The sequence below is a fragment of the Bradyrhizobium barranii subsp. barranii genome, from assembly GCF_017565645.3.
Taxonomy (GTDB): Bacteria; Pseudomonadota; Alphaproteobacteria; order Rhizobiales; family Xanthobacteraceae; genus Bradyrhizobium; species Bradyrhizobium barranii.
On sequence record NZ_CP086136.1, the window covers coordinates 2,395,825 to 2,511,167 of the forward strand.

The window sequence follows — 115,343 nt, forward strand, 5'->3', positions numbered from 1 at the left end:
ATCTCCTTGAGCTCGATACGGTAGCCCCGGACCTTGACCTGATGGTCGGCGCGGCCGAGGCATTCGATGGTGCCGTCGGCGCGACGGCGTGCGAGGTCGCCGGTCCGGTACAGCCGCGCGCCTTCCTGGCGCGAGAACGGATTGGGGAGGAAGCGCTGCCGGCTCTGCGCGGGATCGTTGATGTAGCCGCGGCCGACACCGGCGCCGCCGATGCAGAGCTCGCCGGTCACGCCGACCGGCAGCGGCTGGAGGTTTTGATCGAGCACATGGAGCTGGGTGTTGGGCAGCGGCGCGCCGACCGGGACGTTGCTCGTCGCCGCCGCCGGCGCTTTGGTCAGGCGATGCAGCGAGACGTCGTCGGAACATTCCGACGCGCCATAGGCGTTGATCAGCGGCACCTTCGGGCAGCGGGCGAACCAGGCGCGGCAGAGATCGACCGGCAGCGGCTCGCCGGTCGAGATCAGGAGCCGCAATCCCTCAAAGGCGCGCTGGACCTGTGCGTCGTCCATGCGGTCGAGGATCACCCGCAGCAGCGACGGGACGATCTCGAGCACGCTGATGCCTTCGCGCTCGATCTCCCGCGCGAGCAGGATCGGGTCCTGCACGATTGCGTTGGCGCAGACATGGACGCGCGCGCCGACCATGGGACCGGCAAGGAACTGCCAGACCGAGATGACAAAGCTCTGCGGCGCAGTCTGGGCGATCACGTCGCTGGCCGTAATGCCGAGCTCGGAAATGAGCGACGCCAGATGGTTCGACAGCCCGCGCTGCTCGATCATGACGCCCTTTGGCGCGCCGGAGGAGCCGGATGTGTAGATGAGATAGGCGAGGCTCACGGCTGCGCGCCGCGCGGCGCGGGCAGGCCTGGTCGATCCGGGTGCGATCGCGTCCTCGAGCTCGGCGACATGAATGCGCTCGACCAGCGGTTCGAGCAGCGCCTCGACCATGGCCGACTGGGCGCGCCCTGTCAGCAGCATGCGGGCGCAGCTCGATCCGAGGATGGTCGCAAGCCGCGCCGGCGGCTGGTCGGGATCGAGATTGAGGAAGGCTGCGCCCACGCGCTGCGCGGCGATCATCGCGGCGAGGAGGTCGGGCCCGCGATCCGCAAGCAAGGCGACAACGCTCTCGGCGCCGACACCTTCGCGCGCGAGCCAGCGCGCCGCTGCCTGGCTGCGGCGGGCGAGCTCGCGATAAGTCAGGGAGGTGCGGCCGTCGGAGACGGCGATCGCGTTCGGTGTCTTCTTCGCCTGGCGCTCGAGGCGTTCGCAAAGATTGCCGCGCGCGGTGAAATTGGCCACCACGCCCTGGCCTTTCGCCAGCAACTGCCGGCGTTCGGCCTCCGTCAGGAGCGGCAGGCGCGAGATGCGCTGCTCCGGATTGGCGATCACGGCCTTGAGCAGGGTCTTGAACTGAGCGGCCATGCCTTCGATGGTCGCCGCGTCGAACAGATCGGTGGCGTATTCGAAGAAGCCCGTGAAGCGGCCGTCGGCCTCGACCAGTTCGAGCGTGATGTCGAAGCGCGCGACTTTCGGGTCGACCTCCAGCCGCCGCGTCGACAGGCCGGGGAAACGCGCCGCCTCGATCGAGGCGTTCTGGAGAATGAACATGATCCGGAACAGCGGGTTGCCGTCGCTCCGGCGCGCGATCTGCAGCGCGCGCAGCACTTCCTCGATCGGGAGGTCCTGGTTGCGGTAGGCATCCAGCGTGACCTGCCGCACCCGCCGCAACATCTCGCCAAAGCCGGGATCGCCGCCGAAATCGTTGCGCAGGATCAGGGTGTTGGCGAACAGCCCGATCAATCGCTCGCTCTCGATCTGGTTGCGGTTGGCGATCAGCGATCCCGTCGCGACATCCTCGTGTCCGGTGTGGCGGAACAACAGGCACTGGAAAGCCGCGAGCAGCGTCATGAAAGGCGTGACGCCCTGGTCCTGGCTGAGCGCGCGCAGATCGGCCGACAGTGCCTTGGAGAATTCGAGATAGTGACGGGCGCCGTGACCGCTCCAGACCTCCGGGCGTGGCCGGTCGGTCCGCAGCGGCAGTGTGGTGACACCGTCGAGCTGGGTCCGCCAGTAATCGAGCTGCTCCTTCGCCGCCGGCGCCTGAGCCCAGCTCTGCTGCCATAGCGCAAAGTCACGATACTGGAAGGCGGGCGAGGGCAACGTCACCGCGCTTGCCTTGCGTGCAGCGGAATAATGGGCGGCAAGCTCCTCCCAGAACAGCCGTTGCGACCAGCCGTCGGTGACGAGATGATGGACGTTGACCACCAGCGCGTGGCTGGATTTGTCGAACGACAGCAGGGTAACCTTGAGCGGCGGCTCGTGCGCCAGGTCGAAGGGATATTGCGCGAGCTCGAGCGCCTCGCGCCGGATGATTGCGCCCTGCTTGTCCGCCGCGCAGGGCTTGAGCTTGATCCGCTCGAACCGCGGAGGTGATTGCAGCACCCGCTGCGCCGGCTCGCCCTCGCGTTCGATGAAGACCGAGCGCAGCGCCTCGTGGCGCGCGCAGATCGAGGCGAGGCTCGCAGAAAGCGCGGCGACGTCGACCAGGCCCTTGAGAACGGCGACCTCGACGACGTTGTAATTGTAGCGGGTCGGATCGAGCCGCGAGAGCACATACATCCGCTGCTGCTGGAACGACAGCGGCGCGTCGGCTGCCGCCGCCTGGCGCCATGCGGGCACCATCGTCTCGCGATGGGTTGTGGCGGTCTCGATCCGGGCCGCAAGCGCTGAGACCGTGGCGCAATCGAAGATGTCCTCGAAGGAGAAGTCGACATTGAAGCGTTCGCGCAAGCGCGAGCGCATCTGCGTCGCCGCGAGCGAGTCCGCGCCGAGCGCAAAGACATCCTGGTCGATGCCGACCTGCGGCAGCTCCAACAGACCGGCCCAGATCCCCGCGAGCTGGGTCTCCAGCGCGTTGCGCGGCAATTGCGCTTCGACGCCATGCTCCGCGGTTGCGATCAGATCGGCCAGCGCGTTGCGCTTGACCTTCCCGCTCGCGCCTTTCGGCAGTGCGGCCACGCCGCGGATCAGGCTCGGCACCTTGTAGGCCGCAAGACGTTTGCGCGCGAACTGCCGAAGCTGGTCCGGAGTTGCTTCGGAATTCGGGCGCAGCACCACGACGGCGGCGACGTTTTCGCCGAGCTTCTGGTGCGGGACGGCGAACACGCCGGCCTCCAGCACCGCCGGATGGCTCAGCAGGACCTCTTCGACCTCCAGGGGCGAGATCTTCTGCCCGCCGCGGTTGATGACGTCCTTGATGCGGCCGACGATGAAGAGATAGCCGTCGGCGTCGAGATAACCGAGGTCGCCGGTCCGGAACCAGCCGTTGCGGAAGGCGGCCCGTGTCGCCGCCTCGTCATTATAATAGCCGCGGCTCATGTTCGGCCCGCGCAGCATGATCTCACCATGCTCGCCGCTCGCAAGCGTGCGGCCCGCCCCGTCCATGATCGCGATCTCGGGGCCCGCAGCGCGGCCGACCGATCCGACCTTGCGCAGCTCGAATGGATTGGCGGAGATCTGCGAGGCCGCTTCCGTCATGCCGTAGGTCTCGAGCACGGGAACGCCGAACATCGCCTCCAGCCCGTTCAGGATCGCAGGCGCGAGCGAGGATGAGGCCGAGCGGATCACGCGCAGCGACGACGAGCGGGCGCGGTCCGGGTCGGCCTCGGCCGCCGTCAGCAGCGCGCGATGGATGGTCGGCACCGCCGTGTACCAGGTCGGTCGCAGCTCCTGCATCCAGCCGAAGAAGGACAATGCGTCGAAACCGTTGGTGCAGATCACGCTGGAGCCCGCGGCCAGCGCCGTCAGCAGGCCGGAGATCAGACCATGGGCGTGAAACAGCGGCAGAGCGTTGAGCAGGCGGTCGTGGGCTGCGAGCGACAGCACGCGGCCGGCATTGTATGCGGACAGGCACACATTGCGCTGCGTCAGCGGCACCATTTTCGGCCGCGCCGCCGTGCCTGACGTCAACAGGATGAAGGCGTCATCGTCGCCGCGCGAGGCGCCGCTCGTGCTGGCCGGCCCGACTGCCGGGCCGATGAACGCGCAGCCGCCGAGATTGTCGTTCGGCCCCGGCACGTAATCGATCACCGCGATATCGAGCGCCTTGGCAACGTCACGACTTGGTGAATTCATCTCGGCCCGGGTGACGAGCGCGGTCAGCTTCAATTCGCTGAAATAGCGTTGCAACTCGTCGGCCGTCAGATCGGGATTGACCGGGACACAGGCGCCGGCCGAGGCGACCGCGATCAGCGCCAGCGCGCTGTCGGCGCCGCGCGGCAGCGCAACGGCGATCCGGTCGGCAGGGGCAATGCCGAGCCCCCGCAGGGTGCGGACCAGTTGCTGGATCAACTCACCCAGCTTGCCGTAGGTGAGGGCCGGCCGGCCCGGCGCGAAGAGAGCCGGTGCCGACGGCGTCTTGCGCGCATAAAAGTCGAGAAGGCCGCCGATATCGGCAAAGGTCCTGGTTTCGGCGCCTGCGCTGTCCGAATCCTCTCCCGCTACGGATGCAATGTGGGACAATGCCATTCCCTTTTGATCTGATTGAGCTATTCTTCCCAAGACTTAGGGAACGCGTCCAGTCTGAGGTGAAGTTCGGGCCCCAAAATCTGTGATTGAGGGGCCTAAAGCCCTTCGACGGAGTGAAGGTCGGGCAGAATCACCATGCTGGAGAATGAACCTGTTACGGGGACGGAAGGCGGGTTGAAGCGCTGGCTCGAAGGCGTCGGTCTTGGACATTACACCGATCTCTTCGCGCAGCACCGCCTCGATCTCGATGTGATGGGGGACCTGACGGAATCCGACCTGGTCGAGCTCGGATTGCCGCTCGGCGATCGCAAGCGGCTTCAGCGCGCGATGTCGGCGCTATTCCAGGCTGAGACCGCAGAGAAGCCCGATGCGGCGGCGCGCCCGCAAGTCCGGGCGGAAGTCGGTGCCGAACGGCGTCAGCTCACCACCATGTTCTGCGACATGGTGGATTCCACCTCGCTGTCGGTGCAGTTCGATCCGGAAGACGTGCGCGACATGATCGCGAGCTTTCGCGAGACCTGCGTCCGGGTGGTGAAACATTACGAGGGGTTTGCCGCGCGCTTCGTCGGCGACGGTATTCTTGTCTATTTCGGCTATCCGACCGCGCATGAGGACGATGCCGAGCGATCGGTGCGCGCCGGGCTCGAGATCGTGCGGGTGCTGTCGACTGCGCGCGCGATCGAGCCGCGCGGTGCGCTGAGCCACGCCCCCGCCGTCCGCATCGGGATCGCAACCGGTCTCGTCGTGGTCGGCGACCTCGTTGGCCAAGGCACCGAGGAGCGCGATTCCGCGGTCGGAGAAACCGTCAATCTCGCCGCGCGCCTGCAAGGTCTGGCGCCACCCAACGGCGTCGTGATCTCGTCCTCGACACAGTCGCTGCTGAAGGGCAAGTTCGACTACCGCAATCTCGGCGTCCATGCGCTGAAAGGCATCTCGGAGAAGACGCAGGCCTGGCACGTGGTGCGCGCCTCGCGGGCGGAGACCCGCTTCGCCGCTGCCATGGGCGGGCGGTTGACGCCGCTCGTCAACCGCGAGGAGGAGATCGCGCTGCTGATGGGGCGCTGGCAGCAGGTCAAGGACGGCGACGGCCAGGTCGTGGTCAAGTTCGGCGAGCCCGGCATCGGCAAGTCGCGCATCATCCAGGAGATCTTCGACCGGATCGCGGGCGACCGCCATGGACACGTCTCGTTCCAGTGCTCGCCCTATTACACCTCCACGGCGTTCTATCCGTTCTCCGAGCAGCTCAAATTCTCGCTCGGCCTCGACCGCGAGGATCCATCCGCGACGTCGCTGGCGGGTCTGGAGACCGCGATCGCGGCCGCCCATGGCGACATCGAACAGGTCACGCCGCTGTTTGCCGCGCTGCTGTCGATCCCGACCGGAGACCGCTATCCGCCGCTCGACCTGTCGCCGCAGCAGCAGAAGGACGCGACCGTCGCGGCGCTGGTCAATCATTTCCTCGGCCTTGCGCGCGACATGCCGCTGGTGATCGCGCTTGAGGATCTGCACTGGATCGACCCGACCTCCCGCGAGGTGATCGACCTCCTCGTCGCCCGGGTGCAGAACCAGCCGGTCCTTGTCATCATCACCGCGCGCTCCGAATTCCAGCCGAGCTGGAACGCGCATTCGCACATCACCACGCTGGTGCTGAACCGCCTGAGCCGGCAGCTGCGCACGACGCTGGTCGAGCGCGTCGCGGGCCGCGAGCTTCCCAAGGAGGTGGTCGAGGAGATCATCGTCAAGACCGACGGCGTGCCGCTGTTCCTGGAAGAGCTGACCAAGACCGTTCTCGAATCCAACCTCCTGACCGAGCGGCACGGGCGCTACGTGCTGTCGGGCCCATGGCGGCAGCTCGCGATCCCGGCGACCCTCACCGACTCGCTGATGGCGCGGCTGGACCGGATGGGGCCGTTCAAGCGCATCGCGCAGATCGGCGCCACCATCGGTCGCGAGTTCTCCTACGCGACGCTGCACGCGGTCGCCAACACGCCGGCGGAGCAGATCGAGGCCGCGCTCAATCATCTGGAGGAGGCCGGGTTGATCATGCGCCGCGGCCGTCCGCCCGGCGCGCTCTACTCCTTCAAGCACGTGATGATCCAGAACGCCGCGCACGACAGCCTGCTGCACAGTGAGCGGCGCAAGCTGCATTCGCGGATCGCGCAGGTGCTCGCCGAGATGTATCCGGAGAAGACCGAGCGCGAACCGGAGCTGCTCGCCCATCACCTCACCGAATCCGGCCAGAGCGAGGGCGCCGCCAGCTTCTGGCTCAAGGCCGGCAAGCAGGCGGCCAAGAGCGGCGCCAATCTGGAGGCGATCGGGCATTTGCGCCGGGGCTTGAGCGTCGTGCAGGCCAATGCGCGCATGCAGGGCGCCGACGAGATGGAGCTGGAGCTGCGCATCGCGCTCGGCAACGCATTGATTGCCGCCAAAGGCTACGCCGTGCAGGAGGTCGAGGAGAACTACATCCGCGCGCTCGAGCTCGGTCAGCAGCTCGACGACGACGAGAAGGCCTTCGCCGCCACGCGCGGGCTCTGGGTCTGCCATTTCATCCGTGCCGATCTCAGCCGCGCGCACGATCTGAGCGTCGAGCTGTTGAAGTTCGCCAAGCGCGAACGGCTGAACGAGCGCACGCAGCCGGCGCAGCAGACCGGCTATCTGATCGAGGCGCACCGCTCGATCGCGATGACGATGCTCTATCGCGGCCGTTTTGCCGCCTCCCAGCACCATCTGCACCGCTGCATCAACCTCTACAGTCCCGATCTGCACTCCGATCTGATGGAGCGGCACGGTACCGATCCCGGCGTCGTTTCGCTGTCCTATCTCGGCTATCTCCTATGGTTCCTCGGCCGGCCCGACGCGGCGCGCCAGCACAGCGAGCAGGCGATCGCGAATGCCGAGAAGATCCGCCATCCCTTCACGCTCGCCTTCGCGCTCGTGTTCGGCGCCTATCTGTGCCAGCATTTGCGCGACGTCGAGGGTACGCGCGACCACGCCAACCGCGCCATGATCATCGCCACCGAGCACAATTTCCTGCACTGGAAGCAGCAGGCGGCGATCCTGCGCGGCTGGGCGCTGGCCCAGCTCGGCGAGGCCGACGAAGGTCTCAGCCAGATGCGCCTCGGCCTCGACGAATACGAGGCGATGGATTCCTGGCTCGCCGGCTGCTGGTTCCGCTGCCTGCTTGCGGAAGCCTATGCCAAGGTCGGGATGCGCGATGCCGCCTTGCGCGCGCTGGACGGCGCGCTCGCGACCGCGAGACGGACCGGCGATCACTCCTATCTCGCCGAGGTCTATCGCCTGCAGGGCGAGATCACAATGTCGGACGGTGATCCGGCATCGGTGCAGGAGGCCGAGGACCTGTTCGCCCTGTCGCTAGAGACCGCGCGCAAGCAGGGCGCGCTATCATGGGAGCTTCGGACCGCCGTCAGCCTTGCGCGCCTGTCGCACCAAGCCGGCAAGCGCGAGCACGCAAGTCTTCTGCTTTTGCCGATCGTCGGCAAGTTCAGCGAGGGCTTTTATACTCCGGACCTGAAGCAGGCGATGCAGCTCCTCAGCGAGCTCGGCGGAGACGTGCCCGTCCTTGAACAGGCCGATGCGATGAAATGAGCGATCTTGCCGCCGCGCGTGCGCGCTACGTCGAGTTGATTGCGAAGCGAGAGCGGATCGCCTCGCCACGCCTGCTCGAAGCGCTCGCCGCCATCCCGCGCGAGGATTTTCTGGCGAAGGGACCCTGGCGCATCAAGAGCGAGGCGGCGCGCAGCTACCGGCTGACGCTGGATGCCGATCCCGTTCATCTCTACGACAATGTGCTGGTCGCGATCGATGCGCGCCGCAAGCTCGACACCGGGCTGCCGAGCCTGTGGGCGCACTTCATCGATCTGCTCGACGTCGGGGAGAAGGACCGCGTGGTCCAGATCGGCTGCGGTCTTGGCTATTTTTCCGCGGTGTTGTCGAAGATCGTGGGGCCCAAGGGCAGGGTGCATGCAATCGAATGCGACGAGCGGCTTGCGGCGCGTGCCGCGAATTACCTTCGCCCCTATCGCAATGTCGAGGTCGTGCATGGCGATGGATGCGAGGAGATCGGCGAGCCCGCCGACGTGATCATCGTTCATGCCGGCTTCCCGCACCCGCATCCGCTCTGGCTTCAGTCGCTCCGTCCGCGCGGCCGTCTCCTGGCGCCGCTGACGCAGCGCGACCGCGAGGGCGCCGCCCTCAAGATCACGCGCAAGGGCAGGGGGTTCGAGGCCGAGGCGGTGCAGCAGATCCGGATCTTCCCCGGCCAGGGTCGCGGTGTGACCGCACTCGACGACCGCGTCGCCGACTGGTGGCAGCGCGCCGCCGCGCTGGCGCCACTGCGTTTTCGCGCCATCGAGCAGGGGCTGCCGTCGGATGGCTAATGCTTGGTTTCGTTTTACCTTGATTCCGTTTGTGAGTTTCCAGCATCTCGCGGTGCGGCTATGAGTGCGGCCCGATGGCCATTCGAGCGCGCTCCATGCATTCCGTTGCCCTGCTGACCGCCAGCTACGCCAAGGATATCGAACGCTTTTCGCTGCTCAGCGAGAGCATCGACACCTGGCTCTCGGGATACACGCGGCATTATGTTCTCGTTAACGATGAGGACGTACCGCTGTTCGAGCGGTTCGCGTCCGACAAGCGCGTCATCGTTCCGGCCTCGAATTATCTGCCGAAATGGCTGTGGGCGCTGCCGCCGGCGCTTCAGTTCCTCAGCAAGCGCCGGGTCTGGCTGTCGCTGCTGTCGTCGCCGGTGCATGGCTGGCACATCCAGCAGATCCTCAAGATCGCCGGCGTCCTCAACGCGCCGGAGCAACGTGTCTGCATCCTGGATTCGGACAATCTGTTCTTCCGCGAATTCGACGTTGGCCAATATGCCGGCGCCGAGAAGACGCCGCTGTTCGTTACCCCGAAGGACATCGGCGCGGACCATCCGCTGCATGGGCTGTGGCTGCGCACCGTCGATCAGCTTCTCGGTATCAAGGAACGCTCGTTCCCCGCCGATGACTATGTCGGCAACGCGCTGGTCTGGGACAAGGACACCGCGCGCGCGATGACCGACGCCATCAAGGCGGCGACGGGCTTGAACTGGGTTCTGGCGCTGTGCCGGAAGAAGAAGTTCTCGGAGTATCTGATGTACGGACACTTCGTCGCGAAGTCGCCCGCGCATCTGGCCACCCATCGGGTCACCGAAGACAGCATTGCGGTCTCGCATTGGGACGACACGCCCCTCGACCGTCCCGCCATCGAAGCGATGATGCGCGCGGCCTCGCCCGAACAGGTCGCGCTCTGCATCCAGTCCTATTCGTCGACCTCGGTCGACGACACCGCGACGTGTTCCGCCTTAGCTCGCGGGATCGACGCAGCCCGAGCCTGTCTCCTGAAGATATGGGTGATGCGGCCGAATTCGAAGTGCCGGCGAAGACGCGCTAAGGCCGCGTCTCAGGCGTCTCTCGTGAACTTGCTGATCACGTCCATGAACGGCTTCGGCTTGAACTCGCCGTCGAGCGGCAAGGGGCGGTTCGGCTGCTTGTCCGCGCGGGCGAAGGTGCCGTTGATCCAGCTATAGCGATCCGAGAGCCCCAGGTCAGGATCGAGCGCACCGGGCCGCTGGTCGAGATCGCTGTCAGGAGATCGTCGACGCGCTTGGCGACGATGGCGTCGCGCTCTGCCGGATTGCCCGTCAGCTTCTGGTCGTCGACATCGAGCTCGGTGACGAGCACCTCGAGGCCCCAGGAGCGCAACTCGGTGACGAATTCGGCGAGCCCATGCGTGTCGATCTCGAGCTCGGCATGCAGATGCGATTGCAGGCCTACGGCGTGCAGCGGCACGCCCTGGTCGAGCAGGTCCATGATCAGGTTGCGGTACGCCGCGCGCTTGGCAATGAACGAGTCCTTCGCCGACTCGATGTCGTATTCGTTGATCGCGAGCTTGACGAAGGGATCGGCCGCGGCCGCCGTGCGGAAGGCCAGCGGAATCCAGCGGTTGCCCAGATGCTGCGTCCAGAACGTGTCGCGCCGGTCGGTGATCTTCTTCGGATTGTCCGGGATCGGCTCGTTGACGACGTCCCACGACGTCAGCTTTTTCCTTGTAATAGGACACGACGGTGCCGATGTGGTCGACATAGGCGCGCTCGAGCCTTTGGAATCCTTGATCTGCTTGGCCCAGTCCGGAATGTCGTGATACCAGGCGAGCGCGTGGCCGCGCATCGTCAGATCGTTCTCCCTGGCGAAATCCAGGATCGCGTCGGCGCGCTCGAAGTTGAACGTGTGCGCGTTCGGCCGCAGCATCGGCCATTTCAGCTCGAGCACCGGCACCACCTGGGTGCAATAGGTGCTGATGGCTTCGCCGAGCCTGGGATCGGCTTGCAGGTCCCAGAGCGTCGCCGCAGCGCCAAAGCCCGGACGGCGTTGCGCGAGTTTTGATGCCGGCGCGGCAGACGCCGTTGCCCCCGCCGCGAGTGCTGCGGCGCCGCCGAGGAGAAATTCGCGTCTGTCGAGCCTGGTCACGGTGGGACGTTCCTTTTGGAACCAATGCGCGCCATCGTACCAAGCGGCGCCTTGCGACGCCGGGGTTTCCTGTCGTTGGGTTAACCTTTGCGGATGTCCGGTGCGCAACGCGCGTGGCGCTGCATCGCTGTTCCAGTCTGGATCAGGGTTTCGTGTCGTGGTCGCCGGAACCACTCCAGGGAAAGGGCAAATTTAACGCTAACCCGCGAAAGCGGCCTTCCAGCCTCATTCGCTGCCCGATCTGCAGACTTATGTGACACTCTTGAGAGATGCTGCGGCGCAGTTCGTTCGCCCCGCCAAGGTCATTGATTAACGGCCGTCACCATCGCAACACCGTTGCCGGTCCTGTGCTCGCATGCTGAACCGCCATTTCTCGATTTATCTCGTCGCCTACATCCTGCCCGCAGCGGTGGGTTTCTTTGCGGTCACGGCCTACACGCGGCTGCTGACGCCGGCCGAGTACGGCGTCTATGTCGTCGGCATCAGCCTTGCCGGCATATTGGGCGCGATCTTCTTCGCCTGGATCAAGCTGTCGGTGTCCCGCTATCAGGCGATGTCGGCGGAGGTGGATTTTCGCGGCACGGCGATGGTCGCCTTCGGGCTGACGGCCGCGGTCCTCTGCGCCACCACGCCGCTGGTCATTCTGTTCCGTAGCGACCTCAGTGCCGAGCTGCTGCTCGCCAGCATGTTCGTGGCGATCATGGCCAATGCCGTCGATGTCGGCCAGGAATTCGAGCGCGCCAAATTGCGCCCCTACAGGTTCGCGGCGATCTCGATCGTCCGCAGCGTGTCGAGCGTCGGCTTTGGCCTGCTCGGCATCTGGCTCGGCTGGGGTGGCTTGGGATTGCTCGCCGCGTTCGGCCTGGGCTCGCTCACCGGCAGCATCCTCAATCTCGTCGGCGACCGCACGAAGATCGCCCGCTTCGAGCGAAGCCAGTTCATGCAGCTGGCGCGCTACGGCCTGCCGCTGACGCTGGCCGGATTGTCCGTTGCGGTCTATTCGGCCTGCGACCGGCTCATCGTCGCTTATCTGCTCGGCAAGGACGCCGCCGGCATTTTCGGCGTCGCCGCCGATCTGCCGCGCCAGTTCATGGTCATGATCGCCTCCAGCGTCGCCGCGGCAACCGTGCCGCTGGTGTTCCGGTCGTTGTCGGAGAAGAACAACGAGACGACGCGGGAGCGCCTGAGCGAGAGCCTCGAGCTGCTGCTCGTCGTCGTCGCGCCCGTTGCCGTCTGGCTCGCGCTCGCGGCCGACCAGGTCGCGGGCACGCTCGTCGGCGTCGATTTCCGCGCCGGCGTGTCGGCGCTGCTGCCGACGCTGGTGCTCGCGCGCTTCTTCGGCATCGCCAATCAATTCTATGTGCAGATCAGCTTCCAGCTCGCCGAGCGGCCGTTCATGCTGGCGGCGCAGTCCTTCCTCACGCTCGTTCTAAGCGTGGCACTGATGTTCGCGCTGGTGGCCGGCTACGGCCTTTACGGCGCAGCGCTCGCCACCCTCGCCACCGAAGCGCTCGGCTTCGTCGTCGCCGTCGCCCTGATGCACCGGGCCCATCCCGTGCCGTTCGACGTCAACCGCCTCGCCGGCGTTGCGGCTTCGGCTGCGGCGATGGCGGGCGCTATCCTCATTGCGCGGATGCAGGCCGGCGGTACCGGTATCGTGGCGTTGATGGTCGTCAGCTCCGCGGGTGGGGTTGCTTACGCCGCTGCGGCCTGGCTGCTCAACGTCGCGAATGTGCGGACGTTGTCGCTGCGCTTCCTGCGGACGTTCAACCGCAAGGCGCTGGGCGTATAGACCCGCGCGCTACCCCGCCAGAAAGCCGCCATCCACCGCAATGACGGTGCCGGTCGCATATTGCGAAGCCGGCATGCAGAGGAAGGCAACGGCGCCGGCAATGTCCTCCGGCTGTCCCCAGCGCTTGAAGGCGGTGCGATCGGCGACGCGCTGATAATGCGCAAGGTCGCCGCGGCCGGCGGCGTTGATCGCGGTTTCGACATAGCCGGGCGCGACCGCGTTGACGCGGATGCCTTCTTCGGCCCACTTCAAAGCCAGCGCCTTGGTCAGCATCACGACGCCGCCCTTGCTGGCGCAATAGGCGGGAATCCGCGGCAGCGCCAACGTCGCGTTCATCGAAGCGATGTTGACGATCGATCCCGTCTGCTCCGCGAGCAGGGGATGGAAGGCCATGCAGGTCCGGAACGTGCCGGTGAGATTGACGTCGAGCACCTTCATGAAGGTCTCGATCTCGAATTCCTTGTCGCGCGCGAGAATGCCGGCGCAGTTGATCAGCGCGTCGACGCGCTTGTGATTCCGGGCGAAGGACGTGACGGCCGCATCATCGGTGACGTCGAGCGTCGCGAGCGTGAGGCCCGCGCGCGGTTTGAGCAGCGTGCGCGAGAGGTCCGCCTCGTTCGCGCCGGTTGCAGTCACCGTCGCACCCAGATCGCAGAATTGATTGCTGATGGCGGCACCAATGTCGCCGGCGCCGCCGATCACAACGGCATGGAAGCCGGGGGCGAGGGAAAAGTTCGGATTCATCGGGAGTGTCTCACTTCAGGGATTTCGGAGGCGCTGCCGTCGACTCGCGGACGACCAGCGAGAAGTCGATCTCGCGATGCATGATGGTTTGCTCGCCGGCGAGGCTGCGCACCAGATATTCACCGGCGCGCTGCCAGGTTTCTCCGGTCGGTACGTGGATCGTGGTCAGGCTCGGCCGCAAATGCCGGCTCCAGTCGAGGTCGTCGAAGCCGACCACCGACAGGTCGCGCGGCACCGAAAAGCCGCTGCGCTCGGCTTCGAGCAGCACGCCATAGGCGATAACGTCGTTGCCGCACACCACGGCTGTCGGACGGTCCTCGAGGCCCAGGAGATAGCGCGCCGCCTCGCGCGCGTCGTCCAGCGTATAGGGCACCTCGACATGCCATTGCGAAGGCAATTCGAGCCCGTTCTCCGACAGCGCGCGGCGAAAGCCGGCGACGCGCGCGCTGGCGCGGTCGTTGTTGCGCTGGAGCGCCGAGACGATCCCGATGCGGCGGTGGCCGAGCTCGATGACATGCGCGGCGGCGCGATGGGCGGCGGCTTCGTTGTCGGTGCCGACGCAAGGATAGGGCCGGTCGGGCTGGTAGATGCCGACATTGATGAAGGGTACGGCATTGTCCGCCAGCAGCTTGCGCAATCCGTCGTGATGGCAATCGCCGCGCAGCACGAGGCCGTCGACGCCGCGGCTGATCAGATTGCGCGCCTGCTGCAATTCGACGTCGAGATCGTAGCCGCTCGTGGTGAGAAACAGCATGTATCCGACCGACGACAAATATTGCTGCAGCGAGGCGATGCCGCGTGCGAACATCGTGTTGTCGATCGTCGGTACGATTGCGCCAAGCGTGCGCGAGCGTCGTGACGACAGGATGCGCGCCGGCGCATGCGGGATGTAGCCGAGCGCGTCGATGGCCTGCTCGATACGCGCCCGCAAGGAAGGGCTCACCGCGTCGGGGTTGTTGAGGGCGCGCGAGACCGATGCCGTCGAGACGCCGGCGCGGGCCGCCACGGCGCGGATGCCCTGCTTCACAGACTTGGCGTTGGTCAGTCTCATGAATGTAACGTTACATCGGACATAGTGAGCCGCATGGTAGCGGCAATGTCGCAAATCTGCCGCAGATTGTGCGGCTTGTCCATCGCTTGACACGGCGGATGCGAGGTCTATTTTGTAACCGTTTTCAAGTGCTGCTCAAACGTGTTCAAAATGGTCCGCCAGCTTAAGGCGGCCAGCCGGGAGGAGAGTTCGATGAAGGCCAGGATGCTCGCGACCCACGTCGCGTTGCCCGTTCTCGCGATTGCTGCGGCGATCGCGCAGGCGCACGCCGCCGATTTCGACTGGATGAAGTTCAAGGGCAAGACCGTCACCTTTCTCGCCAACAACAATCCGGTGTCGCAGGCGCTGCTGACTTACAAGGCCGATTTCGAGAAGCTGACCGGCATGACCCTCAAGGTCGACGGCTATCAGGAACAGCAGATGCGCCAGCGTCTGGTGACCGTCATGAATGCGAACAGCGACGAGGTGGACGTGTTCATGACGCTGCCCTCGCGCGAGGGCGAGCAGTTCGCCGCCGCCGGCTGGTACGGCGATCTCACCGCGATGGCCAAGAACGAGGTGGCTAGGGAATACGACCCCAACGGATTGAGCCAGGCCCTGCTGAAGGCCGCGACCTTCGGCGGCAAGCTGACCAGCATGCCCATGAACATCGAAGGCCCGATCTTCTATTACCGCACCGACATCTTCAAAAAGTGCGGCCTCGAGGCGCCGAAGACGATCAAGGACGTCGAGGCCGCTGCCGAGAAGATCAAGAGCTGCGACAGCACCGTGACGCCGTTCGTCTCGCGCGGCCTCAAGCCCGCGATTGCCTATACCTTCAGCAACATGCTGCACAATGTCGGCGGCAGCTATATCGCAAACGGCAAGTCGAACCTCTGTTCGGCCAAGGGCAAGGAAGCGCTCGACACCTATAGCCGGTTGCTGCGCGATTTCGGACCGCCTGGCGTCGTCAACTACAGTTTCCAGCAGATTTCGGCGCTCTACCGCGGCGGCCGCGCCGCGATGGCGTTTGAGTCGTCGAATGAGTTGCGCACGGTGATGGAAGGCGGCGCGCGCCTGAAGGACACCGGCCTGCTGCCGTTCCCGGCCGGCGATGCCGGCCAGGTGCCGACCACGATCGGCTGGGGCATGGCAGTGTCCTCGCACAGCAAGCAGCCGGATGCGGCCTGGTACTTCGTGCAATGGGCGACCAGCCCCGAGGTGCAGAAGAAGATGGCGCTTCAGGGCATTGCCCCGCCGCGTCCGTCGGTCGCCAAAGATCCTGAATACCGCAAGTGGATCGACGAGGAGCCGGTGCGGAAGGAATGGCAGGCCGCGCTCGACGTGCTCGCAACGAAGGGCTCCTCCGAGGTCGGCTATCCCATCGTCGCCAATCCGCAATCGCGCGAGTTCATCGGGCAGGCGGTACAGGATCTCATCCTGAAGCAGAAGACCGTCGATCAGGCCTGCGCGGATGCCGACAAGGCGCTGGATGCGCTGATCGCGCTGAACTAACGGCCTCATGCCGGCAGGCTTGCTGCCTGCCGGCACCCAACTCGATCGAGGACACGAACGCATGTCTGATGCGGCTGCGACACTCACGCAGGACCGGCAGAAGCTGGAGATGGCGGCCCTATCGGCGCCGGCCGTGGTCTTCACGGTCGCGATGATCGCGTTTCCGGTCGTCTATACGATCTGGCTCGGCTTCCAGACTTTTTCCTCGACCGGCAAGCAGTCCTTCGCGGGCCTTGCCAATTATTCGAAGCTGATCTCCGATTACGAATTCTGGCACGGGCTGTGGATCACCATTGCGCTATTCGTGCTGTCCTTGGCGCTGCAGCTCGTCTTCGGCGTCTGGCTGGCGCTGGTGCTGTTCCACGCCAAGCGGCTGCCGGGCATCGTGCGCTCGTTGTTCATCTCGCCCTTCATGATGCCGCCGGTGGTGGCGGGCATGATGTGGCTGGTGATCCTCGATCCGTCGCTCGGTGCTGCCAACTATATCCTCCAGTCGTTCGGCCTGCCGCCGTCGGACTGGCTGGCCTCGCCGACCTGGGTCATTCCGACCGTGGCTCTGATCGACAGCTGGCAGTGGACGCCTTATGTCGCCCTGATCGTGCTGGGCGGCCTGCAATCCCTGCCGCCGAGCGTCTACGAGGCGGCGCAGATCGACGGCGCGTCGCCATTCAGGACTTTCCAGCGCATCACGCTGCCGCTGCTGCTGCCGACCATCGTCACCGCGGCGATCCTGCGCAGCGTCGATCTGCTGCGCTTCTTCGACATCATCTACATCACGACCCAGGGCGGCCCGGGCAACGCCTCGAACACGCTCAACATCTACGGCTTCAGGGTCGGCTTCGAATTCTTCAACATCGGCTATGCCAGCGCCCTGATGCTGACGCTGACGGCGATCGTGTTCGGCGCCGTGCTTGCCTTCAATCGCCTCCGCGGTGCAGTGGCCTGGTGATGTCATGAACGATGCCGCCAACACCGACCGCTGGATCCGCTGGCTCAACACGGTGCAACTCGTGCTCGCCGGCGTGCTCATCATGGCGCCGACGGTCTGGATGGTGCTGTCCTCGTTCAAGCCGTCGTTCGAGGTCACCGCCTATCCGCCGACGCTGAGCTTCTCGCCGACGCTGGAAAATTATGTCGAGCTGACAAGGACCACGCCGTTCCTCAGCTATGCGCTCAACAGCCTCATCGTCACCGTTGGCTCGACCGCACTCGGTCTGCTGTTTGGAATTCCTGCTGCCTTCGCCGTCTCCTGGACGCGGATTTCGTGGCCGGCCATCCTGACGCTCGCCGCGCGCATGGCGCCCGGCACGTTGTTCCTGCTGCCGTGGTACGTGATGTTCCGGCAGGTCGGCATGATCGGCTCCTACACCGCGCTGATCCTCAGCCACGCCGTCATCACGCTGCCGATCGTGATCTGGGTTTTGCTGCCGTCCTTCGACGGCATTCCGCGCAGCGTGTTCGAGGCGGCGCAGGTGGATGGGTGCAGCGTCACGCGCATCCTCTGGCGCATCGCGCTGCCGCTGGTGGCATCAGGCGTCGCCGTCTCGGCGATCCTCGCCTTCGTGTTTTCGTGGAACTACTTCCTGTTTGCGCTGGTGCTCTCCAACGGCGACACCAAGACGCTGATCGCGGCCGCCTTCAACTTCATCGGCGAAGGCTCGACGCAATGGGGTGCCCTCATGGCTGCGGCGACGCTGATCGCGTTGCCGCCGCTGGTGCTGGCGGCCCTGGTTCAGCGCTGGCTGGTGTCCGGACTGACGCTCGGTGCGGTGAAAGGCTAGGTATCGAAATGAACGTGTCGCCCCGTCCGAATTCGATCATGCAGGCCGCGGTCTTCCACGGCAATGACCGCATCACCATCGAGCGCGTCGCGATGCCCGATGTCGGCCCAGGTGAAGTGCTCGTCCGCGTCTCGCGCACCGCGCTGTGCGGTTCCGACTTCAAGCTCTGGCACAAGGGCTCCGAGTTTACTGCGGGCCACGAGATCTTTGGCGTGGTCGAGCAGCCCGGTCATCGCCTGCACGGCCGCCGCTGCGCCGTCTATATCCCCTTGCACTGCGGCCACTGCGCCGCTTGCAAGCGCGGTGATACCCAGATGTGCCTGGAAGTCTCCAGCCTGATCGGCTGGAACAGGCCGGGCGGCTATGCCGAATATGTGCCGGTGCCGGAAAACTGCCTGCTGCCGGTGCCAGACGATATCGAGGACAGCCTTGCGCCGCTGCTGCTCGACACCATCGGCACCTCAGGCCACGCCGTCCGCTTTGTCAGCCGCGTGGTGCCGCCGAGCGAGGCCGGTCCAGTTCTCGTCATGGGCGCGGGGCCTGTCGGCCTTGGCGTCGTGCTGGCGCTCCGCGCGCTCGGTTACAACGACATCTACGTCGCCGATCCCAACGTCACACGCCTGAAGATCGCCCAATCCTTCGGCGCGAAGGCGCATCCCGTCGGAGATACCTCGAAGCGCTTCGCCCTCATCATGGAATGCTCCGGCGCCCATGCGGCGCGCAACCTCGGCATCGAGCTGGTCCTGCCGCGCGGTGCGCTGGTGCTGGTCGGCGAGAACGCCGCGCCCTGGACCATCGAGGAAGGCAAGGTCTTCCGCCGCAAGGATTTTTATATGATCCGGACCTTCTACTTCCCGGTCTCGGATTTCGAGCCGAATGTCGAACTGCTGCGCAAGTACAAGGACGAATACCGCGTCCTGGTCGATGGCGAGTTCGGCCTGTCGGCTCTGCCAGAGAATTTCGCCCGCTTCGCCAAAGGCGAGCTGATCAAGCCCGTGCTGGCGCTGGACTGAGCGATCATGGCCTCGATCTCGATCCGCAACCTCACCAAGCGCTACGGCAATTTTACCGTGATCCCCGATCTCAATCTGGAGATTGCGGACCACGAATTCGTCGTGTTCGTCGGCCCGTCCGGCTGCGGCAAGTCGACCTTGCTGCGCATCATCGCCGGCCTCGAGCCGATTTCGTCGGGAGACCTTTATATTGGCGACAAGCGCGTCAACGGCGTGCAGGCTGCGCAGCGCGATATCGCGATGGTGTTCCAGGATTACGCGCTCTACCCGCACATGCGGGTCTACGACAACATGTCGTTTGCGCTGGAGCTGCGCGGCACGCCGAAGGCCGAGATCGACGCCCGCGTGAGGCGTGCGGCCGCACTGCTGCACATCGAGCCCTATCTCGATCGCAAGCCGAAGGAGCTGTCGGGCGGCCAGCGCCAGCGCGTCGCCATGGGCCGCGCCATCGTGCGCAATCCCAAGGCCTTTTTGTTCGACGAGCCGCTCTCCAATCTCGATGCGAAGCTGCGCGGGCAGGTGCGGGCGGAGATCAAGGCGCTGTCGCAGGAGCTGAAGACCACCATGGTCTTCGTGACGCATGACCAGATCGAGGCCATGACCATGGCCGACCGGATCGTCGTGCTCCAGAGCGGCACGATCCAGCAATACGATACACCGGAGACGGTTTACGAGCGGCCCGCCAACCAGTTCGTCGCCGGCTTCATCGGCTCGCCCGCGATGAATTTCTTCCCGGTCGAATGGCGTCAGGAGCGCGCGATCCTGTCGCAAGGCGGAACGGTGGTGCCGCTCGACGGCGAGACCGCTGGCTGCCTGAGCAAGGCCGGCAACGCCGTGCTGGGCATTCGCCCCGAACATTTTGCTGTGGTTGCGGATGCCGCTGATGGCATCGCGATCAACGTCAGGCTGGTCGAGCCGCTCGGCTCGGACACGCTGATCCATTTCGATCTCGCCGGCGGCTCCGCCATCGCGCGGGTCGATCCGGCGCTGCGGCCGAAGGTTGGTGATCGCATCAATCTGCGCCCACAGTCGGGCAAGACGCATTTGTTCGCTGCATCCAACGGACAGGTCTTGCGGTGAGTGCGTCGGCAAACATCGGCGATCTCTCGGCGCTGGCCGACCTCGCGTCCGGCACGAAGCCCGTGCACGTGATCTGCCTCGGCCTGTCCGCGCTCGACCAGGTCTGGCGCGTCGATCGGCCGTTCGCGGGTGGAAGCGAGAAGATCAAGGCGGTCGAGTACGGCACGCTCGGCGGCGGCATGGCCGCCAATGCGAGCGCGGCCGTGGCGAAGCTCGGCGCGTCCGTCGCGTTCTGGGGGCGGGCAGGGAATGATGCCGCCGGCCATGAGATGAAATCGGCCTTCACCGCTGAAGGCGTCGATGTCGAGAATTTCCGGCTGTTTCCCGATGGCCGCTCGTCGGTCTCCGGGATTATCGTCGATAGCCGCGGCGAGCGGCAGATCGTCAATTTTCGCGGTCTTTACCCGGAGGCAGCAGACTGGCTGCCGCTCGAAGCCGTCGCGCGCGCATCCTCCGTGCTGGCCGATCCGCGCTGGGCCGAAGGCGCCGCGACGTTGTTTCGGGAAGCGCGATCGCGCGGCATTCCGACAGTGCTCGACGGCGACATGGCCGATACCGAGGTATTCGAGCGGCTGCTGCCCTTGACCGATCACGCCATCTTCTCCGAGCCCGCGCTCGCCGCCTTTGCCGGCTCGGCCGAAGATAAATCTCTCGCAGCCCTTGCGCGCTTCGGCTGTCGCGTCATCGCCGTTACGCGCGGCGAGGGCGGCGTGAGCTGGCACGAGAACGGCCAGCTGCACCGGCAGGCCGCCTACACCGTCGACGTCGTCGACACCACAGGCGCGGGCGACGTCTTCCACGGCGCCTATGCGCTCGCGATCGGCGCCGGCCTCGACGTGCGCGCCACCATGGCGTTTTCGGCGGCGACGGCCGCCATGAAATGCCGCCACGCCGGCGGCCGTAACGGAATCCCTGAGATCAACGAGTGTCTTGTATTCATGAGGACGAAGCCATGAGAACGATTGGAAAGAACCGCGGCCTGGCACGGCTTGCTGACGCGGATGGCCATTTTCGCATGGTCGCGCTGGATCAGCGGCCGCCGTTGTTCGACGCCATTGCAAAGGCAAAGGGGATCACGCGGGACCAGGTCGAATATTCCGACGTCACGGCGGCCAAGCGTCTTCTGGTCGAGAACCTCGCGCCGCATTGCAGCTCGATGCTGTTCGACCCGAACTTTGCCGTGCCTGCCGCGATCGATCTGTTGCCGCCGCGCTGCGGCCTGATCATGACGCTGGAAGAGCACCGCGTTGAGGAAACCGCGGGCGGCCGCAAGTCGCGCGCGATCACCAATTGGAGCGTGGAAAAGATCCGCGCCATGGGCGGCGACGCCGTCAAGGTGCTGGCCTGGTACCGGCCGGACGCCGATGCCGCGGTGAACGAGCACCAGAAGCGTTTCGTGCGCGAAATCGGCGAAGACTGCGCCCGTCACGATATCCCGTACGTGCTCGAGTTGCTGGTCTACCCGTTCCTCGGCAGCGCCAATCACACGGCCGATTACGTGGAATCGCCCGGCAAGCTCCCGGGCCTCGTCATCGACAGCGTGCGCGAATTCGCAAAGCCTGAATACGGCGTCGATCTTCTCAAGCTGGAGAGCCCGCTTGCAGCCAACAGCCTGCCGGCGCGTGACGGCAGCGCGGAAGCAAAGGCCGCGCAGAAGGAGTTCGATGCGATCGGCGATATTTGCCGCGAACGCAGCATCCCCTGGGTGTTGCTGTCGGGCGGGGCTGCGCCTGAAAAGTTCGAGCGCGTGCTCGACTACTCCTATGCCGCAGGCGCAAGCGGTTTCCTGGCGGGCCGCACCATCTGGCTGGATGCCGTCCTGAAGAACTTTCCGGACCGCGCAGCGGTGTCGGCCAGCCTGCGCAAGGATGGCCTCGCGGTGCTGGAACGGCTCAATCAGCTGACCACGGCCAAGGGCACGCCGTGGAAGGCGCGCTTCCCGGTGTTCGCTGATATCAAGCAGGAAGGTGACTTCGCGCGCGCCTACTGAGGTGGTAACGGTCCCGCGTGGTCTCAACTCGGTCGCAGGACCTGCAATATGACGACTGACAGCTTCACCATCCGCTCGATCGAGGCCTTCTGCTATCGCTATCCCTTGGCGACGCCGGTGGTGACGTCGTTCGGCAAGATGCTCAACCGTCCGGCCGTCTTCGTTCGCGCAGTCGACGAGGACGGTGTCGAGGGATGGGGCGAAGCCTGGTCCAACTTTCCTGCACCGGGCGCCGAGCACCGTGCCCGGCTTGTCAACGAAGCGCTCGCTCCGGGCCTTGTCGGGCGCAGGTTCGACAGTCCCGCCCAGGCTTTCGAGGTCCTGTCGAAAGGTACCGAAGTGCTCGCGCTTCAATGCGGCGAGCCCGGTCCGTTCGCGCAGGCGATTTCGGGCATCGATCTCGCGCTGTGGGATCTCTCCGCGCGCCGGCAGCGCTTGCCGCTGTGGTGGCTTCTCGGTGGGCAGTCGCGCAGGATCAAGGTCTATGCCAGCGGCATCAATCCGGGCGGCGCCGCGCAGACGGCCGAAGCCGCGCTCGCGCGTGGCCATCGCGCGTTGAAGCTGAAGGTCGGCTTCGGTGCCGAGACCGATCTCGCCAATCTGGCCGCGCTGCGCGCGATCGTCGGTGCGGGCATGCTCGCTGCCGATGCCAATCAGGGCTGGTCGGTCGATCAGGCGCTGGAGATGGTGCCGCGGTTGGCCGCGTTCGATCTGCGATGGCTGGAGGGGCCCATCCGCGCCGACCGGCCGCGCGAGGAATGGCGCAGGCTGCGGGCAGCCGCGAAAATGCCGATTGCCGCGGGCGAGAACATTTCGAGCGTCGAGGGATTCAAGGACGTCCTGGCCGAAGACGTGCTCGGCGTTGTTCAGCCCGACATCGCGAAATGGGGCGGGCTGAGCGCATGCGCTGGCGTCGCGCGCGACATTTTGAAGGCGGCCAAGACGTTCTGCCCGCATTATCTCGGCGGTGGCATCGGACTGCTCACCTCGGCGCATCTGCTGGCAGGCATCGGCGGCGACGGCTGGCTCGAGGTCGACGCCAACGACAATCCGCTGCGCGACCGGTTCTGCGGTGCCGTTGCCAATGTCACGGATGGTACGATCGTCCTCGGCGAGGAACCGGGGCTCGGATTCACGCCAGACCTGTCGGGAATCGCGGACTATCGCAGCCTGTAGACGGCTGCGACACCTGCGTCGTCGGGCGCCGCGCAGGCCAGTTTCCCCTTGCGTTCTATTCCTCGTCGCGGAAAGCTGCCGGCGAGACGGGTAGCCGCCTTCACATTTCATAACGATGGCCGGAGCCATGTCTCGCCGAGCTTGAAAATCAAAGTTCGTTCTGCTCATTAGGGATCTGCAATTGCGCTGCAACATGCGCAAAAAGCCCATCGACTAAAGTCGATAGCCAGCGAGGAAACGAAAAAATGCGCAAGCTCACTTTGGCCATTGCCGTGATCGCCCCGATGCTCGGTCATGCCGCGTCGGCTGAGGACACCCTCAAGATCGGCTACATCGATCCGCTCTCCGGCGGTGGCGCCAGCGTCGGCGAGGGTGGTCTGAAGACATTCCAGTATCTGGCCGACGAGCTCAACGCCAAGGGCGGCATTCTCGGCCACAAGATCGAGATCGTGCCGCTCGACAACAAGACCAATCCGCAGGAAAGCCTGGTGCAGGCCCAGAAGGCGATCGACGCCGGGGTCCACTACATCACGCAAGGCAACGGCTCGTCCGTCGGCGCGGCGCTGTCGGATTTCGTCACCAAGAACAACACGCGCAATCCCGGCAAGGAAGTGCTGTACTTCAACTACGCCGCCGTCGATCCCAGCCTGACCAACGAGAAGTGCAGCTACTGGCATTTCCGCTGGGATGCGAGCTCCGACATCAAGATGGAGGCGCTCACCAACTACATGAAGGACACCGCCTCGATCAAAAAGGTGTACCTGATCAACCAGGACTATTCGTTCGGTCAGTCCGTCCGCTCCGACGCGCGCAAGATGCTCGGCGCCAAGCGGCCCGACATCCAGATCGTCGGCGACGAGCTGCATCCGCTGCTGAAGGTCACCGATTTCTCGCCCTATATCGCCAAGATCAAGGCGTCCGGCGCCGACAGCGTCGTCACCGGCAACTGGGGCCAGGACTTCGCGCTGCTGCTCAAGGCTGCCGCTGACGCCGGCCTGAAGGTCAACTGGTACACCTATTATGCCGGTGGCGCCGGCGGCCCCACTGCCGTCAAGCAGACCGGTCTCGATCATCAGGTCTTCCAGATCACCGAAGGCTTTGCGAATTCCGGCAACAAGACCGCGATGGATTACGAGAAGGCGTTCCGCGCCAAGGTCAATCTGTCGCTCTGGTACCCGCGTGCGGTCAACGAGATGCGCATGTTCAAGGCGGCTGCCGAGAAGGCCAACTCGATCGATCCCGTGAAGGTGGCGGCGGCGCTCGAGGACCTGAAGTTCGAGGTCCTGGACGGCGGCTCCGGCATCATGCGCAAGGACGACCACCAGTTCCTTCAGCCGATCTACATTTCCTCCTTCGGCAAGCTGACCGAGAATGAGCCGTTCGACGAGGAAAACACCGGCTGGGGCTGGCACCTCGTCTCCAAGGTCGACACGGCGCAGGCCATGGTCCCCACGACCTGCAAGATGGCGCGGCCGTAATCACGACATCCGTCGTTTTCCCGCGGCCGCCATCGGTCGCGGGAAGGCGGTGGCCGGACTATTCTTGATTGGGCGATGTTCACCGGGGCCATCAGGCCCCGGACAGAGACGAGTGCGCTGTGCTTGAACTCATTGTCATTTCGACCCTGAACGGCGTGCTGTTCGGCATGCTGCTCTTCCTGCTGTCGAGCGGGCTGACCGTCATCTTCAGCATGATGGGCGTGCTCAACTTCGCGCATGCCAGCTTCTACATGCTCGGCGCCTTCTTCGGCTTCCAGCTCACTAAGTGGATCGGCTTCTGGCCGGCGCTGGTGCTGGCGCCGCTACTGGTCGGCGCCATCGGCATGGCGGTGGAGCGCTACGGCCTGCGCAACACCCACAAGCACGGTCATGTCGCGGAATTGCTGCTGACCTTCGGTCTGGCTTTTGCGATCGAAGAGATCGTGTCGATGATCTGGGGCAAGAGCCCGGTCGACTATCGCGTGCCGGCGCTGCTCGACTTCCCTGCTTTCACGATCTTCTCTACCAACTATCCCGCCTACAAGATCTTCATGCTGGCCGTGTCGGTCGTGATCTTCGTGGCGCTGCTGGTCGTGCTCAAACGCACCCGCGTCGGCCTGATCGTGCAGGCGGCGCTGACGCATCCGCACATGGTCGGGCATCTCGGCCACAATGTCGGGCGCGTGTTCATGGTGGTGTTCGGCGTCGGCAGCGCGCTCGCCGGCATTGCCGGCGTCATTGCCGGACCGGCCCTGGTGACGCAGTCGGACATGGCCGCGGCGCTCGGGCCCATCCTGTTCGTCGTCATCGTGTTCGGTGGCCTCGGCTCCTTGCCCGGCGCTTTCATCGCCTCGCTCGTCATCGGACTGGTGCAGACTTTTGCGGTGGCGCTGAACGGCTCGCTGGCGAGTGCGTTCGGACCGCTCGATCCGTCGACGGGACCGTCGGTCCTCACCGACATCTGGAACGTCACGATCGCGCAGGTCGCGCCGATCGTTCCCTATATGCTGCTGGTGCTCATTCTGATCGTTCGCCCCATGGGCCTGATGGGGACGCGCGAGTCATGACCGCCAAACCGATTTCGACATCGAAGCCCGCCGGCGACGGCCTGCGCTTCTACGGCGTCTGGCTGATCGGCATCGCCGCGCTGATCGTCCTGCCGCTGATCTTCTCCTCCGGCGGCTCGCTGACGTCCTTCAGCCTGATCGGCATCGCGATCGTCTTCGCGCTGTCCTACAACATCCTGCTCGGCCAGACCGGCCTGCTGTCGTTCGGTCACGCCGTGCATTACGGCCTCGGCGGCTTCGCGGCCTGTCACATGATGAATGCGGTGGTGTCGCATGGCTGGCCGATCCCGCTGCCGTTCATCCCGTTGTTCGGCGGGATCGGTGGTCTCGTCTTCGCTGTCATCATCGGCTGGGTCATGACCAAGCGCGCCGGCACCGTGTTCGCGATGATCTCGCTCGGCATCGGCGAATTGGTGGCGTCGTCCTCGCTGATCCTGCGTTCGGTGTTCGGCGGCGAAGCCGGCATCACCACGGATCGCACGGCGCTGCCCAAGATGTTCGGCTGGTCGTTCGGGCCGCAGGTTCAGGTCTATTACCTCATCGCGTTCTGGCTGGTGCTGTCGGCGATTGCGATGTACGCGCTGACGCGGACGCCGCTGGGGCGGATCAGCAACGCGGTCCGCGACAATCCCGAGCGCGTCCAGTTCATCGGCTACGATCCTCACGTCGTCCGCTATCTCGCCTATTGCTTTGCCGGGTTCTTCGCGGGCGTCGCCGGCGGCCTGACCGCGATCAATTTCGAGATCGCGAACTCCGCGCTGCTCGGTGCGATCCAGTCCGGCCTCGTGCTGTTCTCCACCTTCATCGGCGGCATCGCCTATTTCTTCGGGCCGATCCTCGGCGCGATCCTGGTGACCTATCTCCAGCTCGGGCTGACAGGCCTCACCAGCGTCTGGCAGCTCTATTTCGGCATCATCTTCATCGGCATCGTGATGTTCGCGCCGGGCGGCATCGCCGGCCTGTTGATGATGCACCGGCCGCTGGTTCGCGCCGGAACGCTGTGGACGGTGATCCCGTCCTATCTCGTCGCTGTCGTGCCGACCCTGGCGCTCGCCTGCGGCGTCATCCTCACCATCGAGACGGTCGCGCGCTATTCCGGCGGCGACCCGATCAACCTGTTTGGCATTCCGTTCAATGCGAAATCCCCGGTGACGTGGATTCCCGCAGCAGTTCTCGTCGTCGGCGGTGCGTTCGTCGCGCGGCTGAGCTGGCGGAGGATCGCGGACGCGTGGGACAGGGCTGCGACGGTCGCCCGTGACCGGGGGTATCTGGCATGAGCGGAGCAGCCATCGAAGTCCGCGCCGTCGAAAAGCGCTTCGGCAATGTCGGCATCATCCGCGACCTCAACCTCAGCGTCGCGAAAGGCGAGCGTCACGCCGTCATCGGCCCGAACGGCGCCGGAAAATCCACGACGTTCAATCTGATCAGCGGCCACATCAAGCCGACCTCGGGCGAGGTGAAGCTGAACGGCGATGTGATCTCCGGCCTGCGGCCGTTCGAGATCAACCGGCGCGGCCTGTCGCGCTCGTTCCAGGTCACCAACGTGTTCGCCCGCATGTCGGTCTGGGAGAACGTCCGCTGTGCCGTGCTGTGGGCGACGGGGCATCGCTACGCCTTCTGGAAGAACGTCGACAGCCTGCCGGAAGTGCGCGAGCGCACGGCCCAGATCCTGGACGACATCCATCTCACCCATCGGCGCGATGTTCCGGCGGGACTTCTGACCTATGCCGAGCAGCGCGAGCTCGAGATCGGCATCACCATCGCGAGCGGGGCCACGGTCGTCATGCTCGACGAGCCGACCGCCGGCATGAGCCACGCCGAAACTGACCGCGCGGTGTCGCTGATCCGGCGACTGACCGAGGGCAAGACCTTGGTCATCGTCGAGCACGACATGAGCGTCGTATTCGGCCTTGCCGACCGCATCTCCGTGCTGGTCTACGGCCACATCATCGCATCGGGAACGCCGGAAGAGATCCGGCGCGATCCTAAGGTCAAGGAAGCCTATCTCGGCGAGGAAGCGCACTGATGCTCGAGGTCAGGGATCTCCACGCCTATTACGGCAAGAGCCACATCCTCCAGGGCGTCGACCTCGACGTCGCCGCGGGCGAGGTCGTGAGCCTGCTCGGCCGCAACGGTGTCGGCCGCTCGACCACGGTCAAGGCGATCATGGGCGAGGTCGCGCCGCAAGGCACGATCCGCTTCAAGGGCAAGGACATCGCCGGCCTTCCCAGCTACAAGATCGCGCACCTCGGCCTCGGCTATGTCCCTGAACATCGCGATATCTTCCCGAGCCTGACGGTTCGCCAAAACCTCCTGCTCGGCGTCAAGGACACGCCCGCCCCGGCAAATGGCGGCTTGAGGACATGCTCGAGATGTTCCCCAATCTCGCCGCGCGTGCCGATACGGCCGCGGGCGTGCTGTCCGGCGGCGAGAAGCAGATGCTCACGACCTGCCGGACGCTGATGGGCGATCCGGACCTGATCATGATCGACGAGCCGACCGAAGGTCTGGCACCGCTGATCGTACAGCAGGTCGGCGATCTCATCGCCCGCATCGCGCAGGCCGGCGTCGCAATCCTGCTCGTCGAGCAGAAGCTCTCGATCGCGATGCGGATCTCGAAGCGCGTCTACATCATGGGCCACGGCCGCGTCGTGTTCGAGGGCACGCCGGACGAGCTCAAGGCCAACGCCGCCGTGCGTCAGGAATGGCTCGAAGTCTGACGCTCACATTGTCGTGTGACGCGCGCGCAAAATAGAACGGCTGCGCGATGCGCATACGCATCTGAATTCTTCGCTACATCTCACGCTTCATAATCCTTGTATCGTCGCGCTCGCTGGCATCGCAATCGATGCGGCCGATGATAACCAAGAAGAAAGTGGAGGGTGCCGGCGGCAGCCTGTGAGCTCGCGCGTCGATGCGTCTTGCCTGGGAAGGAGATGCCGAGCATGCCGGGAAGACAACTGGTCCGTGGAGTCGTTGCTCTGCTTGCGGCGCTGGGCGCCGCTTCGGCCGCGACGGCCGGAAACTACGACACCGGCGCGACCGACACGTCGATCAAGCTCGGGCAGACCATGCCCTATTCGGGACCGGCCTCCGCCTATTCCGCGATTGGCCGCGCCGAGATCGCCTATTTCAAGATGCTCAACGACAAGGGCGGCATCAACGGCCGCAAGGTCGAGCTGCTCAGCATGGACGACGGTTATTCGCCGTCGAAGACGGTCGAGCAGGTTCGCCGCCTCGCCGAGAGCGACGAGGTGCTGGCGATGTTCTCGATGCTCGGCACCGGTCCCAACATCGCCGCGCAGAAATACCTCAACGCCAAGAAGATTCCGCAGCTGTTCCCGTCGAGCGGCGCCAGCCGCTGGAACGATCCGCAGCATTTTCCCTGGACCACCGGTTCGCAGCCGACCTACCGGACGGAAGGCCGCATCTATGCCAAGTGGATTCTTGCGAACAAGCCGAACGCCAAAATCGCCGTCATCACGCCGAACGAAGATCCCGGGCGCGACTATCTCGCCGGCTTCAAGGAAGGGTTAGGGGAGCACGTCAACCAGATCGTGTCCGAGGCCACCTACGAGACATCGGATCCGACCGTCGACTCCCAGATCGTCAAGTTCAAGGCCGCCGGCGCCGACGTTGTTTTCAACGAGTGCACGCCGAAATTCGCGGCGCAGGCCATCAAGAAAATCGCCGAGCTCGGCTGGAAGCCGCAGATCATCCTTCCCGCCGTTTCCAACTCCGTCGGCTCCGTGCTGGTGCCGGCCGGGCTCGACAATTCCGTCGGCATCGTCACCGGTGCTTTCCAGAAGGATCCCGGTGATCCGCGCTGGGAGAATGATTCCGGCATGAAAGCCTGGCGCGAATGGATGAAGACGTACAATTCGGGCGCCGATCCGGCCGACGTATTCAACGTCACCGGCTACACCATGGCGCAGATCATGGAGCTGGTGCTGCAGCGCGCCGGCAACGACCTCACCCGCGCCAATTTGATGAAGCAGACGCAATCCTTCAAGGATGTCGAATTGCCGATGCTGCTGCCGGGCATCAAGCTCAACACCTCGGCCGAGCAGGTGACGCCGATCCGGCAGTTGCAGATGGCGCGCTTCAACGGCAAATCCTGGGAGCTGTTCGGCGACGTGATCGGCGAATAGGATCGACGCAATCTGACGGGCGGGCTGGTACCAGCCCGCCCGCCTGTCTTGTCCCGCAGTTGCTTCCTCCAACGACAGTGAAACGACGATGACACCGACCGGCCCCCTCAGCGGTATCCGCGTTCTCGATCTGACGAGCGTGCTGTTCGGCCCCTACGCCGCGCAGATGCTCGGGGACTGGGGCGCCGATGTCATCAAGGTCGAGCCGCCCGCGGGCGATACCTGGCGCTACACCGGCGTGTTCCGGAACCGCGGCATGAGCGGCCAGTTCATGGCCGTCAACCGCAACAAGCGCAGCCTCGCGCTCGACCTGAAGCATCCTGACGGCAAGGCGGCGCTGGCAAAACTGATCCCGACGGTCGATGCGCTCGTCACCAATGTGCGACCCGCGGCGATGGCGCGGCTCGGCTTCGGTTACGAGGCCTGCGCAAAGCTCAATCCGCGGCTGATCTATGCCGCGGCGACCGGCTTTGGCCAGGACGGGCCGTGGGCAGCACGCCCCGCCTTCGACGAGATCATCCAGGCGGCTTCAGGCCTTGCGTCATCGATCGGATCGGACGAGGAGCCGGAATTCGTTCCGAGCCTGATCGGCGACAAGATCTGCGCGATGGCGATGGTCGGCGCGGTGTCCGCGGCCTTGTTCCGGCGCGAGCGCAGCGGGCAGGGCCAGATGGTCGAAGTCCCCATGCTGGAAACCATCGCCGGCTTCAACAGTATCGAGATGCTGGGCGGGCACGCGTTCGATCCGCCGATCGGCCCGACCGGCTACAAGCGGATGAAGAACCGGCGCCCGGTGCAGACCAAGGATGGCTGGCTGACGATGCTGCCTTACTCCGGAGACAATTGGTGCGCGTTCTTCGAGGCTGTCGGCCGCCCCGAGCTGATCGAGGAACTCGGGGTGCGCGATCCCGTGCTTCGTTCCCAGAACATCGACAAGGTCTACGACCGCATGAGCGAGATCGGGCCGACCCGCACCACCGCGGAGTGGGAGGAATTGCTGCTGCGCTTGGACGTGCCGCACACCGCCTTCGCCCGGCTCACCGAGATCGGCGAGCAGCCGCATCTCGCCGCCGTCGCATTGTTTGCGGATATCGATCATCCGACCGAAGGCCGAATCCGGCAGGCGCGGCCCGCGACGAAATTCTCGGAAAGCCCGGCCGGCATCCATCGCATGGCGCCGCGCCTCGGCGAGCATTCGCGCGAGGTGTTGCGCGAGGCGGGCCTGAGCGAGGCGGAAATCCAGGCGGCGGTGGATAGCAAGGCGGTCGGGGTCGCGTCCTGAGCCGGCCGGCGTTCGGGAACCGCATCTCTGTGATGACGGTCACATCCTGCTGTCACGGGCGGGTCTAGCGTAGGTCTGTTCATCTTCGCCCCGGATGCGGTCATGACCACCACCGGCTTTGCCTTCGTTCTGCGCAGGCTGGGCCTTGCTGCCGCCCTCATCTGCGTCCTCCTGAGCCTGACCGTGTTCGCGGTCCTGCTAATCGTGGAGCACGAGCCGGTCGGGCAGGCTGCCGCGCACGCTCTGCCGCTCATGGTGTATGCGCTGTTCGGCCTGTTCGGCGCTGCAATGACCCGGCTGATCGGGCGCCGTACCCACTAACCGGACATTGTGCCGCAGCGATTCGTGACCAGCCCCGGGCCAGCTCCGGCGCCAGCCCACCTTCCGCCCGCGCGAGCCCTCGTATATGAGAGATTTGCCGCCCGATAGGTCCGAATATTGCCGGATACGGAACGCAAGGTGGCTGCGAATTCTTAATTCAAAGATCGCAATCTGACGTGATCGACGTACGGCGCGGACTGGTACTTGGACCGGGGAATGGCATGAAAGACCTGATGACGACGGCGCAATCCACCACGGCGATGCGGCGTTGGCGGCCCCCCGGATTTGTTGCGCTCGCAACGGCCATTGCCCTGACGGCGCTGAGCGGAAGCGCCGAGGCGGCCAAGCAGACCCGCCAGCCGGCCGAGGCGGTGGCGCCGCGCGAGGCCGGCGAGCCGATTATGGCGATCGTGTCGATCAAGAGCCAGCAGGTCACTTTCTACGATTCCGACGGCTGGATTCTGCGCGCGCCGGTGTCCACCGGCACCACCGGGCGCGAGACGCCGGCCGGCGTCTTCGCCATCGTCGAGAAGGACAAGGACCACCGCTCGACCATGTATGACGATGCCTGGATGCCCAACATGCAGCGCATCACCTGGAACGGCATCGCGCTGCATGGCGGGCCGCTGCCGGGCTATGCCGCTTCGCACGGCTGCGTGCGCATGCCCTTCAACTTCGCCGAGGGCCTGTTCGACAAGACCAACATCGGCATGCGCGTGATCATCTCGCCGAACGACGCGGCCCCGATCGATTTCACTCACCCCTCGCTGTTCGTGCCGAAGCGCGAGGCCATCGCGGCCGTGCCGAACCGGGCCGACAAGCTCTCCGCGGAAGCCGAGGAGGCGATCCAGGCTGCCGCCGAGGCCAAGAAGGCTGCGGCCGCGGCCGCGAAGGAGGCCGCGTCGCTTCCCGCATCGCTGCGCAAGCTGGAACAGCAGAAGGCCAAGGCCGACGCCGAGCTTGCTTTCGCCGACAAGAAGATCGCGGCCGCCAAGACCGATCAGGCGCGGGCGCAGGCCGAGGAGCTGAAGCAGAAGGCCGCGACCAAGGCCGCCGACGCTGCGTCGGCGCTCGATGCCGCCAAGGCCGCCGCACAGCCGAAGCGCGACGCCGTTGCCGCCACCAAGGAGGCCGCAAAGGTCGCGGCAACGAGGAAGGCCGATGCCGTGACGGCTGCGACCGACGCCAAGCTCGCGCTCGAACCGGTCTCGGTCTACATCAGCCGCGCGACGCAGAAGCTCTACGTGCGGCGGAACACGCACAAGCCGGCGCCGGATGGCGGCGGCGAAGTGTTCGACACCAGCATCGAGGTGCCCGTCACCATCCGCAATCCCGACCAGCCGCTCGGCACGCACATCTTCACCGCGATGGCGAAGACCGATACCGGCCTGCGCTGGAGCGTGGTCACGATCGAGAACGGCGACGGTGCCAAGGACGCGCTCGATCGCATCACCATTCCGCAGGACGTCTGGGATCGCATCGGGCCGACGGCATTGCCGCGTTCGTCGATCGTGATTTCGGACGAGCCGCTGAGCGCCGAGACCAACTACCGCACCGAGTTCGTCGCGGTGCTGAGCAATCATCCGCAGGGCGGCTTCATCACCCGCAAGCCGACCGCGCCGCCGCCGATGGAAATGGCAAGCGATGACAGCTGGGGCAATGGCGGCAACGGCTTCGGCTTCTTCTTCCAGCAGCAGCCGAACCCGCAGCCCGTCAATCCGCGCCGCCGCGGCCAGTATCAGTATTATCAGCCGGCGCAGCCGATGCAGCGGGGCTTCTGGTAGGACGGCGCGCCGCGCTGGGCCGCGTCATCGCCTGAGCTGAAGATATCTGTCGTCGGCGACCGCAGCGGCGCCGACGACGGGCATTCCGGCTGTCTACTGTGGACCCGTCGACATGCCCTGCAACTGCCGAAGCGGATTGAGCGGGCCAAGCGGGATCAGCTCGAAGCTCATGAGATGAGCCTGCCCCAGGGGCAGCTTTTCGAGCATGTCATGAGCGGCCGCGATATCCGTGACGTTCAGGATGAACGCGACGCCGACACGATTTTGCAGCGAGTACCACTGGTCGATTTTGCCATCGAGATAGAGCTTCACCGTCTCGCGCACTTCCATCGGCAGGATGGCGCGCGCAGCGGCGACATCGGCGCCGGGGTTTACCGTGCCGATCGCGAGAATTCGGGTGGTCGGTGTCGGTGGCGTGGGTGACTGCGCGCGTCCGGGGACGGCGGAGGTCAGGCACAGGGCGAATGCCAGGAGACCGGCAGCGAGTGTAAGCTTCATTTGAAATCCTCCATGTTCCGAGGTTTACGCTCTTCATTTAGTCATGCTTCGCCGGCAGCGATTGCCGCACGTTGCATCGCCGCCGTGGAACGGCGGCGATGCGGGCCGGTTCGGAAGGTTGGTGGAAGCGTCGCGTCGGTCTGGCGCGCGGTCACTTGCCCTGGATGAGCATGCCCAACGGCGCGAGCGGACCGACTTGCATCAGCTCGTAGGTGGCGAAGCCGTCGGTGACGAGCGGCAGTGCTTCCACGGTCGCCTTGGCCTGTTCGAGGGATTCGACGTTCATCAGGAAGACCACGCCTGGCTTGTCCTGGCGAAACCAGAACTGCTCGATCTTCCCGTCGAGATAGAGCTTGAGCGTGGCCGGCACTTCCCTCGGCATGATCTGCTGCCGCTGCTCGGTGTCGGTGCCTTGCCGATGTTACCGATGGCGATGACTTTCATGTGGGCTCCTTTGGATTGCTGCTTGTCAGTGGACGGCATCGGATCAAGGGCCTCCTGCAATGTTGTCAAAAACGCTATTTTTAGAGGCGTTTACGCCATCGATCCCTCGAGCACACATCTGGAATAGCTTTGTTTGTTCAGATGATTGCCCTTATCTATCGATCGCGATGAAGGCCCTCGTTCCGGTTGCCGTTGCATCGCAAGCTAGGCTTTCTTCCGTTCGAACGGTATTGTCGTAAACGACAACTTTGAGAGCGTTTCCGCCATGCGCATTCAATTGCTCGCCCTGGAGGGATTTTGGGACACCGGGCTGACCGTGACGCTCGACGCGTTCACGATCGCCAACAATTTCGCAGCCGCTCAAACGGGCGGAGCGCCCCATTTCGATGTCTCAATTGTCGGCGTGCGGAAGAAGGTCCGATCCGGGCAGGGCTTTGCGATCCCCGTCAAATCGGTAACGTCCGATCTGAAGCCGGACTGGGTCATCGTGCCGGCGTTGAATACGAGCCGGCCGGAACAGCTGATTCCGGCGCTCGACCGGCGCGATGTCAGAGAGGCAGTGAAACAGCTCCAGTCCTGGTACGCCGAGGGCGCGCGCATCGCCGCGTCCTGCATCGGTACCTTCGTGCTGGCGGAGGCGGGGCTGCTCGATGGACGGGACGCGACCACCACGTGGTGGCTGTCACCCTTGTTTCGCCAACGCTACCCCAATGTTCGTCTCGATGAGACACGCATGCTGGTGACATCGGACCGCGTCGTCACGGCGGGCGCTGCGATGGGGCATCTCGATCTTGCGCTGTGGTTCATACGCCAGGCGAGCCCCGAGCTCGCGGCCGTCGTGTCGCGCTATCTGCTCGCCGACCTGCGCTCCCTGCAGGCGCCCTTCATCATTCCCAATCACCTCGCGCAGGCCGATCCGCTCATCCAGCGTTTCGAGCGCTGGGCGCGCGAACATCTCAAGCAAGGGTTTTCGCTGCAGGAGGCCGCCAGTGCGCTCGCGACGAGCGCACGCACCTTGCAGCGCCGGTGCGAGTCGGTGCTCGGTAAGTCTCCGCTCTCCTACTTTCAGGATCTGCGAGTCGAGCGCGCGCAGTCGCTGCTGCATGGCAGCGGTCTCGACGTCGATGCGATCGCCGCCGAGGTCGGCTATGAGGACGGCGCGACGCTCCGGACGCTCTTGCGGGAACGGCTCGGACGCGGCGTGCGCGAGCTTCGCGCAAACCTGCGCTGAGGGTCCGCACCTACGGCCGAGCCTCGATCACGATCGCCTGAATCTTGCCTTCGACCGCTCCGGACCCATGGCGCGATCGGAGTGCCTCGGCGACGAGGTCGGTCGCAGCCTGAAGCTTGCTGGCATCCCTGGCCTCGATCTCGCTCCGCAGCGGCGTACCCTGGCAGAGCGCGATCGCGACATACTCGGCCGACGGCGCGCGGCTCACCGCAGCAAGCGTTTGGATCGAGATGTGGCGGAAGCCCGCTTGTTCCAGATCGGCTCTGATAATGGCCTTGTCGTGATAGCCATGCGGCGTCCGCACCATGAAACGGGGCGGATCATCGGGAAACATTTTTCCGAGCGCGGCGGTGGCGTCGTCAGCGAACACGTTCTCCTCGATGCGGTCCCAGACGTTGAATACGAACGTGCCTTCCGGTCGCAACACCCGCTTTGCCTCGGCATAGCCTTTGACGCGGTCGGGAAAGAACATGACGCCGAACTGGCAGCAGACCGCGTCGAATGCGGCTTCGTCAAAGGGCAGGGCGGTGGCATCCGCCTGATGCCATGTCATGCGCGGGTCCTCACCCTGGCGCTGCGCCGCGATCGCGAGCATCGGCTCGTTGAGATCGGTTGCGACGTAACGGATGCCGGGAGGCAGCGCCGCGGTCACGGCCCGCGTAACGGCGCCGGTACCTGCCGCGGTTTCCAGTATCGTCGACGGGGAAAGAGCCGCGATACGCTTCGCGATGTCGGCGGCGTAGTGGGCAAAGATCAGCGGGACGAGATACTCGTCGTAGATTTTCGGAATCGAGCCGGCGAAAACCTTGTCAGTGTTGGACATGCTTGCCTCGCTGAAGGTTCGGACACGAGGTTCATGCTACCATGGATCGCGGTCGTACCGCAGCAGTCGCCTCTTCCGGGCGCAAGCCGGCGATCGGATGCTAAGATTTCGCTCCGCCGACCTCGCGGATCGGCCGCGTCCCGTCCCAGGTCATCGCCGCCTGCCGGACCTTCTCGAAGAACGGCCCCTTGGTGCCGCTGATGTCGGAGATTTCGATGATGGTTCCTGGATGGGCCTGCGTGTCGAAATAGGCAAAGCGTCCCTTGTCTCCGCCGATCTGGCCTTCATGGCCTATCCTGTAGCCGAGCCCGAGTGCCTTGTCGTAGAGCGCCTGATAGTCACGGCTCCAGTAGGACATGTGCTGCAGGCCTTCGTGGCCGGCGTCCAAAAATTCCTTGTACAGCGAGGGCGCGTCGTTGCGCTGCTGGATCAGCTCGATCTGGAGATCGCCGGAATTGGCCAGCGCAATGCTCATCTCGACCGCGGAGTCCTGGCCGCGGTGGCGGAACCAGTCCGTCTTGACGCGGTCCATGTAGTACCAGGGACCGACGCCCATCACCTCGATCCAGTGCTTCATGGCGGCATGAATGTCCCGCACGACGTATCCGTTCTGGCGCACCGCGCCGAAAATGCGGCTCATGCCCGCGCTCCCTTCTGATCGCTCGCGATCGTCACTTGACCTCTATCCCTGCATCCTTGGCAACCTGCTTCCAGGCCGCGATGTCGCGGGCGTTGATGTCGCGCTGCTCGTCGCCCGGCACGTATTGCGGCGTGATGCCGAGCCCCAAAAGCTTCTCCTTCACCTCGGCATCGCCCAGCGCGTCCTTCAACGCCGCCGACAATTTCTGTGCGATCGGGGGAGCGAGGCCGGCGGGACCATACATCGCCCAGGACAGGCTGCGGTCGAACGGCACGCCCTGTTCCTTGTAGGTTGCGACGTCAGGCAGGCTCGGCGAGCGCTCGCCGCAGGCGGCCAGCGCCTTGATAGAGCCGTCCTTCACCAGCGGCGTTGCGGTTGCCATGTCCAGCGTTGCAAGCGAGATGTGGCCGCCAAGCAGGTCGCCCGCGAGTTTGGCGATGCCGTTGAACGGCACGTGATCCATCTTGATGCCGGTCTGCTGCATCAGGATTTCCGCACAGAATTGCCCGGTCGAGCCGACGCCCCAGCTTCCGTACTGGATCGGCTCGCCCTTCTTGGAAAGCGCGATCAGGCTCTTGATGTCATTGGCAGCAAAGTCTTTGGTTGCCACCAGCATGATCGAGGACGTCCCGATGCGTCCGATCGTCGTAAAATCCTTGATCGAATCGTAGGGCAGTTTCGGATAGATCGCCGGCGCGAGCACATGCGTGGTCATGCCGCCGACGGTGATGGTGTAGCCGTCGTTCGGCGACGCCGCTACCATCTGCGTGCCGAGTGTGCCGGCAGCACCCGTGTGGTTCTCGATATAGACGCCCTGTCCTAGCGTCTTGCCCATCTTGTCGGCGAGCAAGCGGCCGATCACGTCGCCGCCGCCGCCGGCCGCATAGGGCAGAAGCATTTTGATCTTGTGCGTGGGGTAGGCGGCAGGATCCTCGGCGTGTGCCGGCAGCGCCGCCGACAGCAATGCGAGCAATGACAGCGTGACGGTGCGCAGCTTCATGATGGCTTCCCCTAATCCTCGAAACGAAATCTGTAGGCGTCGCCGTGCCGGATCACGCGCCCGGCGGTCGGCGCCGGAAAATGGCCGGTGAGAAGATAGCTCGACGTGTCCGCGAGCTCTTCCAGCAGCACCATCCGCGTCGCGACCGCCGCGGCCGGATCGACGTCGGCGGCATTCGACAACCACGGCGCGGCGCACTGGATGGGATGGTGGATGACGTCGCCGGACATCACCGCGTGATCGTGGCCGCCATTGAGGTGGATCTGCATGTTGCCGGCGGTATGGCCCGGTGCCGGCGCGAAGCGCAAGCCTGCGTCGCGATCGGCGAACAGGCGATGATCGGTCTCGACGAACTCGGCGAGGCCCGCCGCGACCACCGGCAGCACGGAATCCTCGAACGAGCCGTGGTTCACGGGGTTCTTCGGTGCCGCATTGTGCGTGGCTTCGAAGTGTCGATATTCGGCGCGCCCCATCAGATAGCGCGCATTGGGGAAGGTCGGCACCCAGCGGCCGTCCACGAGGCGCGTGTTCCAGCCGACGTGGTCGACATGCAGATGCGTGCACATCACGAAGTCGACCTCTTCAGGCGCAACGCCCAGCGCCTGCATGTTGTCGAGATAAGGCCGGTTGAGGTTGTCCCACACCGGCACGCGCGGCCGCGGCTTGTGATTGCCGCAGCAGGTGTCGACGATGGCGGTCCAGCGCGGCGTGCGCACGAGATAGGAGTGGTGGCTGAGGATGAAGCGTCCGGTCTCCGGTTCGATATAGCGGTGATCGAGCCAGCTCCGGTTCTCCGCGATCACCGCGTCGGTGACGTTGGCGAACAGCCAGGTCTTCTCGAAGGCAAGCGAAGGGATCTCGCTGACGAGATCGATCCGCATGCTGCCGATCCTGACCTGCCGCATGGGCTCAGTTCTTCAGGAGATCGCCGAACGGCACCCAGCGCGTGCCGTCGAAGCGGATGAGCTGGAGGCTCGTCATCGGCGTGTAGTGCTCGGGCGAATTGTTCACCGCGGTGCCGTTGATCAGCATCGGGAGCTTTACGTCCTTGAGCGTCGTGGCCTGCTTCATCACATTGGCACGGGTGAGGTCGTTTCCGGACGCCTTCAGCACCGTCACCAGCGTCTGCGCGATGGTGTAGCCGTAGACATTGAGCCAGTCGCTCTTGTTGGCGTCGGGCAGGTACTTGTCCATGAACGCCAGCCATTCCTTATAGCCCGCGTCGTCCTTCGAGGTCGGGTCGGTCGCATCCTTCAGGTACTGGCTGGAGATCACGCCGGTGGAATTGTCCTTGCCGGCCGGCTCCAGCACGCCGCTGATCGAGGCCGAGACGTTGGAGATGATGGTGACAGGCTTCCAGCCGATCTCGCCGATCTTGCGGATCGCCTGCGCCGCGAATTTTGGCGTTGCCGCCACCAGCACGATTTCTGCGCCTGCGGTCTTGAGCTGCAGGATTTGCATATCGACCGTCGGCGCCGAGGTCTCGTAAGCCGCGCGCGCAACGATCGTCTCGCCGCTGCCGAGCCCTTCCTCCAGCGCCTTCAGATAGTCCTTGCCGAGGTCGTCGTTCTGGTAGAGCACGCCGATCTTCGCATTGGCGTGGCTCGCCTTAATATATTTGGCGTAGGCGATCGCCTCGTCGCGATAGGTCGGCTGCCAGCCAACGGTCCACGGAAAGTTCTTGGGATCGTCCCACTTCGCGGCGCCAGAGCCCAGGAAGAGCTGCGGCACCTTGCGGTCGTTGAGATATTTGTGCACGGCGCTGTTGGTCGGCGTGCCGACGCCGCCGAAGATCAGCAGCACCTCCTCGCTCTCGACCAGCCGCCGGGTCTGCTCCACCGTCTTCGGCGGGCTGTAGGCATCATCGGCGATGATCATCTGGATGCGCCGGCCGTTGACGCCGCCGTCGTCGTTCACCTTGCGGAAATAGGCCTCCGCCGATTTGGCGATCTGCGCGAAGGCGGACACCGGCCCGCTCAGCGGCGCGGTGGTGCCGATCTTGATGGTCTTGTCGTCGGCGCCGGGATCGTATTTCGCGCTTTGGGCCTGAACGGCACTGGCTGCGAGCAGCGGCAACAGGATGCAGGCCGCACGAAGGCGAAGGCGGGCAAAGCGCGCCATGAGGTCGTCTCCCCAAAATTGCTCTCCGCCTCTCATTGGAGCGGAGTTGAAACGCGAGAACAGCGCCCGAAGCGGACTTGCGGGCCGCGACCGTCGCCGCCAAATTGGCGAAACGAACGATCGTTCGTGCTATTGACTAGCGAACGTTCGTTCGTTAGTCAAGCCACATGGCTGTCCACACCTCCAGCGCGGCGGAAGCGGCTGCGCCCACGACCCGCGAGCGCATCCTCAGCGAAGCGCTCAATCTGTTCGCGCAGAGCGGCTATGGCGGCGCCTCGATGCGCGAGCTTGCGCGCCGCGTCGGCATCCGCGAGAGCAGCCTCTACAACCATTTCTCCGGCAAGGCCGCGATCCTCGAAGCGATCGTGGCCGAGCACGGCCCCGCCAGTTCGGCGAGCCGGTTGAAAGAGCCGCGCTACAGGCAGCTGGCGCGCCAGCCCGCCGCGTTCTGCCGGCAGTTCGCGCTTGATCTCGTCGAGCAATGGTCCGACCCGCGCGAGCACCAATTCCAGAAAGTCATCACCGCCGAACGTAACCGCGTGCCCGGCATCCGCGCCAAATTCGCCGACCATTTTTACGCGCGCGAGCAGAGTATGATGACGGATTACTTTCGCGGTTTTGCGCTCGCCGGCCTGGTCACGACACCCGATCCGCGCGAGACCGCGCGGCTGTTCGCGGCCGGCCTGATCTACATCCGCCTCGAGCATTACGTGATGGGCGCAGCACCTTCGCCGCGGCCGAAGGTGATCGAGGCGATCGACCGCTATCTCGCCTTTTTCCTGTCGCTGATCGCGGCGGGCAATGGCGAAGACAACAAGAAACGAAAACCCAAGGGAGAAACGCGTGGCAAGGCTGCCCCTGATTGATCCGGAGACGACGAGCGGCGATATCCGCGCCTCGTTCGACCGCATGCCGGTCAAGCTCAACATCTTCCGCATGATGGCCCATGCCGAGGCCAACATGATCCCGGCGATGCGGCTCGGCAATTCGATCCTGCACAAGCAGAAGCTCTCAGCCGTCAACCGCGAGCTTTTGATCTTGCAGGCCGCCCAGCTCGAGGGCGGCGCCTATGAATGGCGCCAGCACGTGCCGATCGCGATCGGGGTCGGCTGCACGCAAGGACAGATCGATGCGGTGGAGCGGGCTGACTACGATGCCGCCGGCTTAAGCGATGCTGAGCGCGCGTTGCTGAAGTTCGGCCGCGAGGTGGTCGAGAATGTTCGCGTGCCCGAGGCGACCTTCGCTGCCGCGCGAAAACACTTCAGCGATCAGGAGATCGTCGAAGCCATCGTCGCGCTCGGCTTCTATATGATGATGGCGCGCCTGACCGAGGCAACCGAAACCGATCTCGATCCCGCGGCCGGCATGAAGGTCTATGACGGCGGCAAGAAGTCGGGCGGCTGAGATGGCGGAAACCGATAGCAAGCCGGAGCGTTACGTCCGTCCACCAAGCGCGGAGTCATTGGGCGAAGCGCCGGGCAGGGGACGCCTGAAGGGACGCCGTATCCTGATCGTCGGCGGCGGCCAGCGCGTGTTCGACGCCGCCACCGATCCAATCGGCAATGGCCGCGCCATGAGCATTTTGTGCGCACGTGAGGGCGCGAAGGTGGCGGTGGCAGATCTCAACCGGACGTCCGCACAACAGACCGTCAAGCACATCACCGACGAAGGCGGCGAGGGCTTTGCCATCACTGCCGACGTCACGTCGGAGCCTGACGTCCAGCGCATGATCGAGGAGGCGCATCGCGCGATGGGCGGCCTTGACGGCATGGTGCTGAACATCGGCACTTTCGGCAAGACGGGGCTCGATGCCGTCAGCCCCGAGGAGTGGAACAGGATCTACGACGTCAACGTTCGCGGTCCCATGCTCTGTTGCCGCGCAGCGATGCCGAAATTCGACAATGGCGGCGCCATCGTCTTCATCTCCTCGATCGCCGCGCTGAAAGCGGGATCGCAGATGGCGGCGTATGATTCTTCAAAAGCCGCGCTCGGCGGCCTGATGCGCAACATCGCCCATCTCGGATCGCGCCGCGGCATCCGCGCCAATCTCGTCTATCCCGGCCTCGTCGACACCCCCAACGGCCGCGAAGCCGGCGCCGGCCGCCCCAGCCGCGGCAAGGGCCACGTCCCCTTCGGCCGGCAGGCCACCGCATGGGAAATTGCCTACGCCGTGTTGTTCTTCCTGTCGGACGAAAGCGTCTATGTCACCGCACAGACGCTCGCGGTCGATAGCGGCCTGAGCGGGATGTAAAGCGCCAGCACAATCCGGCGGCGCGGAATTCGATGCCCCGACGAAGCCGAGGTCTCTCTTTATTGCGGCGTCACCGCAGTCGTCGGAGTTTGCGATTCGCTCATCTGCTCAAGTGCCTCCAGGAGCGCCTCGCAGGCCTTCTCGGCCTCGGCGAAGGTACTGAAGGGGGAGCCGCCAAGCTTGATTGCGGACTTGTTTTCTTCAACGGGGCGCCATGAGGCAACCAGGCCCGGCTTTCCGTGAAGGCCAGGACCGGTGCGGCTTTCGTTACTGATCACAAACGAAAATCCGCTGCTGCACGCCATCCAGATTTCAAGTTCATGCACCGGAGTCTCGACGCGCGTAAAGTGCAGGGTCATGTCTCTCTCCAGAGTTTGCTCCGCAGAATGGGCCACGGGCCCAAGCCGTCAGTGCCTACCTGTGCGAATCCCGGATAGCCGCAAGGTCCGAGGTCTCTGATCCCTCGTCTCTCCATGCCGTCAAATCGCCCGGGAGCAGAATGGGATCGCTCTCAACCCGCCTGTTGCGGCTGACCCCTAAGCCAATGAGCCCGCCCAATACCAACGCGGAGCCTGCAATGATCAACCAGTACGGCAAGTCCAACACGGGCATTGCAATTCTCACTGAGAGGAGCGCGTTACGCAATTGCCTGGCCGAAGCGCGAGCGGGTTACCTTTGGATAAGTGTCTGTATTATGCGGCGCTTCAAGCTTCGTGCAAGGTACCCAAAAGGGGTAGATTTCTGACCTAAATTGCCGCCGGCGGGGGCAAGGGGAAGCGATCCGTCCCCCCAAATCTCGTCAAATCCGTCACCGAGAAGATAGGCAAGTTCGACAGCAAGGCTTTTGGTGCGGCCATGAAGGCTGACGGCCGACAATGCCCTGACAAAGAGTGAGGCGCGCGAAGCCCGATGGAGCGAAGCGTCATCCGGGAGCACAGCCTCATCGCGCGAGCTGCCCCGGCATTGCGTTGCGCTTCATCCGGGCTACGAACTGAGGCGCGAGCGCCGCACAATCGCGCGACGGGATGAAACTGCCGGGCAATTTTTGCAGCGTCGTGCGAATTCCACGCGCTACGGCAAGGAAGGCCGACGGAAATCAACTGCGCCTTCGCTGGCACAAAAATTGCTGAATGTTTCCGCGCAATGATCACAGGAATGAAGCCGTGACCAACGTCAGCTACACCGTCCCGCCGAACTGGACCGCAGGCTCCGACAAGACAAGCGCGAGCAAGAACAAGAATCCGAACGATCCGAACATGCTGACGACGGGCGCCTATGGCAACGCGTTCGAGCTGTTGCTCGACAATCGAACCAACGGCGACGGCACCACCACGGAGACGCTGACCTACAAGAGCTACAGCGGCAAGACCAACGGCACGTTCTCGGCGACGGCCGAGACGGGGACGGGAGCCGATCTCGGCAGTGCCTACCAGGCCTTGCTCGCCTCGCTTCAGGCCAATGGCGAGATGGACGACAAGACCGCCGCGCAGCTCGACGACGCCATGGGCAAGCTCGATACCCAATCCGAGAGCGGTGCCAAGGATGCCGAAGTGTCCGGCGGCGGCCTGCTGGTGCAGTCCGGCGGCCCGGTCTATTTCAACGGCATCTCGGCCTATCAGAACCAGTTCGTGGATTCGCTCGTCAACGAGCTGAGCACCAGGCTGAACCTCGACGCCAAGGCGTGACGGCAATTCATCGCTGGTGAAACCGGTTGGCAAAGCCGGCCCAACCCGCGCATGATGCGCGGGCGATCTCGGCCACATGCCTTCCCGGATAAATTCAAGACATGAAAACCACGCTGCTGAAGTCCGAAGACTACACCCGCTCGCCCTGGAAGAACGGTGGCGGCATCTTCACCGATATCGCGGATGCCCATCGCGCCGACGCGCCGGCGAAGGATTGGGACAGCCTGCTCTGGCGCTTTGCCTCGACGCCGATCGTGGCGCCCGGTCCCTTCTCCTACATGCCCGGCATCGACCGCCTGCAGATGGTCGTCGGCGGGCGCGGGCTGGTGCTGAAGTCGCCCACGCAGGATTTTGACGAGCGTGAACCTTTTACGACGGTGCGCTTCACTGGCGAGATGGAGATCGTGACCGAGCTCGAGGCGGGTCCCGTCGAGGTCGTCAACCTGATGGCCCGGCGCGGCGCGGCGGAGATCGAGCTGCTGGCACTCAGGGAACCCGGCGAGCGGCCATTGTCCGCCGGCACGCACCTGGTTTACGCGGTTTCCGGCGATTGCAGCATTCGTCTCAATGGCGAGGATATTGTCATCCCCGACGGCAGCACGCTGAAGGTCGAGCAGACCCAGGCGTCCAGATTGGGACTCGTCTCAGGGCTGGCGGTACTGGGCTCGATTCAGCTCGTCGGCTAGATGGCAATCGCCCGGCGGATGCGCACAATCCATGCACATGGCTAGGTTGACGCCGCGGCGCCGGAACACGATATCTGCCCTGATCATGCGGACCGCCGCGCAAGCCACGATACGAACGGGCAGGATATGACCGCGCCAGACCAAAATCGCCCCACCACGCTATCCGACGGCGTCGTCGACTGGCTGACCAACGGCACGAGCGGCGAGCGCTTCGTCGACAACATCTTTGCCGAGATGTGCATCCGCCTCCAGCAGGCGGGCATTCCGCTCAAGCGGTCGACGATGCACGTCCGGATCCAGCATCCGCAATGGCTCGGCGCCGCCTTTATGTGGTTGGATGGCATGCGCGAGGCGAAGATCTCGCGGGTCGACTTCGATGTGCTCGAGCGATCCGAGTTCATCGGCAGCCCTGTCAGCGAAATGCTGGACGGTGCGAGCGAACTCCGCGAGAACCTCGAAGGCGATCCGTCGCTCGGCCGCAGGCACGCGGTCTATGACGAGATGCGCGCGAAAGGTCTGACCGACTACGTCGCCTGGCCGCTCCACCACACACTCGGCAAGCGCCATCTCGTCACCTTCGCGACCGATCGCCCCGGCGGCTTCGACGGCGCGCATCTAGTTGCGCTCAAGAACGTGCTGCCGGTGCTGGCGCTGGTCAGCGAGATCCGCGTCAAGAACCGCCTGGCGCGAACGCTGCTCGAGACCTATGTCGGCTCCCATGCCGGCGAGCTCATCCTGGCCGGGGCCACGCGGCGCGGCACCGGCACGACGGTGCGTGCCGCGATCATGATCTGCGACCTCCGTGACTTCACGAAGATCTCGGACAACTGGCCGCGCGACGACGTCATCGATCTCCTCAACGACTACTTTGACGCGATGTCAGAGCCGATCGCGCGGCACGGCGGCGAAATCCTGAAATTCATCGGCGACGGCCTGCTCGCCATTTTCCCGCTCAGCGGGCCCGGCGCCTGCGCAAACCTGCTGCGCGCCGTGACTGAAGCCCGGCAGGCTATGGCCGCGCTGAACGAACGGAACAACTGGGACCGGCCGCGCGCCGCTGAACTACGGCATCGGCGTCCATGTCGGCGACGTCATGTACGGCAATATCGGATCGTCCAGCCGGCTCGACTTCACCGTCATCGGTCCCGCCGTCAACATGGCCTCCCGTCTCGAAGCCCTGACCAAGCAGCTGGGACGACCGGTGCTGCTCTCGCGCGCCTTCGCCGAGCTGGTCGAGCGGGAGTTCGAGCTCGAGCATGTCGGCAAATACGAGGTGCGCGGCTTCAGCGATCCGATCGAGCTGTTTGCGTTTCACGGCTGAGGCGGGCTGCTCGCCGCGGCCGTCCGGTTGAAATCTCGCTGACGTAGGATTGCCGATGACCCGCGCGCCACCGATTGCGCGGCACGGCGGAGAAATCCTGATCCTCATCGGCCACGGCCAGCTTGCCATCGTCCCGCACACCCCGGCATCTCCGAACGACGGTCGCCATCGCCGCCCGTCATGGCCTCGATGATGCCGTGACTAACGGTGCATGCGTGCGTCGCTGTGACGTCGATCCAGTTCCGGAATCGGGCGATCGCGCAAACGCGCAATTGTCGGGGTACGTCCCCTGCGCGCGACGGAAGTCGTGCTTATGGGCAATATCGGACGCGTTGTTGAAAGATATGTTCGCGCAGGACGCCTAGGTTGGCTTCACTGGCGGCGTTGCGATTGGTGCCGCAAGATTTGGTCGAGGACAGTCGATGCGGCTGCCTCGATGCAACAGAAAAGGTGATCGACACATCGGACGCGACCACAAGAGGAGACGTCAATGCCAAACTGTTCCCAAGTTTCTGGAAGTCGAACCGCTCGCTGTGCCGCGTGCGACGGCAAGTTTGGCCTGGTCCGCTACTACTCTTGGCGAAAGCCCCTTTGCTCGAAAAAGTGCGTCGAACGTTTGGCGACGCGCCGGCAGGGTGAGCGCGACTGGTTCGGTCGATTTCCGTCGGTTGTCGACATGTTTTCAGAAAACCGCGCGAGGCGCCTATGACCATGCAGATGTCACGACGAGGAAAGGAATATCTCGAGACGGCGCAGAGCCTGCTGCGCGCGGCCCGGACCATGACGGACATCGTGGTCGCGACCCGTCTCGAGATGCTGGCCAATGACTATCAGCGGCGCGCCGAAAAGGCATCAAGCGTCGATGCGGCGAGGTCATCGGCGCGTTCGGCCGGCGCGCGATACGAATCGTACCCGTGATTGCGGGTTGCGCGGTGAGCCGGTCGCCCAATCAGGGCCGTCTGGTCAGTTTCCTCTCTTGCCACCCCGTGGAGCCGATATGGGCGAAGTTGTTCGACTGGTCACAAGAGCCGAGCGCGAGCGTGCGCGGCTGATCCGCGAAGCGCGCGCTAACTATGACGCCGTGTTTCCGCCGGCCGATCCCGACGGTGAACGGCCCGTCGAGCCGCGGTCGACCACTCGGGCGGCGACGCAGAGCCCGAGTACGTCGAAGGAGCTCTCGTGACATGATCAAGATCATTGCCGTGCTCTGCAGCCTCTCGTCGCCGACAGATTGCCACGAGCAGATCGTCACGACCTCGGATTTCGCTGACGTGACGATGCAGTCCTGTCTGATGGGAGCGCCGCAGCTCGCCGAATGGATGGCGCAGCATCCAGCCGAACGTCTCGCGGCGTGGCGCTGCTCGATCGGCAAGCAGGAGGCTCGCAGGGGAGCGTAGGGTGCGAGGAGCCCTGTTGCCAATGCAGGCATGTGCGAATACGTTGGTCGCAGATCCGCCCAAACGTTCCTTCGACTGGCCGCGCGTTCATGCCAAAATTCCTTCGCATCGGAGTCCATCAGTCGAACGTATCGGGATACACGTCGAAGGCGTGGTGTGTCAGGCGCGTCGGCTCGGCGGTTTTCCTGAAGTGGGGCGGCGTGGAGGTCCAAGGCACCGGTGCCGGGCGCAAGGTCTACTGGACGCGCTCGCCGCAGGAGAAGACAGTTCGATGCGGCACGGCGCAGCGTGCCCAGGATTACGCAAAGGCTGCGATCGCGCGGCGTCGCAGCCATCGCTATGAGCCGCTGGTCGGAGCTATCGCGCTCCGGCGTCGCCCCGCCGAGCGCGGCACCGATCTCAAGCGGGCGCTCGCCACCATCCTGATCGTCGATATCGTCGGCTCCACCGCCAAGGCCGCGAAGCTCGGCGATGCGCGCTGGACCAAGGTGATGGGCCACTATTACGCAGCCGTCCGCAAGGAGCTGAAGAGCTCGCGCGGAAAGGAAGTCGTGACGACGGGCGACGGCGTGCTGGCGACGTTCAAGGCGCCGGCTGCCGGGATCAGCTGCGCGACCGCGATCCAGAAGGCCGTGCGCACGCTGGGGCTAGAGATCAGGGTCGGCCTGCATGCGGGCGAGTACACGATCAGCGGCGGCGAAATGGTCGGTCTCGCCTTCCACATCGGCACCCGCGTCGCCGCGAAAGCGCGGGCCGGCGAAGTCTTGGTCTCGAGCGCGGTCAAGGATTTGCTGAAGGCACAATCGACCATCAGCTTCAGGGATCACGGCATGCACCAGCTCAAGGGTGTGCCGGAGCGGTGGAGGCTGTATCGGGTGGAGGCGTGAGGGGGTTCGCAAGGGTGGACACCGGACCGCCTTCGCGCTGCGCCGGCACGGCTTCAATGATGCGGCAGAATCTCGCCGAGGAATTTTTTGGTGCGCTCGTGCTGCGGGGCCCTGAAGAAGATTTCCGGCTCCGCCTCCTCGACGATCCGTCCCTCCGCCATGAAGATCACGCGGTCGGCGACCTGCCGGGCGAAGCCCATTTCATGGGTGACGCAGATCATGGTCATGCCGTCGGTCGCAAGTCCGATCATGGTGTCGAGCACCTCCTTGACCATTTCCGGGTCGAGCGCCGAGGTCGGCTCGTCGAACAGCATCACCTTCGGTTCCATGCAGAGCGCCCGCGCGATCGCCGCGCGCTGCTGCTGACCGCCGGACAATTGCGCCGGGTATTTGGCCGCCTGGTTGAGGATTTTCACACGGTCGAGCAGCCGCCGCGCGGTCTCCTCGGCCGCCGGGCGCGGAATGCCGCGAGAGCGGATCGGCGCCAGCGTGCAGTTCTCCAGCACCGTCATGTGCGGGAACAGGTTGAATTGCTGGAACACCATGCCGACCTCGCGGCGCACCGCATCGACGGCCCTGCCTTGGCTGCCGAGATGGACGCCGTCGACGACGATCTCGCCCTTCTGGTAGCTCTCGAGCGCATTGATGCAGCGGATCAGGGTGGATTTGCCCGATCCGGACGGCCCGCACAGAACGATCTTTTCGCTCGCACGGACCGCCAGGTTGATGTCGGTGAGCACCTGGTAGGTGCCGTACCATTTGTTGACACCGCGCATCGCGATCATCGTGTCCGCCGTGGCTGCGACCGGCATGGCTGTGACCGACATGGCACTCTCCCTCAGCTGACGGTGAAGGGGATGCCGGGAATGCTGTCGGGGAAAGCCGGCAGCGGGTTGTTCATCCATTTCGGATAGATCCTGGCCCACTCGCCGCTGGCGATGATCTTGTCGATGAAGCCGTTGACGAAAGCGTTGATCTCCTTCTCGCCGAGCCGCGTGCAGGCGCCGTTATACAGCTTGGTGAATTCGAGCTTGTTCTCGTAAGCGCCGGGTTTGGATTCGTTGAGGCGCGGAACGTAGAAGATGTTGCCGCCGACCGCCTGCACCTGCCCGGACAGCAGCGCCTGCATGGTCGGCGCATCGCCGTCGAAGCGGCGGATGGTGGTGCCGGGCGGCGCCGCCTTGGTCACGTCGGTGTCCTGCACGCTGCCGCGCGCGACGCCGATGACGTATTTGCCCATGTCGGCCGGCGATTTGATCTCCATCTCCTTCGGCGCGATGAAGGTGATGATGTTGGCGCCATAGGGCTTTGAGAATTGCACCGCCTTGGCGCGCTCCGGCAGCATCGCCATGGTCGCAAACAGGATGTCGACGCGCCCCGACGTCAGCGCCGGGATGCGATTGGCGACGGCCAGCGGCGTGAATTCGGCGGATACGCCGAGCTCCTTCGCAAACAGCTCGGAGAGGTCGGCATCGAGGCCCTCCTGCTTGCCCGTGGAATTGACGAACCCCCAGGGCGGATTGTCGCCCTGGATGCCGATCAGCACCTTGCCGCGCGCCTTGATCTCCGAAGGCGTCACCGCGTAGGCGGCGCGCGACAGCACGAACGGCGAGGCGATCGCGGCGGCGCCGAGCGCCAGCATGTGGCGGCGATTGAACTGGATTGTCTTTTTGGTCATCATTCCCTCCTCTGTGTTGAATTCATCATCGTGCCGCGGTGACGAGCCGCCGCTCCAGCCAGGCGCCATAGAGCGAAAGCGGCCAGCACAGCGCAAAATAGAGCGCGCAGACCAGGCCGAGCACGAGCAGCGGCTTGAAGTTCTGGTTGGAGACGATGGTCCCGGCGCGCATCAGCTCGGTGAAGCCGATGATGGCGGCAAGCGAGGTGCCTTTGATCAGCTGCACCAGGAACCCGATCGTCGCGGGCAGCGAAATACGGATCGCCTGCGGCAGCACGACGTCCTTCATCCGGTCGATATAATTGAGGCTGAGCGCCTTGGCGGCCTCGACCTGGCCGCGCGGCACGGCTTCGATCGAGCCGCGCCAGATCTCGCCGAGGAAGGCGCCGGCATGCAGGGTGAAGCCGATCGAGACGGAGACCCAGGGATCGAGCTTCAGCCCTGCGAGCGCGAGCCCGTAATAGACGACGAACAGCTGCATCAGCAGCGGCGTGCCCTGGAACAGCGCGATGTAGGCGGCCGCGCCGCGTTCGAGCCAGCGCCGGCCCGACGTGCGCGCCAGCGCGACGCCGAGGCCAGCGACCGAGCCGAGCGCGGACAGCGCCAGCGTCCATTTCAGGCCGCCGAGCAGGAACAGGAACTGGTTCTTGTCCATGCGCCGCCCTCACTTCACGGGATAGAGCAGGAAGCGCGCGTTGATCCGCGCGAACATCTGCATCAGCATCCACGACATCGCGAGATAGAGCAGCGTGACGACGCCATAGGCCTCGAAGCTGCGGAACGTGTTGGTCTCGATCGCCTGTCCGACCGAGGTCAGCTCATAGGCCGAGATCGCCGATGCGATGCTCGTCGTCAGTGTCAGCATGATGAACTGGCTGGTCAGCGACGGAAAAATCGCGCGCAGCGCCGGCTTCAGGACGATCAGGCGGAAGATCAGGGTCCGGCTCAGGCCGAGCGCCAGTCCCGCCTCGACCTGCCCCTTGTTGATCGACTGCACGCCGCCGCGGATAATCTCGATCGCATAGGCGCCGCCGTTGACGCCGAGCGCGATGATCGCGGTCAGCGTGGGATCGAGGCGGATGCCGACAATCGGCAGCGCGAAGAAGACGAAGTAGATCTGGCCGAGGAATGGCGTGTTGCGGATTGCCTCGACGAACGCGATGACGAGCCAGCGCAGCGGCGCGAGCCGGGAATCGCGCAGCAGCACGCCGCCGATCCCGATGATCAGCGCCAGCACCATGCCCGACAGCGCCAGGCCGAGCGTGCCGGCACAGCCCCAGAGCAGCTCCGGCAGGCCCTCGATCACGGGTCCGAAATCGAACTTGTAGTTCACCTCGCTCCTCCCTCCGGCCGCCCTCTTGGCGTGGCCGGGCCGCCCTCTTGGCGTGGCTTGGCCCGTTCGCGTCTGTCCGACGGCGGTGAAAGCCGTGCTCTAGGTCGTCGCCTGCCCGCCTTGACCGAGCGCCGCGTAGCGCTCGCGCAGGTCGATGCGCCGTCGCGCCATCGCGGCCTCTGCAATCGCGAGCGTCACTAGCAGGCTTCGCGCGCCGTCCTCGACCGGTTGCAGCGACGGCGTCACGCCCCGGACCACATCGCGGAAATGATCGAGCTGGGCGACGTAAGGATCGATCGACGCCGCGTGATTGGCCTGCGCCTGGATCGGCCTGTTCCAGTCCTGCGCGCCGCCCGCCTGCGTCCATTGATCGAGACTTGGGAATTCGATCGCGCCGCGGCGGCCCATCAGACGGTAGCTGCTCTGTCCGCTGAACGGAAACTCCGGCGCCTCGCCGAGACCCTGCTCCATCGTCCAGGGCGTCACCGCGCAGTCGCTGAGGAAGAACGTGCCGAGCGCGCCGTTCTCGAACTCGAGCAGTGCGGCGGCGGTATCCTCGACCGCGAAGCCGCGCTGCCGGTTCGCGGCGATGGCCTCCACGGCGATGATCTCGCCGACCGCAAAGCGCAGGAAGTCGATCTCGTGGATCAGATTGATCAGGATCGGCCCGCCACCGGCCTGCGACCGCCAGGGCGCCGTCTTGAAATAATCCGCCGGCTTGTGCGTGGCCCAGATCGCCGAGACGCCGACGACATCGTCGATACGGCCCTCGCCAAGCAGCGCCTTGAGCGCCTTCACCTGCCTATGATGGCGGCGGTGATGCCCGACCAGCGACCGGATGCCGGCCTTGCGGACCTCCGCGATCAGGCCGGCGGCGGTCTCGAGCGTATCGGTGACCGGCTTTTCGATCAGGATATGGATGCCGGCCCGCGCGCATGCGATGCCGTTCTCGGCGTGGAGCTGATTGGGCGACGCGATGATCACGGCCTCGGGCCGCGCCTCGTCGAGCAGCTTCCGGTAATCCGCGAAGACGCGTGCGCCGGGCTGCTCGGCTGCGACCTGCTTGGCGTTGACGTCGGCGATGCCGGCGAGCTCGTAGTCGCCATGCTCGGCCAGCTTGCGCAGATGCTTGCGCCCGATCAATCCCGCGCCGATCACGCCAATCCTGATTTTCGTCATCTCGTGCATTCCGTTGGTTTAGGCCCGGCCGTGACAGTCGCGGCGTCTGGCGCCGCGGGCTTGGCCTTCGAGCAAGTTCCTGGTTGCGTTGAACGCCGTGGCGATCCGCTCTCTCGCGTCGAGCGCCGGCAACGGCATCTCGACGCTGAGGGCGGTGTCGGCGGGCAGCGCCTCCAGCAGTGCGCCGAGGGGCAGAGCACCGTCGCCGGGCGGCAGCCGTCCCGCGCGCGCCTCGGCGATGATGGCCGTGTCCGTTGCCGGCGTTTCGGCGGCGGCATCGCAGAGTTGCGCGGCGCGAAGCCAATGGTCGGGAAGCGGGATCAGGTCGGCGGCACGGCCGCCGGAGCGCGCCAGGTGCAACGCGTCGACCAGGATGGAGCCGTTGGTCTGGCCTGCGTCGCGGATGACCGCCGCGGCCTGCGCCAGGGTGCCGATCGCGCGCCAGCGCATGAATTCGAGGTCGACGCGCAGTCCGAACGACGCGGCGAGCTGGCAGAGCTCAGCGAAACGCGCGGTGAGCTGGGACCGATCCGGATCGTCGCCCGAAGCGATGATCGCTGTGGCGCCGAGATCGGCGCCGGCTTCGAGACAGCCTGCGAGCGAGGAGATGTCGATGGTGGGTTTGAGCTGGACCAGCTCGACGTCGCTGACCCGCACGCCCTCGCCGTCAAGCACGCGCTTCAGCGCTCGGTGGGCCTCGGTGCCGACCTGCGTCGGATAGGCCGGCCCGTCGCTGGTCGCCGGGATGAAGCGTAGCGCGACGGTGGCAAACCCGGCCCGCGCCGCCTCGGCAACCAGCGCCGTGGGTGCAAGCTCCAACGCGGTGAGATGGGCGAGGCCGAGCGCGGTCATGGCCTGCTCCCCCGCGCGGACAATCGCGGCAGTCGCTGTGGTCGGGAGCTGCCGCGGCGGTCGCCGATCAGGCGCATGTGTCTCCTTCCTTCTAATTAATCCACAGGTTAATTGATAATTACCCAATGGGATAATTGATGTCAAGGGCCCGCGATTGCGCTATGGAGGGAGGGCGATGCCGCGACCGGCCGCCGTGAAGGACCGAAGGGCCAGATGCCAGGTGTGAAGAAGCAGCCCGTGCGGGCGGCGAAGCCGGTGCCGATCAAGCGGCGCGACCGCGAGCGGACGCGGCAGGAGATCCTCGACATCGCCTTCGAGGAGTTCGCCGAGAACGGCTTGTCCGGCGGCAACACCGACGCGATCGCCGCCCGCGCCAACATCACCAAGCGGCTGATCTTCTACTACTTCAACTCGAAGGAAGAGCTGTTCACAGCGGTGCTGGAGATGGCCTATGCCGAGATGCGCGCCGCCGAGGAGGATCTGCATCTCGAGGCGCTGGAGCCGGAGGCCGCGATCCGCCGGCTTGCCGAATTCACCTTCGATTTCCACCAGGCCCATCCGCAATTCGTTCGCCTCGTCAGCATCGAGAACATCCATCGCGGACGGCACATGGCCATCAGCCGCAGGCTGAAGGAGATGACGCAGCCGAGCATCAGCCAGATTGCCAAGGTGCTGGAGCGCGGCGCGGCCCGCGGCGCGATCCGGCCCGGCATCGATCCGGTCGAGCTGCACATGACGCTGAATGCGCTGAGCTTCTTCGCGGTCGCTAACCGTCACACGTTCGAGGTGCAATTCGCCTTCGACATGTCCTCGCCAAAGGCGAGGGCGCAGCGCCGCGCCGAGATCGCCGATCTGCTGTGGCGTTGTGTGCGGGGGGATTGAACGGCGGCGGCGTGAAGATCTCGCGCGGCCGGAGCGGGCAGGGCCGTTTGGCGCGCCTTCAAAGCTCCCGTCCGATCAAGCGGTCCGCCGAGAATTGCCCGCCGCCCCGAAACGACATGTGCAGGGCGACGAGGCCCATCAGGAACGGGTACTCCATGCCGCGATCGATCCAGGCCCATTTGGGATAATGGATCAGGCAGATCATCGCCATCTGCACGGCGACCATCGGCGCGACGAGGCGGGTGAACAGCCCTGCGGCGAGCATGATGGCCCCGATGGTTTCCAGCAGCATCACGAAATAGCCGAACGCCACCGGGGCCGGAAAATGCAATGAATTGGTGATGAAATTGATGGAGCTCGCGAACGGATTGGCCATGGCGCCGTGGGACTCGCCGAGCAATTTCGGCAAGCCGTGCGTGAACAGGATCAATCCGAAGGCAACGCGCAGAAACGCATAGGAAACGGGATTGGCGATCTCGTAGAAATTTCGCAAGCCAGGCAACAGCAGGGACGCGGGGCTGCGCCGTGGGGACCCGCCCGTGATCGCATCGCTCATGGTCATGATCTCCAGACGATGCGGCTTCAGATGATGCCGCCATTGGCGCGCAGGATCTGGCCGTTGATCCAGCCACCGTCGGGCCCGACCAGGAACGAGATCGCGCGCGCGATGTCGTCGGGTTCGCCGAGACGATGCAGAGGCGTGCGGTCGATGATCGGCGAGATGTCGTGCTGGTTGGCGTTGTGGAACAGCTCGGTGTTGACAGGGCCCGGCGCGATCGCGTTGACCGTGATCCGCCTCACGCCCAGCTCCTTCGCGAGGATGTGGGTGATCGCCTCGATGCCGGCCTTGGTCGCGGCGTAAGCCGCATAGGTCGGCTGATAGAGCCCGACCACGCTCGTCGAGAAATTGACGATCCGGCCGCCCTCGCGCAGCCGCTTCGCCGCTTCACGCAGCGCATAGAAGGTGCCGGTGAGGTTGATCGCGATGGTCTGGTCCCACACCTCGTCGGTGGTCTGGGCCAATGGGGCGACCTTCATGATCCCGGCATTGTTGACGAGCACGTCGACGCCGCCGAACGCCGTCTCGGCCGCGTCGAACAGCGCGCGGACGTCGGCCAACTTGCTGATGTCGGCCTTGACCGCAATCGCCGCTCCGCCGGCGGCCTTTATCTTCGCCACCAGCGCCTCGGCCGGCGCAGCGCCGCTCGCATAGTTGACGACGACGGCGAGGCCGTCCCGCGCCAGCCGCTCGGCGACCGCCGCGCCGATGCCCTTCGAGCTGCCGGTGACGATGGCTGTGCGTGGGTGCTGGGTGGTCATGGTGGGGGCTCCCTGTTTGATGGGGAGATAATAGGCAGGGAGGTTGGCTGGATAATCCCGCTGGAATTGGCTTCACTGTTCGGGTGGGACGAACAGTGAATGGTACGGTATCCGCCGCTGACGGCTTGGCGGCCCTTACCTTGGCATGAGGGAGGTCACCACCTCAACGTCACTGCAGCCCCGTGCCTGTGTCAGCGTCACGCATCCTGTGGCGCGGCTGCACTGGCGGTCCGTCGCCGTGCCGGCAGGAAAAGCCCCGCAATCGCGCCGACCAACGACAGCATTGCGGCGAGGCGCATCGCCGCGGCAAATCCGCTCTCGAAATGCGCGGCCGAGTAGGCCCCGCCGTTGGCCGAGAAGTTCGCCACCAGCGCTGCGATGCCGAACATGCCGCCGAGGAAGCGGCCCATGTTGAAGATGCCGGACACCTTGCCCATTTCGGCCACCGCGACCGAGCTCAGGACTGCGTTCTGCGCTGCCGGCATCGCCATCGAGACGCCGACGCCGGCCAGCACCAGCGGTGCGACCATAGCGGAGTAGGCAACCGTGGGGCTCACGATCTCCGCGATCCAGCCAAGGCCGATCGCCTGCATCAGCAATCCCGTCACCACCAGCGGCCGCTCGCCGAACCTGTTGACGACCGCGCCGGCGATCGGGGCGGTGACGAACAGCGTTGCGGTCCAGGGCAGCAGGCGAAGTCCGGCGCCGAAGGCGTCGAAGCCCAGCGTGGTCTGCAGGAACTGCGGCAGCAGGAACAAGACGCCATACATCGCGGCGTAGAACAGGACGCTTGCGGACATGCCGGAGGCGAGGGCGCGCGATGCGAACAGCCGCATCGGCACCATCGGCGCGGCCGCGCGCAATTCCCAGAGCACGAAGCCGGCTGTGAATACCAGGCCTGACATCAGCGTGCCCATGACCTCGGCGCTCGCCCACCCCACGGCGTTGCCGCGCAACAGGCTCCAGACCAGCGCCAGCGCCGCGAGGGCGACGAGAGCCAGTCCGGCGATGTCCAATGCGGCAGCCGGTCCGAAGCTTTCGCGCAAGCGTGCCAGCACCAGGGCGATCGCGATCAGGCCGATCGGCAGGTTGATCCAGAAGACCCAGCGCCAGCCGAAATGTTCGGTGATGAAGCCGCCGATGGCGGGGCCGATGATCAGCGCGCAGCCGGTGATGCTGGCGAAAATGCCGAGCGCGCGGGCGGCGATCAGCGCGGTCGCATTGCCGGCGAGCGCACATGCCGCCGACGCAACGACGAACAGGGCGATCCCGGTCGCGAACATGCGGCGGCGACCGAAGCGGTCGCCGAGCGCGGCACCGGTCAGGAGCAGCACGGCGAAGGTCAGGTTGAAGGCGTTGACGGTCCATTGCAGCGTCTCGACCGGGCTGCCGAATTCGGCGCGGATGGTCGCGAATGCCGTCGTAATGATCATGGCGTCCAGCGCCATCATGAAGGATGCCAGCGCGGTGACGCCAAGCACCCAGTTCTTCTCGGCGCGATTGGTCGGGGTCTGCATCGCCCTCTCTCCGTGTGTTGCGCCACCCTGTCGCGGGGCGTTCTGCCGGCTAGACGAGGCCGGAGGGGCAAAGGATGCGGCCGGAATAATTTTTTCCGGGCCGCATCCTTCGCCGGTCGCCAAACGTCCTTGGGGGTGACGCGGCCATTGACGCGAGCTTGATCCGGAAAAGCGGGGCACCGGTTGTCTGGGAAAGCCATGCGGGAGGTCGCGACATGAGCAAGGAGCGCGCGATGAAAAGGACGTTGATCAGGTACAAGGCCAAGCCGGAGCTGGCCGACAGGAACGCCGAGCTGGTTTCGGCCGTATTTGCGGAATTGAAGGCGGCCGGGCCGGACGGCGTGCGCTATCTGACGCTGCGGCTGGAGGACGATACCTTCATCCATCTGGTCGAGGCCGCGGCCGAGGACGGCTCGAGCCCGATCCCGAAACTGAGGGCGTTTCAGGCGTTCCAGGACGGCATCCGCGACCGCTGCGCCGAGCCGCCGCTGGTTCGTGATGTGAGGATCGTCGGCAACTACCGTATGCTGGACGAGTCCTGACCAGGCGAGGCGGAGGAACAATGGCGCCGGAGCCACTGGCCACCATCGATATCGAGGCGCTGCTGGCGCGGTTGCGGCCGAAGCTGCATCGCTACTGCGCGCGCATGGTCGGCTCGGTCATCGACGGTGAGGACGTGCTGCAGGATGCGCTGATCAAGGCGATGGGAGCGCTGCAATCGGTCACGCCCGTCGTCAATACGGAGGGCTGGCTGTTCCGCATCGCGCACAACACCGCGCTCGATTTTCTGCGTCGCCGCAACCGGCAAGAGGCGCTGCATTCGGCTGAGGAGGTGGAAATGATCGCCGACCAGCTCGATGATGTGGAAAGCCGCCAGATCGCTGCGACCAGCCTGCGCACCTTCATGCGGCTGCCGGTGGCGCAGCGGTCCAGCGTGATCCTGATGGACGTGCTCGGCTGCTCGCTTGCCGAGGTCTGCGACATCATGGATTTCAGCCTGCCGGCGGTGAAGGCCGCGCTGCATCGTGGGCGCACGCAGCTGCGTGAGTTCGCCGAGGAGCCTGACGATGTGCCGCAGCCGGGCCTGTCGGAAGCCGATCGCACGCGGCTCAACGCCTATGTCGGCCATTTCAATGCCCGCGACTTCGACGCGATCCGCGCCATGATCGCCGATGACGTCAGGCTCGAACTCGTCAACCGCACCAGGCTGAACGGCAAGGCCGAGGTGTCGCGCTATTTCGGCAATTATTCGAAGATCAGCGACTGGCACCTGGTGACGGGGCAGGTCGACGGACGTCCCGCGATCCTGGTGTTCGATCCGAACGAGCCGAGCGGGCGGCCGAAATATTTCATGCTGTTGAACTGGTCCGCCGACAAGCTCGCCACCATCAGGGATTTTCGTCACGCAGCCTACGTTATCGATGGTGCGGAGTGCGTGGTGGATGGAGGGTGAGTGTACGTAGCGACCCATCCGCCGCACCCGAACGGGAACAAGGTTGAGCGCCATTCACCTTCGCCGGCTATTGTGGGTGGACTTTAATCCACAAGCCTTCGAGCCCATGAAAGCGGCCAGAGGCATGGAGTGCACTGTCACTGTAATCCGCTTGGCACCTATTCGCGTGGCCGGCAGCGTGGTCTGCGCTTCAGTGAGCGGGAAGGGGGCACCGACCTGCCCGGTGGCCTCGCCGCTTGTTGGAGAGCCCCGCGGGTGCTATGGGTCTCCACCACCTCTTCGCTTCCATTCAGTCCGGGCGGAACATCTATGGCGCGCGTTGCTCGAGTGGATTTGCCGCAACGTTCGGTGCTCAAGCCGCTCTACGCCAAAGCGGGCTTCGCTGACGCATTCGCGATCGATCTGCCGAGCCATGCGACGGGCGACGCCGAGCGTCTCGCCACCCATATGCTTATGGGTCAGGCGCGGTGGGTCGGCTGGCTAGTGGCTCTAAGGGACACTTTGGTCGCGGGGTTTGGTCTTAAGACATCGTCTGAATTGCGCGGTGACGTTGCGACCGACAGGATCGATTTGTTTCGGGTCTACGATCGGCGTCGTCATGAGATTATTCTTGGCGAGGACGATCGCCATCTCGACTTCCGTTTGTCCGTTTTGGTTGAAGAGTCCGCTCTGTGCCGCCGACTTGTCGCCACAACGGTCGTGACCTTCAATCATTTGGGAGGGCGAGCCTATATCGCGGGAATCGCACCCTTCCATCGCCTGATCGTAAAGTCGTCTTTGCGTCGAGCCGAGCGATCGGGCTGGCCAGCTGAACTGTAAGGTCGCGCGGCCAGCCGGCTGGACCAAATTCGGTACGTGCTGGGTCGGCGACAAGCCCGCCACCATCAGGGATTTTCGTCACGCACCCTGCGTTGTCGATGGTGCGGAGTGCGTGGTGGAGCGGAGCACGGGCGTGCCGCCCCTGTGGCACATAACAGCGATTTAATCTCTCCGCCTGCAAAGTATTCGAGATCTGAAACGTTAGCTCACGAGAGTTCTCGCATCCAGCGAGCGCTACACAGGAGTTCCCTCATGCATCGTCATCTTGCCATCGCCGTCCTTGCGGCGGTTTCCACCCTGACCGTCGCGGCATCCTCTACCGCCGCGTCCGCAACCGAGGTGCAGGACAATTATTGCCTGCAGGGCCGCCAATCGGGCTACCCCGGCAATTGCGAGTTTTCCACCTATGAGCAGTGCCGTGCCACCGCGAGCGGCACCAACGAGAGCTGCGGTATCAACCCGATGCGGGCCTACGCGCCGCAGCAGCAACGGCACGTGCTGCATCGCAGCCGGGATTGAGCGGCAAGCGATGAAGGGCGCCGGCGACGGCGCCCTTGTTCGATGTGGCTGCTCCACAGAAGCAGCCGCAATGCGTCGGGACGCACGGCCGGCCCGTCGATGGCATGCAATCCAGCATTGTCGTCGTCATCTCCCGAAATCGCGAAAGCCCTGATGCGGCCCTCGATCAGAGCTGGCCCCGCAAATTCGGACAGTAGCTTGAGTGGATTTTCTGCCTGACAGCGGCGAGGATTCTTGCTGCGAATCAGGAGCGAAGATGACGAAGAAGAGCCGCCGGACGCATTCTCCGGCATTCAAGGCGAAGGTTGCTTTGGCTGCGGTCAAAGGCGACAAGACACTGGCGGAGCTGGCGCAGCTGTTTGATGTTCATCCGAACCAGATCACGATCTGGAAAAACCAGCTCCTGGAAGGCGCCGCCGGCGTGTTTGGGCATGACAAGACATCGGCCGAGACGCCGGTCGATTTGAAGGCGTTACATGCCAAGATCGGCGAGCTGGCGTTGGAAAACGATTTTTTGTCCGGCGCGCTCACCAAGGCGGGCCTGCTGAGCGCAAAGCGATGATCGACCGCGATCATGATCTTTCTATCGTGCGCCAGGCGAAGGTCCTGAAGCTGGCTCGCAGCACGGTCTACTATGAACCTCGGCCAGTTTCGGCCGAGGACCTTGCCTTGATGCGTCGGCTCGATGAGCTGCATCTCGATTATCCCTTCGCGGGAGCGCGTATGCTGCGATCGTTGCTGCGGCGGGAGGGCGTATACGCCGGTCGCCGCCACATCGCGACGCTGATGAAGCGCATGGGGATCGAGGCGGTCTATCGTCGCCCGAACACGAGCAAGCCGGCTCCGGGTCACAAGATCTACCCGTACCTGTTGCGCGGATTGAAGATCGAGCGGCCCGACCATGCGTGGGCAATGGACATCACCTACATTCCGATGCGGCGTGGCTTCGTCTATCTCGCGGCGGTCGTCGATGTGTTCAGCCGACGGGTCCTGGCCCATCGCGTCTCGATCACAATGGAGGCGGCCTTCTGCGTCGAAGCGGTCCAGGAGGCGTTGGCGAAGCACGGCAGGCCCGAGATTTTCAACACGGATCAGGGCAGCCAGTTCACCAGCCTCGAGTTCACCGATGTGCTGCTGGACGCGAAGATCGCCATCAGCATGGACGGCAAGGGCGCCTGGCGCGACAACGTGTTTGTCGAGCGGCTCTGGCGCACGGTCAAATACGAAGAAGTTTATCTCCGCGCCTACGACAGCGTGTCCGAGGCGCGAGCGTCAATTGCCAAGTATCTGGCCTTCTACAATCAGGGACGCCCTCACTCGAGCCTTGACGGGCGCACGCCCGACGAGGCTTACTTCGGCACGCAAGCTATGGTGATGGCCGCATGACCGTCGCCGACGGTTTTGTCGTCGCTCTGGTCGGGCTACGCCCTCCCGACGCAACGACAAAACCGTAAAGCCCCGCGTTCAGCATAACCCGGCAGGAATCCACTTAAATCCAGCGGGGCGCTGTCCAAACAACCGGGGCCAGCTCTATCGCAGACATCGGGACGGCCGCAATCGCGCTGACCGGAGTATTCGAGTAACCTCGCGATCGGAGTGGCGAGCGCGATCATGTCCAGGTTCCTGCAATGGTTCTTTCGGAATCGCGAAACCGGTGACATCACGATCGCCCAGGTCCCCAACCTCGTTCTCCGGGTCGTCATCGTGGCCGGTGCTCTGCGCTGGGTCTGGCAGCCGCCGGGCACTGCCGCTATTGCCCTGGACATCGTGTTCAAAGGCGGCCTCATCATTTGGGCCCTCGACGAGATTTTCCGCGGGGTGAACCCATGGCGGCGCTGTCTTGGCGGAGCCGTGCTGGCTTATGAGCTCACGACCTTTCTGTGATGATCGCCCGGAATGCGTGCACGAAGCTTGATGTTGCCGGCCGGAACACCAGTGGCTTCATGGTGCGGGCTATTGCGGTGACAGTGCTTGACTGCACCCCGTAAGATATTTGACCTTGTGAAAGATAAAGCTGGTCAGGATAGCCGACCGAGAACGAGAGCCATCCAACGATGACGACCTACGTGGCCCTGCTTTACAGTGTGGTTCTCCCGCTCGGCCGGCGATTGGCGATGGCCGAGCTGCGTGCCATGGCGCAAGGCCTCGGCCTCCACGACCCCAGAACCATCGGCGCGACGGGAAATCTGACGTTTGACAGCGACAAGGCGTCGATTTCCGAGTTGGAAGAAAATCTCGAAGCCGCCTTCAACGTGCGGTTCGGCAAGCATGTCGCAATCATCGTCCGCAACGCTGACGCGTGGCGACGCCTGCTACGCGCAAACCCGTTTCGTGCCGAAGCGACCGCCGATCCGCAAAGGGTCGCTGTTCGCGTGATGCGCAGTCCAATCCCGAAAGGCGGCGAAAACGCCCTGGCACGCTATATCAGCGATGAACGAATAGCCGTCGCCGGCGGCGATCTCTGGATCCATTTTACGGGCGATCCAGCGCGATCGCGTTTGCTTTCGGCGTTAGGCGCGGGGCGCCTGAAGGGCGTCGGCACGTTGCGCAACACGAATACGCTAAGGCGAATCGGTGACGCCGTGACTTCGGCCCGATCCAGCCAGGCTGATCAAAAATAAAATCGATTGCTGGGAAGTGCCCTGTCATCGCAATCCCCCGGGAATAGAGCGGTCATCAACTCAACATCACCGCACCCCCGTGCCCTTGCAGCGCTGGCACTTCACCACCTTCTCGCCCTTCTTGAGCAAGCCTTTGCCCTCGCAATTTTTGCATTTCTGCTTCTTTTTGATGTTCGGGCCTTTTTCACTGACCATAAAATTCTCCTGCCGCGTGAGAGCGGTCGATTGGCGCCTTGTTTCGGTTGGGCTCGCCCAGCAGAACAGCCAAGTGGCGTGGGGTAAGCCCTGCACTATGCCGGTTTTGGCACGACCAGCACCGGCACGCTTCCGTACACCAGGACCTCGGATGTCTGGCTGCCCAGAAACAGCTTCCTGAGGCCGCGACGCCCGTGAGAGGCCATGACGATCAAGTCGCAGCCTCTCGACTCTGCTGTTGCAATGATCGCAGTCGCCGGGTGCGCATTCGGAACGTGCAGGAGTTCCGCAGGCGTGCCGATCTGCTCCGACATGGCGCGCGCGTCGTCGAGCACTTTGCCTGCACGGGCTTTGCAGGCTGCGTCATAGCTGTCAACCTCCTCCTGCGTCGGAATCCATCCCGAGGCGTGTCCGCTCCCATAGTCGACCGGCAGCGCTTCCGTCACCGTGATGATCGTCAGCCTGGCGTTCAACGCCTTCGCCAGGGCAATGCCATGCTCAACGCCTTTTCGCGCGACGTCCGATCCGTCCGTGCTCAAGAGAATGTTGGCGTACATTCGACCAATCCTTTGCTCTTCGAACAAAGTGATGCCTGGGTAATATGGTCTTATACGCGCCGTGGGTCCATGCGCGTTTTCGGTCTCGCCGTCACAGCCTCAACAAGGCTCGCCTCGCACCGCGTGGACGCGTCCGGTTCTCGGCTAACTAAACTTTTATTCACGTTCGGTGCAGGCAACCGAATCCGGCGTAGAGCTCTGTCTCGTGTCCGAGAAGATTGTACGCGCCTCGGAAACTACTTTGTGACTTGGGAATAAGCGCGCGACAACGCACGTCTAAGGGTGGTGGGATCGGATCTCTTGCCTCGCGGGGGATCCCCCAAACGAAAGGAACCACCACGATGACACCATTCAAAAATCCCATCGCGTCAGTCCTGTCCAAGGCCCTGTTGACCGGACTGGTCGTCACCGCAATCTTCAGCACGCCGCTCCAGGCGCGTGAGCACCGCACCGGCGATCGGCGCACCGAGCAGGGCGTGGGGGCGAGCTCTCGCTTCGAGGGCGAGCGATCGATCGCTACGCCGGCCTACCACGCATTTGCGCCAGTACCCTCGGATCAACCGGGTGGAGTTTGCGACCACGGGGATAACCCGATGATATGCTGAGCATCCGACCTTGCCGGCGTTCGCAAGGATTGGCGCGCGGTGCGAAGCTCAAAGTAGCTTGGTCATTTTCATCGCAACTTGCCGCACAGTTTAACGCCATTTCGGCCGACTGAGCGGCAGATTGCAGACCTGGCCGCCATGTGTGTCGAGGCGGATCAGGTCAATGGCGTGCACTGTCGGGCCGCGAAGGCAGAGAGGTCATTGCTTCCAGTTGCGCTGTTCGCGTCGCCAACATGGCGAGCAAGCTCTTGTGCAGCCGATCCCCGGGTTCGAAATTTTGCGCGAGCCTTCGGACGGTCTCGACAAATCGCATGCGATACGTCGCCGCCCTGTCGACGTCTCCGTACTTCGCGAAGATCTCGGCGGCCGTGCGGTACACCCGCCAGGAAGCAATCGGGAAGTCGGCACTGTCGACGATCTCCAGCGCGCGGGACAGCTGCAACCGGGCCTCCGCTGAATTGCCCAGGGCAAGCGCAGTACGGGCGAGCAGTCCGTGGGCCTGGGCCAGGTGATTGAGATCCGAGCCGTGGCCACATAGTCGTGGAGCTGGCGCGCACAGCTCTCAGCCTGCGCAAAGTCGTCAACCTGCAAGTAATATTCGCCGAGACAATGATACACCTGTGTCGCGGCGGTAAATTCGATGTCGATGCCTTCTTCATGCCTGCGGCGCTCGATGTCATCAAATTGCCTGCGAGCTCCCGACGGGTCGTTCAGCCCGACATAGGCCTTGGCAAGGACGGCCCGCTTGTGGAAGTAGGTCGACTGATCTCCGACCAGCAGACTATCGTCGACGCTTTCGCAGAGCTCACGGGCTCCATCAAAGTCCATCGCTTCGACGTGCAACCACGCAAGCGTCAGCCGGCACAATGCGCTGCTGGGGCCGTTCGCGTTCCTGACGGCCAGTTCGAGGCCGGCCGTGATTTCACGTCGCAATTCGCGCCATTCGCCCAGATGAATAAGCGCGATTGATTCAAGAACGTTGAACAGAACAAAAGTGTAGACGTCGCCGGCCAGACGCGCCAGCCGCTTGCCTTCCGTGCCGGCGCGGCGGCACTCCTGGTACCGCGACCTCCAGCAATCGACGATACCGGATATTCCATTGCGTCTGATCAGGATGCCATAATTCGTGGCAGTCGCGCTCAGCTCGATCGCCCTGTCGCAGAGCGTGGCATCCTGTTTGCGCCAGCCGTTGAGGAACAGGTTGACGCTCGCGCTGCTGCCCTGGACCAGAGCCTTGAATGTGTCGTCCGCCAGCGCCTGGCTTCGCGACAGCACATCTTCAGCGGCCTCAAGGCAGGCGTGGCGATCCACGCGCAAGCAGAGGCTGCTCACGGCCGTGAGGCCGTTGAGCTGTTGCTTGATCTCGCCCGCTTGTTCGGCGCAGGCAATCATGTCTCGCAGATCACGGATGGAGCCGGCGAGGTCGCCGCACGAGCGAAGAGCCCAGCTTCGCTCCCGCAAAAGGGCGACGCGGGTTGAGAATTTGTCGGCAGCATCGAAACGATCGAGTATGCCAAGCGCGCGGGTAAGATAGCTTGCGGCCTCCGCATGGCCGAGGCGTTTCGTCGAGTTCTTTGCCGCTTCCCGGAGGTAACGCAACGCGCTCGGAAAGTCGCGACCCTGCTCGAAGTGAAGTGCGAGCGCGGGCGCAATTTCCGGGGTGCGGCCGGCATAGGCCTCCTCCAGCCTCTTGCCCAGGCGCTTGTGCGTTTGTGCGCGGCGCCCGGGCGGCAGATTCTGGTAAATGATGTTCTGATAGAGAATGTGCCGGAAAGCGTAGCAGCCCGAATAGGTGCCATCGGGCCACTCGGAGACCCCCGAACGAACGAGGATCTGATCCTTCCGGATCGACGCTTCGATGTCCCTTTCAACGTCGATCGCATCGTCGGACAGGCCGGCCGCAACGAGGGCCGCCGAAAATTCTTCGCCGGCAACGCTGGCGACATCGAGCAGACGCCGCTCGTTGTCGGTGAGGCGATCGAGCTCGTGGCCGATCATGTTCACGAGGCTGTCCGGAATGCGGTCCTGCGCAAATGCCGCCTGTGAGGACAGGCGCCATCCGTCGTCCATTTCGATGATCGACTCCTGGTCGATCAAGTGCTTGAGCAGCGTGGCAACAAACAGGGGATGTCCCAGCGTTCGCTCGAATACCGGCTTTGACAGGCTGGAGGCAAGTTGCTCGTCGTCGAAGCGCAATGCCAGGTAACGCTCGACCTCCGGACGCGACAACCGATCGAGGCGCAATTCGCTGCAGTATCCGTGAATCTCGAGGTCCCGGTGCAGGCGAGGGATGGGATGCCCGCCGACGGAACTGTCGGCCGGACGATAGGAGCAGAGGACCAGCACGCGCGCGTTGCCGTTCCCGCGCGCGAAGCGAGACAGTACGTCGAGTGTCGCGAAGTCGCTCCAGTGCAGATCTTCGAGAACAAGAACCCAGGGGCGGTCGATGCTCAGCGCTTCCAGAAGATCGCAGAATTCGCGCAGCATCCGCTCGCGCGTCGCGCCGAACACTTCGTCCTGGAAAGCCGCGCGTTCCGATGCGTCGATGACGCCTGGCAATTGCAGGATCCAGGTGGGTGCGTGGGCGCGAATGGCCGAAATCAATTCCGGACCGTTTGCGCGATAACGGCTCACCAGCGCATCGATGAGTGGAAGAAAGACTTCGTCGGTTCCGAACCGTTCGGTGCAGCGCCCATAGAGCTGATCGAAGCCCTGTTCCGTCAGCTGCTCGAGCGCCTTGGCGATGAAGGCCGTTTTGCCGATCCCGGCTTCTCCGGTGACAAAAGTCATCTGCCGTTTGCCGGAAAGGACGTGCCGCGTCATCTGGTCGATCGTCGCGAAGGAGGGGTCCGGCCGACCACCAGGGTGGAGATTTCGGTTTTCAGAGGTACGACCGCGTTCTCGACCTCCCTGGCCGCTTCCCGCACCGTGCCGATAAAGCGGACGCCTTTGCGCGGCAAAGTCTTGATCAGCCGCTGCGCCTCGCCGGAAGCGCCTATTCCGGTACGGGCTGCGTTGATGCGGGTGGTGAGCGCCGACTCCGAGACGATGCGCCCGCCCCAAATTGCACCGATCAGATCGTCCTTGGTCACCACCCGGGTGCGGTGGCGGATCAGATATTCGAGGATGTCAAAAACCTGGGGCTGCAACGGGATCGTACGTCCGTCACGGCGCAATTCCCGCCGGTCGGTGTCGAGGACAAACTCGTCAAATAGGTACAGCAAAACAATGCCTTCGGAGGTGTGCGCAAGGCGGATATTCAACCGGTACGCGGGCCCGAAAGCAAGCACACCCTTCAGAATCAAGGAAACGATAAGAACAAATTAAGCTCGCCTTAAAGCGTGGCCCCGCGTCCCGCTCGATACTTCCGGCCGTATCCGGTCACTCACACAAGGTGTTCGTGTCATGCGCTTGGAAGATAAGGCACGGCGTCTCACCCGCGTGTTCTATGGGTTGTTGCTTCACAAGATGTTTCAGTCGCTCGTGGCATCCTCCGTACCATTGTTTAACGGCAGAGCTTCAGCCAGAGGCGATGCGTCAATTTCAGCGAGTTCGTTTGTCGCCTCCACGGGGTCTTCCCGAAAGGAAGGCTGGTTTGGGCGCCTCCTTCAAGCGCTCCACCATGCGCGACGGCTGCAGGCAGAGCGCACCCTTCGACAGAACCACCACCTGATCGACAATGCGTGGCCCCAGTTTGCCTCTCGGTCAGATGTTGGAGGGCGAGACAATGCCGGTCAGTGAAAAGTCGCCCGAACGCAAGCTTCGGATTTCGGCGCCGGGCGAGACTACGCTGCTCGCAACGATCGCCATCTGCGTTGTCATTTTTCACATCCTTGCAGCCACGATGTTGACGTCGACCCGCCAGAGCGATGCCGGGGCACCGCCCGAGCCGCCCGGACTGTCGTCCGGGGACTGATCGCCAGGTCGCTATTCCAGGATTTGACAGACAAGAAGGGTTAGCTCATGGGCGACATGGCGTCGTTTTGCCTGCTCAGCATCGCGGTGTTTTGCGGCGCTTTCGTCTCGGGCCTCGCGGGCTTTGCCTTTTCGGCGGTGGCCGGCGCGATTCTCCTTCACGTTCTCCCACCACGGGAGGCGGTCCCGCTGATGATGGCCTGCAGCATCACCGTGCAAGCCGCGGGTCTTTGGGCGCTGAGAAAAAGCATCTGCTGGAAGCAGAGCTCGGGACTGGTCATCGGCGGATTGCTCGGCGTTCCGATCGCCGTGTGGTTGCTGCAAGCTGCAGACGCCCGGATCTTCAGGGAGAGCTTTGGTCTCGCCGTCGCCTGCTACGCGGCCTACACGTTATTCCGGCCGGTGCTCTCTCATCGCTCGCAGATGAATGCGGGACGTAATGCATTGATCGGCTTCGGTGGAGGCTTTGTCGGCGGGTTGACGGCAATGCCGGGTGCAATACCGACCATATGGTGTGACATCCACGGCGTGCCGAAAACCGAACAGCGCGGAATGGTTCAACCCTTCATCGCCGCGATGCAGATATTCGCACTTGGTCTCATGCTGATCCGAGGAGATCTGTCGACAAAGGTCCTGGCTGACTTCGCCGTCGGCATCCCGGCGCTCGTTGCAGGAACGGCGCTCGGGATTTACGTCTTTCGCTGCGTCAATGACGCGCTGTTCCGGCGAATTATCCTCAGCATCTTGCTGGTTTCGGGACTGCTGCTGGTATTGTAGTTACGCCGGTCGCGCCTCCAGTTACAATGGCAGCCATCCGAGTACGGCGCGCAGTACCACTGTCGCCGTAATCCCTTAAGCGTGAGCCGAACCATTCGGTGGGCTGTGCTGCTGGCCCTGCTGAGGTCATCTTTCGCTTGCCGGAGGCTGCTGCTGGTCAAAACGCGCGACCTCGCGGGTGCAGCTCCGTTGGGTGGGTTGTCGACGGCGTCCGCCTCCTCCAAGTTAGGCAATACCTAAAATTCGATCGATCCGATTAGGCGGACCTTATGCCCGATCCAAGGCGGCGGGAATGATTTTACCGCGTGTTCAGGTCTGGGTGGTGTCATCGCCCATTGCTTTGAAATCCCGCTTTTGTCGTTCGATCATTTTCAAACTGCGAGCGCATCAATGGCTGCTATCACGTCATTCCTGGCCGAGTTGGACGAAGCAGTTGCGAGAGGAAATCCCGAGAGTTGTCTGCGGGCGCTCTGGCATGCGGCGGACATCCTGATCGCCGGCACGTATTCCGAGGAGCAGATCTGGACGTTCGGTGAGGTCATCGGTCGTCTCGCGCAGGAGATTGAAACGAGCGCGCGGGCGAAGCTCGCAGGAAAGCTCGCATGCAGCTCAAATGCGCCCTATGCGTTGACCCGGCAGATGGCAAGCGACGACTGCATCGATGTCGCATGGCCGGTTCTCAGTCAGTCGGAGCGCCTCGACACCGAGACATTGATTGCGTGTGCCAAGAACAAGAGCCAGCAACATTTGCTTGCAATCTCCAAGCGGCAAACGGTCCCGGAAACGGTCACCGATGTCCTGGTGGTGCGCGGATCTCCCGAGGTCGTAACCTCGGTCGCATCGAATGCCGGTGCTAGTCTCTCCAAATCCGGATTTCTGCACCTGGTGCGGCGGTCGGAAGGGGATTCGATCCTCGCTGAGTCGGTGGGACTTCGTAAGGATATTCCTCGACATCTCTTCCACCAGTTGATCGCCAAAGCCTCTGAAGAGGTGCGGCAAAAGCTGAAGAGGGAGCGTCCGGATATCGAACATCAGGTCCATCGCGTCGTCGTCGATGTCACCGGGGCCATTCACGCCAGGTTTGGCCCGGCGTCGAAGGATTACTTCACGGCGAAACGCACGGTTGCAAAACTGCACGAGAGAGGCGAATTGACGGAAGACAAGGTCTTCGAGCTTGCTCACTCTCTCAAGTTCAACGAGACCACCGTTGCCCTGTCGTTGCTCTGTGGGCTTCCAATAGACGTCGCGGAACGGGCATTGATCGAGAAGGATCGCGAGCCGGTGTTGATCCTGGCCAAGTCTCTCGATTTCTCATGGCCCACCACGATGGCGCTGCTGTTCCTGGGCGCGGCCAACTACCGGATAACCGTTGGCGAGCTGGATCAATTGAAGATCGATTTCCACCGGTTGAATGTCAAAGCGTGCCGGGAGGTCGTCACCATCTACCGAACGCGAAAGGAGGAGGTTTTCGGCGGCTCGTTTCAACAGCCTCGGCGCATGATCTAGGATCGCAATTGCGGCGCGCAATTACGGTGCCAGTGCACCCAATTCGTGAGCCTTCGAACCCGCGAAACGGCCGGAGTCATTGAATGCACCGTCACCGCAATCCCGACGTCAGACATGCGTGGATGCGGGTGCGGCTCACGCAACGGTGAGCGTGCTGATGTGCCGTTCGCGCAGCTGTGATTTTCCACGGCGTGTCTTTTCCCAACCGCATACCTAACTAATCCTTGTCAAAAAAATTCGCAGGAAACGCTTTCAACAGAGCAGCCGATTCTAGCCAACGCGAACGCTCCGCACGAAGACAACAACCGTTCGGAGTACGATTATGATTGGATTCAGGACTTCCATTATTGCAGCGATGATGTCGATTGGCGCGATAAGCTCTGCAAGTGCCCAGTGCCCGACGTGGGCGACTCAAAATCCAGCTTCGTTTCAGGCGCAATATCCCAATAGGGATATATTGAACGACTGCGAGTTAACGCCAGCGGGCAGAATGGGCCTCGAACTCCCTGGCGGCGCGGCTCCCTGGTATGGGGCCAACAGGGCTTATGGGGCAATACCTGGCGTTGCTCAACACCACAGCTTTCAGCACCGATCGCGGTGAGTAGTGGCCGTTCTTTCCGGGACGGTTGCGTTGCAGGCCCAAAAATCGGGAGACAAGTCGATGACATCACAAACCGACGAGGCCGCGCAGTCCAGGCTTATGGCGGACATCCCGTACGATCAGCAGACGAAGATCACGATCGAGCGCAGAGGCCAAATTGTACTGATTGGCATCAATCGGCCTTACATCGACAACCGGCTGGATCCGGATGCGACAGAAAGCGTGGCGAGAGCATACTACGAGTATGATCGAGACCCCTCGCTCCGTGCGGCGGTTCTGTTCGGCTATGGCGACCGCTTCTCCAGAGGTGTCGATGTCGATGCCTACAAGGAAAAAAGATGATGGATGGGCCCGGCTTCATCGACCCTCTAGGGCGGACCAGGCCAGCGCTCACGAAGCCTCTGGTTGTCGCGGTGCATGGCGACACCTGGAATATGGCGCACGAGCTTTTCCTTGTAGCGGACATACGCGTAGCGTCGGAAGACACGGAGTTCGGTCAGGATGAGAACACGCACGGCCGTTTTCCCGGAGGCGGTGCAACGGTTCGTTTCCCCAGAGAAGCCGGATGGGGAAATGCCATGCGGTTCATTCTAACAGGCGATCATTGGGGTGCGAAGGAAGGCCTCCGGATGGGAACGGTTCAGGAAGTGGCCCCAAACCGAGATGCGGCTCTCGCGAAGGCTGTCGAGATCGCCAACAAGATCGCCGCATGCGGCCCTCTCGGGATTAAGACGTCCCTGGCCTCCTCCCGTATGGCGCTCGAAGACTCTCAGGCGGCGCTCGCTAAGCTCGGCGACCAATATCGTGCGCTGCTCACGACCAGGGATTTCCAGGAAGGCCGTGATGCCGAGGCACAAAAGCGTCCACCCGTTTACGAGGGACGGTGACAACAAGCTCGCGAACGGTCGTGTTGCGTTCGCGTATCGCCAGCGTATTTGGTTCTACCAAGTCTCGCCGAAGGGCAGGCGCTCTTCGACTGTTGGGCGACGTGCCACGCCTCATTGGGATGGCGGCGGGCTGGATAAAGAAGTCGTTGGGTGCATCGGGACGGGGTTGGCAGTCAACCTCAAAACGGCAAAGGCTCTCGACGTGGCTGTACCGCCAGGGCTCCTCGCCCGCACCGACGAAGTGATCGAGTGAGGACGGCTTACTTCTACCGATGGCTCCAATGCGAAGTGCAAGCGAACTGCGAAGTGGTCCGCTTATCGGGGCGGACCGGAAGTGACCGGCCGACCTCCCAAGCGCCGTTTTTGACCCGTTGCGGACATTGCGTCGCACGGTTAGGGCGGGCTGCCAGCCCTTTTCTCGCTCGGCTCCCGGTTGAAAGATGCCAGGCTGTATGCCTCAGTCGGGCGCTTCAAACGAGTAACTCAATGAGGCGGCGCGAGTTCATCACGCTCGTCGGCGTTGCCGCGGTTATGGGCCCGAGCCCGGCGCGGGCGGAGCAGACGAGAAAGCTACCCATCATCGGATTCTTGGGCCCGGCCTGGTCGGCCCAGGATTTCGAGGATCGGTTGCGCGAACTCGGTTGGATCGCGGGGCGGACCGTTGCGATCGAGTATCGCTCTGCGGAGGGACATACCGAACGCTCCAACGAAATTGCGACCGAGTTCGTCCGGCTCAAGGTGAATGTCATCGTCACGGTGGGGGGATCTCCGACCCTCGCGGTAAAACGTGCGACATCGCTGATCCCAATTGTCGCCATTTCTGGCGACCCTGTTGGCAGCGACCTCGTCGCAAGTTTGGCCCGACCGGACGGCAATGCGACCGGCCTGGCGCTCAACCCCATCAGTCTTGCCGGCAAGCGCCTCGAGCTGTTGCGCGAGGTTGTCCCAGGTTTCCGCCGCTTGTCCGTTATGGTCAATGCCAATAGCCCCGGTTTCAAAAACAGGATGGATGAGGTGCAGGCGGCGGCCTCCGCGCTCGGCCTCGAGGCGACGATATTGGAAATCCGGCGCGCAGAGGACGTTGCATCGGCTTTCGAGGCCCTCAGGGACCGTGCAGACGCACTCTATGCCGTCGGCGTCCCCCTCACCTTCGCCATTGCGCCCCGAGCGCTGACCGCGCGAATTCCAACGATGTTTGAATACCGAGAGTTCGTCGATGCGGGCGGGCTGATGTCCTACGGCGTGGACGCAACCCACCTATGGCGGCTTGCCGCGAACTTTGTCGACAGGATTTTGCGCGGGGCGAAGCCCGCCGACTTGCCAGTCCAACAGCCGACCAAGTTCGACCTCGTCATCAATCTGAAGACCGCCAGGGCACTCGGTCTGAAAGTACCGGAGTCATTCCTGTTACGCGCCGACGAGGTGGTTGAATGAGCGCGGCTGCCGGGCAGCCACCAAGGGACCGCCGCCCAGGAACTGGCTGGAACGTATGTCGGCCCGAGCTGCATGGTGTGAGACGAGAGCAAATATCGCTGCATTGGACAACACGCCGAGATTTCGCGAGAGCCGGCACGGCGGGCCTCCAGCTCCTATTTCGCGTTCGCGAAAGCATCCGCTGCGTAGACGACCTTGCCACCCACGACCGTCAGCAGAGACGCCGTGGCGCCAATTTGCTCGACGGGGACGGACATGAAGTCCCGATCGAGAATCGCGAAGTCGGCGAGCTTGCCGCTTTCGAGCGTGCCGCGCCGCGTCTCGTCGAAGCAGAACCAGGCGCTTCCCACGGTGTAGAGGCGCAAGGCCTCTTCGCGGCTGGGTGTTTCGTCCGGGCCGCGCGTCGAGTGTCCGCCGACGGTCTTGCCGTCGAGCATCCATTGCAGCGCCACGAACGGATTGTAGGATGCGACCCGATGCGCATCCGTGCCGGCCCCGACATGGACGCCCGTGCGCAACGCCGTGACGATGGGCGGCATCTGGCGCGCAGCTTCGCCGGCCTGCGCCACGATACGGTCGCCTCCGAGGTACATGGCGTCCTGCATGGTCCAGCCCACACCAAGGGCCTTCATCCGCGCCAGCGTTTCGGGCGAGGTGTTGTCGAGATGGGCGATGGACCAGCGCAGCGGCGCGATCGGCGTCTCCTTGTTGACCTCTTCATAGAGGTCGAGGAGCTGATGGACGGATTTGTCTTCCTGCCAATGGATGGTGACCGTCAGCCCTTGTTTTGCCGCCCAGCGAATGATCTCAAGGAACTTGTCCTTCGCCGCCGCGTCGGGCGCGATGTTGTTGTACATGGCGCCGGTGATCCGCTCGCCGATTCCGTTGAATCGCAGCATGTCGTCGCCGAATCCCATCGGCAGGAACGGCGTGAGGTTCTTGTACTCCTCGAATTCGGCGCCGACATTCTGGGCGAACAGGCTGTAGGCGACACGCACCGAAAGTGATTTTTCACGCCAGAGCTTTTGCAAGGCGGCGTAGTGGCTGGGATAAATGCTGAAGCCGCCGGGATCCACGATCCCGGTAATTCCGAGACGATTGAGCTCCGTGAAGAACTGCCGGGTTCCGGCGACATTCTCTTCGAAATTGGGCCTCGGCAGGCGATCGAACAGCGCGGAGATACTGACGATGGAGCCGTTGAACCAGCCCGTGGTTTCGCCCGATGTGGCGCGCTCGGACGTGATACCGGCCGGCAACTGCTCCGCGGAGATCCCGAGGGCTTGCTGCGCCTTCGGCGTCATCAGCAGCGCCGAATAGAACAGCTGGATGTAGGCCGGATTGTCAGGCACGGCCGACATCACCTCGGCGAGCGTCGGCCGCCGCTTCTCCGCAAATTGCAACTCGCTCCAGCCACCGGCCACGATGATCCAGGACGCCGGGCGCGCTTTGGCCGCCTGGCGCAAGCGTTCCATGGCTTCGCCAATGGTCTTTGCGCCGATCCAGTTGACCTCGGTTGCGTAGGTGAGGCCGGCGCGCACGGCGTGAATATGGGAATCGATCAAGCCCGGAATGATCGTGCGTCCGCCGGCGTCGACGCGGCGCGTCGCGGGCCCGATCAGGCCTTCCATGGCATCGTTGCCGCCAACTGCAACGATCTTGCCGTCGCGGACGGCGAGCGCCTGCGCGATCGTCGATGCGGGATCCAGCGTCACGATCTTTGCGTTCGTGACAATGAGGTCGGCCTTTTGTGCGTAAGCCGAACTGGCCCAGCACGAGATCACCAAAATCGCCAGAAGCTTGCGCATGTTCAGTCCCGGAATGAGAGAGGCAGGAATGAGAGAGGCAGGAACGAGAGAGGCAGGAACGGCGCCACACATCCGCCGCTGGATGCGCTCGCGGGCATCGCGTGTCGCAACGGGGAGTGTCGCGATCTTGATCATGTCTGGCTCCAACAAAATCAGCCGGTCCACCGGAAAATTCGGTCAAGGCCCAAATCATTGATTTCGCAGCCCGCCTTCGCCCGTCGGGCTTCGGCGCGGCAGCCTTCGCCCGCTTCGCTTGCCATTTGTGGCACCGGCTTGCCTAGCCGAAGCTCGCGAAGCGTGTCGGGACCAATCAAAAGCGCGTCGCTTAACCCATTGATTTATCTTGGCCTGCCAAAAATTCGCGAGTCGAAAGACCAAACAATCATGAGTCGATTTTCACCAAAAGCCAAAACCCGAGAGTCGATAGGGAAAGCGCGCTCGATATTGAGTTCCGAGTTCGCGTTGCCCGCTAAATATCGTAGGTCGAAGTCTCGTCAAAAGCAGCCTAGCGTGCCGCGACTCGTGAACTAAATTTAGGCCGCGAATTCTGACAAAAGCTCGAGCCAACAACCTAGTACCCGGAATCAGAGCTGAGTGATACGGCGGCCTTTGAAACGGCGTTGACGGACCTTTTTCTTGGTCCAGACGAAGGGCTCGGCTCTGTCGTTGTATGCGTTGACGTAGGCATCGATGTGTTCCTGAAGCTGCTTGAGGCTCGTGAAGGAGGTGCCGCTGAGCGACTGCCCCTGCAAGATGGAAAACCATACTTCGACCTGATTGAGCCATGACGCACTTGTCGGCGTGAAATGAAATTGCACGTTGGGGTGGGCCTTAGCCAGTCCTCGTTCTTTTTATGGGTGTTGAGGTTGTCGAGGATGACGTGAAGCTTGCGGTTCGGAAAAGTCGCGGTGACGCTGTTCATGAAATCGAGAAACTCGACGCGGCGCCGGCGTTTTGAATGGGTCGCGATGATCTTTCCGGTGGCGACTTCGAGCGCCGCAAACAATGTTGTGGTGCCATGCCGCTTGTAATCGTGGCTTTGGCCGGTTAAGGCGCGGCCATTGGGCAACTTCAGATAACCCTGCGCTCGCTCCAAAGCCTGGATCGAGGGCTTCTCGTCCACGCACAGCACAATGGCCTTCGCCGGCGGCGCGACATAGAGGCCGACAACATCGGCGGCTTTGGCCGTAAAGTTCGGGTCGTTGCTCTCGCACCAGGACTTGCGAGCCACCAGGTCAATCTTGTGGCTGCGCAGGAACCGCCAGACATATTGGACATCGACATCGCCCAGCGCCTCGGCCAGCAGGGGGCCGGTCCAGCGCGCAAACCCTTGCGGTGGCGGCTTATCCAGCAGCTTCAGAATCCGCTTGTCGGTCGTCTTCGTATAGATCGGCTGCTTGCCAGGCCGCGGCTTGTCTTGCAGCCCTTCAAGGCCATGGTCGGCATAGCGATGCCGCCAAAGGCTGACAATCCGCGGCTGGACCCCAACTTCCTTGGCGATCGACCGGGTGCTGCGCCCATCCGCCGCCAACAGAACTATCCGCGCCCGCTTCAAATCGCGCTGCAACGTCACCGGTGAGCGACAGCACGCCTCAAGCACCTTGCGATCTTTCCTCGAAAGGTGGACTTCTCTTGCTTCGGGTATCATCCCGACCTTGAATCACGACTCACGTTCCAAGAAAAGTGGGTACTAGTCCTTGATGGATGGGCGGAACTCCGCCTGAACCAAGGGCTCGGCCCTTGATCCTAGCCACAAACGCCGGCTGCGAACTCACTCTTGCTGCTCAGCCCTCTCAAGGCTGAAACAGGGGTTCGATTCCCCTAGGGAGCGCCAGTGATCTTCGCTTCATTTTGATTATCCTTCGGTTTTTGACAGTTTCCCCAAACCGACAGAAGAGGTTTGGGGAAATCTGTTCGCCTTGTGGTCTTCAAGCTTTAAGATTGCGCGGCGGCCACCGCGACGGCGGTCCGCCTCGCGCGTGTAACGTTCAGCCTCGGCCAATGTCAGGTGGCCCAGCGCTGCCATGATGTCATGAGCGGTCGCGCCGGCATCCGCCAGAAGACGCCCGAAGGTCTTGCGCAAACCATGCGGCCGACAATCGAGCGGAAGTCCGGCTTCGGTCATCGCGCCTCGCATCCACCCGCTAAAACCATCCACGGTGAACGGCTTGCCCCACTCAGTGGTCAAAATGCAGAAATGTCGGCGGGGTAGGGCGGCGAGGGCTTCTCGCAGCGACTTTGCTTTCTCGACAACTACGGGAACGCCCGTCTTGCGGCGTGTATACTCAAAATCATCGGCGTCGGCCTGCACCCACGTTATGAGGTGCGTGTCGATGCGTGCAGTACCCACATTGAGCATCAGCTCATAAGCGGCGCGCTGCTTCGTGCCGACGGTCCAACGCTCCTCAAGAGCCTTTATCTCGGCGTCCGTCCAGGCGCGAATTTCTTTCGATCGACCGCGCTTGATGCCATCGGACGGATCGACCGCAAGCCATTTAAGATCATCCTTCGCGTGACGAATTAAGATACGAAGCTTCTTAAGGGTGTCGATTTTTGCGCCCGGCCTGTTGTGAAGCGGCTTGAGAATCTTCTCCTCAATGCGATCTTTCGTGAGGCCGGCAACTGCTCGGTGGCCGTGATCGCGCCTTATCTGATCCAGACGGCTACGATAGCCACTCTTGCTGCCATCGCCGAGCGACGCGAAAGCATCACTGCTCAAATAGGATGTCACGAGCGCGCCGATTGAACGTGATGCATCCTTGGCGATCGCCGGCCTAGCCGCCGCCTGGCCTGCAACAGCGGCGGCGTAAGCGAGCCTAAATTCGTCCGAATCGGGATCACCGGGAAGCTTAGTTCGCGGTCCCTTGCCCATGCGATACGAAAGGTAAACGCGACCCTTGACGATGTTCTTATCGACGTTTGGTGGCAATTTGCGACGCATTACTAATCATCCCAGCCATCTTTTGAAACGCTGCTCTCATCGCCTTCCAAAGGCAGCCCATCGATCGCTTGATCGAGTAGTCTCACGTCCCACGCCTTTCGCCCGGCGGTGAGGAGCCGCGGTTTAGGCATCCGCCCCTCCCGCACCATGATGTCGAATGTGTTCGGCGCGACTGACACATAAGCTGCAGCGGCCTCGCGCCCAATTAGGCGGGGGGCAAGCGTCGGAGGTAGTGCGAGTTGGCGCGCCATTGGCTCAATCCCCAGCCTTGAACCGTCGAGATGGACTTTGCGGCTGCCGTACTTCGCCCGAGCTTAGCTTTGCATGGCCTGGCCTAAACCTCTTCTTGCCGTCGATCTCCAATTCGGAATCGGCAATTGCCATTCCCGCAAGTGCAGCGCGCGATAAGTACAGTAAATTTACGCTGATGCTTATTGCGCGGTTCCGAAGCATGGTTTCCGCACTAGTCTGGGAAGTAAGAAGTTCAACCTTCACCTGGCCCGACGAGGTAGCAGGAGGTCTAATATTCAAGACGGGGTAATCAGTTCGCCCCGGCCAAATCTTTCGCTCAATTTTTGAGATCAATTCAGAAGGCCACAAGACTTCTCTTTTGGTCAGCGGGACATGAAAAAGCACCTCTAGGAGCGGAGCGGCTTTCATCGCAGCATCAACTGCGAATTGAGCGGACAAGCCCGAGCGCGTTAGGTCATTAACGAGGCTAACAACAAAGATGTCGATAATTGAAAACTTATTCCATTTACCGCCGCCCGAGGTTTCAGGAAAGAGGCCGTTTCGATTGCGCCAGGCGCGAAAAGTGTCCGACCCACAGCCTGCTCCAGCGATGAGCGTCGAGGTGAAATAGAGTTTGTCGGTGACAAGCACGACAGCAAAGCAACCTTCTTCAGAAGCGTTGCAATTGTAACGTTTCTCTTAAATCGTGACAAGTGTCTCACTTTGAAAAGCGGTTTATCGAGCCGGCCGGCGACCTTGAGAGTGGAATTCCGTAGGTTAGCGAATGGCTTAGCTTGGCCTATGCTCGACTGGCAGAGTGGTCTCAGTCCTCCAGTGCACCAGCTTTGTCGCTTCTTCGTCGTGCCGCTTCCTGTCAATGGCCCCAGCAACGTAGTCCGGGGAGACTGAGCAAGAATTACTCGTTAGCGGAGGCAGGCCGGTGCGAGCCGGCCGATTGCGAGCGGAGGCTGTATATTGGTCCAGAAGGCCGCTAGAGCAACCTGGATGCACTGCAGGAGGGCTGCGAGGGTGCCGTCGGCAAGGAGCAAGCGTCTTTGCGAGCGCGGCCAGAAACGCGTCGAAACCCAGGATGTTGAGCACGCGGGTGAAGTTGTAGCAGAGCGCCATCAGGCTCCACTCGCCGCGGACCTTGTCGAAGCCGCGGACCAGGAAATGACGATAGCCGGCACGGCATTTGAGCGTGCCGAACGGATGCTCGACGATGCCAAAACGACGGCGCATCAGCTCGCCTGCGCCCTGCATCCGCGTGCGATGACGTTCAAGAACGCTTTCATGCTCCCAGCGACCGATCGTCCGGTAGTCCGCGTTCGACGGTAAGCGGAGCTTTTCGTAAGCGGAGCTTTTCTCCCATTTGATTGACTGGTTTCGCTTCGGCTTTCGCTCTGCGATCCTTGGCTTGTCAGAGAGCCGAGAGGAGACTGAAGGCGATGGAACAATCGGGGGAGGAAGCTGAAGCTGATGGCTTTGTGGGGAAGCTTACGCGCCGGACGCGTTCTGGAGGCCGGTTATGGTCTGCGGAGATCAAGGGGCGCGCTGTTTTCGAGAGCATGAAGCCCGACGCCCGGGTATGTGATGTCGCACGGCGTTATGGTGTGAAGGCCCAGCAGTTGACGACGTGGCGCAGATTGGCGCGTGCTGGCCGGCTCGCATTGGTCACGGACGACGCGGCGGATTTCGTGTCGATCGAGCTGAGCGATCCAGTGGCGTCAGGCAAGAGCGAGGGGCCCGTCGAGATTACGATTGGCAAGGTTTCGGTCCGCCTGGATGCGGACGTGTCGGCGGTGCGGATCGCGGAGATCGTGACTGCGATCGAGCGCGGCGCATGATCATTCCGGCGCAGGGACTGCGGATTGTGCTTGCTGTGCGTCCTGTTGACTTCCGGTGCGGGCACGACGCGCTGGCCGGTCTTGTGCAAAACACGCTTGGGCTCGATCCGCATTCGGGCCTGATCGTGGTTTTTCGTTCGAAGCGCGCCGACCGGCTGAAGATTTTGCTATGGGACGGCACGGGCCTCGTTTTGGTCTACAAGCGCCTTGGCCGCGATGGTCGTTTCGAGTGGCCGCAGATCAGCGACGGCGTCATGCATCTGACGCGCGTGCAGTTCGAAGCGCTGTTCGATCACCCATGTTGATGCCCCTCCTTGTTAGGCTGACAGATTCTTAGATCAAGTTGCGCGATGACGTGGTTTCGAAGGTCTCCGATGGCGTGAAGAACGGATGGTGTATTCGGGAAGAGATAGGCGCCGCTGGGCTGGCGATCAATTAGCAAACGCTTGGTTCGGATCTGAACATAGAGCCAGTTTACTGGAATCTCGAGCCTTCGGGCCAGTTCGGGCGGGCTGAGGTATGAGTCGTCATGCTCCCATCGGCTGCGCTGGGCAGTTACCTTGATGGCGGCGGCACGACGGAGCCGCCCAACGGTGATAGGCAGCACCTTATCGGCGCAACGGGGAGAGCGGTGACCTTCCCGAGTAAGGATTGTGGCGATCTTGTCGTCTGGGACGCCGTCGCGAGCGAGCGTCAGAAGGCGTTCCCGCATCTCTGTGCCTCGCGTCAATCTGGTGACGGAGTTGACGCTCATCTTCACTTCGAGCTCCGTCACGGCGCCTCCCCGCCAGACGATCCTAGCCAGGGCCAAGTCGCGCTCACCGCGGTCGAGAACGACCTTTTCGATGAGACATCGCAACAACGCCTTGCGATGCGCATCCGAGATAGTCTCGTCACCCCATATCTGCGGGAGGCGGCCGGTGAGGCTGATGACCTTGTCGTTGAGCTCCTTGCTTATGGCCACTTGTGTGATGGCTTTGGGCGGCGTCTGTCGGGCAAGCGCCTCTTCGGCGGCGCGCACGTCGTTTAGCGCCGCTTCCCATCGACGCTCGAGTTCCGAGGCGACCAACCGATTATCTGGATCAGCTCGGTTGAACTGCCGTTCGGCGAGCGCCGCCGTGTATCGCTTGCGCTCGAGCTCTCGTTCTGCACTGGAGCGTAGCGCATTGTTCGTCTGCTGCTGCACCCGGCGGGAGCGCGACAAGGCATCGAGTTCGGCCGGCGCTAGTGCGGTTAGGAATGCGTCGCCAACGGCTGCATCGATATGGGCGGCGCGGATGTGTTGGCAGGTTGGCTGACCTTCCTGGGTACGCAGGTGATTGCATACATATTCGCCGCCGCCCTTGTAGCGGACGTACATCTTATGGCCACATCGTGCGCACCAGGCAATGCCGTGGAGCAGGAGCTCGCCATTGCGAGGCGCGCCGCGGGTTTTGATGCGCATGTATTCGGCTCGGTTATCTCTGATGACGGATCGGATTTTTTCATAAATTGGCCAGTCGATATAGGCTGGATATCGATCTTTAACGACGATCCGCCACTCCTCCATCGGCCGCGGAGCCTTTTGTGGCAGGGCCCCCTCCCGCTTCGGCGGCCGGAAGCGGGTTCGTCCATAGACAAAGGCGCCCGCGTATGCGGGGTTCTTCAAGATCGCCGCGACGGCAGCCAGCGTCGCGCGCGTCCAGCACAAATCGCCATATCGATCACGACGCGGCAGTTCCAGGTCACGCTCGTTCAACGCTCGCATGACCTTGGCAACGCTGCGCAGCTGCAGGAATAACTGGAAGACGAGACCGAGCCGCCCTTGCACGGCCATGTCGGGATCCTTAACGACCACACCGCTCGGGTCCCGCATCAGCCCGATTGGCAGCATAACCGCAAGTTCGCCGCGTTCGGCTTTGGCCAGCAGGCCGGCGGTCAGCCGGCTGCGGATCGTATGTAGCTCAAGCTCGGAGATCGAACCCTTCAGCCCGAGAAGCAACCGTCCGTTGGGAGTGCCCGGATCATAGACACCATCGCGGTCGGCGATCAGGCAGCCACGTAGACCACAGATATCCAGGAGCGGATACCAGTCGGTACAATTACGCGCCAAGCGGGTCACGTCGATCGACAGGATGAGTCCCACTTCACTCAGGCCAACACGGCCAACGAGTTCCTTGAAGCCGTTACGCTGTGCTATAGACGCGCCGCTCAACCCGAGATCGGCATCAATCACGTCGATGGCCGCCTCACGCCATCCGAGTTCGCGGGCGCGCTGGCGAAGCGCGTATTGAAGGCGCAGGCTCTCCTGATTGCTTACGACCTGATGGGGCGTCGACTGCCGGATGTAGACTACGGCTTTGCGCGCCAAGTGGCTTGGTGTGACCAGCTCGGACTTCATGAGGGATCTCCGCCAAAATTGCGGCGACGTCTTCGACGATCTGGCGTCGGAGCGCGGGCGTCAGCGTCGACCAAAGATCGGCTGGATCCATGCTCATGTGCGTCGGGACAATCCGCTGTCGATAAAAGCTCGAGTAGAGCCTCCATACTCAGCTTAATCTGATTTGCCTCTTGCTCATAATATTCGATTGCGGTTGCTTGAATCAGAAGACTGCTTCCTGCGCGATACTCAACTTCATACGAAGCGGGAATGCCTCGGCCTCGCTGACCGATCTTCCTAATCACTCGATATGAGCGCCCCCACAAAGGATGGTGGGGGTCCCCAACCTCGACCACCTCCGGAAATGATTCGTCAGACTCACTATCAGGGACATTCCTCAATCCCCTCGTTTGAAGGGCTGAACTGGAAGCGAGTGGGCGAACGGATTGTCGCGACGCCAGCTGCGGCGAACTGACTCAGACCCGACAACCTGTTTCGCGCGGGGCTTTGGGATGATAGCTTGCGGATGTGCCGCCGTCCCCCATTGATCCCGCCCGTCTTGCAGCGCTGCCCGCCGATTTGCGCGCGCTCTTCCGCGCGCAGGAAGCGATGATTGAAGCCGAGCGTCGTCGCGCAGACGATGAATGCTCGGCGCGCCTTCATGTCGAGAGTGAACTGGCTGCGTCCAAAGAGAGCGTCGAACGCCTCGAACTGCTCGTGAAGGAGTACGAGCGCGCACGTTTCGGTAAACGCTCGGAGAAGTTCAATCCCGATCAGATGCAACTGGTTCTCGAGGACATCGAGATTGCCATCGCCGAAGTCCAGGAACGCCAGGACGATCGTGCGCGCCGCGCCGGCACGGCGCCGTCCAGCCGCCGGACCAGGCGCGCTGCCCGTGCCTTTCCCGCGCACCTGCCGCGCATCGAGCAGGTGATCGAACCCGAGAACCTCGAGTGTCCCTGCGGCTGCGGCCGGATGGTCCAGATCGGCGAGGATCGCTCCCGCCGTCTCGATGTCATGGCCGCCCAGTATCGTGTGATCGAGACGGTGCGACCGCGCTACGCCTGCGCAAAGGGCTGCACCGGTGTTGCTCAGGCGCCGGCGCCCGCCCATCTCGTGGAGGGTGGCATCCCCACCGAGGCGCTGCTGGCGCAGGTGGCGGTCGCCAAGTTCAGCGAGCACATGCCACTCTATCGTCAGTCGCAGGTTCTGGCTCGGCATGGCATCTTCATCGATCGCGCCGTTCTGGCAGACTGGATGGGAACGGTCGCCTTCCACCTCGCGCCGCTGGTCGAGCGCATGAGCGTCGTGATGAAGCAATCGGGCCGCTTGTTCATAGACGAGACCAGGGCGCCTGTGCTCGATCCGGGCCGGGGCCGAACGAAGACCGGCTATCTGTGGGCTGTCCTGCGCGACGATCGCGGCCACGGCGGCGCTGATCCACCAATCGTGGTCTACCACTACGCGCCAGGACGCGGTGGTGACCATGCTGAGCGCATCCTCGAGGGCTTCGACGGCATCCTTCAGGTCGACGGATACCAGGGCTATCATCGGCTCGCACGGCCCAAGCGCAAAGGCGGCGTGCCGCTGCGGCTGGCCGCATGTTGGTCCCACTCAAGGCGCAAGATCATCGCAGCGACTCCGAAAGCCGGCTCACCCATCGCCGAAGCCGTTCTCGCGCGCATCGCCGCACTCTATGCGATCGAGAAGGAGATCCGTGGCGCCGACGCCCCGGCTCGGCAAACGACCCGTAACGAGCGATCACGGCCGCTCGTCGCTGAACTCGAGAGGTTTCTGCGCGAGCAAGCCGCTCGCCTGTCGCCGGGCAGCGAGATGGGCAAGGCGATCGCCTATCTCCTGAACCATTGGGATGGCCTCACCTTGTTTCTCGACGATGGTTGCGTTGAGATGGACACCAATCCCGTCGAAAATCAAATCAGGCCGCTGACTCTGACGCGTAAAAATAGTTTATTTGCTGGTCACGACGAAGGTGGTCGTTCATGGGCGCGCATAGCTTCGCTCATCGCCACCTGCAAAATCAACAGCGTGGAGCCCTACGTCTGGATGAACGCGACGCTCAAAGCGATCGCAACCGGTCACCCGCAGTCCCGGATCGACGAGCTCCTGCCCTGGTCGTTCGGCCGCACCTCGTAATTCTCCGTCGTTGCCGCCTCCATACCCCCCGCCAACGATTTGCAAACACGTTGATCAACAGACTGCAATCCCCACGCCAAACCTTTGCGAGTGGGACGCGAACGTCGCTTACATTGTATCGACTTCCAAACAAGTGTGATGATCGTCTCATCGCCATCGGTCACGACCGGGACACTGATGCGCGCAAGGGGGACAGCGTGCCTACAGCGGAACAATGCCGCGCTTATGCCGCCGAGTACAAACTACGTACCGCTGATCCGAGGAATTCCGCCCGTCGAGCGACCGTGCTGACGAACATCTCACGGAGTTGGGCAGCGCTTGGGAGCCAGCTTGAGAACCTTGCAGAGGTCGAGAGGTCGGAAGGCGTGTGAGATCGCCTCGCGTCAGGATCGGCTGGCCGGAAACCGCGACTGAAATCTCCAGGGGCAGCGATCTCATCAATCTTCTGCTCCAATAGCGCCCGAATCTAAAGTGCGCATCCTGCTGGGCGGCATCCCGCAGGATGCGGTGTTCAGAGCGGGCAATGGCAGCCATCAGCGGCAGACGTAGCTTCCGTTGGTAAGCACGCGGACACATGCGGTGCCGGCCTCGCCGACAGCCGCACCTCCGGCGACCGCGCCTGGTGGTGCGGCGTGCGACGCCGGCTACAGGCACGTGCGTCAGGGGCCGTCCAACCCGTGCTTCTGCCCCGACTAGCGATAGCGAAAGGCCTTCGTCAGCTGACTAGCCAAGCGAGACACTCCGAGGGCGACCACGGCAACCGCGAGTAGTAGTTTTCCGAGCATGTCGCGCATCGTGATGGTCTCCGTCCTGTGAGAGTGAATTCGGATCGTCCATGGACTCGTGCTCGGACCATCGATCAAGGTCAAGGAACCGCAGAAAATCGTGCAAGCGCGCGTGAAACGCGAGAAGGCATTCAGCCAAATCTGGATAGAGGACGTTTCCCCTGGCCACCTCAGCCAGTTCGGCGCTTTTACTTCTGCATGCAGAGGGGTCGAAGCGTCTCGTTGGTGCTACGCGCCTTCGCGTATTCCATTAGTGCCACCCTGGCTGCTTCCGCTCTGCGCTCGAAAAGTCCGCGTTGACATAACGGCCCCGTTGGCAACGCCGAGCCAACTGACGACGACTAGAACACATGATATTCTCCGCGCACAGCCAGGGCCGCGTAGCTTAGAGCGATGAGCTGCTTAATAAACGCCGCCCAACGCCGTTCGCGGGCTCCATTGGCATATATACAAGATGCCGTCGCCGTTTTCACCAATGAGCCGCGGACGCGGCTGGTGCCGTTGCCGGCTGCGTAATCGGTCCAGCCGGTGTAGCCGTGGCCCCACGGCCCTCCGAAGTAATGAGCGCGCATGGCGTACCCGGGCAGACCTGTGCTGCGCGCCAACTCAACTCGAACTGACTCACATCGGCCTCCCGGCCAGATGCTCCATGTATGCGACGAGAGTTCTACGACGTGCGCCACAGCCATCCGATTGCCCTCGTGGTCATTGTACCAAGGGACACGTCGCCGGGACTGACCAGGCTGCGCGCCGCGGCGCCGGGCAATGTTGCGAAAGTTCGATTCGTTGATCTGGCTCAAGCGAAGCCGGGCGGAAAGGCGATGAAGATCGGCTGCTAGACTATGCGTGCGCGTGGCAGATGGATCGTCTCGCAAGCCTCAGCAAGTGCTTCACAAGGAACGCGCCGCGGCAAATGCGACGGCGGGTTCGATTAAGGCAACCACGCCCATGCAGGTTGCATTGCTTCACCCATTTTGCCGCCGTCGTCCATTGGTTGCGAGAGGACGAAACTCTGCGGCGGCGATGGCGCCGACAATGCCGCTATCGCGATATCTGTTTTATGTCGGCGGTGCGTTGCTCGCGCTGCTCTTCGTTGCGGATGCCTGTCTTCCGGATCGGCCCGCTGGACACGGCGGACCCGGTCCCTCGACCGCCATCCGCATCCAATCCGATCGGAAATTGCCGGAGCGGGTCGTTCTTGACACCAGTCAGCCCACGATCGTCCCGACGGAGAGCGCCATGGCCGAGTTTGGTGCCCCGCCGGGCACCGAGTCCCCGAAAACGCGAGCGCCCGAGGCATTCGCTCAGCTTCATCTGCCTGGTGCCGAACGACAGCAATCGCGTCAGTCGACAAGGCCTGAAGCGAAGCCACAGCGGCAAAGCAAGATTGCAAGAAGGCACATCGAAAGGCGCATCCGGCTCGTCGCTCGGCCGCCGCAATATGGCTGGTTCGCCTACCAGGTGTGGTGACCATGCCAAATCTCCAATCGTGCTCGTCTGCGCGATCATGGCAACAACGTTGACCGTTGACGCCGATCAACGAATGCAAGTGGAGGCATTGCCTACTGAAAGGTTCTCAAGTTCGGGAGTTGCTGACATGAGTGAAAGATCGAATTCCGAACGTCTCGATCGCCGCGAGGCTCTTTCGTTGCTGGGATGGGCCGCGGCTCTTGGAATAGCGACATCCGGCACATTCCTGTTTGGAACGGAGTCCCCGGCGCAGACCGTCGGCATGGAACGACGCCAGGAGAGGCGGGGAGCACGCCACGAGCGGCGCTATGAGCGGCGTGTGGGACGTACCGAGCGGCGCGAGGAAAGGCGTGAAGGACGCACCGAGCGACGCGAAGAGCGGCGCAACTAGGACGCCAACATGATCTCAGCGGTTGGTCGACAGATATCCGCTTGATCGCAATTCGGAAGTTGGGCGGATGTCGCAGACCTGGTACGTTACGTTTGAGGTACACAAGCGCGGGACCTTACCGAAGCGGCGAAATCCCCGGGAGACACGCACGTTCGAGAGCGAAGCCGACGCGAGGAATTTCGCGCGAGAGAAGTTCAATGAGGGATTGATCGTCTTCGCAGGGACGCTCAATCCCTTTTTGCCGCGACGGTTGATTCCCTCGAGCGAGATCCCCTCCTGGATCGAGCAAGGCCAAGGCGAGGAGGTTGTCAGTCAGGAGGCCAAGCGCGATCTGGAAGAATAGCCGACGCACCCCATCCAGTCCCTCCCGATGACGAGGACCAAACCCCAGCGGGCAATTGCCCGTATCTGGCTCATGGGGTGCCTGGCTGGCTGCGGTCGCCTGATCTGTGTCATCTATGCGTATTGTTCGGCCAGCGCACATTGACTCATGCAGACGCGATCGCGGAGAGTCATGGCCTTGGTCTGTATATTGTCCACACTTCCGGAGCGGAGCAACCTGATGATCACAGTTCCCGAACTGGTGTCGCAAGGACTGGGCGCGTTTCTGACTACAGAAACCAAGGACCGGTTCGGCGCCTCGCATGCCGGTCTGACCGAACTGCTTCCGTTCGCAGCCAAGTGCATCGGCAATAGCGATGCCCTATATCACAATATCGAGCATACGTTGCTCGTGACCCTAGTCGGGCACGATATCCTGACCGGACGCGCGCTGCTGCGGCCCACCACGGCAAACGACTATGCGAACTTCATTCTGGCATGCCTTGCTCATGACATCGGATATGTTCGCGGGGTCGTTCAAGGCGATGAGGACGAGCAGTTCATTGCGGACGTGAACGGCGGTACCGTTCGTCTACCGCGAGGATCGTCCGATGCGGCCCTCGCGCCATACCATGTCGATCGGTCCAAACTGTTCGTGCTGGAGCGGCTCGATTCTGTCGAGCAGGTGGATGCGGACCGGGTTGCACGGGCGATCGAATAAACCCGGTTCCCCTATACGATGTCTTCCAATGATAGCCTGATCGAAGAGGAGGGCTTGTTGCTGCGGGCCGCCGATCTGATCGGCCAGCTCGGCGATCCCAACTATCTGAGAAAGTCGAATGCGCTGTTCTACGAATTCGAGGAGATCGGGCTCAACAAGACGCTGGGCTATGCGACGCCGGCGGACATCGTCTACAAGTATCCGCAGTTCTATTGGAGCAATGTTGCTCCCCAGATTCAGGCGGCGATACGCTATCTCAACGTGACGTCGCGTGGCCGCCAGTGGATCGCAAGTCTCTATGGCAACGTATTCCGGGCCGAGCGTGAGATGAACCTGTCGGGACCGCAGCCATAACAGCTGCCAATCCCGCCACCCACTTGATCTGGATCAAGATCGCCGCGCGAGAGCGGGAACTAGGCTTGCCTGCAACATGCGTGGCCATGGCTGAAGGCGCGTCCGTGAGAACACTTCGCCAGATCATCTCCGGAGACGAGATCATCCAGCTTGTGATCCGGCTGGGGTTGCTCGCGGTCCTGATCGTCTGGACCCTGCTCCTGGTCCGTCCATTCGTGCCGATCTTGGCCTGGAGTGTCGTGCTCGCCGTCGCGCTCAATCCGGTGTTTCAGCGCCTCGCCAAGCTCCTCGGTGGCCGGCCAAAGCTTGCGGCGGGGATCCTGACCCTTATCAGTCTCGCCATCGTGATCGGACCCGCGACCTGGCTCGGCATGGGCGCAGTCGATGGGATCAGGGATCTTGCCGGGCAAATTACAGCGGGTGAAGTGCTGGTTCCTTCGCCACCTCAGTCGCTCAAGCAATGGCCCCTCGTTGGGCCTCAGCTCTTCGATCTCTGGGATCAGGCCTCGACCAATCTTCGTTCGCTGCTGCGCGAAGTGGTGCCGTATCTCAAGCCCTTCGCGACGACGTTGCTTGGATTTGCGGGCAATGCCGGTGTGGGGACGGTCAAGTTCCTGCTGTCCGTTGTCGTGGCCGGTGTCCTGTTTCCGTACGGCCCGCAGCTCGTCGCCGCGAGCCGCGACTTTCTGTCACGGATCGTCCCTGAACAGAGCGAGCACTTTCTCGACCTCGCCGGTACCACCATCCGTGCGGTGGCCCAGGGGGTGATCGGCGTCGCGATCGTCCAATCGTTGCTGGCCGGTCTTGGGTTCAAGCTGGCCGGCATCCCTAGCGCGGGATTGCTGGCGTTCGTGGTGCTGTTGCTGTCGATCGTGCAGATCGGCGGAGCGATCGTCATTCTGCCGGTCATTATCTGGATCTGGACCGACAAGGAATTTCCGATCGCTCTTCTGCTGACGGTATTTCTCGTGGTCGTGTCGGTGCTCGACAACATCCTGAAACCGCTCATCATGGGACGTGGCCTGACCACGCCCGCACTCGTCATCCTGATCGGGGTGATCGGGGGAACCCTCGTCCACGGCATCATCGGCCTGTTCATCGGACCGATCATTCTGTCGGTAGCCTGGGAGCTGACGGTCGCCTGGATCCGCACTGAACGTGCTCCGCCGGCGCAGCTGGCGGTCGAGCGTTGACCTATAACCAGGAAGAATGACGCCATGGCCGACATAAATTCATCCACCGAGGGCATTCGTACGATACTAGCCGGGACGCTCGGCCGGCTGCGCAAAGCCAATGCGGAATATTTTGATCAGTTGGAGAAGGGCCTGAGCGCCTCGCCGGTGCCGATTGCCAACCAGGCCAAGGAGTTCTGCGGCTACATGCAGCGCAACGCCACCGCGACGTTCGACCTCGGCGAAAAGCTGGTTCAGGCCAGGGACATGCAGGATGCCCTCGTGATCCAGTCCGATTTCTTACTAGATGTGGTTGCTCGCCGATCCGACCAGGAGCATAGGCTAGTACCCACTTTTCTTGGAACGTGAGTCGTGATTCAAGGTCGGGATGATACCCGAAGCAAGAGAAGTCCACCTTTCGAGGAAAGATCGCAAGGTGCTTGAGGCGTGCTGTCGCTCACCGGTGACGTTGCAGCGCGATTTGAAGCGGGCGCGGATAGTTCTGTTGGCGGCGGATGGGCGCAGCACCCGGTCGATCGCCAAGGAAGTTGGGGTCCAGCCGCGGATTGTCAGCCTTTGGCGGCATCGCTATGCCGACCATGGCCTTGAAGGGCTGCAAGACAAGCCGCGGCCTGGCAAGCAGCCGATCTATACGAAGACGACCGACAAGCGGATTCTGAAGCTGCTGGATAAGCCGCCACCGCAAGGGTTTGCGCGCTGGACCGGCCCCCTGCTGGCCGAGGCGCTGGGCGATGTCGATGTCCAATATGTCTGGCGGTTCCTGCGCAGCCACAAGATTGACCTGGTGGCTCGCAAGTCCTGGTGCGAGAGCAACGACCCGAACTTTACGGCCAAAGCCGCCGATGTTGTCGGCCTCTATGTCGCGCCGCCGGCGAAGGCCATTGTGCTGTGCGTGGACGAGAAGCCCTCGATCCAGGCTTTGGAGCGAGCGCAGGGTTATCTGAAGTTGCCCAATGGCCGCGCCTTGACCGGCCAAAGCCACGATTACAAGCGGCATGGCACCACAACATTGTTTGCGGCGCTCGAAGTCGCCACCGGAAAGATCATCGCGACCCATTCAAAACGCCGGCGCCGCGTCGAGTTTCTCGATTTCATGAACAGCGTCACCGCGGCTTTTCCGAACCGCAAGCTTCACGTCATCCTCGACAACCTCAACACCCATAAAAAGAACGAGGACTGGCTCAAGGCCCACCCCAACGTGCAATTTCATTTCACGCCGACAAGTGCGTCATGGCTCAATCAGGTCGAAGTATGGTTTTCCATCTTGCAGGGGCAGTCGCTCAGCGGCACCTCCTTCACGAGCCTCAAGCAGCTTCAGGAACACATCGATGCCTACGTCAACGCATACAACGACAGAGCCGAGCCCTTCGTCTGGACCAAGAAAAAGGTCCGTCAACGCCGTTTCAAAGGCCGCCGTATCACTCAGCTCTGATTCCGGGTACTAGTCCGCGATGAAGGCGGCGACGGGGGCCATTAGGCCAAAGACTTGAGCTGTGCGGCTGCATCGAGTGGGAGATGGCGGTTCAATTTCTTCTTGCCACCTTCATCAGCGTGATCAACATCATGATTCACGCGCTGGTGACCGTTGCGGCGATCGACATTGCCCGCACCGCGGGTTTGCGGCATACGTCGCGGCCTCGATGGCACCTGATGGCCGTGATGGTCGTAACGGCTGTCATTTTAATGGTCGCACACACAGTCGAGGTCCTGGTCTGGGCGTTGGCCTACGCCATAGTCGGCGTGGCACCTGAGGGAAGCGAATTGTTGTATTTCACCTTCGTGAACTACACCACGCTCGGCTATGGCGACGTCACGCCCGTCGAGGGGTGGCGGCTGACGGGGCCGATGACCGCGATGAACGGCATCCTGCTGTTCGGCTGGTCGACCGCCGTCCTGTTCGAGGTGCTGCGCAAGACAATCGAACATCTCGCCGCCATCGCAGCGCCCGGGTTCAATTCTGGAGATCGAGGCTAGCGAGCTGCTGCCGGTCCAGCAGTATGATTTGGCGTTTATTGTTGCCGATGAAGCCGAGAATGCCGAGCTCATGCAGCCGCGACAGTGCGCGGGACACCGTCTCCAACGTCAGTCTAAGATAGTTCGCGATATCGCGCCGCGACCTCGGCAATGCCATGATGCCTGCGGCCGTCAGCCGCTGGTCCATCTCGATCAGGAAGGCCGCGCCCCGCTCAACCGATGTCTTGCGCCCGAGCAACAGCATGTGTTCTCCATGTGCTGAAGGTTGCTGGAGGTCATGATGAGCAGGTTTCGGGCCACCATGGCATCGCGAACGGGAGCGGCAGCGCACAGACCTCCTCCTGGATGCGGACATTGTCCTCGCGCGCGCCAGCGAGACGACGAGCGGTCGGATGATTGCGGCCAATTGCCCGCGCATCGTCGCCTCCGTCAGCCGGGGTAAGTGAGGGCCACGATGATCGGGCCGAGCACGGTCAGGACGACGTTGCCAATAGCGTAGGGCACGGCGACGCCGAGCACCGGCGTCTGGCTCTCGGCGACGTCGCAGGCTCCGGTCACCGCAGCATCGACGGTCATGGCGCCGGCCAGCGCGCCACAAGTGATGACCGGATTCATGTGCAGCACGTAGCGCGCAAACAGCGTCGCGACGATCAACGGCACCAGCGTGACGACTAGGCCCATGCCGACCAGCAGGACCCCGTGTGCCTGGATCGCAGTCCAGGCGGCGGCTCCGTTGCCGAGACCGATCGCCGCGATGAAGCCGCCGAGCCCGAGATCGCTCAGCGTCTGCTGCGCGGCGGGCGGCAACGCGCCTATGGTCGGCCGGCGCGACCGCAGCCAGCCGCAGACGAGGCCCGCGATCAGCGCGCCGCCGCCGCCGCCGAGGGTCAGCGGGATGCCGCCGACCCTGAAGCTGACGAGGCCAGCGAGCAGGCCCGCGGCGATGCCGATTGCGAGAAAAGCAATGTCTGCGCGATCGCCGGAGCGCAGGATCTGCCCGACCGTCGCCGCGGCGCGCTCGATGTTGCGGGTGCTTCCGACGAGGGTCATGACGTCGCCCACATAGACGCGGGTATCCGGTCCGAGGGGCACCTCGCGGCTCATCCGGGTCAGCGTGCGGAGATAGACGCCGCGTGCGTCGTTGCCGACGCGTTCAGCGATCTCCATGATCGACCGGCCATGGAGATGGCGGCTGTCGACGAGGACGTTGATCACGTTGCCAGGAATCGCCTTGAGGATTTCGTCGGCATCGATTTCGTTACCGATGACCGGCTTTGCAGCGACGAGGGCAGCGGTTCGCCCAGCGATGACGATGTCGTCGCCTGGCTCGAGAATGGTGTCGAGACGCGGCTCGACGTCGACCCCATCCCGCACGATTCGCTCGACGACGGTGCGGCTACCGATTTCCGCTTCGACGTCCTTGACGGTGCGGCCCGCGGCGGCGGAGACGCGGTAGGCGCGGGCCTGGAATTTGCGATAGTGGAGATTCTCGTTCTGTGGCGGATTGCCACCGGAAAGTTCGGCCTCCAGCTTCGCCGCTTCCGCCTTCAGATCGACCCCCATCAGCTTCGGTGCGACAAACGGCACGAACAGAAGTGTGAGGATATAGCCGAGAACGTAAGTGACGGCGTAGCCGGCGGCGATGTTCGCTTCCTGCTGCTTCAAGACGTCGCTGGACAGGCCGAGTTGCGCCAGCGCGCCAGAAGATTGCGTCAACCCGCCGGCGGCAAGTCCCGAGGCCGTGCCCGGATCGAGCTTGAACGTGAAGGCGAATATCAGAACGAGGATCAGCCCCGTGCCGCCGAGCACGAGCGCCATCACGACCTGCGCCAGGGTTCGGATGCTGAGGGACGCGAAGAATTCGGGGCCTGACCGGTAGCCGATCGTGAACACAAAGAGACTGAACAGGAGCACGCGCAGCAGCGAGGGGAAGGTAAAGGTCCCGAGCTGGCCGATGAGCACGGCGACGACCAGGATGCAGGCCGTCGTTCCGATCGAGAAGCCGCGAATCTTGACGCGGCCGAGTACCGTACCGATGGCAATGGCGAGCAGCAGGAAGATTTCCGGAGCGGTAGAGATGATCCACCTGACGGTGCCCATGATGCGTGCCCTCCAGCAATTTTGCGTAAATCTGGTTCGTGAAACCCGGCGACGCTTGATCCAGATCAATCCTCGCCAATGGCAACGCGCCGCCCATAAAGCCGTGCAGGATTGGCGGTCGGTCGCTATGTTCGGGAATGGAGTTTCCTCAGGATGATTCCGGGCGGTGTCTCCTCGAACTCGGCCGCTTGACACTTGTCGGTGGCGCGCTTCGACGCGATCGCGCAATAGGGTGCGCCAGTGTTGGACGCCGGTTGGCCAGGAAATCAGCAAAGGCTCGGCATCACTACCGAGCTTCTTGTTGTTGAATTCTGAAGGTCGCACTTAAAAGTCCATACCCCCCATGCCGCCGCCGCCCGGAGGCATGCCGCCCGCACCGGTGTTCTTCTTCGGCACTTCCGCCACCATAGCTTCGGTGGTGATCAGGAGCGCTGCGACGGACGCCGCGTTCTGGATCGCCACTCGAACCACCTTGGTCGGATCGATGATACCCTTGGAGACCAGGTTGCCGTATTTGCCGGTCTGCGAGTCGAAGCCGTACGATTACTGATCCTTTTCGAAGATCTTGCCGACGATGACCGAGCCGTCCTCGCCCGCGTTGATTGCGATCTGGCGGGCCGGGTAGGACAACGCCTTGCGCACGATCTCGACCCCGGTCTTCTGGTCGTCATTCTTGGTGCGAATGCCCTTAAGGTGCTCGGAGGCACGCAGCAGGGCGACGCCGCCGCCTGGCAGGATGCCTTCTTCAACCGCGGCGCGGGTCGCATGCATCGCATCGTCCACGCGATCCTTGCGCTCCTTCACCTCGACCTCAGTCGCGCCGCCGACGCGGATCACCGCGACGCCGCCCGCGAGCCTGGCGAGACGCTCCTGGAGCTTCTCACGATCGTAGTCCGAGGTGGTTTCCTCAATCTGCGCCTTGATCTGGGACACCCACGCATCGATGTCGGCGTTCTTGCTGGCGCCGCTGACGATCGTGGTGTTCTCCTTGTCGATCATCACCTTCTTGGCGCGACCGAGCATGTTGAGCGTGACGTTCTCGAGCTTGATGCCGAGATCTTCCGAGATCGCCTGGCCACCCGTCAGAATCGCGATGTCCTGCAGCATGGCCTTGCGCCGATCGCCGAAGCCCGGAGCCTTGACGGCCGCGACCTTCAGGCCGCCGCGCAGACGGTTGACGACGAGGGTGGCGAGCGCTTCGCCCTCGACGTCTTCGGCGATAATCACAAGCGGCTTGCCGCTCTGCACCACGGCTTCCAACAAGGGAAGGAGTTCATTCAACTCAGATAGCTTTTTCTCATTAATCAGGACGTAGGCATCATCCATTTCAACGCGCATCGTGTCAGCGTTGGTGACGAAGTCGGGCGAGATGTAGCCGCGGTCGAACTGCATGCCCTCGACGACGTCGAGCTCGGTCTCGAGCGACTTGGCTTCTCAACGGTGATGACACCCTCGTTGCCGACCCTCTTCATGGCGTCGGCGATGAACTTGCCGATCTCCGCATCGCCATTGGCCGAGATGGTGCCGACCTGGGCGATTTCCTCGTTCGAGGTGACCTTCTTGGAGTTTTTGACAAGGTCGGCGACCACGGCTTCCACGGCCATGTCGATACCGCGCTTCAGATCCATCGGGTTCATGCCAGCGGCAACCGACTTGGCGCCTTCACGGACGATCGCAGCGGCGAGCACGGTCGCGGTGGTGGTGCCGTCGCCAGCCGCGTCTGCGGACTTGGAGGCGACTTCGCGCACCATCTGGGCACCCATGTTCTCGAACTTGTCCTCGAGCTCAATCTCCTTGGCGACGGTGACGCCGTCCTTGGTAATACGGGGAGCGCCGAACGACTTGTCGAGAACGACGTTGCGGCCCTTCGGACCGAGCGTCACTTTTACCGCATTGTGGAGGATGTCGACACCGCGCAGCATGCGGTCGCGGGCCTCGACTCCGAATTTGACTTCTTTGGCTGACATAGTGGGTCTCCCTGCGTTTTTGATTTAGTCTCACCCTTAATCAGGCGCTCGACAGGCGCTTGAGCGATGGATTAGGCGGCCTTCTTCTTGGAAGACACGTCGGTGAGAACGCCCATGATGTCACTCTCCTTCATGATCAACAGCTCCTGGGTGTCGATCTTGACCTCGGTGCCCGACCACTTGCCGAACAATACGCGGTCACCGACCTGGACGTCGATCGGGATCAGTTTGCCGTTTTCGTCACAGCCGCCGGGGCCAACGGCGATGACTTCACCCTGGGAGGGTTTTTCCTTGGCCGCGTCGGGAATGATGATGCCACCGGCGCTCTTCTCTTCTGCGTCGATGCGCTTGACCACGACGCGGTCGTGAAGCGGACGGAATTTCATGCACTCCTCCTATCTTCTCGTCGTAGATAGCAGTCGAAGCTAGCGAGGGCTACTCGCCTACTCAAAGGGTTGTGATTGCCGGTATCATGCCGATCACGCGCATATCCTCGGTCCGGATCGTAACGGAGCGCCCGGTTTCCAAGGCGATCTTTCGGGCTACCTTCATAGCGGCAACCTCGTCTGTGTATTCAAGCACAATGATGCTGCCTTCCCCGAAAAAGCGGCGGGTCCGTGGCGGCCTTACTCATGGTTGGGATGCAGCTCGCGCTTCAGGGCCTCGTACTGCCCAGTCAAGATGGCAATTCCGTCCAGGGTGAGTTGGTCGGTGATATGCTGCGAGAGTGCTTTGCAGTGCGCACTATCTTCTCATTCGGCTGAACGCATTTTTCGCACATGAAACGCTCCCATTCCTTGAAAGGCGGGAGCACACACTCGTCTCTCTGCCAGCGGCGCACGGTGCAACTGTCGGTGATCTGCACCAACAGGAGAGGCTTGGACTCGTTCCTAAGTCGACGATCTCGGTTTTTCGCGCCTATGGTCGGATGTCTCATTTGGGTCACAAGTAAATAATCGGCGGAGAGGCGCAGCAGGTCAGCTGGGCGCATTCCCGTCACGAAGCTAGGCACCAGAGGCGGCCTTACTCTCTTTCTTTCGTCACGTCCGCAAGGCTCTCTAGTTGGTGCGCTAAGGCTGTCCAACTATGTGCAATGTTCATAAGCACGGAGGACTTGCGGGCCGAAATACTCGGGTCTTTCCCGAGGGCTTTGTACTCTGCCGCGTATGTTCGGCATTCCCGACGTGCGTTCTTGGCGATCCTATGCAGGCGATCTTTGACTTCCAGGAAAAGCTCGCTGATTGGGATGAGCACGTTTGCAAGCATTTCCCATTAGTAGGAGAACTGTCCACTCCGTGGCGTTGGAAAAATTTTGAAGAGGAGGAGTGTGGTCGCTGGCTTTTGGAGGTAAGAAAGAAGCTATTGGCGGTCGAATCCATCGATCTCGCGTCGGCTCACGCCAACGCCTCCTGGATTCAGACTGGCGGAAAAGACGAGCATAAATGCCGGCTTGAGGCTTGTTCAACACGAGCCCCAAATCCGAATGGCACTATTCTGATAATTGGCGACAGCAAGAATCCACAAGGGCAACGACAGTTTGCCAGTCAAACGCCCGGTGCAACAGCTGTGGAGAGCGTTGATCTTCGAGATCTGGTGAGTTTTGCGCGCTCACTCGATCTGAAATCGAAGAAAGCATTGCTCAGGTGGTCGAGTTTGCCGAAGAACTTATGACAAATGTTGGTGGCTCAGGTCTGCTCAAGCGGGTGGAGACACTCCGGGCTAACAGGAATCATAAGCCCGCCTCGGACCTGGAGAGCCTTGTGATGCGCTTCGCGGACAACCCAACTTATTCGGGAGTCCGCTCAGTGCTCGGCGCCCTTGGTGAACAGGCAGGCGTCCGCAGCCATCGGCCGGGGATACTCCGAGGCTGTATTCGGGCGTTGCAAATGGCAGAGGGCCAGGATGGAACAACTTTTCACGCGGCTGCCGTGAGCGTTAGAGAGCAATCTCGTGCGCTCGGCCGTCCCCTTTCACGCGGGTCGGTTGGAAGCACCCTGTTGCTGAAAGGGCTAGAAGCCGACGTTTCCGTAATTTTGCACGCTGATGATCTTAGTCGCCGCAACCTTTATGTAGTGATGACCAGAGGTTCACGACGCTTGGTGATCTGCTCCGACCAAGGCGTGCTGCGTCCTACCTAGAGTCCTCACAACGTTTGCGGGCTTCCTGCTTTGTGTATGTGCCTGCTTCGTTTTTTACCGTCACCTGCTTTGAGGGGGATTCTCTCAAGTCAGGAATCGCCCTTGCCAGCCTCAGCAACGCCGCCAGTTACCCTTCGCATTTGGCGGCAAGAGCATCAAGACACCGGCCAAAAAGGTCGCCGAGGCGGCTCAAGCAGGGTAGGCTCGCTGTAGATGGACATAGACGAGTTGCGGAATGCTGGAATACACACTTTCGATTTGCGGACTCCAAAGCTGAGCCCGGCATTCAACTGTCTGACGTGATTGTTGGCGTGCTCGGTAAGATGCACACCTACTTCACCGATACAGAGCGAGATGAGGTCACGGTAGATCGGACGGCTCTGGCTGGGCCGAGCTTGGAAAACGTGAACCTCCTTCGTGATCTGATTTCCGCTTCGCATAGCGTCAACATTGCGCTCAGAGCTGGCCCCGGTTGTTTGGACAGCGCCCCGCTGGATTTAAGTGGATTCCTGCCGGGTTATGCTGAACGCGGGGCTTTACGGTTTTGTCGTTGCGTCGGGAGGGCGTAGCCCGACCAGAGCGACGACAAAACCGTCGGCGACGGTCATGCGGCCATCACCATAGCTTGCGTGCCGAAGTAAGCCTCGTCGGGCGTGCGCCCGTCAAGGCTCGAGTGAGGGCGTCCCTGATTGTAGAAGGCCAGATACTTGGCAATTGACGCTCGCGCCTCGGACACGCTGTCGTAGGCGCGGAGATAAACTTCTTCGTATTTGACCGTGCGCCAGAGCCGCTCGACAAACACGTTGTCGCGCCAGGCGCCCTTGCCGTCCATGCTGATGGCGATCTTCGCGTCCAGCAGCACATCGGTGAACTCGAGGCTGGTGAACTGGCTGCCCTGATCCGTGTTGAAAATCTCGGGCCTGCCGTGCTTCGCCAACGCCTCCTGGACCGCTTCGACGCAGAAGGCCGCCTCCATTGTGATCGAGACGCGATGGGCCAGGACCCGTCGGCTGAACACATCGACGACCGCCGCGAGATAGACGAAGCCACGCCGCATCGGAATGTAGGTGATGTCCATTGCCCACGCATGGTCGGGCCGCTCGATCTTCAATCCGCGCAACAGGTACGGGTAGATCTTGTGACCCGGAGCCGGCTTGCTCGTGTTCGGGCGACGATAGACCGCCTCGATCCCCATGCGCTTCATCAGCGTCGCGATGTGGCGGCGACCGGCGTATACGCCCTCCCGCCGCAGCAACGATCGCAGCATACGCGCTCCCGCGAAGGGATAATCGAGATGCAGCTCATCGAGCCGACGCATCAAGGCAAGGTCCTCGGCCGAAACTGGCCGAGGTTCATAGTAGACCGTGCTGCGAGCCAGCTTCAGGACCTTCGCCTGGCGCACGATAGAAAGATCATGATCGCGGTCGATCATCGCTTTGCGCTCAGCAGGCCCGCCTTGGTGAGCGCGCCGGACAAAAAATCGTTTTCCAACGCCAGCTCGCCGATCTTGGCATGTAACGCCTTCAAATCGACCGGCGTCTCGGCCGATGTCTTGTCATGCCCAAACACGCCGGCGGCGCCTTCCAGGAGCTGGTTTTTCCAGATCGTGATCTGGTTCGGATGAACATCAAACAGTTGCGCCAGCTCCGCCAGTGTCTTGTCGCCTTTGACCGCAGCCAAAGCAACCTTCGCCTTGAATGCCGGAGAATGCGTCCGGCGGCTCTTCTTCGTCATCTTCGCTCCTGATTCGCAGCAAGAATCCTCGCCGCTGTCAGGCAGAAAATCCACTCAAGCTACTGTCCGAATTTGCGGGGCCAGCTCTCTCCTCGATCACGTCGCCAGTATTCATGATCTGGAAAAGCTCGATCTGTTTCTTCAGTTTTCAGATGGGGCTCATGCAGTTTGAGGGCATTGCCGCCAAGTTCATCGGCTCAGCCACTTGCCCCCCGAGACTGAGCAAGAACGCGGCATTTTCGTAGGTCGGTGTACGCTTCTGTTCATGACGAATCGCACATTCAAGACCGGCGAGAGCCGCGACCAGGCCAGTCTGCTTCCTGCTCGGATTGAGGATTATGTCAGGCCGGACAACCCGGTCCGGGCAATCGAGAGCTTCGTTGGTGTTCTCGACCTTGCCAAACTCGGCTTTCGCCATGCGGATCGCAAGGCTGAAGGGGTCGGCCAGCCACCGTACGATCCGGCCGATCTGCTGAAGCTCTACCTTTACGGCTACATCAACCAAATCAGGTCGTCGCGTCGGTTGTGAGGACGATGGCATCACGGCCTATGTGCCGGTGCCGGAGGGCAACGCCCGGCTCGAGAAGCAGGGCCGCTTTACCCTCAAGGACTTCAACTATGATGGCGCATCCGACACCTACCGTTGTCCCGCCGGCCAACTGCTACATCCGATGAAGAGCAGGCAGAAAAACACCAGTGGCCGCATCGAGATCCGCTACGCGGCGCGCGGAGCGATCTGCAAGACCTGCCCGCTCAAGGTCCGTTGTCTCTCGTCGAACGTAAGCGACGTTCGCGTCCCATTCGCAAAGGTTTGGCGTGGGGATTGCAGTCTGTTGATCAACGTGTTTGCAAATCGTTGACGGGGGGTATGGAGGCGGCAACGACGGAGAATTACGAGGTGCGGCCGAACGACCAGGGCAGGAGCTCGTCGATCCGGGACTGCGGGTGACCGGTTGCGATCGCTTTGAGCGTCGCTTTCATCCAGACGTAGGGCTCCACGCTGTTGATTTTGCAGGTGGCGATGAGCGAAGCTATGCGCGCCCATGAACGACCACCTTCGTCGTGACCAGCAAATAAACTATTTTTACGCGTCAGAGTCAGCGGCCTGATTTGATTTTCGACGGGATTGGTGTCCATCTCAACGCAACCATCGTCGAGAAACAAGGTGAGGCCATCCCAATGGTTCAGGAGATAGGCGATCGCCTTGCCCATCTCGCTGCCCGGCGACAGGCGAGCGGCTTGCTCGCGCAGAAACCTCTCGAGTTCAGCGACGAGCGGCCGTGATCGCTCGTTACGGGTCGTTTGCCGAGCCGGGGCGTCGGCGCCACGGATCTCCTTCTCGATCGCATAGAGTGCGGCGATGCGCGCGAGAACGGCTTCGGCGATGGGTGAGCCGGCTTTCGGAGTCGCTGCGATGATCTTGCGCCTTGAGTGGGACCAACATGCGGCCAGCCGCAGCGGCACGCCGCCTTTGCGCTTGGGCCGTGCGAGCCGATGATAGCCCTGGTATCCGTCGACCTGAAGGATGCCGTCGAAGCCCTCGAGGATGCGCTCAGCATGGTCACCACCGCGTCCTGGCGCGTAGTGGTAGACCACGATTGGTGGATCAGCGCCGCCGTGGCCGCGATCGTCGCGCAGGACAGCCCACAGATAGCCGGTCTTCGTTCGGCCCCGGCCCGGATCGAGCACAGGCGCCCTGGTCTCGTCTATGAACAAGCGGCCCGATTGCTTCATCACGACGCTCATGCGCTCGACCAGCGGCGCGAGGTGGAAGGCGACCGTTCCCATCCAGTCTGCCAGAACGGCGCGATCGATGAAGATGCCATGCCGAGCCAGAACCTGCGACTGACGATAGAGTGGCATGTGCTCGCTGAACTTGGCGACCGCCACCTGCGCCAGCAGCGCCTCGGTGGGGATGCCACCCTCCACGAGATGGGCGGGCGCCGGCGCCTGAGCAACACCGGTGCAGCCCTTTGCGCAGGCGTAGCGCGGTCGCACCGTCTCGATCACACGATACTGGGCGGCCATGACATCGAGACGGCGGGAGCGATCCTCGCCGATCTGGACCATCCGGCCGCAGCCGCAGGGACACTCGAGGTTCTCGGGTTCGATCACCTGCTCGATGCGCGGCAGGTGCGCGGGAAAGGCACGGGCAGCGCGCCTGGTCCGGCGGCTGGACGGCGCCGTGCCGGCGCGGCGCGCACGATCGTCCTGGCGTTCCTGGACTTCGGCGATGGCAATCTCGATGTCCTCGAGAACCAGTTGCATCTGATCGGGATTGAACTTCTCCGAGCGTTTACCGAAACGTGCGCGCTCGTACTCCTTCACGAGCAGTTCGAGGCGTTCGACGCTCTCTTTGGACGCAGCCAGTTCACTCTCGACATGAAGGCGCGCCGAGCATTCATCGTCTGCGCGACGACGCTCGGCTTCAATCATCGCTTCCTGCGCGCGGAAGAGCGCGCGCAAATCGGCGGGCAGCGCTGCAAGACGGGCGGGATCAATGGGGGACGGCGGCACATCCGCAAGCTATCATCCCAAAGCCCCGCGCGAAACAGGTTGTCGGGTCTGAGTCAGTTCGCCGCAGCTGGCGTCGCGACAATCCGTTCGCCCACTCGCTTCCAGTTCAGCCCTTCAAACGAGGGGATTGAGGAATGTCCCTGATAGTGAGTCTGACGAATCATTTCCGGAGGTGGTCGAGGTTGGGGACCCCCACCATCCTTTGTGGGGGCGCTCATATCGAGTGATTAGGAAGATCGGTCAGCGAGGCCGAGGCATTCCCGCTTCGTATGAAGTTGAGTATCGCGCAGGAAGCAGTCTTCTGATTCAAGCAACCGCAATCGAATATTATGAGCAAGAGGCAAATCAGATTAAGCTGAGTATGGAGGCTCTACTCGAGCTTTTATCGACAGCGGATTGTCCCGACGCACATGAGCATGGATCCAGCCGATCTTTGGTCGACGCTGACGCCCGCGCTCCGACGCCAGATCGTCGAAGACGTCGCCGCAATTTTGGCGGAGATCCCTCATGAAGTCCGAGCTGGTCACACCAAGCCACTTGGCGCGCAAAGCCGTAGTCTACATCCGGCAGTCGACGCCCCATCAGGTCGTAAGCAATCAGGAGAGCCTGCGCCTTCAATACGCGCTTCGCCAGCGCGCCCGCGAACTCGGATGGCGTGAGGCGGCCATCGACGTGATTGATGCCGATCTCGGGTTGAGCGGCGCGTCTATAGCACAGCGTAACGGCTTCAAGGAACTCGTTGGCCGTGTTGGCCTGAGTGAAGTGGGACTCATCCTGTCGATCGACGTGACCCGCTTGGCGCGTAATTGTACCGACTGGTATCCGCTCCTGGATATCTGTGGTCTACGTGGCTGCCTGATCGCCGACCGCGATGGTGTCTATGATCCGGGCACTCCCAACGGACGGTTGCTTCTCGGGCTGAAGGGTTCGATCTCCGAGCTTGAGCTACATACGATCCGCAGCCGGCTGACCGCCGGCCTGCTGGCCAAAGCCGAACGCGGCGAACTTGCGGTTATGCTGCCAATCGGGCTGATGCGGGACCCGAGCGGTGTGGTCGTTAAGGATCCCGACATGGCCGTGCAAGGGCGGCTCGGTCTCGTCTTCCAGTTATTCCTGCAGCTGCGCAGCGTTGCCAAGGTCATGCGAGCGTTGAACGAGCGTGACCTGGAACTGCCGCGTCGTGATCGATATGGCGATTTGTGCTGGACACGCGCGCGACGCTGGCTGCCGTCGCGGCGATCTTGAAGAACCCCGCATACGCGGGCGCCTTTGTCTATGGACGAACCCGCTTCCGGCCGCCGAAGCGGGAGGGGGCCCTGCCACAAAAGGCTCCGCGGCCGATGGAGGAGTGGCGGATCGTCGTTAAAGATCGATATCCAGCCTATATCGACTGGCCAATTTATGAAAAAATCCGATCCGTCATCAGAGATAACCGAGCCGAATACATGCGCATCAAAACCCGCGGCGCGCCTCGCAATGGCGAGCTCCTGCTCCACGGCATTGCCTGGTGCGCACGATGTAGCCATAAGATGTACGTCCGCTACAAGGGCGGCGGCGAATATGTATGCAATCACCTGCGTACCCAGGAAGGTCAGCCAACCTGCCAACACATCCGCGCCGCCCATATCGATGCAGCCGTTGGCGACGCATTCCTAACCGCACTAGCGCCGGCCGAACTCGATGCCTTGTCGCGCTCCCGCCGGGTGCAGCAGCAGACGAACAATGCGCTACGCTCCAGTGCAGAACGAGAGCTCGAGCGCAAGCGATACACGGCGGCGCTCGCCGAACGGCAGTTCAACCGAGCTGATCCAGATAATCGGTTGGTCGCCTCGGAACTCGAGCGTCGATGGGAAGCGGCGCTAAACGACGTGCGCGCCGCCGAAGAGGCGCTTGCCCGACAGACGCCGCCCAAAGCCATCACACAAGTGGCCATAAGCAAGGAGCTCAACGACAAGGTCATCAGCCTCACCGGCCGCCTCCCGCAGATATGGGGTGACGAGACTATCTCGGATGCGCATCGCAAGGCGTTGTTGCGATGTCTCATCGAAAAGGTCGTTCTCGACCGCGGTGAGCGCGACTTGGCCCTGGCTAGGATCGTCTGGCGGGGAGGCGCCGTGACGGAGCTCGAAGTGAAGATGAGCGTCAACTCCGTCACCAGATTGACGCGAGGCACAGAGATGCGGGAACGCCTTCTGACGCTCGCTCGCGACGGCGTCCCAGACGACAAGATCGCCACAATCCTTACTCGGGAAGGTCACCGCTCTCCCCGTTGCGCCGATAAGGTGCTGCCTATCACCGTTGGGCGGCTCCGTCGTGCCGCCGCCATCAAGGTAACTGCCCAGCGCAGCCGATGGGAGCATGACGACTCATACCTCAGCCCGCCCGAACTGGCCCGAAGGCTCGAGATTCCAGTAAACTGGCTCTATGTTCAGATCCGAACCAAGCGTTTGCTAATTGATCGCCAGCCCAGCGGCGCCTATCTCTTCCCGAATACACCATCCGTTCTTCACGCCATCGGAGACCTTCGAAACCACGTCATCGCGCAACTTGATCTAAGAATCTGTCAGCCTAACAAGGAGGGGCATCAACATGGGTGATCGAACAGCGCTTCGAACTGCACGCGCGTCAGATGCATGACGCCGTCGCTGATCTGCGGCCACTCGAAACGACCATCGCGGCCAAGGCGCTTGTAGACCAAAACGAGGCCCGTGCCGTCCCATAGCAAAATCTTCAGCCGGTCGGCGCGCTTCGAACGAAAAACCACGATCAGGCCCGAATGCGGATCGAGCCCAAGCGTGTTTTGCACAAGACCGGCCAGCGCGTCGTGCCCGCACCGGAAGTCAACAGGACGCACAGCAAGCACAATCCGCAGTCCCTGCGCCGGAATGATCATGCGCCGCGCTCGATCGCAGTCACGATCTCCGCGATCCGCACCGCCGACACGTCCGCATCCAGGCGGACCGAAACCTTGCCAATCGTAATCTCGACGGGCCCCTCGCTCTTGCCTGACGCCACTGGATCGCTCAGCTCGATCGACACGAAATCCGCCGCGTCGTCCGTGACCAATGCGAGCCGGCCAGCACGCGCCAATCTGCGCCACGTCGTCAACTGCTGGGCCTTCACACCATAACGCCGTGCGACATCACATACCCGGGCGTCGGGCTTCATGCTCTCGAAAACAGCGCGCCCCTTGATCTCCGCAGACCATAACCGGCCTCCAGAACGCGTCCGGCGCGTAAGCTTCCCCACAAAGCCATCAGCTTCGGCTTCCTCCCCCGATTGTTCCATCGCCTTCAGTCTCCTCTCGGCTCTCTGACAAGCCAAGGATCGCAGAGCGAAAGCCGAAGCGAAACCAGTCAATCAAATGGGAGAAAAGCTCCGCTTACACTTTATCGTTTGTTCCTCGACGATCAGATGCAATATTCCTGCGCTTATTTTCGAGATCCCGAGCATGAGACGCTCGAACAGGCGCAGCGCAACAAGTTGGTTCACGCCACCAGCAAACTCCAATTAAAGCCTGGAATGACCGTCGCTGAGATCGGCTCCGGCTGGGGCGGCTTCGCCATCCATCTGGCGCGCGAGACCGGTGCCCATGTCACAGCAGTCAATGTTTCACCCGAGCAGATCAGGGCAGCACGTGTTTATGCCGAGGCCGCCGGCGTGGCCGATCGAGTCGTGTTTCGCGAATTGGACTATCGCCAACTCAACGGCCAATTTGACCGGGTGGTGTCTGTCGGCATGATGGAGCACGTCGGCATTGGACATTTTGACGAGTATTTCCTCAAAATCCGCGAACTCCTGACCCCTGACGGCTATGCCTTTGTCCATTGCATCGGCCGGATGTCGCAGCCTGGCACCACCGGTCCTTTCATCCGCAAATACATTTTTCCCGGCGCCTATGTGCCGGCCCTATCCGAGACCTTCGCCGCGACGGAGCGCTGCGGTCTGTGGTGCGACGACATGGAAGTGCTTCGGCTGCATTATCGCTACACCGTGAAACACTGGCGCGAGCGCTTCGCCAAAAATAGACTACAGGCCGCTGCAATCTACGACGAACGGTTCTGCCGGATGTGGGAATTCTACCTCGCCGCTGTCGAACTCGAATTCTTGCATGGCTCCCACATGGTGTTTCAATTGCTTCTATCGACCAAACGCGATGCGGTACCGATCACGCGCGATTTTATGGCCGACTTCGAGCGGGCGGCCTGGGCTAAAACAAGTGGTTGAGCGCTGCCACCCCGACCTTCGGCTGCACCGAAAGACTTAGAAATCGCTACCGGGCATGTCGCCTGTTGGGCCCTTCGCGGACCTGAACCGCGGATCCGGTGATGTCCGCTCACAGTCCGCTTGATCCTGATCAACAGGAGATCCATCCGCTGGAGCTACAGAAAATGTTGCGTGGCCCCCACCGCGCGACCCCACCCAAAGCCGCTGGCTTCCCAAGGGCTGGCGGCTTCCTTTTTCCGAATTTCCACCGTGAGAGTCACCTCCGGTTGAGTACGAAGGTCCGACCAGATTTGCGCTCGATCAATCTTGGGGGGGCCTCTCTGTTTAACTCATGCAAAGTCTGAACAGGGAGGTTTCAACCATGCTAATAAATGCGAACGCAGCCGCCTGTCAGCCTATCGACGGGCACCTCGCCGCTCTCGCTGGCGGACGCGTCGCCTGCAGCGAGTTCAAGTATCGCAGAGGCATCGAGATTTTTGGTGAAGGTGAGGACGCAGAATACGTCTACCAAATTACTTCGGGGGCGGTACGGACGTATAAGATGCTCCCAGATGGTCGCCGCCAGATTAATGCGTTTCACCTACAGGGTGACATGTTCGGATTTGAGAATGGAATCACGCACCGGTTTAGCGCTGACGCTCTCGTCGAAACTCACGTTCGCATCATAAAGCGAGGCAGCATCCTCAATGCGATGCAAAGTCGAGTGGTCAGCACAAAGACCCTCATTTGCTACGTTACGCAAAATCTCCAGCACGCTGAAGATCACATGCTTCTCTTGGGGCGAAAGACTGCCCTCGAGAGAGTTGCCGCATTTCTTCTTGAAATGGATGAACGGCTAAACCATCCCCCGATGATCGTCCTACCAATGAACCGCCGCGACATCGCCGACTATCTTGGAATTACGTTGGAAACTGTCTCCAGAGCTTTCTCCGTGCTTCGAGACGAAGCATTACTACGTTTTGACGGAAACACTCAGCGTCGGCTCGAATTGCTAGACCGTCAGGTCCTCGCGAAGTTCGACGCGTGAGCGCCCATGCCCAAAAACTCCCCCCCCCCGATCTGCCCGAAATGCGGCAAGCCGATGCACTTCGTGATCGTTAAGACAGGCGGTCGCAAGTTTCGCTGCATCAAGTGTGACGACATTGACCCAATACAGGTCCCGGACTTTCAAGCATGGGCCAATAGCGAATTGCGCCCCCCGAAAGACGACATCAAGGCCTGAGTTGGGGCCTCTTAGATATCGCCTGTTGGCCCGCGTGAGCCATGCCGGGTGGTCTGACGATGTCAGTGCGCAGGGGGTAGACCGTAGGAGAACGGCACGCGGACAAAGTGACGCGATTGACCCAACTCAGACTCTTTAAGGTGGCAAAGGCCAGAAAATTCATAACCACAAAAAAGCCCCGGCGAGCCGGGGCTTTGGTTTGCGAAGATGCGTGCGATCAGTATCTGGCCGCGACCGGTGCGCCGTATCCACCGAAGCGGTAGTTCAACCGAAGCGTGACCATGTCCACATCTTGGCTGACTCCGCTGCCGGTGAGGATGAACCCTCTAGGAGTAACCACGCCTGCGAAGCCGGCATTATCACGCCCCATCCAGAGATGGTCGTATTCGATACCGAACGACCAGTTGGGCGTGAAGCCGTACTCCCAGCCAACGCCGAGGGCGCCGCCCCAGCGTGTGTGGCCTGCCGATGCCAGGCCGACCCCGGTGATGTTGTTGAATATATCGAATCGATTGCGCGTCACGGCGGCGCCGCCCTTCACGTAGAACAGCGAGGCGTTCCACGCCCAACCGAGTTGCGCCGTGAGGAGCCCGATGGCGTCAATCTTGCCCGTGGTCGAAATCGATGGATCGATCAGACTGACGCGCGTGTTCTTGATTTCGGCCCAATCTCCCTGCGCTTCCAGGCCGAGCACAAATTGATTCGTTTGCCAGCGGTACCCGATCTGTCCGCCCGCGAGGCCTCCGGAGCGATCGGCGCAACCACCTGCGACTGTCCCTGCGGGCGTCACGAAATCCACACAACCGTGGCTTTGTCCCCAACCTCCGTTGGCACCGATGTAGAATCCCGTCCAGTCATAGATCGGCGCGACCACCGGGGGCGGCGCCTTGGTGTAGGGACGGGCCGCCAGATCAGCCGCCGACGCGGGGGCGGATAGAGCTACGGCCATCATCCCGGCTGCGGCTATCAGAAGCTTTTTCATTACGAGCAATCTCCCCAGAAAGAAGTTCAAAAAAGGCACGACGCCCACCTAAGGAATCGATGCTATCCCGTTCGTCCGCAGGTTGATGTAGCCAAGCCGCAACACTCGGCTCAGATCTTTAGCGGGAATATCTTTATTAAGGACTTACAGGGAACCAAATGCACGCCAACGTGCTTATTACGGCAGAAGAAAATCCGCCGACCCTGGAGAAAGTCCGCGGGAGTTAGGACTGTAGATCCTGATTGGGGCCCCCGGTCGCCGTTCAACTGTGGCATGGGACCCCCGGCGCGAACCGGCGTCACAAACCTGTGGCATGACCATTGCAAAATGCAGGACAACTGGGATTTCAGCGCTCGGTTAGAGAATAAGCGCTGCCGGGACGCTTATTTCGAGCCCGGTGACGCTTCCCTTTCTTCGCTTGCACCATCACTACGACGCATCTTGTTTCGACGAGTGGGGTACTCGGCGCATGACGTACGACACGGCAACGGTACATATGCTCCGCGACGTTCTAGACGACGTTCTTTCCAGTCCGTCATTCACTCGTCAGCAGCAGCGATCTGCGGCGGAAGTTGCCGAGCGCGTTCTCTTACTCGCTTCCCAAGGCGAGCGTGAACCGATCAGTGATCAAACGACACCTGCTAAATGAGTTTTTGGCATCCGCTGCCAGCGAAGCCAACCGGGGCCGCCCCCTTCGCCTGATCGACGGTGAGCACGCTAGGTGACCAAGGGCCGCTGGTAACGCCCTGCCGGTTCGATCGTGTCTGCCATGCCACCACCGCCGCTCATCGGAGCATTCCCTGCCCCTGGCAGGTCGGCTTTTGATGCTGTGGACGGCTCCTCCACGGGCACGAGAGTGCCAAGGAGTGGGCGCCGTTTTGAGGCTCCCACGATTCGGAGGAGCGACCTATGTAGTCAATTTCGACAATCGGTCTGGATATCGCGAAGTCGGTCTTTCAAGTGCATGGCATTGATGCAGCCGGCCAAGTGGTCGTGCGCCGTCAATTGAGGCGCCACCATGTCCTGGCGTTTTTCCAAAAGCTGCCGCCATGCCTGGTCGGGATCGAGGCTTGCGCGTCATCGCACCACTGGTCCCGCGAGCTGCAGGCGTTGGGGCATACGGTGCAACTGATGCCTCCGGTCTATGTGAAGCCCTACGTCAAGCGGCAGAAGAACGACGCCACCGACGCGGAGGCGATTTGCGAGGCGGTCACGAGACCCAACATGCGGTTCGTGCCGACCAAGACGGTTGAGCAACAGAGCTGTCTGATGCTTCACCGCGCGCGCCATCTCTTCGTCCGCCAGCAGACTGCCGTGATCAATTCAATCCGCGCCTATCTTGCCGAGTTCGGGATTGTCGCCCCTGTTGGACGCAGGGGTGTCGAGCAACTGCTGGAAGTCGTCGCCGATCCAGCCGACTGTCGGCTCCCCGAGGTGGCCCGTGCGTGTCTCGTTGCTCTCGGCAGTCAATTGCGAGCCCTGAAGGCCCAGATTCTGGAGTTCGACCGACGCATCATCGCCTGGCATCGATCAGATGCAACGAGCCAACGGCTGGACGCGGTCCCCGGCGTCGGGCCAGCGCTGGCCACTGCGCTAGTCGCGAGTGTTGCCGATGCCAAGTCCTTCCGATCGGGGCGGGATTTCTCGGCCTGGATTGGGCTCGTACCGAAGCAGAACTCGAGCGGGGGGCAAGGACAAGCTCGGCAGCATCAGTAAGCAAGGCGATCGCTACTTGCGCAGTCTGTTCACGGCTGGCGCCCTCGCCGTGATCCGCTACGCCAAGATCCATGGCACCCGGTATCGGCCCTGGCTCACCTCGTTATTGGCGAGGCGCCCCACAAAGGTCGCTGCGATCGCGCTCGCCAACAAACTTCCCAGGATGGCATGGGCGATGATGGCCAGGAACGAACGCTACAAGGAACCCGCCGCGCTCACGGCGTAACGAGATCACACTGGCCACGCCGGTGTGACGTAACGGTTGGAAGGGCGAACAGCACGTAATGCAGCGCCGGTCGACCCGGCGATCAGGACAACCCACATCGGGCCATAGCATCTTCGAATGCGTGCTTTGAGCTATGGCTGATTTTGGGTGACGCGGCCTGATCAGGCGGCGTGGCTTTCAGTGTTCGGAATGACTTCGATTCCGTCGATGAACTTTACACCGGCGATGACTTTCGGCAACTGGTTCGTGCTCTTCAATCGCCGCCAGGTCTTCGATGCGGCGTCGATGAGCTTGAACACCATCAGCTTCGCAGTTTGTTGCGACAGCGATCCCTTGGTCCGCACCGTTCGGTGGCGCACCGTGGCGAAGACGCTCTCGATCGGGTTCGAGCTGCGTAGGTGGATCCAGTGCTCAGCAGGGAAGTCGAAGAAGGCGAGCAGCGCATGGCGATCCTTGATCAGGCACTCCACCGCACGTCCGTATTTGACGTGGTATTTCTCGACGAAGACGTCGATCGCGGTTTCAGCTTCGGCCCGGTGTGGGGCCAGATAGATGTTCCGCAGGTCGTTCTTCATGGGGCCCTGCACGGATTTGGCGACCTTGTCGAGTACGTTGCTCACTTTATGGCACCAGCATCGTTGGTGCCGCGTGCCGGGAAAGGCCTCGTCCAGTGCCTTCCAGAAGCCGAGGGCGCCGTCGCCGATGGCGAGTTGCGGGGCAATCCGTAACCCGCGTTGCCGCAGGTCGATCAGGAGTTCGCGCCAGCTCTGCGCGCTCTCGCGCACGCCGACCTGGAAGCCGATCAGCTCCTTCTTGCCTTCCGGCGTGGTGCCAATCAGCACCAGCATGCATTCGCTGTGATCTTCCATGCGGGCCTGCAGGTACACGCCATCGGCCCAGATGTAGACATAGCGACGCGCCGACAGATCGCGTCTCTGCCAGCGTTCGTACTCGACCTGCCAATCGGCCTTCAGGCCGGCGATCACCGAAGGCGACAGGTTCGGCGCATCCTTGCCGAGCAGCGCCGAGAGCGCCTCCTGGAAGTCGCCGGTCGAGATGCCGCGCAAATAGAGGACCGGGATCAAGGCATCCAGGCTCTTCGTCCGCCGCGCCCATAGCGGCAGGATTGCCGAACTGAAGCGGAGGCGGTCGCCTGGCCCGCTCGCTCCGCGGTCGCGGACCTTGGGACGAGCGACCTCCACCGGACCGATGCCGGTCGCAATCTCGCGCACCGGACCGTGCCCATGTCGGACCAGGCGCGCTCGACCGTCGGGCAGCGTCAGATTGGCCGTGCTGGCCAGAAACGCGCCAACCTCGATCTCGATCGCCCTGGCAAGCAGGTCCCGCGCGCCGGCACGAACGATATCGGTCAGTGGATCATCAACCGCGGACGGCTGACGGAAAGCAAGAACATTGGTAGTCTCGGTCATGGCGTATCGCTCTCCTCGAGAGGTTCTGGCAGGCTCGTCACCCGCCTCGATACGCCGCCTTCCTCACACCGTCATCACCCAGATTCCGCCATAGCTCGCGTGCTTTTGATCGGGACCTGATCCGCGGAGGGCATTATGGCCAGCGGTCACGTGTACCGCGCAAATAGGCCGAACACATGGCTGCTCCGACCAATGCTGCGACGTGAAGATTCTTTTTGCCAACCTGGAGCCGTCCACACATGGCCCATCAGCGAAGTAACGGCCGAAACCGAGTACGTCCGATTGTCGGAGTCCGGAAATGAACAGGCGAAAGTCAAAGCGACGCGATTGACCCATTTGAGACATCGACCGATCGCAGCGGACGTCCGGTTGGCACAAGGCTATTTCACAACCGGATGCTTCGTGGGCGCTATGGCGGCAGGCGCGGACGGGGAAATGGTGAACGTCAGCCAGGTATTCCATCCTGACGGACGGTTGGCTGCACCGAACTCGCCGTATCCCCTCAGGCTAAGGGAGCCCTGCATGCCTGCGACCGGGAAGCTGTACCCGATTTGCGGACCGACACCGAAAACGCGTGACCTGAAGCCACCGAGGATCGGGTTCTGGCCTGAGTCGTCGGTGATTTGCTGGTAGGCATATCCGACAATGCCGACGAAAAGCTGCTTGGTGAGGTAGTGAGATGCGCCCCAGTCGAAGTGGAAATCGATGCCGCTCCGGTACAGGGTGTCGGGATTCCTGAAATTGTAGGTAAGGCCGGCGACGCCCGAGATTTCGTTTCCTGCCGCCGGGTCGAAATAGGTATAGGCGCCTCCAATGTCGATCGCACCGTGCCCGAGCCCGATATTGGGAATCCGCGTCGGATCATAGTCGCCGACGGGAACATTGCCCGTGACGTAAGCCATGTAATTGTCGACGCCGTGGCTCCATAGCAGTTGCGCGAATGGCGCGAGGTCGCCGTAGGAGGTAAGCGAGCCTTCGAGCATTCCGGTGCGCGTCACCACAATCGGTCCGGCTATCGCTGTCAGTGTCCCGGCGATACTGGTGGCGGCTCTGCCGTACTGGCCGGACATGCCCACGACCAACTGACCGCCAAGCACTGCCGTCGCGAAAGTATACGATGGCGCAAGGGCGACCAGATCGGCCCGCCCGCTCAGACTCAGATTCAGATTAACGTTGACATTCGCGGGGATTTTGCCGGCCAGGATCTCTTTGGCCGCAGCAGCGCCCCCCGCGGCGGCGACGCCGGAATGGTAATCGATGACACTGAGCGCCCAGCCCGGTGTCTGCTGCATGGCCACGAGGCTCGCAAACTGACCCGGAAACCAGAATGAGCTACCGCCCTGGTCGGCATGCGAAACATCAGCGCAAAGCACGAGAGCAGCAACCGCCGCATAATTGATGACGCGGCTTTCCGGTTTGTTTGATCTCATTGCAAACCTCTGGGCGGCATTTGCAACCAGTGGCGGCTACTAGAAAGCGCCGCGAACCGCGCGGCCTCAAGTTACGACGGCATTCAATACTAGGGCACAAGCAGCGTCGAAACCCGTGACAGAATGGTAACAGCGGGGGATATTTGTATTACGGCGATGACGCAGTCTCGGCTCATCCAAGAGTTGCTTGGCGCTGGAGATGTTCGGTTTCTTTGCCCAAGCGAGGTTCGTTCCTGGGCCCATCTCGACAAATATGGGAGGTCTTGCTGAGGTCTCCTATCGAAGGCAGAGCCGACTTGATTTGCCCGCAAGTATTACGGCTCGTGACCCAACCGCGACATTGGCCTGGCCTCACGACTTTGGGCGTAGTCGCTTCTCGCGGGCGCTCTGGCGCGGACTTGATTTGGATCAGTAATCAAGCCTGTACGGGTGCCATAAATCCAAGCGTGGAATGCCCTCCTTGAGACGAGGTAGCATCATGATTATCAAGACACTCGCGTTGCATTCACTTACCTGCCTGGTGGGCATTACTAGTTCATTGGCAGTGCCCCAACTCATTTCTCCGTCGGGTACGGCGGCAGGCTTTCAGTCGGATACTCGTACTGAAGTCGCAATAGTTACTCGTCAGTTCGTGAACCGCACGGTCAAGAGTGACAGGTTGCCAGCCAACCAAGCAGGGTCTGAGGCTAATGGCAAAAGGCATCCTGTACAGGTGCCGGCAAACACCGCTCCAAATCGGGAATGGAAAACCGATTGCAAGCCGCCCATTGATGTAATTGGCCGCTGCTTTGCCGACCTTGGAGAAACCCACGGCACCTTTCGGACCTGACCCTGATGTAGTGCGCCCAATGCGCCGACGCCCACCTGTGTTATGCGATATAGGACCGGGGTCCAGTTGATAACGACAGATCAGCATGGACGCCTGGCCAGGTCATAGGGGATCATCGGTTCAACCGTTGGCGTGGCGATATTGACACCGGCATTCGTCTTGATCGCGACCTCGGGACACGACTTGCTCCCGATAGTGATGCAGGGCGGCGATTATTCGCTTCTAGTGACGAAGGGTATGAGCCGTTTTACGTCGGGCGGCTGTTCGGGCTGATCGCCGCCAGTTTTCTAGTGCTCGCGCTGATCGTCGAGACTATTAAATTGTACTCGAGCGCACTGAGCGAGACCGCCAGCGCCGAGCAGAAAGTGGCGCAGCTGAAGCGCGCCCGTGCCCTTGGCGAAATTCCGCTTTCGAAGAAGGGAAGCGGCGTTCCCGTGGAATCTTATGTCCAGAAACAAAACATCGCTTATTATGAAACCTTGCTCAAATTCATGTCGCTTGGCGAAGACCAGCGCTGCACGGTGGAAAAACTCTTAAGTCAGGAAAAAGAGAAGCTTGGTTCGGTTAACACCGGCATAGCCGGATAGAGAAGGGTGGGACAAGCTGGGCTGGAGCTTGATGGACAATGAACGGACCACCGCTTTTGACCCAGATCGACCAGGGCTTGCTGTCGTTGCAGCAAACACTTGTTCGCTCCGAGCATGTCAGTGTGACCGGTTGCGATCCAGATCCTCGCCCCTGCCGCGATCGGGATCATCGCCGCTCCAGCAGATCCAGTACGCGAGACAACGCGGTCATATCAACGCCGGCGTCCACGATTACGCGACAGGCCTGGCCGATGACAATCTCCATGCGTCCGCTCGCTGGGCCGGCTGAAGCTACTGCCGGCTCCGGCAGCTGGTCTGGCATCACCATCGCCGGCACAAAGGCTGGCTGGCGTTGTTCGCTCGTCCGCGTCCCAAACGATCGTCGCCAAGTCAACATACCGTATCGTCGTGCTGTCGGCGAGACAGCACGCGGTGCCTGCAAACTCTCCAGAACGATCTTGAGTTTCTCATCATCGGTCCAGCGGCGGCGACGACCAGTCTCGACAACCTCGAACCGTTCGATCTGAGCACTGAACCTATTGCTGTCCATAAGCGCTGTTACACAGCACTCGCCCTAACCCGACAAGGCGGCCCTCACCGGAGGGAGACGCCTCACACGAAATTCACAGGCGACTTCGGTAACGCGATTGAGGTCATACGAGTCAGCGGTCGCTCACTGCGTAGTGTTTTCGCGAAAAGTCTTGAGCCCTCCAACTTTCAACTTTGGCAACACAATCGGCCCGTTTCGGACATGTCCCGTCGCGCTGACGATGCCCGTTGGTAAGACAAAGGCAGACCTTGGGAGTC

At 62.6% G+C, this 115,343-nt stretch carries 98 protein-coding genes and 9 pseudogenes (1 of these 107 running past the window's edge); 63 read left to right on the forward strand and 44 right to left on the reverse strand.

Features of this window, described 5'->3' with window-relative positions:
- On the reverse strand, positions 1-4,526 hold the 5' portion of the coding sequence (locus J4G43_RS11670) for a non-ribosomal peptide synthetase (RefSeq protein WP_208084879.1). The gene continues 1,918 nt to the left of window position 1, outside the view; only the first 4,526 of its 6,444 coding nucleotides appear in the window; the start codon lies at positions 4,524-4,526; its stop codon lies off the left edge, out of view.
- Positions 4,527-4,661: 135 nt separating this feature from the next.
- Here J4G43_RS11670 and J4G43_RS11675 point away from each other — a divergent pair, with 135 nt between their 5' ends.
- The 3 genes and pseudogenes from J4G43_RS11675 to J4G43_RS11685 all read left to right on the forward strand — a co-directional run bounded on the left by J4G43_RS11675 (position 4,662) and on the right by J4G43_RS11685 (position 9,971).
- Positions 4,662-8,132 (forward strand): ATP-binding protein, encoded by a 3,471-nt coding sequence (locus J4G43_RS11675; protein ID WP_208084880.1) that lies wholly within the window; start codon positions 4,662-4,664, stop codon positions 8,130-8,132.
- Entirely contained in the window at positions 8,129-8,923 is a 795-nt protein-coding gene (locus tag J4G43_RS11680) for a protein-L-isoaspartate O-methyltransferase family protein (RefSeq protein ID WP_208084881.1), read from the forward strand. The genes J4G43_RS11675 and J4G43_RS11680 overlap by 4 nt, the downstream gene beginning before the upstream one ends.
- A gap of 95 nt (positions 8,924-9,018) precedes the next feature.
- Positions 9,019-9,971 (forward strand): annotated as a pseudogene (locus J4G43_RS11685) (DUF6492 family protein).
- A 35-nt stretch (positions 9,972-10,006) separates the two neighbouring features.
- Here the strand turns inward: J4G43_RS11685 and J4G43_RS11690 are convergent.
- Positions 10,007-11,047, reverse strand: coding sequence for an endo-1,4-beta-xylanase (locus J4G43_RS11690; RefSeq protein ID WP_208084882.1), 1,041 nt, complete (start codon positions 11,045-11,047; stop codon positions 10,007-10,009).
- Positions 11,048-11,402: 355 nt separating this feature from the next.
- On the opposite strand from J4G43_RS11690, the gene J4G43_RS11695 reads away from it, so the two are divergent.
- Complete coding sequence (locus J4G43_RS11695; protein ID WP_208084883.1) at positions 11,403-12,839, forward strand: lipopolysaccharide biosynthesis protein; 1,437 nt, start codon at positions 11,403-11,405, stop codon at positions 12,837-12,839.
- Positions 12,840-12,848: 9 nt separating this feature from the next.
- Here the strand turns inward: J4G43_RS11695 and J4G43_RS11700 are convergent, their stop codons facing one another.
- The gene (locus tag J4G43_RS11700; RefSeq protein ID WP_208084884.1) at positions 12,849-13,583 is read right to left on the reverse strand and encodes an SDR family NAD(P)-dependent oxidoreductase; all 735 of its coding nucleotides are present in this window, start codon (positions 13,581-13,583) and stop codon (positions 12,849-12,851) included.
- Between the two features lie 10 nt (positions 13,584-13,593).
- Positions 13,594-14,634, reverse strand: coding sequence for a LacI family DNA-binding transcriptional regulator (locus J4G43_RS11705; RefSeq protein WP_208084885.1), 1,041 nt, complete (start codon positions 14,632-14,634; stop codon positions 13,594-13,596).
- 192 nt (positions 14,635-14,826) lie between these two features.
- On the opposite strand from J4G43_RS11705, the gene J4G43_RS11710 reads away from it, so the two are divergent.
- The 17 genes and pseudogenes from J4G43_RS11710 (at position 14,827) to J4G43_RS11790 (ending at position 33,251) form a co-directional block, all read left to right on the forward strand.
- On the forward strand, positions 14,827-16,128 hold the full coding sequence (locus J4G43_RS11710; protein ID WP_208084886.1) for an ABC transporter substrate-binding protein: 1,302 nt from the start codon (positions 14,827-14,829) through the stop codon (positions 16,126-16,128).
- A 61-nt stretch (positions 16,129-16,189) separates the two neighbouring features.
- Positions 16,190-17,077 (forward strand): carbohydrate ABC transporter permease, encoded by an 888-nt coding sequence (locus J4G43_RS11715; protein ID WP_208084887.1) that lies wholly within the window; start codon positions 16,190-16,192, stop codon positions 17,075-17,077.
- A 4-nt stretch (positions 17,078-17,081) separates the two neighbouring features.
- On the forward strand, positions 17,082-17,909 hold the full coding sequence (locus J4G43_RS11720) for a carbohydrate ABC transporter permease (RefSeq protein ID WP_071916388.1): 828 nt from the start codon (positions 17,082-17,084) through the stop codon (positions 17,907-17,909).
- Between the two features lie 8 nt (positions 17,910-17,917).
- Positions 17,918-18,922, forward strand: a complete 1,005-nt coding sequence (locus J4G43_RS11725) for a zinc-dependent alcohol dehydrogenase family protein (protein WP_208084888.1) — start codon at positions 17,918-17,920, stop codon at positions 18,920-18,922.
- 6 nt (positions 18,923-18,928) lie between these two features.
- The gene (locus J4G43_RS11730) at positions 18,929-20,002 is read left to right on the forward strand and encodes an ABC transporter ATP-binding protein (protein WP_208084889.1); all 1,074 of its coding nucleotides are present in this window, start codon (positions 18,929-18,931) and stop codon (positions 20,000-20,002) included.
- Positions 19,999-20,958: a sugar kinase gene (locus J4G43_RS11735; RefSeq protein WP_208084890.1), complete on the forward strand. Its 960-nt coding sequence runs from the start codon at positions 19,999-20,001 to the stop codon at positions 20,956-20,958. Before J4G43_RS11730 ends, J4G43_RS11735 begins: the two co-directional genes overlap by 4 nt.
- Positions 20,955-21,992, forward strand: coding sequence for a tagatose 1,6-diphosphate aldolase (locus J4G43_RS11740; protein WP_208084891.1), 1,038 nt, complete (start codon positions 20,955-20,957; stop codon positions 21,990-21,992). The genes J4G43_RS11735 and J4G43_RS11740 overlap by 4 nt, the downstream gene beginning before the upstream one ends.
- 48 nt (positions 21,993-22,040) lie before the next feature.
- Positions 22,041-23,168: a mandelate racemase/muconate lactonizing enzyme family protein gene (locus tag J4G43_RS11745; RefSeq protein WP_208084892.1), complete on the forward strand. Its 1,128-nt coding sequence runs from the start codon at positions 22,041-22,043 to the stop codon at positions 23,166-23,168.
- 245 nt (positions 23,169-23,413) lie between these two features.
- Positions 23,414-24,646 (forward strand): branched-chain amino acid ABC transporter substrate-binding protein, encoded by a 1,233-nt coding sequence (locus J4G43_RS11750; RefSeq protein ID WP_208084893.1) that lies wholly within the window; start codon positions 23,414-23,416, stop codon positions 24,644-24,646.
- Positions 24,647-24,765: 119 nt separating this feature from the next.
- Positions 24,766-25,713 (forward strand): branched-chain amino acid ABC transporter permease, encoded by a 948-nt coding sequence (locus tag J4G43_RS11755; protein WP_038936438.1) that lies wholly within the window; start codon positions 24,766-24,768, stop codon positions 25,711-25,713.
- On the forward strand, positions 25,710-26,990 hold the full coding sequence (locus J4G43_RS11760; RefSeq protein WP_208084894.1) for a branched-chain amino acid ABC transporter permease: 1,281 nt from the start codon (positions 25,710-25,712) through the stop codon (positions 26,988-26,990). Before J4G43_RS11755 ends, J4G43_RS11760 begins: the two co-directional genes overlap by 4 nt.
- Positions 26,987-27,739 carry an ABC transporter ATP-binding protein gene (locus J4G43_RS11765; RefSeq protein ID WP_208084895.1) on the forward strand — a complete coding sequence of 251 codons (753 nt, stop codon included), beginning with the start codon at positions 26,987-26,989 and terminating at the stop codon, positions 27,737-27,739. Before J4G43_RS11760 ends, J4G43_RS11765 begins: the two co-directional genes overlap by 4 nt.
- Positions 27,739-28,433: pseudogene (locus J4G43_RS11770) on the forward strand (ABC transporter ATP-binding protein). Before J4G43_RS11765 ends, J4G43_RS11770 begins: the two are co-directional and overlap by 1 nt.
- Before the next feature lie 216 nt (positions 28,434-28,649).
- Entirely contained in the window at positions 28,650-29,864 is a 1,215-nt protein-coding gene (locus J4G43_RS11775; protein ID WP_049803074.1) for an ABC transporter substrate-binding protein, read from the forward strand.
- An 88-nt stretch (positions 29,865-29,952) separates the two neighbouring features.
- Entirely contained in the window at positions 29,953-31,146 is a 1,194-nt protein-coding gene (locus J4G43_RS11780; RefSeq protein ID WP_208084896.1) for a CaiB/BaiF CoA transferase family protein, read from the forward strand.
- Positions 31,147-31,248: 102 nt separating this feature from the next.
- Positions 31,249-31,467 carry a hypothetical protein gene (locus J4G43_RS11785; protein ID WP_208084897.1) on the forward strand — a complete coding sequence of 73 codons (219 nt, stop codon included), beginning with the start codon at positions 31,249-31,251 and terminating at the stop codon, positions 31,465-31,467.
- Between the two features lie 221 nt (positions 31,468-31,688).
- Positions 31,689-33,251, forward strand: coding sequence for a L,D-transpeptidase (locus tag J4G43_RS11790; protein ID WP_208084898.1), 1,563 nt, complete (start codon positions 31,689-31,691; stop codon positions 33,249-33,251).
- 93 nt (positions 33,252-33,344) lie between these two features.
- Here J4G43_RS11790 and J4G43_RS11795 read toward each other — a convergent pair whose 3' ends face one another.
- Entirely contained in the window at positions 33,345-33,749 is a 405-nt protein-coding gene (locus J4G43_RS11795) for a hypothetical protein (RefSeq protein WP_063985350.1), read from the reverse strand.
- A gap of 151 nt (positions 33,750-33,900) precedes the next feature.
- On the reverse strand, positions 33,901-34,131 hold the full coding sequence (locus tag J4G43_RS11800) for a hypothetical protein (protein WP_225004805.1): 231 nt from the start codon (positions 34,129-34,131) through the stop codon (positions 33,901-33,903).
- Between the two features lie 327 nt (positions 34,132-34,458).
- Here J4G43_RS11800 and J4G43_RS11805 point away from each other — a divergent pair, with 327 nt between their 5' ends.
- Positions 34,459-35,424: a GlxA family transcriptional regulator gene (locus tag J4G43_RS11805; RefSeq protein WP_166082167.1), complete on the forward strand. Its 966-nt coding sequence runs from the start codon at positions 34,459-34,461 to the stop codon at positions 35,422-35,424.
- A 10-nt stretch (positions 35,425-35,434) separates the two neighbouring features.
- Here the strand turns inward: J4G43_RS11805 and J4G43_RS11810 are convergent, their stop codons facing one another.
- The 5 genes from J4G43_RS11810 to J4G43_RS11830 form a co-directional block, all read right to left on the reverse strand.
- Positions 35,435-36,247 (reverse strand): class I SAM-dependent methyltransferase, encoded by an 813-nt coding sequence (locus J4G43_RS11810; protein WP_208084899.1) that lies wholly within the window; start codon positions 36,245-36,247, stop codon positions 35,435-35,437.
- Positions 36,248-36,347: 100 nt separating this feature from the next.
- The gene (locus J4G43_RS11815) at positions 36,348-36,887 is read right to left on the reverse strand and encodes a VOC family protein (RefSeq protein ID WP_208084900.1); all 540 of its coding nucleotides are present in this window, start codon (positions 36,885-36,887) and stop codon (positions 36,348-36,350) included.
- A 31-nt stretch (positions 36,888-36,918) separates the two neighbouring features.
- Entirely contained in the window at positions 36,919-37,887 is a 969-nt protein-coding gene (locus tag J4G43_RS11820; RefSeq protein WP_208084901.1) for a Bug family tripartite tricarboxylate transporter substrate binding protein, read from the reverse strand.
- 11 nt (positions 37,888-37,898) lie between these two features.
- Positions 37,899-38,792: an MBL fold metallo-hydrolase gene (locus J4G43_RS11825; RefSeq protein ID WP_208084902.1), complete on the reverse strand. Its 894-nt coding sequence runs from the start codon at positions 38,790-38,792 to the stop codon at positions 37,899-37,901.
- A 4-nt stretch (positions 38,793-38,796) separates the two neighbouring features.
- Positions 38,797-40,008: an ABC transporter substrate-binding protein gene (locus J4G43_RS11830; protein ID WP_208084903.1), complete on the reverse strand. Its 1,212-nt coding sequence runs from the start codon at positions 40,006-40,008 to the stop codon at positions 38,797-38,799.
- Positions 40,009-40,175: 167 nt separating this feature from the next.
- Here J4G43_RS11830 and J4G43_RS11835 point away from each other — a divergent pair, with 167 nt between their 5' ends.
- From J4G43_RS11835 to J4G43_RS11845, 3 genes are read left to right on the forward strand one after another with little or no spacing between them, the layout of a single operon-like run.
- Positions 40,176-40,874 carry a TetR/AcrR family transcriptional regulator gene (locus tag J4G43_RS11835; RefSeq protein WP_208084904.1) on the forward strand — a complete coding sequence of 233 codons (699 nt, stop codon included), beginning with the start codon at positions 40,176-40,178 and terminating at the stop codon, positions 40,872-40,874.
- The gene (locus tag J4G43_RS11840) at positions 40,852-41,412 is read left to right on the forward strand and encodes a carboxymuconolactone decarboxylase family protein (RefSeq protein ID WP_208084905.1); all 561 of its coding nucleotides are present in this window, start codon (positions 40,852-40,854) and stop codon (positions 41,410-41,412) included. The genes J4G43_RS11835 and J4G43_RS11840 overlap by 23 nt, the downstream gene beginning before the upstream one ends.
- Before the next feature lies 1 nt (position 41,413).
- Positions 41,414-42,259 (forward strand): SDR family NAD(P)-dependent oxidoreductase, encoded by an 846-nt coding sequence (locus tag J4G43_RS11845; protein ID WP_208084906.1) that lies wholly within the window; start codon positions 41,414-41,416, stop codon positions 42,257-42,259.
- A gap of 59 nt (positions 42,260-42,318) precedes the next feature.
- Here J4G43_RS11845 and J4G43_RS11850 read toward each other — a convergent pair whose 3' ends face one another.
- Entirely contained in the window at positions 42,319-42,618 is a 300-nt protein-coding gene (locus J4G43_RS11850) for a hypothetical protein (protein WP_166082175.1), read from the reverse strand.
- An 804-nt stretch (positions 42,619-43,422) separates the two neighbouring features.
- Here J4G43_RS11850 and J4G43_RS11855 point away from each other — a divergent pair.
- The 7 genes and pseudogenes from J4G43_RS11855 to J4G43_RS11885 all read left to right on the forward strand — a co-directional run bounded on the left by J4G43_RS11855 (position 43,423) and on the right by J4G43_RS11885 (position 48,235).
- Entirely contained in the window at positions 43,423-43,944 is a 522-nt protein-coding gene (locus J4G43_RS11855; protein WP_208084907.1) for a hypothetical protein, read from the forward strand.
- A gap of 101 nt (positions 43,945-44,045) precedes the next feature.
- Positions 44,046-44,630 carry a HutD/Ves family protein gene (locus J4G43_RS11860; RefSeq protein ID WP_208084908.1) on the forward strand — a complete coding sequence of 195 codons (585 nt, stop codon included), beginning with the start codon at positions 44,046-44,048 and terminating at the stop codon, positions 44,628-44,630.
- A 126-nt stretch (positions 44,631-44,756) separates the two neighbouring features.
- Positions 44,757-45,951 (forward strand): annotated as a pseudogene (locus tag J4G43_RS11865) (adenylate/guanylate cyclase domain-containing protein).
- 705 nt (positions 45,952-46,656) lie between these two features.
- A complete protein-coding gene (locus tag J4G43_RS11870) occupies positions 46,657-46,869 on the forward strand; it encodes a hypothetical protein (protein WP_208084909.1) in 213 nt (70 codons plus the stop codon).
- A gap of 79 nt (positions 46,870-46,948) precedes the next feature.
- On the forward strand, positions 46,949-47,134 hold the full coding sequence (locus tag J4G43_RS11875) for a hypothetical protein (protein ID WP_208089610.1): 186 nt from the start codon (positions 46,949-46,951) through the stop codon (positions 47,132-47,134).
- A gap of 1 nt (position 47,135) precedes the next feature.
- Positions 47,136-47,348, forward strand: a complete 213-nt coding sequence (locus J4G43_RS11880; RefSeq protein ID WP_014497603.1) for a hypothetical protein — start codon at positions 47,136-47,138, stop codon at positions 47,346-47,348.
- A gap of 89 nt (positions 47,349-47,437) precedes the next feature.
- Positions 47,438-48,235, forward strand: coding sequence for an adenylate/guanylate cyclase domain-containing protein (locus tag J4G43_RS11885; RefSeq protein ID WP_208084910.1), 798 nt, complete (start codon positions 47,438-47,440; stop codon positions 48,233-48,235).
- A 53-nt stretch (positions 48,236-48,288) separates the two neighbouring features.
- Here J4G43_RS11885 and J4G43_RS11890 read toward each other — a convergent pair whose 3' ends face one another.
- The 6 genes from J4G43_RS11890 to J4G43_RS11915 form a co-directional block, all read right to left on the reverse strand.
- The gene (locus J4G43_RS11890; RefSeq protein ID WP_321576346.1) at positions 48,289-49,047 is read right to left on the reverse strand and encodes an amino acid ABC transporter ATP-binding protein; all 759 of its coding nucleotides are present in this window, start codon (positions 49,045-49,047) and stop codon (positions 48,289-48,291) included.
- A gap of 26 nt (positions 49,048-49,073) precedes the next feature.
- A complete protein-coding gene (locus J4G43_RS11895; RefSeq protein WP_208084911.1) occupies positions 49,074-49,916 on the reverse strand; it encodes a transporter substrate-binding domain-containing protein in 843 nt (280 codons plus the stop codon).
- A 22-nt stretch (positions 49,917-49,938) separates the two neighbouring features.
- A complete protein-coding gene (locus J4G43_RS11900; RefSeq protein WP_208084912.1) occupies positions 49,939-50,568 on the reverse strand; it encodes an amino acid ABC transporter permease in 630 nt (209 codons plus the stop codon).
- A gap of 9 nt (positions 50,569-50,577) precedes the next feature.
- Positions 50,578-51,246, reverse strand: coding sequence for an amino acid ABC transporter permease (locus J4G43_RS11905; RefSeq protein WP_208084913.1), 669 nt, complete (start codon positions 51,244-51,246; stop codon positions 50,578-50,580).
- Positions 51,247-51,345: 99 nt separating this feature from the next.
- A complete protein-coding gene (locus J4G43_RS11910) occupies positions 51,346-52,425 on the reverse strand; it encodes a Gfo/Idh/MocA family protein (RefSeq protein ID WP_208084914.1) in 1,080 nt (359 codons plus the stop codon).
- An 18-nt stretch (positions 52,426-52,443) separates the two neighbouring features.
- Positions 52,444-53,277, reverse strand: a complete 834-nt coding sequence (locus J4G43_RS11915) for a sugar phosphate isomerase/epimerase family protein (protein WP_208084915.1) — start codon at positions 53,275-53,277, stop codon at positions 52,444-52,446.
- Positions 53,278-53,490: 213 nt separating this feature from the next.
- Here J4G43_RS11915 and J4G43_RS11920 point away from each other — a divergent pair, with 213 nt between their 5' ends.
- On the forward strand, positions 53,491-54,159 hold the full coding sequence (locus J4G43_RS11920) for a TetR/AcrR family transcriptional regulator (protein WP_208084916.1): 669 nt from the start codon (positions 53,491-53,493) through the stop codon (positions 54,157-54,159).
- Between the two features lie 58 nt (positions 54,160-54,217).
- Here the strand turns inward: J4G43_RS11920 and J4G43_RS11925 are convergent, their stop codons facing one another.
- From J4G43_RS11925 to J4G43_RS11935, 3 genes are all read right to left on the reverse strand, one after another.
- Positions 54,218-54,715 (reverse strand): DoxX family protein, encoded by a 498-nt coding sequence (locus tag J4G43_RS11925; protein ID WP_225004807.1) that lies wholly within the window; start codon positions 54,713-54,715, stop codon positions 54,218-54,220.
- Between the two features lie 26 nt (positions 54,716-54,741).
- On the reverse strand, positions 54,742-55,479 hold the full coding sequence (locus J4G43_RS11930) for an SDR family oxidoreductase (protein ID WP_208084917.1): 738 nt from the start codon (positions 55,477-55,479) through the stop codon (positions 54,742-54,744).
- A 197-nt stretch (positions 55,480-55,676) separates the two neighbouring features.
- Positions 55,677-56,996 carry an MFS transporter gene (locus tag J4G43_RS11935; protein ID WP_208084918.1) on the reverse strand — a complete coding sequence of 440 codons (1,320 nt, stop codon included), beginning with the start codon at positions 56,994-56,996 and terminating at the stop codon, positions 55,677-55,679.
- A 233-nt stretch (positions 56,997-57,229) separates the two neighbouring features.
- Here J4G43_RS11935 and J4G43_RS11940 point away from each other — a divergent pair, with 233 nt between their 5' ends.
- The 7 genes from J4G43_RS11940 to J4G43_RS11970 all read left to right on the forward strand — a co-directional run bounded on the left by J4G43_RS11940 (position 57,230) and on the right by J4G43_RS11970 (position 62,408).
- Complete coding sequence (locus tag J4G43_RS11940; protein WP_063986663.1) at positions 57,230-57,538, forward strand: hypothetical protein; 309 nt, start codon at positions 57,230-57,232, stop codon at positions 57,536-57,538.
- A gap of 20 nt (positions 57,539-57,558) precedes the next feature.
- A complete protein-coding gene (locus J4G43_RS11945) occupies positions 57,559-58,449 on the forward strand; it encodes a sigma-70 family RNA polymerase sigma factor (protein WP_208084919.1) in 891 nt (296 codons plus the stop codon).
- A gap of 309 nt (positions 58,450-58,758) precedes the next feature.
- Positions 58,759-59,268: a DUF2867 domain-containing protein gene (locus J4G43_RS11950; RefSeq protein WP_208084920.1), complete on the forward strand. Its 510-nt coding sequence runs from the start codon at positions 58,759-58,761 to the stop codon at positions 59,266-59,268.
- Positions 59,269-59,520: 252 nt separating this feature from the next.
- Positions 59,521-59,787: a DUF3551 domain-containing protein gene (locus tag J4G43_RS11955; RefSeq protein WP_085403284.1), complete on the forward strand. Its 267-nt coding sequence runs from the start codon at positions 59,521-59,523 to the stop codon at positions 59,785-59,787.
- Positions 59,788-60,043: 256 nt separating this feature from the next.
- A protein-coding gene (locus J4G43_RS11960) for an IS3-like element ISRj2 family transposase (protein ID WP_129557670.1) occupies positions 60,044-61,173 on the forward strand; the annotation gives its coding sequence in 2 pieces (ribosomal slippage) (positions 60,044-60,296 and positions 60,296-61,173; 1,131 coding nt in all).
- A 225-nt stretch (positions 61,174-61,398) separates the two neighbouring features.
- Positions 61,399-61,671, forward strand: a complete 273-nt coding sequence (locus J4G43_RS11965; RefSeq protein ID WP_208084921.1) for a hypothetical protein — start codon at positions 61,399-61,401, stop codon at positions 61,669-61,671.
- A 170-nt stretch (positions 61,672-61,841) separates the two neighbouring features.
- Entirely contained in the window at positions 61,842-62,408 is a 567-nt protein-coding gene (locus tag J4G43_RS11970; RefSeq protein ID WP_208084922.1) for a DUF1697 domain-containing protein, read from the forward strand.
- 66 nt (positions 62,409-62,474) lie between these two features.
- Here the strand turns inward: J4G43_RS11970 and J4G43_RS55280 are convergent, their stop codons facing one another.
- The 4 genes from J4G43_RS55280 to J4G43_RS11985 form a co-directional block, all read right to left on the reverse strand.
- Complete coding sequence (locus tag J4G43_RS55280) at positions 62,475-62,603, reverse strand: hypothetical protein (protein ID WP_256376431.1); 129 nt, start codon at positions 62,601-62,603, stop codon at positions 62,475-62,477.
- Positions 62,604-62,698: 95 nt separating this feature from the next.
- The gene (locus tag J4G43_RS11975) at positions 62,699-63,160 is read right to left on the reverse strand and encodes a universal stress protein (protein WP_208084923.1); all 462 of its coding nucleotides are present in this window, start codon (positions 63,158-63,160) and stop codon (positions 62,699-62,701) included.
- Between the two features lie 803 nt (positions 63,161-63,963).
- On the reverse strand, positions 63,964-66,588 hold the full coding sequence (locus J4G43_RS11980; RefSeq protein WP_208084924.1) for an ATP-binding protein: 2,625 nt from the start codon (positions 66,586-66,588) through the stop codon (positions 63,964-63,966).
- Positions 66,585-67,028, reverse strand: coding sequence for a winged helix-turn-helix domain-containing protein (locus J4G43_RS11985; protein ID WP_408581421.1), 444 nt, complete (start codon positions 67,026-67,028; stop codon positions 66,585-66,587). Before J4G43_RS11985 ends, J4G43_RS11980 begins: the two co-directional genes overlap by 4 nt.
- A gap of 700 nt (positions 67,029-67,728) precedes the next feature.
- On the opposite strand from J4G43_RS11985, the gene J4G43_RS11990 reads away from it, so the two are divergent.
- From J4G43_RS11990 to J4G43_RS12005, 5 genes are all read left to right on the forward strand, one after another.
- A complete protein-coding gene (locus J4G43_RS11990) occupies positions 67,729-68,457 on the forward strand; it encodes a sulfite exporter TauE/SafE family protein (protein ID WP_208084925.1) in 729 nt (242 codons plus the stop codon).
- Positions 68,458-68,847: 390 nt separating this feature from the next.
- The gene (locus J4G43_RS11995; RefSeq protein ID WP_208084926.1) at positions 68,848-69,963 is read left to right on the forward strand and encodes a DUF2336 domain-containing protein; all 1,116 of its coding nucleotides are present in this window, start codon (positions 68,848-68,850) and stop codon (positions 69,961-69,963) included.
- Positions 69,964-70,624: 661 nt separating this feature from the next.
- On the forward strand, positions 70,625-70,906 hold the full coding sequence (locus J4G43_RS55285; protein ID WP_256461520.1) for an enoyl-CoA hydratase-related protein: 282 nt from the start codon (positions 70,625-70,627) through the stop codon (positions 70,904-70,906).
- Positions 70,903-71,451, forward strand: a complete 549-nt coding sequence (locus J4G43_RS12000; protein ID WP_256461522.1) for an enoyl-CoA hydratase-related protein — start codon at positions 70,903-70,905, stop codon at positions 71,449-71,451. Before J4G43_RS55285 ends, J4G43_RS12000 begins: the two co-directional genes overlap by 4 nt.
- Positions 71,452-71,937: 486 nt before the next feature.
- Complete coding sequence (locus tag J4G43_RS12005) at positions 71,938-72,885, forward strand: ABC transporter substrate-binding protein (RefSeq protein WP_208084927.1); 948 nt, start codon at positions 71,938-71,940, stop codon at positions 72,883-72,885.
- 155 nt (positions 72,886-73,040) lie between these two features.
- Here J4G43_RS12005 and J4G43_RS12010 read toward each other — a convergent pair whose 3' ends face one another.
- The 5 genes and pseudogenes from J4G43_RS12010 to J4G43_RS55915 all read right to left on the reverse strand — a co-directional run bounded on the left by J4G43_RS12010 (position 73,041) and on the right by J4G43_RS55915 (position 79,320).
- Entirely contained in the window at positions 73,041-74,825 is a 1,785-nt protein-coding gene (locus tag J4G43_RS12010; protein WP_225004809.1) for an amidohydrolase, read from the reverse strand.
- 449 nt (positions 74,826-75,274) lie between these two features.
- A pseudogene (locus J4G43_RS12015) lies at positions 75,275-76,338 on the reverse strand (IS630-like element ISRj1 family transposase).
- 207 nt (positions 76,339-76,545) lie between these two features.
- Positions 76,546-77,631 carry a tyrosine-type recombinase/integrase gene (locus J4G43_RS12020; RefSeq protein WP_208084928.1) on the reverse strand — a complete coding sequence of 362 codons (1,086 nt, stop codon included), beginning with the start codon at positions 77,629-77,631 and terminating at the stop codon, positions 76,546-76,548.
- 255 nt (positions 77,632-77,886) lie between these two features.
- Positions 77,887-78,513 (reverse strand): hypothetical protein, encoded by a 627-nt coding sequence (locus tag J4G43_RS12025; RefSeq protein WP_208084929.1) that lies wholly within the window; start codon positions 78,511-78,513, stop codon positions 77,887-77,889.
- A gap of 138 nt (positions 78,514-78,651) precedes the next feature.
- Positions 78,652-79,320: a transposase gene (locus J4G43_RS55915; protein ID WP_208089296.1), complete on the reverse strand. Its 669-nt coding sequence runs from the start codon at positions 79,318-79,320 to the stop codon at positions 78,652-78,654.
- On the opposite strand from J4G43_RS55915, the gene J4G43_RS12035 reads away from it, so the two are divergent.
- Together J4G43_RS12035 and tnpB (J4G43_RS12040) are read left to right on the forward strand one after the other, a co-directional pair.
- Positions 79,311-79,709, forward strand: a complete 399-nt coding sequence (locus J4G43_RS12035; protein ID WP_026192391.1) for a transposase — start codon at positions 79,311-79,313, stop codon at positions 79,707-79,709. The genes J4G43_RS55915 and J4G43_RS12035 overlap by 10 nt on opposite strands.
- Positions 79,706-80,014, forward strand: a complete 309-nt coding sequence (gene tnpB, locus J4G43_RS12040) for an IS66 family insertion sequence element accessory protein TnpB (protein ID WP_060907863.1) — start codon at positions 79,706-79,708, stop codon at positions 80,012-80,014. Before J4G43_RS12035 ends, tnpB (J4G43_RS12040) begins: the two co-directional genes overlap by 4 nt.
- On the opposite strand, the gene J4G43_RS12045 is transcribed toward tnpB (J4G43_RS12040), so the two are convergent.
- Positions 80,002-82,089, reverse strand: a complete 2,088-nt coding sequence (locus J4G43_RS12045) for a recombinase family protein (RefSeq protein WP_049810452.1) — start codon at positions 82,087-82,089, stop codon at positions 80,002-80,004. The genes tnpB (J4G43_RS12040) and J4G43_RS12045 overlap by 13 nt on opposite strands.
- Before the next feature lie 588 nt (positions 82,090-82,677).
- Between J4G43_RS12045 and tnpC (J4G43_RS12050) the strand changes: the two genes are divergently transcribed.
- Positions 82,678-84,222: an IS66 family transposase gene (tnpC, locus tag J4G43_RS12050; RefSeq protein WP_225005682.1), complete on the forward strand. Its 1,545-nt coding sequence runs from the start codon at positions 82,678-82,680 to the stop codon at positions 84,220-84,222.
- Between the two features lie 1,826 nt (positions 84,223-86,048).
- Here tnpC (J4G43_RS12050) and J4G43_RS12060 read toward each other — a convergent pair.
- Positions 86,049-86,516, reverse strand: coding sequence for a hypothetical protein (locus tag J4G43_RS12060; RefSeq protein WP_208084931.1), 468 nt, complete (start codon positions 86,514-86,516; stop codon positions 86,049-86,051).
- Between the two features lie 419 nt (positions 86,517-86,935).
- On the opposite strand from J4G43_RS12060, the gene J4G43_RS12065 reads away from it, so the two are divergent.
- The 6 genes and pseudogenes from J4G43_RS12065 to J4G43_RS12090 all read left to right on the forward strand — a co-directional run bounded on the left by J4G43_RS12065 (position 86,936) and on the right by J4G43_RS12090 (position 91,431).
- Positions 86,936-87,211: a hypothetical protein gene (locus tag J4G43_RS12065; RefSeq protein ID WP_208084932.1), complete on the forward strand. Its 276-nt coding sequence runs from the start codon at positions 86,936-86,938 to the stop codon at positions 87,209-87,211.
- A 219-nt stretch (positions 87,212-87,430) separates the two neighbouring features.
- Positions 87,431-88,264: pseudogene (locus tag J4G43_RS12070) on the forward strand (HD domain-containing protein).
- Positions 88,265-88,350: 86 nt separating this feature from the next.
- Positions 88,351-89,457 carry an AI-2E family transporter gene (locus J4G43_RS12075; protein WP_208084933.1) on the forward strand — a complete coding sequence of 369 codons (1,107 nt, stop codon included), beginning with the start codon at positions 88,351-88,353 and terminating at the stop codon, positions 89,455-89,457.
- A gap of 24 nt (positions 89,458-89,481) precedes the next feature.
- Positions 89,482-89,805, forward strand: a complete 324-nt coding sequence (locus J4G43_RS12080; protein WP_225004811.1) for a phasin — start codon at positions 89,482-89,484, stop codon at positions 89,803-89,805.
- Positions 89,806-89,824: 19 nt separating this feature from the next.
- On the forward strand, positions 89,825-90,889 hold the full coding sequence (locus J4G43_RS12085) for an IS630-like element ISRj1 family transposase (RefSeq protein ID WP_026192128.1): 1,065 nt from the start codon (positions 89,825-89,827) through the stop codon (positions 90,887-90,889).
- A gap of 83 nt (positions 90,890-90,972) precedes the next feature.
- Positions 90,973-91,431 carry a potassium channel family protein gene (locus J4G43_RS12090; protein WP_208084934.1) on the forward strand — a complete coding sequence of 153 codons (459 nt, stop codon included), beginning with the start codon at positions 90,973-90,975 and terminating at the stop codon, positions 91,429-91,431.
- On the opposite strand, the pseudogene J4G43_RS12095 reads toward J4G43_RS12090, so the two are convergent.
- The 4 genes and pseudogenes from J4G43_RS12095 to J4G43_RS12110 all read right to left on the reverse strand — a co-directional run.
- Positions 91,409-91,740, reverse strand: a pseudogene (locus J4G43_RS12095) (helix-turn-helix domain-containing protein); the annotation flags it as partial. The gene J4G43_RS12090 and the pseudogene J4G43_RS12095 overlap by 23 nt on opposite strands.
- Before the next feature lie 120 nt (positions 91,741-91,860).
- A complete protein-coding gene (locus J4G43_RS12100; RefSeq protein ID WP_208084935.1) occupies positions 91,861-93,531 on the reverse strand; it encodes an aspartate:alanine exchanger family transporter in 1,671 nt (556 codons plus the stop codon).
- Between the two features lie 324 nt (positions 93,532-93,855).
- Positions 93,856-95,498: pseudogene (gene groL, locus J4G43_RS12105) on the reverse strand (chaperonin GroEL).
- A 71-nt stretch (positions 95,499-95,569) separates the two neighbouring features.
- The gene (locus J4G43_RS12110; RefSeq protein WP_208084936.1) at positions 95,570-95,884 is read right to left on the reverse strand and encodes a co-chaperone GroES; all 315 of its coding nucleotides are present in this window, start codon (positions 95,882-95,884) and stop codon (positions 95,570-95,572) included.
- Between the two features lie 817 nt (positions 95,885-96,701).
- Here J4G43_RS12110 and J4G43_RS12115 point away from each other — a divergent pair.
- Positions 96,702-97,169, forward strand: a complete 468-nt coding sequence (locus J4G43_RS12115; RefSeq protein WP_208084937.1) for a hypothetical protein — start codon at positions 96,702-96,704, stop codon at positions 97,167-97,169.
- A 1,071-nt stretch (positions 97,170-98,240) separates the two neighbouring features.
- Here J4G43_RS12115 and J4G43_RS12120 read toward each other — a convergent pair.
- Positions 98,241-99,370 (reverse strand): IS3-like element ISRj2 family transposase gene (locus J4G43_RS12120; RefSeq protein WP_129557670.1). Its coding sequence is split into 2 segments (ribosomal slippage): positions 98,241-99,118 and positions 99,118-99,370, totalling 1,131 coding nucleotides; the frame shifts between segments, so codons are not numbered across the junction.
- A gap of 265 nt (positions 99,371-99,635) precedes the next feature.
- Here J4G43_RS12120 and J4G43_RS12125 point away from each other — a divergent pair.
- Positions 99,636-99,896, forward strand: a pseudogene (locus tag J4G43_RS12125) (transposase); the annotation flags it as partial.
- 365 nt (positions 99,897-100,261) lie between these two features.
- Here the strand turns inward: J4G43_RS12125 and tnpC (J4G43_RS12130) are convergent.
- Positions 100,262-101,806: an IS66 family transposase gene (tnpC, locus tag J4G43_RS12130; RefSeq protein ID WP_224517700.1), complete on the reverse strand. Its 1,545-nt coding sequence runs from the start codon at positions 101,804-101,806 to the stop codon at positions 100,262-100,264.
- Between the two features lie 588 nt (positions 101,807-102,394).
- Between tnpC (J4G43_RS12130) and J4G43_RS12135 the strand changes: the two genes are divergently transcribed.
- Together J4G43_RS12135 and J4G43_RS12140 are read left to right on the forward strand one after the other, a co-directional pair.
- A complete protein-coding gene (locus tag J4G43_RS12135) occupies positions 102,395-103,132 on the forward strand; it encodes a recombinase family protein (RefSeq protein WP_225004813.1) in 738 nt (245 codons plus the stop codon).
- The gene (locus tag J4G43_RS12140) at positions 103,087-104,484 is read left to right on the forward strand and encodes a recombinase zinc beta ribbon domain-containing protein (protein ID WP_225004815.1); all 1,398 of its coding nucleotides are present in this window, start codon (positions 103,087-103,089) and stop codon (positions 104,482-104,484) included. The genes J4G43_RS12135 and J4G43_RS12140 overlap by 46 nt, the downstream gene beginning before the upstream one ends.
- On the opposite strand, the gene tnpB (J4G43_RS12145) is transcribed toward J4G43_RS12140, so the two are convergent.
- Positions 104,472-104,780 carry an IS66 family insertion sequence element accessory protein TnpB gene (tnpB, locus tag J4G43_RS12145; RefSeq protein ID WP_060907863.1) on the reverse strand — a complete coding sequence of 103 codons (309 nt, stop codon included), beginning with the start codon at positions 104,778-104,780 and terminating at the stop codon, positions 104,472-104,474. The genes J4G43_RS12140 and tnpB (J4G43_RS12145) overlap by 13 nt on opposite strands.
- A complete protein-coding gene (locus tag J4G43_RS12150) occupies positions 104,777-105,175 on the reverse strand; it encodes a transposase (RefSeq protein ID WP_026192391.1) in 399 nt (132 codons plus the stop codon). The genes tnpB (J4G43_RS12145) and J4G43_RS12150 overlap by 4 nt, the downstream gene beginning before the upstream one ends.
- Before the next feature lie 126 nt (positions 105,176-105,301).
- Here J4G43_RS12150 and J4G43_RS12155 point away from each other — a divergent pair, with 126 nt between their 5' ends.
- Together J4G43_RS12155 and J4G43_RS12160 are read left to right on the forward strand one after the other, a co-directional pair.
- Positions 105,302-106,114 (forward strand): class I SAM-dependent methyltransferase, encoded by an 813-nt coding sequence (locus J4G43_RS12155; RefSeq protein WP_208089297.1) that lies wholly within the window; start codon positions 105,302-105,304, stop codon positions 106,112-106,114.
- Between the two features lie 361 nt (positions 106,115-106,475).
- On the forward strand, positions 106,476-107,141 hold the full coding sequence (locus J4G43_RS12160; protein WP_208084939.1) for a helix-turn-helix domain-containing protein: 666 nt from the start codon (positions 106,476-106,478) through the stop codon (positions 107,139-107,141).
- A 412-nt stretch (positions 107,142-107,553) separates the two neighbouring features.
- Here J4G43_RS12160 and J4G43_RS12165 read toward each other — a convergent pair whose 3' ends face one another.
- Positions 107,554-108,318, reverse strand: a complete 765-nt coding sequence (locus J4G43_RS12165; RefSeq protein ID WP_208084940.1) for an outer membrane protein — start codon at positions 108,316-108,318, stop codon at positions 107,554-107,556.
- Between the two features lie 918 nt (positions 108,319-109,236).
- On the opposite strand from J4G43_RS12165, the pseudogene J4G43_RS12170 reads away from it, so the two are divergent.
- A pseudogene (locus J4G43_RS12170) lies at positions 109,237-110,260 on the forward strand (IS110 family RNA-guided transposase).
- 161 nt (positions 110,261-110,421) lie between these two features.
- Here the strand turns inward: J4G43_RS12170 and J4G43_RS12175 are convergent.
- Both J4G43_RS12175 and J4G43_RS12180 read right to left on the reverse strand, forming a co-directional pair.
- Positions 110,422-111,690, reverse strand: a complete 1,269-nt coding sequence (locus tag J4G43_RS12175; RefSeq protein WP_038952271.1) for an IS256 family transposase — start codon at positions 111,688-111,690, stop codon at positions 110,422-110,424.
- Positions 111,691-112,070: 380 nt separating this feature from the next.
- Positions 112,071-113,120, reverse strand: a complete 1,050-nt coding sequence (locus J4G43_RS12180) for a SphA family protein (protein ID WP_208084941.1) — start codon at positions 113,118-113,120, stop codon at positions 112,071-112,073.
- A gap of 478 nt (positions 113,121-113,598) precedes the next feature.
- Here J4G43_RS12180 and J4G43_RS12185 point away from each other — a divergent pair, with 478 nt between their 5' ends.
- Positions 113,599-113,949, forward strand: coding sequence for a hypothetical protein (locus tag J4G43_RS12185; RefSeq protein ID WP_208084942.1), 351 nt, complete (start codon positions 113,599-113,601; stop codon positions 113,947-113,949).
- A 290-nt stretch (positions 113,950-114,239) separates the two neighbouring features.
- A complete protein-coding gene (locus tag J4G43_RS12190; RefSeq protein ID WP_208084943.1) occupies positions 114,240-114,536 on the forward strand; it encodes a hypothetical protein in 297 nt (98 codons plus the stop codon).
- Between the two features lie 166 nt (positions 114,537-114,702).
- Here J4G43_RS12190 and tnpA read toward each other — a convergent pair whose 3' ends face one another.
- Positions 114,703-115,086 (reverse strand): IS66-like element accessory protein TnpA, encoded by a 384-nt coding sequence (gene tnpA, locus J4G43_RS12195; protein ID WP_208084944.1) that lies wholly within the window; start codon positions 115,084-115,086, stop codon positions 114,703-114,705.
- Between the last annotated feature and the right edge of the window lie 257 nt (positions 115,087-115,343).

Coding starts and splice junctions, on each gene's coding strand:
- J4G43_RS11805 (WP_166082167.1), top strand. CDS start 34,459: ATGCGCATTCAATTGCTCGCCCTGGAGGGATTTTGGGACACCGGGCTG.
- J4G43_RS11930 (WP_208084917.1), bottom strand. CDS start 55,479: ATGACCACCCAGCACCCACGCACAGCCATCGTCACCGGCAGCTCGAAG.
- J4G43_RS11730 (WP_208084889.1), top strand. CDS start 18,929: ATGGCCTCGATCTCGATCCGCAACCTCACCAAGCGCTACGGCAATTTT.
- J4G43_RS11875 (WP_208089610.1), top strand. CDS start 46,949: ATGGGCGAAGTTGTTCGACTGGTCACAAGAGCCGAGCGCGAGCGTGCG.
- J4G43_RS11970 (WP_208084922.1), top strand. CDS start 61,842: ATGACGACCTACGTGGCCCTGCTTTACAGTGTGGTTCTCCCGCTCGGC.
- J4G43_RS11850 (WP_166082175.1), bottom strand. CDS start 42,618: ATGACCCTGCACTTTACGCGCGTCGAGACTCCGGTGCATGAACTTGAA.
- J4G43_RS11750 (WP_208084893.1), top strand. CDS start 23,414: ATGCGCAAGCTCACTTTGGCCATTGCCGTGATCGCCCCGATGCTCGGT.
- J4G43_RS11920 (WP_208084916.1), top strand. CDS start 53,491: ATGCCAGGTGTGAAGAAGCAGCCCGTGCGGGCGGCGAAGCCGGTGCCG.
- J4G43_RS12085 (WP_026192128.1), top strand. CDS start 89,825: ATGATACCCGAAGCAAGAGAAGTCCACCTTTCGAGGAAAGATCGCAAG.
- J4G43_RS11995 (WP_208084926.1), top strand. CDS start 68,848: ATGGCTGCTATCACGTCATTCCTGGCCGAGTTGGACGAAGCAGTTGCG.
- J4G43_RS12135 (WP_225004813.1), top strand. CDS start 102,395: ATGAAGTCCGAGCTGGTCACACCAAGCCACTTGGCGCGCAAAGCCGTA.
- J4G43_RS11860 (WP_208084908.1), top strand. CDS start 44,046: ATGAAAACCACGCTGCTGAAGTCCGAAGACTACACCCGCTCGCCCTGG.
- J4G43_RS12065 (WP_208084932.1), top strand. CDS start 86,936: ATGTCGCAGACCTGGTACGTTACGTTTGAGGTACACAAGCGCGGGACC.
- J4G43_RS11880 (WP_014497603.1), top strand. CDS start 47,136: ATGATCAAGATCATTGCCGTGCTCTGCAGCCTCTCGTCGCCGACAGAT.
- J4G43_RS11745 (WP_208084892.1), top strand. CDS start 22,041: ATGACGACTGACAGCTTCACCATCCGCTCGATCGAGGCCTTCTGCTAT.
- J4G43_RS12080 (WP_225004811.1), top strand. CDS start 89,482: ATGGCCGACATAAATTCATCCACCGAGGGCATTCGTACGATACTAGCC.
- J4G43_RS12060 (WP_208084931.1), bottom strand. CDS start 86,516: ATGATCGCGCAGACGAGCACGATTGGAGATTTGGCATGGTCACCACAC.
- J4G43_RS12110 (WP_208084936.1), bottom strand. CDS start 95,884: ATGAAATTCCGTCCGCTTCACGACCGCGTCGTGGTCAAGCGCATCGAC.
- J4G43_RS11900 (WP_208084912.1), bottom strand. CDS start 50,568: ATGGACAAGAACCAGTTCCTGTTCCTGCTCGGCGGCCTGAAATGGACG.
- J4G43_RS11820 (WP_208084901.1), bottom strand. CDS start 37,887: ATGAAGCTGCGCACCGTCACGCTGTCATTGCTCGCATTGCTGTCGGCG.
- J4G43_RS11785 (WP_208084897.1), top strand. CDS start 31,249: ATGACCACCACCGGCTTTGCCTTCGTTCTGCGCAGGCTGGGCCTTGCT.
- J4G43_RS11715 (WP_208084887.1), top strand. CDS start 16,190: ATGTCTGATGCGGCTGCGACACTCACGCAGGACCGGCAGAAGCTGGAG.
- tnpB (WP_060907863.1), top strand. CDS start 79,706: ATGATCATTCCGGCGCAGGGACTGCGGATTGTGCTTGCTGTGCGTCCT.
- J4G43_RS11965 (WP_208084921.1), top strand. CDS start 61,399: ATGTCCAGGTTCCTGCAATGGTTCTTTCGGAATCGCGAAACCGGTGAC.
- J4G43_RS11810 (WP_208084899.1), bottom strand. CDS start 36,247: ATGTCCAACACTGACAAGGTTTTCGCCGGCTCGATTCCGAAAATCTAC.
- J4G43_RS12100 (WP_208084935.1), bottom strand. CDS start 93,531: ATGGGCACCGTCAGGTGGATCATCTCTACCGCTCCGGAAATCTTCCTG.
- J4G43_RS12160 (WP_208084939.1), top strand. CDS start 106,476: ATGCTAATAAATGCGAACGCAGCCGCCTGTCAGCCTATCGACGGGCAC.
- J4G43_RS12180 (WP_208084941.1), bottom strand. CDS start 113,120: ATGAGATCAAACAAACCGGAAAGCCGCGTCATCAATTATGCGGCGGTT.
- J4G43_RS11885 (WP_208084910.1), top strand. CDS start 47,438: ATGCCAAAATTCCTTCGCATCGGAGTCCATCAGTCGAACGTATCGGGA.
- J4G43_RS12020 (WP_208084928.1), bottom strand. CDS start 77,631: ATGCGTCGCAAATTGCCACCAAACGTCGATAAGAACATCGTCAAGGGT.
- J4G43_RS11790 (WP_208084898.1), top strand. CDS start 31,689: ATGAAAGACCTGATGACGACGGCGCAATCCACCACGGCGATGCGGCGT.
- J4G43_RS12005 (WP_208084927.1), top strand. CDS start 71,938: ATGAGGCGGCGCGAGTTCATCACGCTCGTCGGCGTTGCCGCGGTTATG.
- J4G43_RS12115 (WP_208084937.1), top strand. CDS start 96,702: ATGCAGGCGATCTTTGACTTCCAGGAAAAGCTCGCTGATTGGGATGAG.
- J4G43_RS12075 (WP_208084933.1), top strand. CDS start 88,351: ATGGCTGAAGGCGCGTCCGTGAGAACACTTCGCCAGATCATCTCCGGA.
- J4G43_RS11835 (WP_208084904.1), top strand. CDS start 40,176: ATGGCTGTCCACACCTCCAGCGCGGCGGAAGCGGCTGCGCCCACGACC.
- J4G43_RS11845 (WP_208084906.1), top strand. CDS start 41,414: ATGGCGGAAACCGATAGCAAGCCGGAGCGTTACGTCCGTCCACCAAGC.
- tnpA (WP_208084944.1), bottom strand. CDS start 115,086: ATGGACAGCAATAGGTTCAGTGCTCAGATCGAACGGTTCGAGGTTGTC.
- J4G43_RS11870 (WP_208084909.1), top strand. CDS start 46,657: ATGACCATGCAGATGTCACGACGAGGAAAGGAATATCTCGAGACGGCG.
- J4G43_RS11765 (WP_208084895.1), top strand. CDS start 26,987: ATGAGCGGAGCAGCCATCGAAGTCCGCGCCGTCGAAAAGCGCTTCGGC.
- J4G43_RS11990 (WP_208084925.1), top strand. CDS start 67,729: ATGGGCGACATGGCGTCGTTTTGCCTGCTCAGCATCGCGGTGTTTTGC.
- J4G43_RS12175 (WP_038952271.1), bottom strand. CDS start 111,690: ATGACCGAGACTACCAATGTTCTTGCTTTCCGTCAGCCGTCCGCGGTT.
- J4G43_RS55285 (WP_256461520.1), top strand. CDS start 70,625: ATGACATCACAAACCGACGAGGCCGCGCAGTCCAGGCTTATGGCGGAC.
- J4G43_RS12035 (WP_026192391.1), top strand. CDS start 79,311: ATGGAACAATCGGGGGAGGAAGCTGAAGCTGATGGCTTTGTGGGGAAG.
- J4G43_RS12150 (WP_026192391.1), bottom strand. CDS start 105,175: ATGGAACAATCGGGGGAGGAAGCCGAAGCTGATGGCTTTGTGGGGAAG.
- J4G43_RS11815 (WP_208084900.1), bottom strand. CDS start 36,887: ATGAGCCGCATTTTCGGCGCGGTGCGCCAGAACGGATACGTCGTGCGG.
- J4G43_RS11830 (WP_208084903.1), bottom strand. CDS start 40,008: ATGGCGCGCTTTGCCCGCCTTCGCCTTCGTGCGGCCTGCATCCTGTTG.
- J4G43_RS11940 (WP_063986663.1), top strand. CDS start 57,230: ATGAAAAGGACGTTGATCAGGTACAAGGCCAAGCCGGAGCTGGCCGAC.
- J4G43_RS11740 (WP_208084891.1), top strand. CDS start 20,955: ATGAGAACGATTGGAAAGAACCGCGGCCTGGCACGGCTTGCTGACGCG.
- J4G43_RS12185 (WP_208084942.1), top strand. CDS start 113,599: ATGATTATCAAGACACTCGCGTTGCATTCACTTACCTGCCTGGTGGGC.
- J4G43_RS11675 (WP_208084880.1), top strand. CDS start 4,662: ATGCTGGAGAATGAACCTGTTACGGGGACGGAAGGCGGGTTGAAGCGC.
- J4G43_RS11680 (WP_208084881.1), top strand. CDS start 8,129: ATGAGCGATCTTGCCGCCGCGCGTGCGCGCTACGTCGAGTTGATTGCG.
- tnpC (WP_225005682.1), top strand. CDS start 82,678: ATGATTGAAGCCGAGCGTCGTCGCGCAGACGATGAATGCTCGGCGCGC.
- J4G43_RS11720 (WP_071916388.1), top strand. CDS start 17,082: ATGAACGATGCCGCCAACACCGACCGCTGGATCCGCTGGCTCAACACG.
- J4G43_RS11760 (WP_208084894.1), top strand. CDS start 25,710: ATGACCGCCAAACCGATTTCGACATCGAAGCCCGCCGGCGACGGCCTG.
- J4G43_RS11925 (WP_225004807.1), bottom strand. CDS start 54,715: ATGAGCGATGCGATCACGGGCGGGTCCCCACGGCGCAGCCCCGCGTCC.
- J4G43_RS12165 (WP_208084940.1), bottom strand. CDS start 108,318: ATGAAAAAGCTTCTGATAGCCGCAGCCGGGATGATGGCCGTAGCTCTA.
- J4G43_RS11935 (WP_208084918.1), bottom strand. CDS start 56,996: ATGCAGACCCCGACCAATCGCGCCGAGAAGAACTGGGTGCTTGGCGTC.
- J4G43_RS11825 (WP_208084902.1), bottom strand. CDS start 38,792: ATGCGGCAGGTCAGGATCGGCAGCATGCGGATCGATCTCGTCAGCGAG.
- J4G43_RS11895 (WP_208084911.1), bottom strand. CDS start 49,916: ATGATGACCAAAAAGACAATCCAGTTCAATCGCCGCCACATGCTGGCG.
- J4G43_RS12090 (WP_208084934.1), top strand. CDS start 90,973: ATGGCGGTTCAATTTCTTCTTGCCACCTTCATCAGCGTGATCAACATC.
- J4G43_RS11950 (WP_208084920.1), top strand. CDS start 58,759: ATGGCGCGCGTTGCTCGAGTGGATTTGCCGCAACGTTCGGTGCTCAAG.
- J4G43_RS11695 (WP_208084883.1), top strand. CDS start 11,403: ATGCTGAACCGCCATTTCTCGATTTATCTCGTCGCCTACATCCTGCCC.
- J4G43_RS11710 (WP_208084886.1), top strand. CDS start 14,827: ATGAAGGCCAGGATGCTCGCGACCCACGTCGCGTTGCCCGTTCTCGCG.
- J4G43_RS11725 (WP_208084888.1), top strand. CDS start 17,918: ATGAACGTGTCGCCCCGTCCGAATTCGATCATGCAGGCCGCGGTCTTC.
- J4G43_RS11705 (WP_208084885.1), bottom strand. CDS start 14,634: ATGAGACTGACCAACGCCAAGTCTGTGAAGCAGGGCATCCGCGCCGTG.
- tnpB (WP_060907863.1), bottom strand. CDS start 104,780: ATGATCATTCCGGCGCAGGGACTGCGGATTGTGCTTGCTGTGCGTCCT.
- J4G43_RS11780 (WP_208084896.1), top strand. CDS start 29,953: ATGACACCGACCGGCCCCCTCAGCGGTATCCGCGTTCTCGATCTGACG.
- J4G43_RS12010 (WP_225004809.1), bottom strand. CDS start 74,825: ATGATCAAGATCGCGACACTCCCCGTTGCGACACGCGATGCCCGCGAG.
- J4G43_RS11975 (WP_208084923.1), bottom strand. CDS start 63,160: ATGTACGCCAACATTCTCTTGAGCACGGACGGATCGGACGTCGCGCGA.
- J4G43_RS12155 (WP_208089297.1), top strand. CDS start 105,302: ATGCAATATTCCTGCGCTTATTTTCGAGATCCCGAGCATGAGACGCTC.
- J4G43_RS11700 (WP_208084884.1), bottom strand. CDS start 13,583: ATGAATCCGAACTTTTCCCTCGCCCCCGGCTTCCATGCCGTTGTGATC.
- J4G43_RS12000 (WP_256461522.1), top strand. CDS start 70,903: ATGATGGATGGGCCCGGCTTCATCGACCCTCTAGGGCGGACCAGGCCA.
- J4G43_RS11795 (WP_063985350.1), bottom strand. CDS start 33,749: ATGAAGCTTACACTCGCTGCCGGTCTCCTGGCATTCGCCCTGTGCCTG.
- J4G43_RS11800 (WP_225004805.1), bottom strand. CDS start 34,131: ATGCCGAGGGAAGTGCCGGCCACGCTCAAGCTCTATCTCGACGGGAAG.
- J4G43_RS11915 (WP_208084915.1), bottom strand. CDS start 53,277: ATGACCGCGCTCGGCCTCGCCCATCTCACCGCGTTGGAGCTTGCACCC.
- tnpC (WP_224517700.1), bottom strand. CDS start 101,806: ATGATTGAAGCCGAGCGTCGTCGCGCAGACGATGAATGCTCGGCGCGC.
- J4G43_RS11910 (WP_208084914.1), bottom strand. CDS start 52,425: ATGACGAAAATCAGGATTGGCGTGATCGGCGCGGGATTGATCGGGCGC.
- J4G43_RS11945 (WP_208084919.1), top strand. CDS start 57,559: ATGGCGCCGGAGCCACTGGCCACCATCGATATCGAGGCGCTGCTGGCG.
- J4G43_RS11980 (WP_208084924.1), bottom strand. CDS start 66,588: ATGACGCGGCACGTCCTTTCCGGCAAACGGCAGATGACTTTTGTCACC.
- J4G43_RS12045 (WP_049810452.1), bottom strand. CDS start 82,089: ATGAAGTCCGAGCTGGTCACACCAAGCCACTTGGCGCGCAAAGCCGTA.
- J4G43_RS11775 (WP_049803074.1), top strand. CDS start 28,650: ATGCCGAGCATGCCGGGAAGACAACTGGTCCGTGGAGTCGTTGCTCTG.
- J4G43_RS11890 (WP_321576346.1), bottom strand. CDS start 49,047: ATGCCGGTCGCAGCCACGGCGGACACGATGATCGCGATGCGCGGTGTC.
- J4G43_RS55280 (WP_256376431.1), bottom strand. CDS start 62,603: ATGGTCAGTGAAAAAGGCCCGAACATCAAAAAGAAGCAGAAATGCAAA.
- J4G43_RS11955 (WP_085403284.1), top strand. CDS start 59,521: ATGCATCGTCATCTTGCCATCGCCGTCCTTGCGGCGGTTTCCACCCTG.